Raw genomic sequence first — 115,343 nt, 5'->3', positions numbered from 1 at the left:
CTGCCACCGGCAGCAGCGCCCGCGGCACATGCCAGCCCTCACCCAGATGGACCGCCACGCGACGGTCGCCTTTCATGTTGTCCTTGAGCAACACGCCGTCTTCAGGGTGTTTCTCGTTGAGCAGCACACGGTCCTGCGAACGGGTCAGGCGCCGCGCCAACTCCGGCGAGCCCGGGTAGTAGCGCAACTGCCCGTCCGGGTTCATCTCGTGCAGCACCTTCATGTAGTCGGCGGTCAGCGGCGGCAGATCGCTCTCGCCCCACAACCGCGCAATGCCTTCCAGATACTCACCGGTACGGTTGGCCTGGTCACCCTGCAAGTCGTACAACCCGATGCCCGCGTGGGTATCGAGGTAGGCGAAGGGCTGCTCCTTGCGCGACATCAAGGCGATGAGGCGGGTCAAGGTCAGGTGTTTGAATACATCGGCGTGATTGCCGGCGTGGAAGGCGTGGCGATAATTCATGGCGGCTCCTGCGAAGGGCGACGAGTTTACCTTGAAGTGCGTCGAACGTCAGGGGTTCGCAGCCCAGCGGACAGGCCATCATCAGCCCAGCTCTCGCAGCAAATAGGCCTGCAATGGCGCCATTTTCGCCTCAGCCACCGCCGATCGCTCAAGAAAGTGGGCAATCTTGCAGCGCAGGACGCTGCCGTCGACCCGCTCGAACACATGGGGATGCTCTTCACCCAGCCAAGTGAGCACGTTGTCCAGCAGACAGTCCGTCGGCCCCTCGGTCGTTGCGGCCAACAGGGTGATGGGCACTTGCCACCAGGGAAAAGCCTGGGCCGGCCGCTGGGCATTTCCCACGACCTCAAGGGATCGGCCATTGATCAGACAACGTTTGATAACCGGCAAGAGTTGCCCGGCCTCCACCTCCGTCGATTGCAGGATCGGCCGCATGAAGCGCCCATCCCAAAAACGCAGGAAGACCGGCTTGCCACCGGGCAACAGTACCTGTGTGAGCCCTCGCAAGTGTTCGACAAGGATTTCTTGACTCACGCACGAAACCGCCAGCCAACCCCAATCGAGGGAATCGGTGGCGGCTATCCAATCAAGAAACCCACTGTCTGCGCTGACCAGCCCTACATAGGGCATGACCGCTTCCCACCCGGCGTACGGCGTGTCGGCCCAGATCGGGCTGGCGACCGAGTTCATCGAGCGCCTCCAGGCCGACAACGCCCCGGCGCTACTGGCATTGCTGAAAATGGCGAATAGTTGCTCGGAGGCCTGCAAGGGGTGCTCCTCAAGCCAGGCGCGAGGAGATTGATCGCTGTTCATGGACGCCTCCGGACATCGACAGGTTTGTGAAAGACCGGCGGCGCCGCACAGGCGCCATTTCTGCAACGCTCGCACTCCTCACAGAACGGCGCCGAACCTTGGAAACTGAGAATCTGCGCAAGGGAAAGCGCAGGTGCCGCCGCAGCGACCCGCTTCTCGGCGCCGCCTGGAGAGCCGAATGCCGCGCTCATGACCGCCATCGGCGCGCCACCGACCTCGATGGGTACGCTGCTGGAAATCCCGCCGGCACCGATGTTGATCCAATGACCGCCAGCCTGAAGGGTCACGCTCGCGCCCCCATCCAAGACTACCTGCTGGCCGGCGCTGACATGAAACTGCTGGCTGGCATTCAGGACCTGGCTGGTGACACGAATATGCCGCTCGCCGCTCACCAGCAGATGATCGTCATGCCGCACTTCTGCCCGGCGTTGACCGTGGGTGAGGCGCTGCTCATCGGCCTTGAGCTCGTGCCGTGCCGTACCGGCGACAACGATGCTGCGCTCGTGATCGACCTGCACCCGCTGGTCATGCAGCACATGCTGGGTCCAGTTGCGCTGGGCCCGCAGGTAGATCTCCTCGGCGCCCTTGCGATCCTCGATGCGCAATTCGTTGTAGCCTCCCCCGCCGGGGCTGCTCTGGCTGCGCAACACGCTTCGGGTCTTGTCCGCAGGCAAGTCCAGTGGCACCGGGTTGGCGCCGTTGGGCAGACAACCGACGACCAACGGCTTGTCCACGTCGCCATCGATGAACCCCACCAGGACTTCCATCCCGACTCGGGGAATCATCACTGCGCCATAGCGATCGTGAGCCCAACCGGAGGCCACGCGCAGCCAGCAGCTGGAATGCTCGTCGCGTTGACCGTCGCGATCCCAGACCAGTTGCACCTTGACCCGTCCGAACTCATCGCAATAGATCTCGCTGTCCACCGGTCCGGTCACCACCGCCAACTGATAGCCCTGGGCACGGGGCTTTTCGTGATGCAAGGGTGGCCGAAAGAACACGTCCCATGGCGTGGCAAGAAAGGTATTTTTGTAGCCCTGGAATTCATCCGGGCCGGCGGCGGTTTCTTCCAGCACCTGCGGTTGGCGGCCATGATGGTCGATCTGCGTCAGGAGCCAGAGATCATTCCACGGCTCTCGGGGATGTTCCTTGATACGCATGAAATGTCCGCTGACCAGGGCGTTTTCATTGCTGCCGCCTTCTGCCACGCAGTGGTCGGCGCCGTGGCGCTCGAGGGCGCATCGGGTCAGATGCTTGCCGTCGTCACGGGCGCAGAAACCACCGGGATAGTGATAGTCCTCGAGCACAGGACGCTGTCGATTGTCGAGTTGGGTTTGCAGTAACGAACCGGGCCTGCGGAAGTCGTAATCGCGCAACGTCACGGCAGTGGTACGGGTCTGGAGCCGCACCGCCAGGCGCTTGATGGCCGGCTCGTTGGCAGCCATGCCGCTGTCCGGCAGGTATAGCGTCGACTCAGGCAGGCGGGGAAACACCGTCTGGTCGTCACCAAACACCAGCAGATGACCGCAAGGGCGGTGCCTGAAGTGATAATGGATACCGACTTCGGCGCAGATCCGCTCGATGAAGGCCAGGTCGCTTTCGCCATACTGCACACAATACTCGCGTTCGGGATATTGGCCGCCAAGCGTGAACTGGCAGGCATCCGCCAGGATCCCGTGCTCCTTCAACACCCGGGCGACGATATCGGGTACGTTCAGGCGCTGGAAAATCCGCTGGTTGATGCGATGGCGCAAGTAGGCCAGGCGGGGCACCAGGCTGATCTGGTAACGGGTCAGGCGTTTGCCCGAATCCCCCTGGGCCACGCTATAGACCTGACCGTGTACGCCACTGTCCCGATCATCGAACCCCAGAAATGCCTGGCGATGCAGGAGCTCTTCCAGCGCCAGGTCAGACCGCTCGCTGACCAGTTCCAGATCAAAGCGATAGGGTTGGCTGATGGCCTCCTGCCCCTTGAACTCAAGCACTTTGAGTTCACTCGGCCCGCTGTCGAGCGTTAGCGTGAAACGTGATGGATTGGCAGGCGCGAACATCCGATGTCCTTTGCTGAGTGGAGGCCAGCGATTCTGCATCAGCCATCGGAAAGTTGATCAGCGCTCAGGAAAAACAGATTTTCCTTACATACACAAAGCTAAAAGCTGCAAAACGTGTGGCGCTTTCCGACAGACAATCCTTGCATCACGCCCTTCAGAAACCGTCGCACGAATGAATCAGCAACTTCTTACAACGCAACAGGACTCTGACTGCAAGTTCGCGTGATAACGTTTTTTACCCGATTACAAAAAAGCAAAGGACGCAACCCATGACCATTCGCTACGCAAAGATTGCAATGATCCTGGCGCTCGCCGCATTCGCCTTCCTGACCGTGTTCAACAACATCACGGACTACAGCTCCAATTTCAATTTCGTCCATCACGTGCTGAGTATGGACACCACCTTCCCCGACAATGCCGCCCGGTATCGTGCGATCGACCAACCCTGGGTGTGGCACGGCGCCTATTGGCTGATCATCCTCGGTGAAGCCATCACGGCAGGGCTGCTGGGCTACGGCGCGCTGCTGCTGTGGCAGGCGCGCAAGGCCGAGGGCGCGGTGTTCGCACGTGCCAAGGGGTGGGCCATCGCCGGCTTGACGGTGGGTTTTTTCGTCTGGTTTTTCGGCTTCATGGTCGTTGGCGGCGAATGGTTTCTGATGTGGCAGTCAGAAATCTGGAATGGCCAGGATGCCGCGTTCAGATTCTACATGGCGATCCTGGGCGTGCTGATCTTCCTCAACCAGGCGGATCCCGACATGGCGTGAGCGCCGTGAGCATCGCGGGCCCACATCACGCCTCCCATAAGTGTCGAAAGTTTCACGTCAACAACATCAAGAACTTCAGGAAACTCACTGATGAAATTTCCCCTGCTCGCCGCTGCGAGCCTGATCACTGCCTTTCATCTTTGCCCCCCCGCGGAGGCCCACTTGATTTGGAATGGAGACGCCGCCAATCCTATCGGTAAAGAAAAAATATTCGCGAATGCCGTGAGTGAATGCCCAGCCCCGTCCAGCATCACCGTGGTAGACGATGATGACCGAGGCAAATCCTGGTTATTCCATAAAGGCGCCGGCGAGCCCCGCTGCGAAGCACGCAATATCAGGACTGGCGCCAATCACACACCCTATCGATTCGAAAAGGAAAGAACCTATTTTATTGGCTGGTCATTCAGGTTGAATGACACCCAGAGCAATCATCATCCATTCCAGTGGAAGTCCTATGAAGCGGGGCATCAACAAAACTATCCGTTCCTGATGAGTGCCAAGGACGGCAACTTGAGGCTTTTCTACTACGGCATGCCAGGCGAGACATCCGGTGTGATCTGGACCCGCCCCATTGAACCGCTGAAGTGGTACTGCCTGGTCTTGGCCATCCATACTTCCAATCAATCAAGCAGCGGTTGGACGGAGTTATGGTTCGAGGGTCAGGCACAGACCTTCAGCAACGGCCAGAAACGCTTTTCCGGAAGAACCTGGGACGGCGCGAACATAGGTGCGAACGAGCCTAAATGGGGCGTTTACAATAAGCATCAGCCAGGCGTCATGGAGGATGTGAAGAACTATATTTCCGGCCTGAAGATCGGCACCACGTACGCCGATGTCGAACAGTCCTGTCATTGAGGGGCTGGATTCGCTCGGTGAGCCACACGTTTTGCCAGTCCCATCCCACCTGACACCCGTAAAAAAGGCCCGCCTCCATTGGAGACGGGCCGTTTTCATGCAAGTCGTCCTGCGAGCCATCAAGGCCTCGCCGAAGGCCTTACTGGTTCAGGCGAAAATCTTTTTCCGCCGCGTCGAAGCGCTGCAGCATACCCGCGGTAGGCGTGCCCATCTTGCTGACGAAGTAGATAGCCAGGCTGGCGAAGATGAAGCCCGGGATGATTTCGTACAGGCCCAGCAACGCGAAATGCTTCCAGACGATCACGGTGATCGCACCCACCAGGATGCCGGCGAGCGCGCCATTGCGGGTCATGTTCTTCCAGATTACCGAGATCAGGACAACCGGGCCGAAGGCAGCACCGAAACCAGCCCAGGCGTAGCTCACCAGACCCAGTACGCGGTTTTCCGGGTTAGCGGCCAGGGCAATGGCGACCAGGGCCACCAGCAGCACCATGGCGCGGCCGACCCAGACCAGTTCCAGCTGGGAAGCGCCCTTGCGCAGGAAGGTCTTGTAGAAGTCTTCGGTCAGGGCACTGGAGCACACCAGCAACTGGCAACTCAGGGTGCTCATCACCGCCGCCAGGATGGCCGACAGCAACACACCGGCAACCCATGGGTTGAACAGGATCTTCGCCAGCTCGATGAACACCCGCTCTGGGTTCTCGGTCACGGGGCCGGCCACGTCAGGGTGCGCCGAGAAGTAAGCGATACCGAAGAAGCCCACAGCCACGGTGCCGCCCAGGCACAGGATCATCCAGGTCATGGAAATGCGACGGGCATTGGCGATCGACTTGACCGAATCCGCCGCCATGAAGCGCGCCAGGATGTGCGGCTGGCCGAAGTAGCCCAGGCCCCAGCCCATCAGCGAGATGATGCCGATGAAGGTGGTGTTTTTCAGCATGTCGAACGACGTAGGATCTTTTGCTTCGATGGCCAGGAACGTGGTGTCCACACCACCGGTAGCCAGCAGCACGATGATCGGCGTGAGGATCAGCGCAAAGATCATCAGGGTGGCTTGTACGGTGTCGGTCCAGCTCACGGCCAGGAAACCACCGACGAAGGTGTAGGCAATGGTTGCTGCAGCACCGGCCCACAGCGCCGTCTCGTAAGACATGCCGAAGGTACTTTCGAACAGACGGGCACCGGCCACGATGCCGGAAGCGCAGTAGATGGTGAAGAACACCAGGATCACCACCGCAGAGATGATCCGCAGCACGCCGCTCTTGTCTTCGAAACGGCTGGAGAAGTAGTCCGGCAGCGTCAGTGCGTCACCGTTGTGCTCGGTCTGAACCCGCAGGCGACCGGCCACGAACAACCAGTTCAGGTAGGCACCGGCGATCAGGCCGATGGCGATCCAACTTTCCGACAGGCCGGACATGTAGATTGCACCGGGCAAACCCATCAACAACCAGCCGCTCATGTCGGAAGCACCTGCAGACAGTGCCGTCACCACGCTGCCCAGGCTACGACCGCCCAGGATGTAATCGGAAAGGTTGTTGGTGGAGCGGTAAGCCATCAGACCGATCAGGACCATGGCTGCGATATAGATCACGAAAGTGATCAAGGTGGGATTACTAACACTCATGAGTTACGCCCTGGCTTTGTTTTTATGTAGCGGTGGCAGTTGAAAGCATCGACAACACAGATGTTGTAGCGACGATTTGCAGTCCCGCGAATTTATGACTGATGTTTCCCCAGGAAAGCCATCAGCCGATGCCCCTCGGCTTTGAACCGGTTGCACCTTGGCCGCGAATGCTATTCAACAAATCAAATAAGGTGCAACCAGTTTCGCTCGAATAAGTTGCACCTGATCGGTTTTATCGCAAGATTCGAGTTTTTTGCTCCCTTTTAGTGCAGTTCCCAGCACTCAGCTAGAAGCTAAAGCACTAAGCCGGTGCAGGATCAGCCGGACGATATTTGCTTCCGGATGAGCTGCCTGTCATTTCGAGAAAAAAAGGGTTGCACCCGGTTGCACCTCAATCATCCCGCAGCTAATCTTGCCGCCAGCTGATGCCACGCGATACGTGGTAAACATGAGGATAAAAATATGGCTACCACCACCCTTGGGGTCAAACTCGATGACCCGACCCGCGAACGCCTCAAGGCGGCCGCAACCTCGATTGATCGCACGCCGCACTGGCTGATCAAGCAGGCAATTTTCAATTACCTGGAAAAACTCGAGGGTGGTGCAACCCTGACCGAGCTGAACGGTTCACCTCGCACCGACAGCGACGATGCTGGCGATGTGCAAATCGACCATGCTCACCAATGCTTCCTCGAATTTGCCGAGAGCATCCTGCCGCAATCGGTCCTGCGCGCCTCCATCACGGCCGCTTACCGTCGCCCAGAGCCGGAAGTGGTGCCGATGCTGATCGAACAGGCCCGCCTGCCGGCACAAATGGCCGAAGCCACCAACAAACTGGCGGCTTCGATTGCTGAAAAACTGCGCAACCAGAAAAGTGCCGGCGGCCGTGCCGGTATCGTTCAGGGTTTGCTGCAGGAATTTTCCCTGTCGTCCCAGGAAGGCGTAGCACTGATGTGCCTGGCCGAGGCGCTGCTGCGCATCCCGGACAAAGGCACCCGTGACGCCCTGATCCGCGACAAGATCAGCACCGGCAACTGGCAGCCACACTTGGGCAACAGCCCGTCGCTGTTCGTCAACGCCGCCACGTGGGGCCTGCTGCTGACTGGCAAGCTGGTCGCTACCCATAACGAAGCAGGCCTGACCTCTTCCCTGAGCCGCATCATCGGCAAGAGCGGCGAGCCGATGATCCGCAAGGGCGTCGACATGGCCATGCGCCTGATGGGCGAGCAGTTCGTCACCGGCGAAACCATCGCCGAGGCCCTGGCCAACGCCAGCAAGTTCGAAACCAAAGGCTTCCGCTATTCCTACGACATGCTGGGTGAAGCCGCACTCACCGAACACGATGCGCAGAAGTACCTGGCCTCGTACGAACAAGCCATCCACTCGATCGGCAAAGCGTCCCACGGTCGTGGGATTTATGAAGGCCCAGGCATTTCCATCAAGCTGTCCGCCCTGCACCCACGTTACAGCCGCGCCCAGTACGAGCGCGTCATGGACGAGCTGTACCCACGCCTGCTGTCGCTGACCCTGCTGGCCAAGCAATACGACATCGGCCTGAACATCGACGCCGAAGAGGCCGACCGCCTCGAGCTGTCGCTGGATCTGCTCGAGCGCCTGTGCTTCGAGCCGCAATTGACCGGCTGGAACGGCATCGGCTTCGTGATCCAGGCCTACCAGAAGCGTTGCCCGTACGTGATCGACTATGTGATCGACCTGGCTCGTCGCAGCCGTCATCGCCTGATGATTCGCCTGGTAAAAGGCGCGTACTGGGACAGCGAAATCAAGCGCGCCCAGGTCGAAGGCCTGGAAGGCTATCCGGTCTATACCCGCAAGGTGTACACCGACGTGTCCTACATCGCCTGCGCCCGCAAACTGCTGTCGGTGCCCGAAGTCATCTACCCACAGTTCGCCACGCACAACGCCCATACCCTGGCAGCCATCTACCACATCGCCGGTCAGAACTATTACCCGGGCCAGTACGAATTCCAGTGCCTGCATGGCATGGGTGAACCCCTGTACGAACAGGTTGTAGGCAAGGTTTCCGAAGGCAAGCTGAACCGTCCGTGCCGTGTGTACGCTCCGGTCGGCACTCACGAAACACTGCTGGCGTACCTGGTACGTCGCCTGCTGGAAAACGGCGCGAACACTTCGTTCGTCAACCGTATCGCCGACCAGTCCATCTCGATTCAGGAGCTGGTGGCCGATCCAGTGGCCAGCATCGAGCAGATGGCGACGCTGGAAGGCGGTTTCGGCCTGCCGCACCCGCGCATCCCACTGCCGCGCGACCTGTATGGCAGCGACCGCGCCAACTCCAGCGGCATCGACCTGGCCAACGAACATCGTTTGGCGTCGCTGTCCTGCGCCCTGCTTGCCACTGCCCATAACGATTGGAAAGCCGTGCCGATGCTCGGCTGCGCCGCCAGCGAAGAAACCCCGGCCCCGGTACTGAACCCGTCCGATCACCGCGACGTGGTGGGCCATGTGCAGGAAGCCACGGTCGCCGATGTCGACAACGCCATCCAGTGCGCCCTCAACGCCGCACCGATCTGGCAAGCCACGCCGCCAGCCGAGCGCGCCGCGATCCTCGAACGTGCCGCCGACCTGATGGAAGGCGAGATCCAGCCGCTGATGGGCCTGCTGGCCCGCGAAGCCGGCAAGACCTTCGCCAACGCCATCGCCGAAGTGCGTGAAGCCGTGGATTTCCTGCGCTACTACGCGGTGCAGGCGCGCAACGATTTCACCAACGATGCCCACCGCCCACTGGGTCCGGTGGTCTGCATCAGCCCGTGGAACTTCCCGCTGGCGATTTTCAGCGGCCAGGTCGCCGCCGCCCTGGCCGCCGGTAACCCGGTATTGGCCAAGCCCGCCGAGCAGACGCCATTGGTGGCTGCCCAGGCGGTGCGCCTGATGCTCGAAGCCGGCATTCCGGAAGGCGTGCTGCAATTGCTGCCGGGGCGCGGCGAAACCGTCGGTGCCCGCCTGGTGGGTGACGAGCGGGTCAAGGGCGTGATGTTCACCGGCTCCACCGAGGTCGCTCGCCTGCTGCAACGCAACATCGCCGGGCGCCTGGACAACCAGGGCCGTCCGATCCCGCTGATCGCCGAAACCGGCGGCCAGAACGCCATGATCGTCGACTCCTCGGCGCTCACCGAACAAGTGGTCATCGACGTGGTGTCGTCGGCCTTCGACAGTGCCGGCCAGCGTTGTTCGGCCCTGCGGGTCCTGTGCTTGCAGGAAGATTCCGCCGACCGCGTCATCGAAATGCTCAAGGGCGCCATGGCCGAATCGCGCCTCGGCAACCCTGAGCGCCTGTCGGTGGACATCGGCCCGGTGATCGACGCCGAAGCCAAGGCTGGCATCGAGAAACACATCCAGGCCATGCGCGATAAAGGTCGCACCGTGTACCAGATGGCAATCGCCGACAGTGACGAGTGCAAGCGCGGCACCTTCGTGATGCCAACCCTGATCGAGCTGGAAAGCTTCGACGAGCTGCAACGCGAGATCTTCGGTCCGGTGCTGCACGTGGTGCGCTACAAGCGCAAGGAGCTGGACCAGTTGATCAACCAGATCAACGCCTCCGGCTATGGCCTGACCCTGGGCGTGCACACGCGCATCGACGAGACCATCGCCAAGGTCATCGACAATGTCCATGCCGGTAACGTCTACGTGAACCGCAACATTGTCGGCGCGGTGGTCGGCGTGCAGCCGTTTGGCGGCGAAGGCCTGTCGGGCACCGGTCCCAAGGCCGGTGGTCCGCTGTACCTGTACCGCCTGTTGTCGACACGTCCTACCGATGCGATCCAGCAATCCTTCGCCCGTGGTGATGCCCTCACCGCGCCGGACCTGCGTTTGCGCGACGCCATGAGCAAACCGCTGACCGCCCTGCAAGCCTGGGCCGACAGCCAGAAGCTCGCCGAGCTGAGCGCCCTGTGCGTGCAGTTCGCGGCTCAATCGCAAAGCGGTATTACCCGGACTCTGACCGGGCCGACCGGCGAACGCAACAGCTACGCCATCCTGCCGCGCGAGCACGTGTTGTGCCTGGCCGACGTGGAAGGCGACCTGCTGACGCAACTGGCGGCCGTACTGGCCGTGGGCGGCTCGGCCGTGTGGCCGGAAACCGACACCAGCAAGGCCTTGTTCGCCCGCTTGCCGAAAGAGATTCAGGCGCGCATCCAGCGGGTGGCCGACTGGACCAAGGACGAGGTGCTGTTCGACGCAGTCCTGCACCACGGCGATTCGGATCAACTGCGCAGCGTTTGCCAGCAAGTGGCCAAGCGTGCCGGTGCCATCGTCGGGGTACATGGTTTGTCCCAGGGCGAGACCAGCGTGGCGCTGGAGCGTCTGGTGATCGAGCGAGCCTTGAGCGTCAACACCGCGGCCGCGGGTGGTAACGCCAGCTTGATGACTATCGGCTGAAAGCAGCTGCGAGCGGCAAGCTACAAGCGGCAAGTAAAAGCAGATGCTTTTGCTTCAGCTTGCAGCTTGCAGCTTGTGCTGCTCTATCACCCCCATCAATCATCCTGTTCAGCCTTTATCAGCACGCCTAGACTCGGCCCATCCCAAAAAAGGTAAGCCGCCATGTCCGAGACGCTGCTCAGTTCCCGCAATCTGGCTTTCGAGCTGTATGAAGTCCTCGATGCCGAGGGCCTGACCCAGCGCGAGCGGTTCGCCGAACACAATCGCGAAACCTTCGACGCGGCCATCGATACGGCCCGCAGCATCGCCGAGAAATTTTTCGCCCCTCACAATCGCAAGAACGATGAAAACGAACCGCGCTACGAGAACGGCGAGGCGATTCTGATTCCCGAGGTGAAACCGGCGGTGGATGCCTTCCTCGAGGCGGGCTTTCTCAACGCCGCACGCAGTTTCGAGGCAGGCGGCATGCAACTGCCGACGTTGCTGTCCCAGGCCTGCTTCGCGCACTTCCAGTCGGCCAACGCCGCTTCGACCTCTTATCCGTTCCTGACCATGGGCGCGGCGAACCTGATCGAAAGCTTCGGCAGCGAAGAGCAGAAAAGACGCTTCCTGCAACCGATGATCGACGGTCGTTTCTTCGGCACCATGGCCCTGACCGAACCCCACGCTGGCTCCTCGCTGGCGGACATTCGTACACGTGCGGAGCCGGCGTCCGACGGCAGCTATCGAGTCAAAGGCAACAAAATCTTCATCTCCGGTGGCGATCATCCGCTGTCGGAAAACATCGTGCACATGGTCCTGGCGAAATTGCCGGACGCCCCGCCGGGCGTGAAGGGCATTTCGCTGTTTATCGTGCCCAAGTTCTTGGTCAACGATGACGGCAGCCTCGGCCAGCGTAACGACGTGCTGTTGGCCGGGCTGTTCCACAAGATGGGCTGGCGCGGCACCACCTCCACCGCGCTGAACTTCGGCGACAACGGCGCGTGTGTCGGTTACCTCGTAGGTAAACCGCACCACGGCCTGAGCTACATGTTCCAGATGATGAACGAGGCGCGGATCGGCGTCGGCATGGGCGCTGTAATGCTGGGTTACGCCGGCTACTTGTATTCCCTGGAATACGCTCGCGAACGCCCACAGGGCCGGGTGCCCGACAGCAAGGACCCGACCACCGCCCCGGTGGCGATCATCCAGCACGCCGACGTGCGCCGCATGCTGCTGACCCAGAAGGCCTACGTTGAAGGTTCGTTTGACCTGGGCCTGTACGCGGCGCGCTTGTTCGACGACACCACCACCCTGGAAAGCGAAGCCGAGCGCAGACGCGCCCATGAGCTGCTGGACCTGCTGACCCCGATCGTCAAATCCTGGCCCTCTGAGTTCTGCCTGAAGGCCAACGAGCTGGCGATCCAGATTCTGGGGGGCCACGGCTACACCCGCGAATACCCAGTGGAGCAGTATTACCGCGACAACCGCCTGAACCCCATCCATGAAGGCACCCACGGCATCCAGTCCCTGGACCTGCTGGGGCGAAAACTGGCGCAGAACGGCGGTGCCGGGCTCAAGCAACTGGTCCGCCTGGTGGCCGACACCACCGAACGCGCCCAGGCGCACCCATCGTTAACGCCGTTGCGCCAACCACTGGAAGCCCTCGTGGCACGCCTGCAAACCGTCACCCTCGGACTGCTGACGGACCTGGCCCAGGGCAAGGTGAACAGCAGCCTGGCCAACTCGGCCCTGTACCTCAAGGTGTTTGGCCATATGGTGATTGGCTGGCGCTGGCTGGAACAGGCGATCCGTGCCGAGGAGGGCCTGGCCAAGGGGAATACCGCGGACAGCGACTTCTATAAAGGCAAGCTGCAAGCGGCGCGCTACTTCCTGACCTGGGAAGTGCCGGGTTGTCATCATGAGCTGGCGATTCTCGAAGCGCGGGATGATACGTGCCTGGGGATGCGGGATGAGTGGTTCTGACCCAGCGTGGTGCGGCAGACATCCAATCGCGAGCAGGCTCGCTTCCACAAGGGGTTCCAAGTGGACGCGACATCTGCGTTCACCACCGATCCATTGTGGGAGCGAGCTTGCTCGCCATAGCAGTGTTTCAGCCAACACACAGGTAGCTGGGCTGACGCCATCGCGAGCAAGCTCGCTCCCACACAAGCCCCACAGTCAACATTCGCTAACCGGTTCAGGCCTGCTGGATCGTCTTGGCAATCACATCGACCGTGGCGCTGACTTGCTCTTGGTAACGGTCGAGTTCCGCTTGATGTTGCTTCTGCATTTCCATCTGCTGCGAACACAGGTTCATGGCCGCCAGCACCAGCAGGCGATCACCGATCAGCGTCGGGTACTTCCTTTTCGTATCGGCCAGTGCGGCCTTGAGCATCGAAGCGGCGTCCAACAGGGCCTGTTCCTGCCCGGCCGGCGCTTTGATTGAATAGTCTTCTCCCAGGATCGAGATGACTGTCACCCCATCGGCGCCGTGCTTCATGCGCTGACAGGACCGGCGCTGGCGCGCTCGATCAGGGCCTGGATGCGGGCGGCGGTGGTGCCGTGCAGTTCTTCCTGTTCCATCAGGCTCAGTTGCAGGCTTTCGTTTTCATCCTTGGCCTTGGCAAGCTCGGTGTTCAGGGTTTCGTTCAGGCCGGTGAGGTGACGGTTCTGTTGCACCAGGTCATTGACCAGTTGCTCCAGTTGGCTGAGGGATGTTTCCAACATGTTGATTTCCAGGCTTTTTCAAGGGGCGCGTACGATAAGGAAAAGTCCTGGTCGATGCCACGCTTTATTCAGGCCAAGCCTGTGTCGGCGAAGCGACTAGACTCTCCTGGTGAGCCTTAAAGACTATGGACAGACTATCTGGTTCCTGCATTTCGTCGCCCCGAGGCCGCCCAAGCGCACACATCTCTCAAGACTCCAGCCGCTGTCCCGATAGCTTTAAGTAAGTCCTCCAACCCAGCACGAACGTGCACCTGTCTGGTACTTTGTCATGTCGTTACGCAATATAAACATCGCGCCGCGGGCGTTCCTGGGGTTCGCCATGATTGGCGCCCTGATGCTGGTTCTCGGGGTGTTTGCCCTCAACCAGATGAGCAAAATTCGCGAAGCCGGCGAGAGCGTGGTTGCCAACAGTGTGCCTAGCATCAAGGCCCTGAACGACCTGACCCAACTCACCCTGCGCCTGCGGGTGCTGTCCTATCGCCTGCTGAGCAGCCGCGAACCAGACCTCCAGAAAAAAACCCTCGAACAATTTGACCAGCGCAGCCAGCAGATCAGCGTAGTCCAGGCTGAGTACGAAAAACTCATCGCCGCCGCCGATGAACGCGCCGCCTACAATCAGTACGTTCAATTGCTGAGCCAATACCGTCAACTCGAAGACCGTATGAAAACCCTGTCGCGCAACAACCAGGTCGACGAACTGAAGGTGCTGCTGAACACTGAACTGCTGAGTAATTCCGAAGCGATCAACACGGCGCTCGACCGTCTCCTGCAGATCAATAATCTACAGGCCGAAGGGTATAACAAGCAGGCGGTCGATCAGTACGGCTCGGCCTTCAACATGGTGGTGGTCCTGCTGGTGGTTGCCACCGGCCTGACCCTGCTGTTCGCCTGGCTCCTGACCAACAGCATCACCAAGCCGATTGCCAACGCCCTGGATGCGGCTGAAGAAATCGCCAAGGGCAACCTGACTCGACCGATTGTCGTCGATGGCAGCGACGAAGCCGGTCGCCTGCTGCGGGCAATGTCGACCATGCAGGAAAAACTGCGCGACACCTTGCAGCGGATTTCCGGCTCGGCCACACAACTGGCCTCCGCCGCCGAAGAACTCAACAGTGTCACCGATGAAAGCGCCCGTGGCCTGACCCAGCAGAACAACGAAATCGAACAGGCCGCCACCGCCGTCAACGAAATGACCAGCGCCGTGGAAGAAGTCGCGCGCAATGCAGTGAGCACCTCCGAAGCATCGAAAAACGCCACCACCTCCGCAGGCGACGGTCGCGACCTGGTGCAGGAAACCGTCAGCGCCATCGAACGCATGAGCGCCGATGTGCAAAGCACCGCGGCGTTGATCGGCAACCTGGCCGATGAGTCCCGTGACATCGGCAAGGTGCTGGATGTGATCCGTGGCCTGGCCGACCAGACCAACCTGCTGGCCCTGAACGCCGCCATCGAAGCCGCCCGTGCCGGTGAGGCCGGTCGTGGTTTTGCCGTGGTGGCCGACGAAGTCCGCGCCCTGGCCCATCGCACCCAGCAGTCGACCAGCGAGATCGAACGCATGATCGGCAGCATCCAGAGCGGCACTGAACACGCCGTGGATTCGATGCGCAACAGCACCGAGCGCGCCGAGTCGACGCTGAACATCGCCCGCGGCGCCGGCATGTCCCTGGACACCATCAACACCGCCATCGTCGAGATCAATGAACGCAACCTGGTGATTGCCAGCGCCGCCGAAGAGCAGGCCCAAGTGGCCCGTGAAGTGGACCGCAACCTGGTGAACATCCGCGACCTGTCGGTGCAATCGGCCACCGGCGCCAACCAGACCAGCGCCGCCAGTGCCGAACTGTCGCGCCTGGCCGTGGACTTGAACAACATGGTTGGGCGGTTCAGCCTTTAAGACTCAACCTACCTCTGTGGCGAGAACTTCCTGTGGCGAGGGGATTTATCCCCGATCGAGTGCGAAGCGCTCGCTATCGATCTATATGGCGGCAAAGTTCTCGGGGCTGCTTCGCAGCCCAACGGGGATAAATCCCCTCGCCACAAGGGCTGTGCCCAGCCCCCCCAGCCCAAACCTTTTTTGACAGCATCACATTTCAACAGGTTAGAATCGCTGGCACGCAGACTGCATGGTCAGTCTGCGCCCGCCCTTAGCTTTTCCGGAGTACTGCCTTTGACTGCTACGACCATCAACAGCCTGTTCTTGATCGGCGCGTTGCTGGTAGGTGCGAGCATCCTGGTCAGTTCCCTTTCGTCCCGCCTGGGCATCCCGATCCTGGTGATCATCCTGGCCGTGGGCATGGTGGCCGGTGTCGACGGCGCCGGTATTCTTTTCGATAACTACGCCACGGCTTATCTGGTCGGCAACCTCGCCTTGGCCGTCATCCTGCTGGACGGCGGCTTGCGCACGCGGGTCTCGAGTTTCCGCGTCGCACTGTGGCCGGCGTTGTCGCTAGCCACGGTCGGTGTGTTGATCACCACCGGGCTGACCGGCCTGGCGGCGGCGTGGCTGTTCAACCTGAACCTGATCCAAGGCCTGCTGATCGGCGCCATCGTCGGCTCGACCGATGCCGCGGCGGTGTTCTCGCTGCTGGGCGGCAAGGGCCTGAACGAACGGGTCAGCGCCACCCTCGAGATCGAGTCTGGCAGCAACGACCCCATGGCAGTATTCCTGACCGTGACCCTGATCGGCATGCTCGCCAGTGGCGAAACCGGCCTGCATTGGAGCCTGCTGGGGCATCTGGTGCGCGAGTTTGGTATCGGCGCGGTGCTTGGCCTGGGCGGTGGCTGGCTGATGTTGCAACTGGTCAATCGCATCAATCTGGCCAACGGCCTGTACCCGATCCTGGTCATCAGCGGCGGCCTGGCGGTATTCGCCTTGACCAACGCCCTGCACGGCAGCGGCTTCCTCGCGGTCTACCTGTGCGGCCTGGTGATCGGCAACCGTCCGGTGCGCAGCCGCCACGGCATCCTGCACATGCTCGATGGCATGGCCTGGCTGGCACAGATCGGCATGTTCCTGGTGCTAGGGCTGCTGGTCACGCCTCATGACCTGCTGCCCATCGCCCTGCCCGCCCTGGGCCTGGCGCTGTGGATGATTCTGTTTGCACGGCCCCTTTCGGTCATGGTGGGCCTGTTGCCATTCAAGGCATTCCACGGTCGCGAAAAAGCTTTTATCTCCTGGGTCGGCCTGCGCGGCGCGGTGCCAATCATCCTCGCGGTGTTCCCGTTGATGGCCGGCCTGCCTCACGCCCAGCTCTATTTCAACCTGGCGTTCTTTATCGTGCTGGTCTCGCTGCTGGTGCAGGGCACGAGCCTGCCGTGGGTCGCCAAGCTGCTGCACGTGACCGTCCCACCCGAGCCCCTGCCGATTTCCCGGGCCGCGCTGGAAGTGCACGTCACCAGCGAGTGGGAGTTGTTCATCTATCGCCTGGGCGCTGAAAAATGGTGCATCGGCTCCCCCCTGCGGGACCTGAAAATGCCCGATGGCACCCGCATCGCGGCACTGTTTCGTGGCCAGCAACTGCTCCATCCGTCGGGCAGTACGGTGCTGGAAGTCGGTGATTTGCTGTGTGTTATCGGCCATGAACACGACTTGCCAGCCCTTGGAAAACTGTTCAGCCAAGCGCCGCAGCGGGGCCTGGATCTGCGTTTCTTCGGCGACTTCGTACTCGAAGGAGACGCCCAGCTGGCCGCGGTTGCGGCGTTGTACGGGTTGCAACTGGACGGCATCGATCCAGACATGTCCCTGGGGCGCTTCATCGCTCAGAAAGTCGGTGGCGCGCCGGTGGTCGGCGACCAGGTGGAATGGAATAACACCCTGTGGACCGTCGCGGTCATGGACGGGAACAAGATAGGCAAAGTGGGCGTCAGATTCCCCGAAGGAAGTCGCCCGGGTCCCGGCTTGTTCCTCTAAACTGCTCCCACTCTCACTTGCTTGACCGGTCTCTATGCCTACCCTGCGCTCCTTTATCACCATCGCCCTGCTGGGCCTGAGTCTTTCCATCTGCACGCTGCAAGCCGCTGAACCGCTGACCAGCGCCTCGGTAGAAGCCAGCCTGGACAAAATCGCCGACCGCAAACTGCCGGAAGCCGAGCAGAAGGCCTTGCAGGCGGTGCTGCAAAACACCCTGACCCAGCTCAACAACAAGGCCGACTACGAACAGAAGCTGCTCGCCCTCAAGCAGCAATTGGCTACCGCCCCCAAGCAGAACATCGAAAACCAGCGCGAACTGGCGCGGCTCAAAGGCACCGCGGTGGTGCCGGTGGCGCAACGCTACGCCAACCTGCCGATTCCCCAGCTCGAGCAAATGCTCACGGATCGCTCCACCCAGCAGGGCGATCTGCAAAAAGCCCTGGCCGATGCCAACAGCTTGATCATCACCGCCCAGACCCGTCCCGAGCGGGCCCAGGCGGAAATTTCCAGCAGCCAGACCCGCATCCAGCAGATCAACGCCATCCTCAAGGCCGGCCGGGATGCCGGCAAGACCCTGAGTGGCGAGCAACGCGACCAGCTCACCGCCGAGCTGGCGGCCCTCAATGCGCTGATTCCGCTGCGCCGCCAGGAACTGGCCGGCAACAGCCAACTGCAGGATCTGGGCAACGGCCAGCACGACTTGCTGATGGAAAAAATCGCCCGCACGGAGCAGGAAATCCAGGACCTGCAAAACCTGATCAACCAGAAGCGCCTGGCCCAGTCCCAGGAGACGGTGACCCAGCAATCCATCGAAGCCCAGAAGGCCGGTGGCAGCAGCTTGCTGGCGACCGAGAGCGCGGCCAACCTGAAGCTCTCCGACTACCTGCTCAAAAGCACCGACCGCCTCAACGAGGTCACCCAACAGAACCTGCAGACCAAGCAACTGCTGGACAGCGTGACCCAGACCGACGCGGCACTGGACGAGCAGATCAGCGTGCTCAAGGGCAGCCTGCTGCTCTCCAAGATTCTCTACAAGCAGCGCCAGACCTTGCCACGCCTCAAGCTGGACCAGAACCTGGCCGACCAGATCGCCGACATCCGCCTGTACCAGTTCGAAGTCAGCCAGCAACGTGAACTGCTGAACAACCCCAGCGCCTACGTCGACAGCCTGCTGGCCTCCCAGCCCTCGGAACAAGTCACCCCGCAACTGCGCAAGACCTTGCTGGAACTGGCCCTGACCCGTGTCGACCTGCTGGAACGGCTGAACCGTGAGTTGAGCGCAGTGCTCAACGAATCGATCACCTTGCAGCTCAACCAGAAACAGCTGCTCAGCACCGCCCAGAACCTGCGGGCGACCCTCGAAGAGCAGATGTTCTGGATTCCCAGCAACAAACCGCTGGATTTCGAATGGATGCGTGCGGTGCCGACGCGCCTGGAAAAACAGATCGACTCGCTGCCCTGGGCTTCGAGCCTCAGTGAACTGGCCGATGGCCTGACCCAGCGGCCACTGCTGTTCCTGCCCCTGGCGCTGCTGATCGGGGCGTTGCTGTGGCGGCGCAAGAATCTCTATGCTCGCCTGAACAAGGTTCACCAGGACGTCGGTCACTTCAAGCGCGACAGCCAGTGGCACACCCCCCAGGCGATCCTGATCAATATCCTGCTGGCGATGCCGGTGGCCCTGGCACTGACCCTCTGCGGCTACGCCTTGCAGATCGACGCCCGCGGCCAGAACGCCAACCTCGGTGCGGCGCTGCTGCAGATCGGCCAGGCCTGGCTGGTGTTCTACACGGCCTATCGCGTGCTGGCCCCCGGCGGCGTGGCCGAGTTGCATTTCCGCTGGGAGAAACCCCAGGTCGAATTCCTCCAGGGCTGGATTCGCCGGCTCGGGCTGGTGGTGCTGGCGTTGGTGGCTGTGGTGGCCGTGGCCGAGTTGCAACCCTCGACCCTGGCCGATGACGTGCTCGGCATGCCGGTAGTGCTGACCTGCTACGCGCTGATGGCGTGGTTACTCAGCCGTCTGCTGCTGAGCAGCCCGACCCACAAGAACACTTCGTTGTTCCGCAAGGCGGTCGGGGTGCTGTTCACCGCGCTGCCGATCGCGCTGTTCGTGGCGGTGTGCTTCGGCTACTACTACACCGCGCTGAAACTCAGCGATCGATTGATCAACACCCTGTACCTGCTGATGTTCTGGCTGGTGATCGAGGCCACCTTCGTCCGTGGCCTGTCGGTCGCGGCGCGGCGCCTGGCCTACCAGCGCGCGCTGGCCAAGCGTCAGGCGGCCAAGGAGGCCGGCGACGGCGAAGCGGTGATCGAAGAGCCGACACTGGATATCGAGAAGGTCAACGAACAGTCCCTGCGCCTGATCCGCCTGGCCTTGCTGGGCGGCTTCATCGCCGCGCTGTACTGGGTCTGGTCGGACCTGATCAGCGTGTTCTCGTACCTGGACAACATCACCCTCTACGAATACACCAGCGGCACTGGCGCCAACATGAGCATGGTGCCCATCAGCATCGGCGACATGCTCGGCGCGCTGATCATCATCGGCATCACCTTCGCCCTGGCGCGCAACCTGCCGGGCCTGCTGGAAGTGTTCGTGCTGTCGAAGCTGAACCTGGCCCAGGGCAGCGCCTACGCCACCACTACGTTGCTGTCCTATGTGATCGCCGGTGTCGGTTTCGTCACCACCCTGTCCACCCTCGGCGTGAGCTGGGACAAACTGCAATGGCTGGTGGCCGCGCTGTCGGTGGGCCTGGGCTTCGGCATGCAGGAGATCTTCGCCAACTTCATCTCCGGGATCATGATCCTGTTCGAGCGCCCGGTGCGCATCGGCGACACCATCACCATCGGCAACCTGTCGGGCACGGTCAGCAAGATCCGCATCCGCGCGACCACCATCACCGACTTCGACCGCAAGGACATCATCGTCCCGAACAAGACCTTCATCACCGGGCAACTGATCAACTGGTCGCTGACCGACACCGTCACCCGGGTAACCCTGAAACTGGGCGTGGACTACGGCTCGGACCTGGACCGGGTGCGTGAGTTGCTGCTCAAGGCCGCACGCGACAACCCACGGGTGCTGAAGGAACCGGAGCCGATCGTGTACTTCCTGAACTTTGGTGAAAGCACTCTCGACCATGAGCTGCGCATGCACGTACGCGACCTCGGTGACCGCAACCCGGTACTGGACGAGATCAACCGCTTCATCAACCGTGAGTTCAAGAAGGAGCACATCAACATCTCCTTCCGGCAGATGGAAATCTATCTGAAGAACCTGCAAGGCCAGGAATACAAACTGGTGCCTGCCGAGCCCGACAAAAAGACCATCACGCCCGTGCCGTCGGCTGTCGCCAGCATCAAGCCGGTGCCTGAGCCGCCGCAAGGCACACTCGACTGATTGCGGGTTGCCTGCGGGCGTCCCGCCGGAGACGGCCATGAAAACACTGGAAACCCTGACCTTCGATAACCGTTTCGCCCGCCTGGGCGACGGTTTCTCGACCCACGTGCTGCCCGAGCCCATCGACAATCCACGGCTGGTGGTCGCCAGCCCGGCGGCCATGGCGTTGCTGGACCTGGACCCGGCAGAAGCCCAGGCACCGCTGTTCGCCGAGATCTTTGGCGGCCACAAGCTCTGGGCCGAAACCGAGCCACGGGCGATGGTGTATTCCGGGCATCAGTTCGGTCACTACAACCCACAACTGGGCGACGGTCGAGGATTGCTGCTGGGCGAGGTGTACAACGAGGCGGGCGAGCACTGGGACCTGCACCTCAAGGGTGCCGGCCAGACGCCGTTCTCACGGATGGGCGACGGGCGCGCGGTGCTGCGCTCCTCGATCCGCGAATTCCTCGCCTCCGAAGCCCTGCACGCGCTCGGTATCCCCACCACCCGGGCCTTGTGTGTGATCGGCTCGGACACCCCGGTGTGGCGGGAAAAGCAGGAACGCGCCGCCATGGTGCTGCGCCTGGCCCCCAGCCATGTGCGCTTCGGGCATTTCGAATATTTCTACTACACCAAGAAGCCCGAGCTGCACGCGGCCCTCGCCGAGCATGTGCTGAACCTGCACTTTGCCGAGTGCCGTGCACAACCGGAGCCGTACCTGTCGATGTTCCGCGAAATCGTCGAGCGCAACGCCGAGCTGATTGCCAAATGGCAGGCCTACGGTTTCTGCCATGGCGTGATGAACACCGACAACATGTCGATCCTGGGCATCACCTTCGACTTCGGGCCGTTCGCCTTCCTTGATGACTTCGACGCCAACTTCATCTGCAACCACTCTGATGACCAGGGCCGTTACTCGTTCAGCAACCAGGTGCCCATCGGCCAATGGAACCTCAGCGCCCTGGCCCAGGCCTTGACGCCGTTCATCAGCGTCGAAGCCCTGCGTGAGACCCTCGGTTTGTACTTGCCGCTGTACCAGGCCCACTACCTGGACCTGATGCGCCGCCGCCTCGGCCTGAGCCGAGCCGAAGAAGACGACCAGAAACTGCTGGAGCGCTTGCTGCAATTGATGCAGAACAGCGGCGTCGACTACAGCCTGTTCTTCCGCCGACTGGGCGACCAAGCTCCCGAGCAGGCCGTCGCGACCCTGCGCGATGACTTCGTCGACCTGAAGGGCTTCGATGCCTGGGGCCAATTGTATGTTGCCCGCGTCAACCGCGAAGGCCCCGTAGATCAAGACCAACGCCGCGCACGCATGCACGCCGTCAACCCGCTGTACGTGCTACGCAACTACCTGGCGCAGAAAGCCATCGACGCCGCCGAATCAGGCGACTACGACGAAGTGCGCCGCCTGCACACCGTGCTGAGCAAGCCGTTCGAAGAGCAACCGGGCATGGACAGCTACGCGCAACGTCCGCCGGAGTGGGGCAAGCACCTGGAGATCAGTTGCTCGTCGTAACGCGGCGCCACGGCTGAAAGAAACCACCCGCCCAACACATACCTGTCTGGATCGCAGAGATGACTACCCTGTGGCGAGGGGATTTATCCCCGCTGGGCTGCGCAGCAGCCCCAACACAGGCAACGCGGTGCAACAGATGAACCGCGTCAGCCGGGTTACGACTGCTTCGCAGCCGAGCGGGGATAAATCCCCTCGCCACAAAAGCAGGTCGGTATTTCGCAGCGCTACACCGAACCATCAAATGAAGGTTTCCACCGATACACCGAAGCGCTCGGCCAGCCAGCGGATCTGCCTCAAATTGAGCTGACGCTTACCGCTCAATACCTCCGATACCACCGACTGGGTACCAACGCCCGGCAAGTCGCTCTGGCTCATGCCATGTTCACGCATCAGGTAACGCAGCGCCTCGACACCGCTCGCCTTGGGTATTGGCCGGTGCTGCTGGTCCCATGCCTCGATCCATTCGCCGATAATATCCACCAGGCTCATGAGAGGATGGGTTTCGTCTTCGCCCACCAACACCAACAGCTCATCAAGAGCACTCGCCAATCGGTCATAATCCTCTTCGCTCCTGGGCTTACGCAGCAGGGGCGACACAAACTCCCAATGGGCAGCGACTTGTTCAATCAGTGCACTCATCCCTTTTCCTCCTTCCACTTGCCTCTGTCGTATTCCCGATGGTCAAGCACGCATTTGATATACAGACGCTGTGCTCGGTATCGAATCACCGCAATCAGCCGCAACTTGTTTCCACCGATGTCAAACACATGCAGCGGACCGACCTTATCGGTTGCCGGAAATATGGATTTCATCGCCGCGAAATCAGCCGGGCTATTGCGCTTGATCAGCCGATACCATTGATCCAACGCATTCGCTGAATGTGGCCATTTCTCCTTGGCCTCCCAAATGCGTTTCTCAGTGATCACATGCATGCAACGTCCTTATCGCATTTTGCTATGGGGAAGTTAAACACAAATCTGGCGCATCGCAAATTGCGATAGCGCCAGTTAGACAAATGGTTAGCTCTTGCTGGTTTCCAGCCTAGTCGCCAAAAGATTTAGGTCTCGGTAAGAAATGTGAGCAGATATGAGTCCTGCTCACCCAACCTTATCGTTCCCCTGCTCAGGCGTCTCGATCCCCGGCTCCGCCTCTTCACCCCCCTTCTCCTTGGGTTTGGCCGCTGGTTTTTCCTCGGGATAACCGGGCATGCCGCGGGCGTCTTCGGGGGTCAGCTCGTCCCGGTCGTGGCGGCGGTCGGTGGCGTAGGGCGGGGCGGCGTTGGGGTCTTCGTCGCGGCCGGCGGTGCCGAGGACGAAGCCGTCGTCATTGGGGTTGTCCACGGCCTGTGGGGTGTCTGGGTCTTGAGGATTGCTCATGGGACCTCCGGGTTGCGAACAGGTACGTTGTGGTTTTTTGAGGGCCTGGCGTGCATTGAGTGCAACGCACCTGATGAATGGCAGCCTGGCTAGCCGCCCTTCACCGCAGACAAAAAACCAACGGGCCCGGCCCTATGCCATATCGCTATGACTGAATTCCTCGGCCAGGAAATCGATCAGCGTACGTACCGACGGCAGCAACCCGCGTCGTGAGGCAAAGATTGCGTGGACGATCCCGCACTTGGGCGTCCAGCCCGGCACCAGTTCCAGCAGCCGGCCAGCCGCGATGTCTTCACGCACCACCACAGTGGGCAGGTGAGCGATGCCGATGCCGGCCAACACGGCGTGACGCAGGGCCAGCAGGTCGTCGGTGACCATGCGCGGTTCATGACGGATCAATGCGCGACTGCCGTCCGGGCCGAACAATTCCCACTGATATTCGCGCTGCGCCCCGCCCCAATGCACGCTCGGCAGGCCGTTGAGGTCCGCCGGCGAAGCGGGTGAAGACAAGCGCTCAAGGTAAGCCGGGCTACCCACCAGGCATTGGGTGCTGTTGCTCAGCACTTTCATGACCATGTCGGTGTTTTCCAGCGGCGGAAAGCGCACCCGCAAGGCGATATCGAACCCTTCATGGATCAGGTCCACCCGGCGGTTGGTGCTCTCGATGAACAACTCCACCCGTGGGTACTTGAGCATGTAGCGGGTCAGCATCGGCCCGACCCAACTGTTGAGCAGCGCCGTCGGGCAACTGATGCGCACCAGCCCCTGGGGCTCGGAGCGGTTGCGTTCGATCACTTCCGCCGCGCTCTCGGCTTCGACCCGCATCGCCAGGCAACGCTGGTAATAGGCCTGGCCGATCTCCGTCAACGTGCAGTGGCGGCTGGTGCGATGGAGCAAGCGCACCCCGAGCCGATCTTCCAACTGGGCGATACGCCGACTGAGTTTGGACTTTGGCATGTCCAGCGCCCGGCCAGCAGCGGCGAACCCACGGTGCTCCACGACCTGGGTGAAGTAGTAAAGCGTGTTGAGGTCTTCGATGATCGTTCTCCAAATAGAACGCTAAGGCTAATTTTCGCAGTCTAGCGCATCAAAGGTGCCAGTTTTAATCTACACCCATCGAAACGCAACACGGATTGAAGCCGGGGCGCTTCGACCGGATGAGTCACCGATCAATCGCTGCACCGACATTGAAAACCTTAACCACGCCGACACCTTCGGCAACCAAAACTTGATGAGGACTACGCCATGACCACTTCCTACAACCGCCTCGACAAAGATAACGCCGCCGTTCTGCTGGTCGATCACCAAGCCGGCCTGCTGTCTCTGGTACGCGATATCGACCCGGACCGCTTCAAGAACAACGTGCTGGCCCTGGCCGACCTGGCGAAGTACTTCCAACTGCCGACCATCCTCACCACCAGCTTCGAAACCGGCCCCAACGGCCCGTTGATGCCCGAGCTCAAGACCCTGTTCCCGGACGCGCCGTACATCGCCCGTCCTGGCCAGATCAACGCCTGGGACAACGAAGATTTCGTCAAGGCGATCAAGGCCACCGGCAAGAAGCAACTGATCATCGCCGGTGTGGTCACCGAAGTCTGCGTAGCCTTCCCGGCACTGTCGGCCCTGGCCGAAGGTTTCGACGTGTTCGTGGTCACCGATGCGTCCGGCACGTTCAACGAGCTGACCCGTCAATCGGCCTGGGACCGCATGTCGTCCTCGGGTGCGCAACTGATGACCTGGTTCGGCCTGGCTTGTGAACTGCACCGCGACTGGCGCAACGACGTGGAAGGGCTGGCGACCTTGTTCTCCAACCACATCCCGGACTACCGCAACCTGATGACCAGCTACAACACGTTGACCAACGCTAAATAACAGCCTCACCGATATACCCTTGTGGGAGCGAGCTTGCTCGCGATAGCGGTCTGACAGTCGATCCAGTATCTGACTGATACACCGCCATCGCGAGCAAGCTCGCTCCCACAGGTTTTTGTGCTGGTTTCTATATAGTGTTCAATCTGTGCCCATGATTTTCTGGAGACTGACCTGATGCTGATCCCCTGCCCCCATTGCAACGGGCTCAATCGCATACCCGCCGAACGCCTGGGCGACCAACCCAAATGCGGGCGCTGCAAAGCCCAGGTGCTATTGAACAAACCGTTCGAACTCAAGCAAGGCGACTACACCAGCCAGATCAAAGGCGACCTGCCATTGCTGGTGGATGTATGGGCCGATTGGTGTGGGCCGTGCAAGTCCTTCGCGCCCGTGTTCGAACAAGCCGCCGCACAGCTGGCGGGCAAATGCCGCTTGGCCAAGCTCGACAGCGAGGCCAATCAGCAGTTATCGGCACAGTTGGGGATCCGCTCGATTCCCAGCCTGATTCTGTTCAAGGATGGCCGGGAAGTGGCGCGCCAGAGTGGGGCGCTGCCGTTGCCGCAGTTGATGGCTTGGTTGCGCAGCCAGGGGATTTGAATCAAAAACCCATGTGGAGCGAGCAAGCTCGCTCCACATGAGTTTTGCACAGGTCAGATTCAGGCGCTTTCCAGCAGGCTATGCAGCTCCATGAACTGCAGGGTCAGCTTGTGTCGCGGGTCGAGGTGAATCAGCGGCAGGCTGGCCTGGTGGGATTCGCGCATGCGCACCGAGCTGCTCAGGTACACCGGCAATACCGGCAGCCCTTCGGCGATCAGTTCGTCGAGAATCTGCTGTGGCAGGCTGGCCCGAGCCTGGAACTGGTTGACCACGATGCCTTCGACTTCCAGGCCTTCGTTATGGTCGTCCTTGAGCTCTTCGATTTCCGCCAGCAGTCCGTACAACGCCTGTCGGGAGAAGCTGTCGCAGTCGAAAGGGATCAGCACCCGATCGGCGGCGATCAATGCTGAAACCGCATAGAAATTCAGTGCTGGCGGGGTATCCAGGTAAATCCGGTCGTAATCTTCCTCCAGCTCTTCGAGCAGTTTGCGCAGCTTGTTGATCTTGTGCTTGGCCTCAAGCTTGGGCTGCAGATCCGTCAGTTCCGCCGTGGCGGTGATGACGTGCAGGTTGTCGAACGGCGTTTCGTAGATATCCACCTTGTTCTTTTTCGAGAACGGCCCGGACGACAGGGTTTGCTTGAAGAAGTCGGCAATACCCATGGGAATGTCATCGCCGGTCAAGCCAGTCAGGTATTGAGTGGAGTTGGCCTGGGCATCCAGGTCTACCAACAGCGTGCGATAGCCCTCGCTGGCGCTGACTGCCGCCAGATTGCAGGCGATGCTGGACTTGCCCACGCCACCTTTCTGATTGAACACCACACGCCGCATGTCAAAACCTCCGTGTATCAAAGATTCCCGAGTGTAGTAGGCAGCGACACCGCTTAGCTACCTTCCGCGTAGAAGGACTACAGCAACAGTGGCTTTTCCCACAATTCAGACGTCAATTCGCCCAGACCGTGACAGAAATAACCGACAGACAGGCTCATGATGATCGCGACAATGGTCCAAGCCTGGCCTTGAGCGGACCAACTCGTACATTTCGCTGGACAAAATGTAACCAGCATTTGCTACAAGCCAATCGCACCGGGATAATGCGCGCCACTTGGGTCGCAAGGCCATGCAGGGTTGGACGCGGGTCAAACCACTGAACCGTGACAATAAAAGCCCGCAGGGGTGGGGTGAAGTTTGTGATCAATTTCAATATCGCCCAATGGCGCGCGTGGGCCCCTGGGCTCGAAAGCGTGGACGATTGGCAGGCATGGAGCCGACAGCCGGTCGTATTGCCGGCCAGCGATGCCGCCCCTGACGTTTCGTTCCTGCCGGCCATGCAGCGCCGGCGCCTCAGCCGCCTGGCGCGGATGGCCTTCAGTGTTGGCTGGCCGTTGGCCGAGGGCCGGCCGGACCTACCGTTGGTCTTTATTTCCCGCCACGGCGAAACCCCGCGCACTTTTGAGATTCTCAAGGACCTGGCAGCCGACCAGCCCTTGTCGCCCACCCAATTCAGCCTGTCGGTGCACAACGCGGTGATTGGCCTGTGGTCGATCATGCGCGGCGAAACCAGCGAAATGACCGCCCTGGCCGCTACCGGCGACGGCTTGGAACACGGCGTGCTGGAGGCCGTCGCGCTGCTGAACGAAGGATCGCCTGCGGTGCTGCTGGTGATCACCGAAGAGCAACCTCCGCAAGTCTATGCACCCTGGGTCGATGACGTTCCGTTTCCCTATGCCATGGGCCTGCTACTGACCCCGGGCGATGACTGGCAACTGGATCTCTGCGCGCAGGCCGGCCAATCGCCTGGCAGCGACTGGCCCCATGCCCTGGATCTGTTGCGTACCCTGCTGAACAATGAAACCACCTGCCAACATGCCTGGAAGAATCGTGTATGGACCTGGCAACGCAACCGGTGACGGGTAAACATCGCGACGCCTATTACTGGCGCCTGATCGCGACCGCCGCAAGCTTCGCCCTGTTCGGGCTGGGCGGGCTGTGCCTGCGTTTGCTGGTGTTCCCGTTGCTGGCCTGGTGGCCCGGCGATGCCCAGGCCCACCGGCAAAGGGCGCGCCGCACGGTCGGGCGGTTGTTCTGGTTCTTTATCCGGTTCATGGCCCGTACCGGCGTGCTCACCTATCAGATCGATGGCGCCGAACGACTCGGGCGCCCTGGGCAGATGATCATTGCCAATCACCCGTCGCTGATCGACGTGGTGTTCCTGATCGGGCTGGTGCGCGACGCCAACTGCGTGGTCAAGCAAAGCCTCTGGGACAACCCCTTTACCCGGGGCCCACTGCATTCGACCCAATACATCAGCAACGACGGCAGCATGGACATGCTCGATGCCGCCAGCGACGCCTTGCAAGAGGGCCAGACGTTGATCGTCTTCCCCGAAGGGACACGCACCCAGCCAGGCCAGGTGCCGGCCTTTCATCGGGGGGCGGCGGCCATCGCCCTGCGGGGTGCGAAAATCCTCACGCCCGTCACGATCAAGGTCTGCCCCACGACCCTGACCAAGGCTGAACCCTGGTATCGCATCCCCCTGCGCCGCGTGCACTTCAGTTTTCACGTCGGAGCCGATATAGACCCACAGGCGTTCGCCGCGCTCGGCCCGCCACCCCAGGCTTCGCGCAGGCTCAACGATTTTTTGCATCACTATTACATCAAGGAGCTCGCCGAAGATGAGCGATCTGCACCGTGACATCAAAAAGCTGATCATCGACGCCCTCGGCCTGGAAGACATCGACATCGACGACATCGGCGACCACCAGACGCTGTTCGGCGAAGGCCTGGGCCTGGACTCGGTGGATGCCCTGGAGTTAGGCCTGGCGATCCAGAAGGAGTACGGCATCAAGATAGACGCCGACGCCAAGGACACCCGTAACCATTTCAGCAATGTGGCAAGCCTTGCGGCCTTCGTCACTGCAAAAAGCGTAGCCTGAGACCAGACCATGCAAACTCGTGACGATATTTTCCACACCCTGCGCGATGCTCTGGTCGAGCTTTTCGAGCTGGACCCTGAGCGTGTGACGCTGGAATCGAACCTGTACCAGGACCTGGAAATCGACAGCATCGATGCGGTCGACCTGATCGACCATATCAAGCGTCAGACCGGCAAGAAAATCGCCGCCGAAGAATTCAAGTCGGTGCGCACCGTCAATGACGTGGTCGAGGCGGTCTATCGACTGGTCCAACCGGCCGCATGACCCGGCTGATTGGCCTTGGCCTGCTGCTGGTGGGCCTGTTGTACCCCTTTGCGGTGTATTTCGGCATGGAGCACTTTGCCCCTTGGCAGTTCGGACTGCTGCTGGGCAGCCTGTGGCTGGCCCGGGCGTTGCTTGGCACAGGCGGGGCCGGCAGCCGCTGGATGGCGGCCACGGCAATCGTGTTTTGCATATTGCTCGCGCTGTTCGACAGCCCGCTCCTGCTGCGCTGGTACCCGGTGCTGATCAGCGCGTTCATGCTCGGGCTGTTCGTGCTGAGCCTGAAATACGGCCCGCCAATGATCGAACGCCTGGCCCGCCTGCGCGAACCGCAGTTGCCGGCCAAGGCGGTGGTGTATACGCGCCAGGTCACGGTGGCCTGGAGTGTGTTTTTCCTGTGTAACGGTTTGCTCGCCGCCGCCCTCACCCTCTGGGCGCCGCTGAGCTGGTGGATGTTGTACACCGGCCTGATTTCCTACGGATTGATGGGGCTGCTGTTTGCCATTGAATGGCTCATACGACAACGGGTAAGAGGCCGCCCATGAATTGGATAACACTTGAGCAGATGCTGCTCAAGACTCAGCCGGAACGCACCGTTGCGGTCGATCCGGCGCTGAATCACTCGCAACTGCGGGACGCGGCGTTGCGCCTGGCGGCCGGCCTGCAAGCTCGCGGGGCGCGGCATGTGGCGGTGCACCTGGAAGATGCCGCCGACCTGGCCGTCGCCCTGCTTGGTGCCTGGCGCGCTGGGGTCCGGGTCCTGCTGCCCGCCGACCTGCAAGCGCAGACACGTCAGCGTTGGGCGGCGGACGTGGATCTGTGGCTGACCGACCAGCCCGGCGATACACATCCCGGCGACCTGCAACAAGCGCCGATGGACGCCGCCGAACTGGACCTCGATCACTGCTGGCTGAGCCTGTGCACCTCGGGCTCCAGCGGCGAGCCCAAGCGCATCGAGAAAACCCTGCGCCAGTTAAGCAACGAGGTCCAGGCCCTGGAACACCTGTGGGGCGCCGACCTGGGCCCGGCCTGCATGATCGGCAGCGTTGCTACCCAGCACATCTACGGGTTGCTGTTCCGGGTGCTGTGGCCGCTGTGCGCCGGGCGCACCTTCGTGCGTCGGCAACTGGCCTTCCCGGAAGACCTGCAACGTGCCAGCCGTGAGCAACTGGCCTTCGCCTGGGTCGCCAGCCCGGCGCTGCTCAAGCGCATGGGCGATAACCTCGATTGGCCAGCCCTGAGCAGCGTGCGCCGGGTGTTCTCCTCTGGCGGCGCCTTGCCCCCCGAGGCAGCGCAAAGCTTGCAGCAGCGCCTGGGGCAATGGCCCACGGAAATTTTCGGCAGCTCGGAAACAGGCGGCATTGCCTGGCGCCAAGGTGGCGGATTGTGGCAGCCCTTTGCCGGCGTCGAGCTGAGTCAGGACAGCGACGGCGCCTTGCTGATCGCGTCGCCCTATCTGCCGGTTGGGCATGTGGAACACACCGCCGACGCGGCGCGGATCGCCGAAGACGGCCGTTTCGAGCTACTCGGGCGACTGGACCGTATCGTCAAGCTCGAAGAGAAGCGCATCTCCCTGCCCATGCTGGAACACGCGTTGGTGACCCACGACTGGGTCAGCGAAGCGCGACTGGGCGTGGTGCAGGAGAATCGCGCCTCCCTTGGCGCGCTGCTGGTGTTGAGCGATGCCGGCCTGGGCGCCTTGCGCAACCAGGGTCGGCGCGCCGTGACCGAGGGCCTGCGCCGGCACCTGAGCGAACATTGCGAAACCCTCGCCCTGCCACGACGCTGGCGCTGGCTGCGGCAGTTGCCGCTCAACGCCCAGGGCAAGCTGCCCCAGGCCGAGGTCGAGGCGCTGCTGATGGCGCCACGCCCCAAGGCCCCCGACGTGTTGGCGCAAGTCGAAACCGATGGTGAGTGGAGCCTGCAACTGGTCGTGCCGCCCGATCTGGCGCACTTCAGCGGCCACTTCCCCACCGCGCCGGTACTGCCGGGCGTAGTGCAGGTCGATTGGGCCTTGAGCCTGGGGCGCCAACTGCTGGACCTGCCGCCTCGGTTCATCGGCATGGAAGTGCTGAAATTCCAGCAACTGGTGCGCCCCGGCGATGACATCCAATTGCACCTGCGCTTCGACCGCGAGCGCGGCAAGCTGTACTTCGCCTACCGCAATGACACGGCGGCCTGCTCCAGTGGGCGGATTGTATTGGGGGAAAACAATGCCTAGGCATCTGCACAGATCACTGTGGCGAGGGAGCTTGCTCCCGCTGGGCTGCGAAGCAGCCCCTGGTGCTACAAGAGCGAGTGCTTCGCACTCGAGCGGGAGCAAGCTCCCTCGCCACAAAGTGCACCTTAGCCACCGAGACATGCCGCATGCATAACCCCTGCGCCGTCATCCCGGTCTACAACCACGAAACCGCCATCTCGGCGGTGGTCCAGGCGTTGCTCGCCAACGGACTGCCCTGCGTGCTGGTGGATGACGCCAGCAGCCCGGCGTGTGCCGCCGTGCTCGACCGACTGGCAGAGGGCGAGCGGGTTCATCTGGTCAGGCTAGCCGTCAACGAGGGCAAGGGCGGCGCGGTGATGACTGGCCTGCGCGAGGCTTCGCGCCTGGGTTTCAGCCACGCCTTGCAGGTGGACGCCGACGGGCAGCACGACCTTGGCGACGTGAAAGCCTTCATCGAACAATCCCGTGCCCACCCGGACGCGGTGATCTGTGGTTATCCGCGCTACGACGCCAGTGTGCCGAAAGGTCGCCTGTACGCGCGCTACCTGACCCACGTGATGGTCTGGATCAACAGCCTGTCCTTGCAAATCCGCGATTCCATGTGCGGCTTTCGGGTCTATCCCCTGACACCGACCCTGGCGCTGATCGACTCGGCCAATATCGGCAAGCGCATGGATTTCGATTCGGACATTCTCGTGCGCCTGGCCTGGCGCAATCAGCCGATGCGCTGGCTGCACACGCGGGTCCATTACCCCCAGGACGGGGTCTCGCACTTTCGCCTGTTCCACGACAACGTGCTGATTTCCAGCATGCACACCCGGTTGTTCTTCGGCATGCTCGTGCGCTTTCCCCTGATTCTCTGGCGACGGTGGCGAGCATGAGCCTTCAGCAAGACAAGCAACATTGGGCCGACCGCCAGGAGCGCGGCAGTTTCTGGCTGATGAAACTCACCGCAGTCGCTGCCAAAGTACTAGGCCGGCGCTTGCTGACTCCGGTGCTGTACGGCATCGTCCTGTACTTCTTCATTTTCGGCCGCAGCGCGCGCCAGGCGGCCTGGCAATATCAGCAGCGCCTGGCCGACTGGAGCGCACGTCCCGAGCTGCACCCGAGCCACTGGCGGGTGTTCGGCCAGTTCATGGCGTTTGCCGACTCCCTGCTGGACAAGCTCGACGTCTGGAACGGCAAGCTGAGCATCGACCAGATCGAAATCGTCGATAAGGCACTGCTGCGCAATCACTTGCGAGACACCCGCGGGCAAATGCTGGTGGGCGCTCACCTGGGCAACCTGGAAATGTGCCGGGCCCTGGCCGAGCTGGGCGAGAAAGTCACCATGAACGTGCTGGTGCACACCAAGCACGCCGAGCAGTTCAACCGCTTGCTGGGCGAAGCCGGTGCCACGCACCTGCGACTGATCCAGGTCAGCGAGCTGGACCCGGTGATCATGTTGCAGTTGAGCGAACGCCTGGAGCGCGGCGAGTGGCTGGCAATTGCCGGCGACCGCGTACCGCTGCACGGCGGGCGCAGCGTGACCGTGGACTTCATGGGTCAGCCGGCCGCTTTTCCCCAAGGCCCCTGGCTGCTGGCCGGCCTGCTGAAATGCCCGGTCAACCTGCTGATGTGCCTCAAGCACGAGGGGCGCTATCGCGTCACCCTCGAACCCTTCGCCGATGCCGTGGTGTGGAAACGCAACGACCGCGAGCAAGTGATTGCCCACTGGGCTGGCCGCTACGCCGAGCGCCTGGCGCAATACTGCCTCCAGGCCCCCCAACAGTGGTTCAACTTTTACCCTTTCTGGAAGACCGATGACGATGCCCACTCTTGAGCCGGTAACCTTCGGCGAACGCCCTTTGCGCATCGAAGATGTGCTGGCCCTGGCCAACCGTCAGGCACCGACGCAGTTGCAGGATGACCCGGCGTTCCGCCAGCGCATCGCCAAGGGTGCGCAATTCCTCGATTCCTTGCTGGACAAGGAAGGCGTTATCTACGGCGTGACCACCGGTTACGGCGACTCCTGCGTGGTGGCCGTGCCGTTGCACCACGTCGAGGCCCTGCCGCGTCACCTGTATACGTTCCACGGCTGCGGCCTGGGCAAGCTGCTCGACGCCCAGGCCACCCGTGCGGTGCTCGCGGCGCGTCTGCAGTCGCTGTGCCACGGCGTGTCCGGGGTGCGGGTGGAACTGCTGGAACGCCTGCAGGCCTTTCTTGAACACGACATCCTGCCGTTGATTCCGGAAGAAGGCTCGGTGGGCGCCAGCGGCGACCTGACGCCGCTGTCCTACGTCGCCGCCACGCTGTCCGGCGAACGGGAAGTGATGTTCCGTGGCGAACGGCGATTGGCCGCCGATGTGCACCGCGAATTGGGCTGGACCCCGCTGGTGCTGCGGCCCAAGGAAGCCCTGGCGCTGATGAACGGCACCGCCGTGATGACCGGCCTGGCCTGCCTGGCCTTCGCCCGGGCCGATTACCTGTTGCAACTGGCAACCCGCATCACTGCGTTGAACGTCGTCGCCCTGCAGGGCAACCCGGAACATTTCGACGAGCGCCTGTTCGCCGCCAAGCCGCACCCGGGACAGATGCAAGTCGCCGCGTGGCTGCGCAAGGACCTGGCCATCGACGCGCCGACCGCGCCGTTGCACCGCCTCCAGGATCGCTACTCCCTGCGCTGCGCGCCCCACGTGCTTGGGGTATTGGCCGACAGCCTGGGCTGGCTGCGCGCGTTCATCGAAACCGAACTCAACAGTGCCAACGACAACCCGATCATCGACGCCGAAGCCGAGCGCGTACTGCACGGCGGGCATTTCTACGGCGGGCATATCGCCTTCGCCATGGACAGCCTGAAGAACCTGGTGGCCAACGTCGCCGACTTGCTGGATCGCCAGCTCGCGCTGCTAGTGGACGAGCGTTACAACCATGGCCTGCCGAGCAACCTGTCCGGCGCCAGCGCCGACCGAGCGATGCTCAACCATGGCTTCAAGGCCGTGCAGATCGGCACCAGCGCCTGGACCGCCGAAGCCCTGAAAAACACCATGCCGGCCAGCGTGTTCTCGCGCTCCACCGAGTGCCACAACCAGGACAAGGTGAGCATGGGCACCATCGCCGCCCGGGACGCCATCCGCGTACTGGAGCTGACCGAACAAGTCGCCGCCGCGACCTTGCTGGCCGCCAACCAGGGCGTATGGCTGCGCAGCCGCGCCGAAGACGCCCGCCCACTGCCGCCGGCCCTGGCCGCCATGCACGAGCAACTGGCCGAGGATTTCGCCCCGGTCATCGAAGACCGCGCCCTGGAAGGCGAACTGCGCCTGTGCTTGCAACGCATCGCCGAGCAACACTGGAGGCTGCATGCGTAGCCAAGGTGTTTTGCACGTCGACACACACATCGTGGTGCCGTTCTTCGATGTCGATTCGATGAACGTGGTCTGGCACGGCCACTACATCAAATATCTGGAAGTGGCCCGCTGCGCCTTGCTCGACCTGATCGGCCACAACTACAACGACATGCTCGAATCCGGCCACGCATGGCCGATCATCGACCTGCAACTGCGCTACGTGCGCAGCGCCGTGTTCGGCCAGGCCCTGACCGTGCGTGCCAGTCTGGTGGAGTGGGAAAACCGGCTGAAGATCAATTACCTGATCAGCGACGCAACCACCGGCGAGCGCTTGACCCGTGCCAGCTCGGTGCAAGTGGCCGTGGACCTCGCCAGTCGCGAAATGCTGCTGGCCTCGCCCCGGGTCTTTGTCGAAGCCGTGGAAAGGAAACTGCCATGAAGCGCCTGTCAGTCTGGCTGTTGCTGTGCTGCCTGGCACCCCTGGCCCAGGCGTTCGACTTGCAACAGTTGAGCGACCAACTGGCCCGCCCGGAAGTGATCCACGGGCAGTTTATCCAGGAAAAACACCTGCGCGCCCTGCCCCAGCCCCTCACCAGCAAGGGACGCTTCGTGCTGGCGAAAAACCATGGACTGCTGTGGCTGCTGCAAACCCCGCTGCAACAGGACTACCGCATCACCGCCCAGGGCATCGCCCGGCGAGATGGCAACGCCTGGCAGATGCTGCCGAACAAGAGCGCCGGCGCCGAGCAGAACCGCTTGTTCCTGGCGGTATTGCAGGGAGACAGCACAGGCCTGCAACGGGATTTCGAACTGAGCCTGTCGGGCGAGCCGCAACAATGGAAGCTCACCCTGACCCCGCGCTCGGTGCTGCTCAAGCAGGTTTTCAACCAGATCAACATCGACGGCGGCGAACTGGTGCAGCGCATCGAACTGCTGGAAACCCAAGGCGACAGTACCGTGCTGCGCATGCAGGACAGCAACAGCGCACAACCCTTGAGCGAAGCGGAGCAACATGATTTTGCCGAGTGAACGGATGCTGCCCCGGCTGTTCCTGATCCTGCTGCTGGCGGTGCTGGCGCTCGCCGGTTGGCAATGGCGCAACGGCGCGCCGTTGTCGGCCAATCTCATGGAGCTGGTGCCGGGCACGTCGCCCGATGCCCTGGAACTGATCGCCGAACAACGCATGCAGGAGCCACTCAATCGCGAGATGCTGGTACTGGTCGGCCACACCGATCGCCAGCAGGCCATCGCCCTGGCGCAAACCCTCGGCGAGCAATGGCAGGCCAGCGGTCTGTTCGACAAGGTGCAGTGGACGTTGCAGGCCGACTTGCCGGCGCTGCGCACGCAATTGCTCAACGGGCGGCTGGCGATGCTCTCGGCGGCGGACCGGCAGCAATTGATCGAGCAGCCCCAGGCGTTCATCCAACAACGGGTGCAGGCCCTGTTCGACCCGTTCAGCGGCTTCAGCCTGGTGCCGAACCAGGACGACTGGCTGGGCCTGACCGGGCGCATCCAGAACAGCCAGCCACAACGCGGCGCGATCAAATTCGACATCGGCAGCGGTGCGTTGGTCGCCGATGCCGACGGTAAAAGCTGGGTGATGCTACGGGCCCGCGCCCAGGGCAACGCCTTCGACATGAACCTGCCGCTGCAAGTGGCCGAGCTGCTGCAACGCAGCCGCGACCAGGCGAGCCAGGCCCAAGGTCAACTGCTGGCGGCGAGCGGCCTGCTGTACGCCGCCAGCGGCCAGCAACAGGCGTCGCGGGAAATCACCTGGGTCGGCGGTGGCGCGACCGTCGGCATCTTGCTGTTGCTGTTGCTGGCCTTCCGGCGCCTGCGAGTGTGGCTGGCGTTCGTGCCGGTGCTGGTGGGCGTGCTGTTCGGCGCGGTGGCCTGCGTGGCCTTGTTTGGCCGCATGCATGTCATGACCCTGGTCCTGGGTTCCAGCCTGATTGGCGTGGCCGTGGATTACCCGCTGCACTACCTGTCCAAGAGCTGGAGCCTGAAGCCATGGCGCAGCTGGCCGGCCTTGCGTCTGACCCTGCCGGGGCTGAGCCTGAGCCTTGTGACTACCTGTATTGGCTACCTGGCCCTGGCCTGGACGCCCTTTCCGGCCCTGACCCAGATCGCGATATTTTCCGCCGCTGGCCTCGTCGGCGCTTACCTGAGCGCCGTCTGCCTGCTACCGGCGCTGCTCAAGGGCGCAGAGTTGCGTCCCGCCCAATGGCCGCTCCAAGTCTGCCAATACCTGCTCAAGGCCCGCGAAGCCCTGCTGAAACGGGTACGCACGCCGGCCCTGCTGATGTTGTTGCTGATGTTCTGCGCGGGTGGGCTCTGGCACCTGACCCCGAAAAACGACATCCGCCAGTGGATCGGCACGCCCCAGCACCTGACCGACGAAGCCCGCGACATCGCGCGCATCACCGGTTTCCAGCCCACCAGCCAGTTCTTCCTGATCCGCGCCGACGATCAATCCCAACTGCTGGAGCGCCAGACCGCCCTCAACGAGCGGCTGGATCAGTTGATCGGCCTGGAAAAGCTCCAGGGCTACCTGTCGCTGAACCAACTGGTCAGCCCACCCGCCGAACAACAGAAAGTGCGTGAGGCCCTGGGGCGCTTGCCAGCCGTCTGGCAACCGCTACTGGACCTGGGCGTCCCGGTCGCTGCGCTGCAAGCGGAACTGGCGCAATTACAGGCCCTGCCGGTGACCGACATTGACGCCGCACTGGCAGGTCCGCTGGCCGAGCCGTATCGCACACTCTGGCTCGGACCAACAGCGCAAGGCGTCGCGGCGGTGGTCAGCTTGCAAGGTTTGAACGATGCGGCGCTGCTGCGGATACAGGCGGTGGATCTGCCAGGCGTACAACTGGTGGATCGCCTGGGCGACCTGAACCGGGTCTTCGCCGCCACGCAGGTCAGCGCCGCCGAGTTGAAACTGGCCTCTTGCGTGCTGATTGTGCTGGTGCTGATCTGGCCGTTTGGCGTCGGCGGCGCCTTGCGCATCGTGGCACTGCCGCTGCTGGCTGCGCTGTGCAGCCTGGCGAGCCTCGGCTGGCTGGGGCAGCCACTGACCTTGTTCAGCCTGTTCGGCCTGTTGCTGGTGACGGCCATCGGCGTCGACTACGCGATCCTGATGCGCGAACAGATCGGCGGTGCCGCCGTGAGCCTGCTGGGCACGTTCCTGGCGGCGGTCACCACCTGGCTGTCGTTCGGCCTGCTGGCGCTGTCCAGCACACCGGCGGTGAGTAACTTCGGCCTGGCGGTGAGCCTGGGGCTGGCCTTCAGCTTCATGTTGGCGCCCTGGGCCGGACAACAAGCCCACGCGGCGACGGTCGCGGAGCCCGCCCAATGATGACCCTGCTGTTCTGGCTCATGGCCCTGGGGCTGTTCGCAGTTGCCACACGCCTGGGCGCTCGCTTCGGGTTGATCCCGATTGTCAGCCAGTTGTTGCTGGCGACCTTCGGCCTGCCGCTGCTGATGTATTTCTGGATCGAGCCGGGCTGGCAGCTCAGCGGCGCGCAACTGGTGTCGCCGGTGTGGCTGAAGAACCTCTACAGCCTCGCGTTCGCGCTGTTGCTGGGGCATATCCTCAGCGACGTGATCGACCTGCGCCTGGACCGCCAGAGCGTGAAAATCGCCCTGCCAAGCTTCGTCGTTCCGTTCGCCTGCGGTCTGGCGACAGCGTTCTGGTTGCTGCCGCCCCAGCCCTGGATCAGCGCCCTGGCGGTGGGACTACTGTTTGCGATCACAGCGATTCCTGTGCTGTATCTGTATCTGCGTCACATCGATTACCCACCCGCCGCCACTCGGCGACTGGTGCAAACGGCGATCCTGATCGACCTGGCCTGCTGGAGCCTGTTCGGCCTGGCCCAGGGCAGTCTCCACCTGGGCAGCCTGCTGTTGCCGATGGCCGGCGCCTGCGTGCCGCTGCTGTTGCGCCTGGTTGGCCTGCGCCAGCCGTTGCTGTACAGCGGCGTGTTTTTTGCCCTGCTGGTGGTGGCCGAACACTACCGGCTCAATGCACTGATCGTCGGCATCGGCTATCTGCTGTGCATGGCCGCGCTCAAAGTGCCCTTGAGGCTGCCGTTCAATATCGCCTGGATGCAGGGTTTGCAGACATACCTGGCGATCCCGCTGATTCTCACGTTCGGCATTGTGCAGATCGACGTCCACAGCGCCATGAGCAGCCTCGACTGGGTGCAATTGACGGCGTTGCTGCTGTTGCCCATTGCCAGCAAACTACTGGGCAACTGGCTGGGCCTGGGTTGGGCCGCCGCGTCATTCGCCGGCGCCAGTCGCTGGCGCGAAAGTATCCTGCTGAACATTCGCGGCTTGAGTGAAATCGTGTTCCTCAATCTGCTCTTGCAACAACAGCTCATCAGCCCCGCGTTGTATTTCACGCTGATGCTGATGGGGCTGATCGCCACATTGCTGCCGGCCGTGACCGGTTTGCACCGTATTCCCTCGATTGCCGTCCCGGCCAGGAGCTCCAGTGCCAACAGTTGAAATGGAACGTCGACAGGTCGTCATCATTGGCGCAGGCCCTTCCGGCGCCATCGCCGCCGCGCTGCTCAAGCGCAAGGGCCATGAGGTGCTGGTCATCGAGCGCCAGCATTTCCCCCGGTTCTCCATCGGTGAGAGCCTGTTGTCCCATTGCCTGGATTTCGTCGAAGAAGCCGGCATGCTCGACGCGGTGAATGCCGCCGGGTTCCAGCGCAAGAACGGCGCCGCGTTTGCCTGGGGCGAGCGCTACAGCGCCTTCGATTTCGGCGATACCTTCAGCAACGGCAAGCCCACGACCTTCCAGGTGCAACGCGCCGACTTCGACAAGTTGCTGGCCGACCAGGCCGCCCTGCAAGGCGTGGAGATCCGCTACGGCCAAGCGATCACCAGCGCCGACTTCAGCCTCGCCAAACCACAACTGGGCGTGCAGCGCGAAGATGGCAGCGAGTACTGTGTCGAGGCCGACTTCGTGCTCGATGCCAGCGGCTATGGCCGAGTCCTGCCGCGCCTGCTGGACCTCGAAGCCCCGTCGAATTTCCCGCTGCGCCAGGCAGTGTTCACGCACATCGAGGATCGCATCGACGCCCCGGCGTTCGATCGAGAAAAGATTCTGATCACCACCCACCCGAGCAAGCGCGACGTGTGGTTCTGGACCATTCCGTTCAGCGGCGGGCGCTGCTCGGTGGGCGTGGTCGCGGCGGCGGAACATTTCGCCGGCCGCACCGACGATCTCGATGCCTGCCTGCGCGGTTTCATCGACGAAACCCCAAGCCTGGCCGGCGTGTTGAAGAATGCCGTGTGGGACACCCCGGCGCGGACCATCGGCGGCTACTCGGCCAACGTCAAGACCCTGCACGGCCCAGGCTTCGCCCTGCTGGGCAACGCCGCGGAATTCCTCGACCCGGTGTTCTCCTCCGGCGTGACCATTGCCATGCGTTCGGCGAGCATGGCCGCCGACGTGCTCCACCGTCAGTTGCAAGGTGAAAGCGTGGATTGGCAAAGCGAGTTCGCCGAGCCGCTCAAGCGCGGCGTCGACACCTTCCGCTGCTATGTCGAGGGCTGGTACGCCGGCACCTTCCAGGACGTGATTTTCTACACCGAAGGCTCGGACGACATCCGCCGCATGATCAGCTCGATCCTGGCCGGCTACGCTTGGGATCAGCGCAACCCGTTCGTCAGCGAACCCAAGCGGCGCCTGCGCATGCTCTCGGAAATCTGCGCGAGCCCGGCGCCATGAGTCAGCAACCATGAGCTACTTGAGCGACAACTACGTCGAAGAAACCCGCTTCGGTTTCTGGTTCCTGCGCAGCCACACCTGGCAGCACCATGTGTTGCGCGTGGCGATCAACGACCTGCGCAGCCTGTTCAGCACCCCGCTGCCGAGCAACCCGGTGCTGCTGGACGCCGGCTGCGGCCAGGGCAAATCATTCCAGTACCTGCGCCAGGTGTTCGCGCCACACCGCCTGATCGGCGTGGATGCCGACCCCCACAGCCTGGACCTGAGCCGGGAGGAGGCCGCGCGCCAGGGCATGACCGTGGAGCTGATCGGCAGCGACTGCGCGACATTGGCAGTGCCGGATGCCAGCGTCGACCTGCTGTTCTGCCACCAGACCTTCCATCACCTGGTGGAGCAGGAAAAAGCCCTCGCCGAGTTCTACCGCGTACTCAAGCCTGGTGGTTACCTGATGTTCGCCGAATCCACCGAGGCCTACATCGATACCTGGGTGATCCGCTGGCTGTTCCGCCATCCCATGCACGTGCAGAAAAGTGCCGCGCAGTACCTGGAGATGATCCGTGGGCAGGGTTTCCAGTTCGAAGCCCGCAACGTGTCCTATCCGTACCTGTGGTGGAGCCGCGCCAAGGACTTCGGCTTGCTGGAGCGTTTTGGCCTGCGCCGGGCCAAACCGTTCGGCGAGCGAGAGGAAACCCTGGTCAATGTGGTGGCGCGCAAGCCCGTCGAAGGGGCCATCGGATGATTCGAGCCCTGCTTATCGGCTGCCTGTTGCTGCTCAGTGCCTGCGCCAGCCATGCGCCGCTGCCCGAGCGCACGCCAACCCTGGCCTTGCCGATGCAACTGCACATCGAGCGGACCCTGGTCGGCCAACGCCAGGACTGGTTGCTGGTGATCCAGCGCGAAGACACCGGCATCCGTTGGTCGATGATGGACCCGCTGGGCATTCCCGTGGCCCGCCAGCGCCTGGTCGCAGGTCAGTGGCAGGCCGACGGTCTGCTGCCGCCCAATGCCGAGGCCCGGGAGTTGTTCGCCGCGCTGTTGTTCGCCCTGACCCCCGAAGCCGAACTGCCGGACAACTACCCGGCCGCCCGGCAACAGGCGTCGCAACGGACCCTCGATAGTCGCTGGCAGGTGCGCTACACGCAGCCGCTGGATTTTGAAATGAGCCTGCCCCAGGGCCCCCGCTACCGCATCACACCGTTGACCGAGAACGCCCCATGACCGCCTATTTGAATGCCCTCGGGGTGATCTGTGCCCTGGGCCGCGACAAGCCCAGCGTCGCGCGCAACCTGTTTGCCGGCGACTGCTCGGGCGTGCGCATCAAGGACGGCTGGGTCGCCGAACGTGCGTTGCCGGTTGCCGCGGTGCCGGGTGAACTCGCCCCCATTCCCCCAACCCTGTTGGCGCACCGCAGCCGCAACAATCAACTGCTGTTGGAAGCCGGGCTGCAGATTCGCGCCGAGATCGACCAGGCCATCCAGGCCTACGGTCGCGCCCGCATCGGCATCGTGTTGGGCACCAGCACTTCGGGGATCGATGAGGCCAGCCAGGGCATTGCCCATTACCTGCGCGAGCAACACTTCCCCGACGGCTACGACTACCAGCAACAGGAACTCAGCGCGCCGGCCAACTTTCTTTCCGACTGGCTCGGCCTGAGCGGCCCGTCCTACGTGATTTCCACGGCCTGCACCTCCAGCGCCCGCGCCTTGATGAGCGCCCGGCGCCTGCTGGACCTGGGCCTGTGCGATGCCGTGCTGTGCGGTGGCGTGGACAGCCTGTGCAAACTGACCCTCAACGGTTTTTCGGCCCTGGAAGCGGTGTCGAACGAACGCTGCAATCCGTTTTCGGTGAACCGCAGCGGCATCAACATTGGCGAAGCAGCCGTGCTGTTTCTCATGAGCAAGACGCCAGGCGACGGGACACCGATTGCCTTGCTCGGCGACGGCGCCAGTTCCGACGCCCACCATATTTCCGCACCTGAACCCAGTGGTCGCGGCGCCCGCCAGGCCATGGAAAAAGCCCTGCGTTGCGCCGGCCTCGAGGCCAGCCAGATCGACTACCTGAACCTGCATGGCACCGCCACGCAGCACAATGACGCCATGGAAAGCCAGGCGGTGGCCGGGCTGTTTCCGGCGGGCGTGCCCTGCTCGTCCACCAAGCCCATGACCGGCCATACCCTCGGCGCGGCCGGGGCGCTGGAAGCGGCGTTCTGCTGGTTGGCCCTGAGCTCGGAGAATACCGTCCTGGCCCTGCCGCCGCATGTCTGGGACGGCCAGGCCGATCCGGCCCTGCCGGCGCTGAACTGGGTCACCGCCGGCACCCACCTGAGCCCGGCCACCCCGCGCCGCCTGATGAGCAATTCATTTGCATTCGGTGGCAACAACGTCAGCCTGATTATCGGAGACGCCCCATGATTGACTGGCCGCTCGCCGAACTGCTGCCCCATGCCGGCGACATGATCCTCATCGACCGGATCCTGTCGTTCGATGACGAACAGATCCATACCCACGCCACCGTCAAGCCCGGCGGTTTGTTCAGCCGCGACGATGGCACGCTGCCGGCCTGGGTCGGCATCGAGCTGATGGCGCAAAGCGTCGCGGCCTTTGCCGGTTGTCATGCACGCCAACGCGGCGATGCCGTGGAGTTGGGCTTTTTGCTCGGCACCCGCAAGTTCGAATGCAATGTCGAGTGTTTTCCCGTCGGCGTCGAGCTGACCATCCACGGCGTGCGCTCCCTGGAAGACGACAACGGCATGGGCGTGTTCGAATGCCACATCCACGCCCCCGGCATCCATGCCACGGCCCGGCTCAACGTATTCCGTCCGCCCCAGGCCGCCCATTACCTTCATGAACCGTCCGCAACAGGAAACCCGTCATGACTGAATCCGTACTGGTCACCGGCTCCAGCCGTGGCATCGGCCGCGCCATCGCCCTGCGCCTGGCCCAGGCCGGGCACGACATCGTGCTGCACTGCCGTAGCGGCCGCGCCGAGGCCGAGACAGTCCAGGCGCAAATCCAGGCCCTGGGCCGCAACGCCCGGGTGCTGCAATTCGACGTGGCCGACCGTGCCGCGTGCAAGGCCATTCTCGAAGCCGACGTCGAAACCCACGGTGCCTATTACGGCGTGGTGCTCAATGCCGGCCTGACCCGCGATGGCGCTTTCCCGGCCCTAAGCGAAGACGACTGGGATGTGGTGATGCGCACTAACCTCGACGGTTTCTATAACGTGCTGCACCCGGTGATGATGCCGATGATCCGTCGTCGCGCCGCCGGAAGGATCGTCTGCATCACTTCGGTTTCCGGGCTGATCGGCAATCGCGGCCAGGTCAACTACAGTGCTTCGAAGGCCGGTTTGATCGGCGCGGCCAAGGCGTTGGCAATCGAGTTGGGCAAGCGCAAGATCACCGTCAATTGCGTCGCGCCCGGGCTGATCGATACCGCCATGCTCGATGAAAACGTCCCGGTGGAGGAACTGATGAAAATGATCCCCGCCCAGCGCATGGGCACCCCGGAAGAAGTGGCGGGTGCGGTAAATTTCCTGATGTCGGCCGAAGCCGGCTACATCACCCGGCAGGTCCTGGCCGTCAATGGAGGCTTGTGCTGATGAAGCGCGTCGTCGTTACCGGCATGGCCGGCATCACCTCCATCGGCAGCGACTGGGACACCATCGCCGCCAACTTCGCCGCCAACCGCAGCGGCATCCGGCGCATGGATGAGTGGGACCGTTTCACCGAACTGAACACCCGCCTGGCCGGTCCCATCGACGACTTCCAGGTCCCGGCCCACTGGACCCGCAAGCAACTGCGCAGCATGGGCCGGGTTTCGCGCCTGGCGGTCGCGTCGGCGGAACAGGCCCTGGCCGACGCCGGCCTGCTGGGCGACGAGTCGATCAAGGACGGGCGCATGGGCGTGTCTTGCGGTTCGTCCACCGGCAGCACCGACGAGATCAAGGCCTTTGGCAACATGCTGCTCAACAGCGTGGCCGAAGGGCTGAACGCCAACTCCTACGTGCGGATGATGCCCCACACCACGGCGGCCAATATCAGCATCTTCTTCGGCCTGACCGGGCGCCTGATCCCCACCTCCAGCGCCTGCACCAGCGGCAGCCATGGCATCGGCTATGCCTACGAGGCCATCAAGTTCGGGCGCCTGCCATTGATGCTCGCCGGTGGCGCCGAAGAGCTGTGCCCGACCGAAGCGATGGTGTTCGATGCGCTCTACGCCACCAGCCTGAAAAACGAAGCACCACAAACCAGCCCGCGCCCCTACGACAAGGACCGCGATGGCCTGGTGATCGGCGAAGGCGCCGGCATGCTGGTGCTCGAAGAACTGGAACATGCCCTGGCGCGCGGTGCGCGGATCCATGCCGAAATTGTCGGCTTTGGCAGCAACGCCGACGGCCAGCATGCCACGCGCCCAGAACTGGTCACCATGCGCCGGGCCATGGAACTGGCCCTGGAAGACGCAGGCCTCAGTCCCTCAGCCATTGGCTACGTCAACGGCCACGGCACCGCCACCGAACAGGGCGACATTGCCGAAACCCTGGCCACCAGCAGCCTGTTTGGCGAACACATGCCCATCAGCTCACAGAAGAGTTTCCTGGGCCACACCCTGGGTGCCTGCGGGGCGCTGGAGTCTTGGTTCAGCATCGAAATGATGAACCGCGACCTCTACGTGCACACCTTCAACCTCGATGAGGTTGATCCCCAATGCGGCAAGCTCGATTACCTGCGTAACGAGTTCAGGTCGATGAGCAACGAATACGTGATGAACAACAACTTCGCCTTTGGTGGGGTCAACACCTCGCTGATTTTCCGTCGCTGGCACTGAATCGGATTCAAAACCCTGTTGCCCCTCGTCAAGGAGACCACGATGTCGTTGAAGAAAATCGCTGTGACCACCGCCCTCTTGCTCAGCACCCTGCCAAGCCTCAGCCAGGCCCGTGATACCGCGCTGTTCCTGCCGTTCGACAAAGTCGTGGCCGAAGCCATCCGCACCGGCAAGATCGACGGCAGCGTGAAGTTCTACCTGGCCGGCAATAAACCGGCCGGCAACGTCACCGTCGTCAGCCCGGGTGCCGTGACCAACAAGAAAACCAACGCGTTCAACAAGTCCGATGAAGTCGCCTGCGAATGGGTGCTGCAATCGGCCCTGATCAGCCTGCACCAAGCCGCCAAGAACGCCGGCGCCAACGCCGTCACCAACATTGTCAGCTTCTACAAGAGCAACGAACGCAAGGACCCGACCACCTATGAATGCCACGCCGGCGCGATCATGGCGGGCGTTGCGTTGAAGGGAGATTTGGCGAAGGTGCAATAAGCCCGGAACGGCTGTGGCACCGATCCACCGCAATCGCGAGCAAGCTCGCTCCCACAGTGGATCTATGCTGTACGCTCATTGGATGTTCTCCTTCACCTCATCCGAGTGCAAGTAATGAACATCCGCCAGTTTGAGAGCGGGCAAAAAGTCTTCTGCCATCGGCACGCCTTCACGCACGATGATCAGAAAACGTCTCTGAAGCGTATTGATGATCTCGTCGCCATTGCTCAAACGGCTGCCGACCAGGGCAATATTACTGTTGGCTGCCCCCGCGGCGGTTACGATCCGCGCGGTACTGCCATCGGCATACACAACCTGGTCGCCTTTCCGCGCGGCTCGTACTTTCCAGCCATTATCCAAGGTGAACGTCAACGACGATGACACTTGCTGGATCGTTGCGCCATTACGGGTCTGGCTGCCCTCGGTGGCCACTCGGTAAATAGCGATTGGGGGATGAGCTTTGACGAATGCTTTTTGTCGATTAATAAATGTGATGACTTTTTCGTCAACACCATCGAGTTGCTGTTGCGCCAAGTACAGATCGTCCAAATGACGGAGATAGTCACAGGAGACTTCGTTGGTGTAGGGGGCGTACAAAGATGAGTGCATTTCCAAGGCCTTGTTCACGGGCTTCAGGCGGGTTCCCTTTCCGCCGGGAAAGAGCACTGAGCCAGACAATTCGGAATGATGAATAAAACGTTGCAACACAGGCGAATCGCAACCCCAACATCATGGGCATCTGGAGCGAATAGGAAACATCGCAACTGGAAACGCGACTTTTCCTACAGTCAACAGGGGTCCGATGCAAGTTCCGCCCTGCTTTTTTTTCACCTGCAACTGCTCTGCCGGGGCTCAATCGGAACAATTGCCGCTTGTCGGAACTGTCAACTTCGACAGTATCGATAGCATTCGGAAAGCCACAAGCTGTAAATGCTTTAAAAAATACCTTAGAAGTTGACGCTCGATAAACAGTTCGCCGTTACTTATGAGCTGCACGGCGTAGCTCATGGAATTAATTCGGCTCCCAAAATGGACAAGAAAATGATGGATACAATAGCCTGGTCGGGCGCCATCGCCTTATCTTCTCGACACCAGGCCACATCGCCTTCTGTAGAACAAAATATTGTTGTAGGGGGTGCATCGTTCACACGGGCCTACGTGTACGTGAACGGCATCCGCATGCACTATCTTATAAGCGGTGATGGCGCAAACCCTGTGTTGCTGGTGCATGGGTTCCCGGGAAGCTGGCGCAATTGGACGGTATTGATGGGGCCATTGGTGCGTGCCGGTTATACGCCTATCGTTCCTGATTATCGCGGTGCTGGAGAAACCGATATTTCAGAAAGCGGCTATGATAAAAAAAATATGGCGCATGACCTGCACGAGCTGGTCACCCACCTGAATATCAAACAGGTTGATATTGTCGGCCATGACATGGGCTTAATGATTGCCTATGCCTACGGAGCCCTTTATCCCGATGAAATCAAACGTATTATCCTGATGGACGGATTCATTCCTGGCATCCCAGGGTGGGAAACGGCTTATAACGGAGACCCGCAAGCCCGCATTGCCAGCAAGTGGCATTTCCGCTTCTTTGGCAAGACAGCACTCACCATGATCCAAGGTCAGGAAAAAACTTACCTGGACATGTTTTTTGACGACTTTGTATTCCCCGGCAACGACACAATGCCGGACGAGGTGCGTATGGCTTTGGTGAAAGATTATTCCCAGCCCGGACGCATGGAGGCAGCCTTCAAGCTTTATTCAGCCTGGATAGAGCATGATGTGGGTGATAATCAAGCATACGCCAACAATAAACTGACAGTGCCTGTGCTCACTATCGGCGGGGACCATTCGAGAGGAAGTACCCTGGCCGAGCAAGTCAAATGTATCACCACGCAACCGTACTCTTTTATATTGCACAACACCGGACATTGGGTACTGGAAGAAAGAACACAGGCAACCTGCGAGGCGATCCTGGTATTTCTGCGTGATAAAACATGACCGTTAGCATGCCCCGTCAAGGCGCATCGCGAACAGGCTCGCTGCCACATCGATTATGTATCCACAACACCGGTACACCGCCTGTCGCCGCTCCATGCGGTATCTATATACCGCCCCCTCTTCACGCGCCTTCAATAGGTTGTTCCTTCCAAAAACTTTCAGGAAGAGAACATGCTGGAGAACACCCCCTTACAAACCGCTAGCGCCCTGCTCATACACCAACTCAATGCCTCGCAGCAGCAGATGATCCGCCTGAACGATGCCGTTCCGCGCCCCTCGGAAGTGGCTGCGCGGCACTTGGATAATGGGTTCAGGCAAGCCTTCCCCACCCTGGTGAACAAGCTGGCCGTCAAAGAAATACGCGTGTGCCGACTGCAAGATGAAGCCGTCCCCCCAACTGAACGCGCAGCCAACGCGCCGGCGTTTAAAAAGGTGGCGCAAACAGTCCCCCTCGACACGCTCTTCTGGCGTGCGGTGGCAGGAAAGATCAACGCCCACGAGTTCTTCGACGATTTGGGCAATATAGACATCGTCACCGAGCTGAACAGCGTCACGGAGATGCCGGCAGCCCTGAATAGCCGTGACGCCAAGCAAGCAATCAAGCAACTGATAAGCGTCACCCCAACGTCGTATGAACAAATGCTGGCGCGGGCACTGGACAACTTCTGGGACACCCCGCCCGACGTTAGCCAGGACCGCAGCGTCAGCCAATGGCTGGCCGATGAATTCGGTAGGCAACTCAAGGCACAGGCCGATCTCCAGCAACTGGATGGAACCCTGAGCCCGCCACTGCACAAGGCGCTGACGGAACATGCACTGTCGGCACCGGACGCAACGTCTCGCGCCAGGCTGGCGGAACGTGACCGGCCCGGGGTCTACAGCCTCAGTATCACCCCTGAAGGATGGGGGTTCAGCGTGCCGGTGTCAGGCGCTGTTGCACTGACCCGACATGACAATACCGACTACCCGGCAAGCGCGGTGCTGTACAGCTTGGGCAAGCCGCTGGAAGTGTACGCGGACCTGACGGCGCTGAAGGCCAGCCTGGAGGCCGACGATAACGTTCAGTATGACGTGACAATCGCCCCCATCGCCGGGGACTTCCTTGCCTACCTGGTTATGGATCTGCGAGCGGCGCAAAAAACCGCCGTGAGCGACGTGTTGCTGAACGGGCCGGGAGATGATGAGCAAATCAGCGCCTGGATCGCCAGGCTGGATATCGCGGCGAACCTCAAGGACCAGCTGGACCTGGCGGGCGCCATGGACGAGCGCGCGCTACGGCTCTACCAGAAAAAACTGGACGACTGGCTGCACGCCAACCCGAACGTGATCGGCAGCGACCGCGTGGCCTGGTGGAACGCGCTGCAGGACCTGCAGATAACCCTGGCAGATACCCCACCCCCGCCAGATCCCGTGATGCTGGCGTCCCCTGACGCCCTCCAGGATCGGACCCGCACGCTGCTCGCCGGCTTCATCAAGGACAAATACGCCCCAGTCGATCCTGACCAGGTATCCCTGTGTATCCGCAAGCAGACCATCGACTCGCACGCGCCCACGGGCGAGTCACCGTTCGGGTCCGGGGTGTCGCTAGGCAGTGCGAAGGCGATATTCGACGATTGCCGTTCCATGACGCAGTGGGCCATGTCCAACCTGACACCGGACGAACGCAACGCTTCCCACCACACCGAAGAGGGGCCGCTGAGCTTTGCACAGATCGTGGAGATCATTGAAAGGGCAAATGTGGGTGCCCGTATCCCGCCCGCGTTGCTGCTTGCGGCCCGGGAGCGCCAGGCACAATGGATGGCTCTGAAAGCCAAACAAATGCGGGCGCAGGCGTGGGCCGCGCATATATCGGGAGACTTTACACACGATAAGGACAACACCGGCCTGAACCTGGTGCTGGCGGCGTTGGACAGCGCAATGCCTGAGGAACGCCGCAAGGTCAACGGGCACGAGGTGGTGGTGCGGCAGATCCAGTGGGGCGACAGTGTGCTGAAAGAGCTGCTGGCCTTTGGCGTCAGGAAACTATCCAGCCGGCCTTCATTGACGCTGTACACGCCGGGTGCGCCGGACGGAAAAGTGTTCAGGGACATCCACGCAGGAAGCGAAAGGGAGCTGGAAGCGGTCCTGGTCAAGACACTCATCAGCACGCTGGAAATGACCCGCTGGCTGATTTCCCAACTGCCGCTGATGGAACAAGCCGATCAGCTTGCCAGCCTGGTGCCGGCCGCGGAAAACCTGACGCTCAACGAGAAGATAAAGAAAGTCACGCAGTCCACCTTCTCATGGATAAAGCATCGGGTTCAGGATGATTTCGCCTTGAAGGTCGCCTCCCCTGTGGTCAAAGGCGACCTGCTCAAAGCACTGCACGAAACGCAGATCAGCCACGCGCTCAAGACGGCTGACGCGCTGATGGTAACGAACGCCGAGCGCGACAGCGCAGCGGCCCAGGAGGGGCGCAGGAATGGCGTCACCTTGCTGGCGGGTGCGATGGCCATGTTCTACGCGGGCCGCCTGGGCGGGGTACTGGGCCGTGCGATCCTGCCGACAATGGCCGGGGGCGCCGCGGTGTCGGCCATAAAAGACGAGGGTGGCAGCTTCAGCCAGTGGGCCAGTGATTTCATCAGCGGGCTGGGTGAGGTCGTGGCAGAGGCCGGGCAGGACCTGATCATGGCGCGCGCGGCACGACGCCGGGACAAGACCCGCCCGGAGCTGTCTTCCCTGCCCCGTATGCCCGACCCCGAGCTAGGCCCTTTTCTCCTGAAAGGTTTTGACAGCAAAGGGCTCGTCCCCGAAGGTCGCAACCTGTACAGGGACGCGTCCGGCCAAGCCTATTTGAAGATGGGAAATGACTACTGCAAAACCGCGATCCAGGAAAGCCTGCGGATTATCTACGCGCCCAACAATCGTACCCATCAACGGACGGTGACGTGGAAAAACGGTCGCTGGCACATCGAAGAACCGCAACGCCTGCTCGGTGGCGGAGTCCTGCATAGTCTGTTCAGTCGGGCCCCGGAAACTGCGCAACAGAAAACCTATAACGCCTTGGTGGAGGGCATCCTGGTCGACCATCACTGGCCTTCTCGACAGGTGGTGAATACGGTAAAGAAGGTCATCCACTCGATGCCCGAGGAGCTGGCCGAACGCACCTTGCGCGAGAGCATGAATGACATCGACGTGCCCGATATAGACACTTACCTTTCACGAATCAACCAGATCAACAAGGGCCTCCACGGCCTCGGGCAACATAAGAAGCCCCACGAAAGCCTGCTGTACAAATTCAACGTATGGCAGGCCGTCGACTACTGCACCCGAGACATCGACTCCCAGGTAAAGGGCATCCAGCTGACGGCCGCGCAAAAAATAAAAGTTTTCGACATGACCCTGCCACTCAAGAAGGAGCTTTTCGACAACGAAGGCAACTTCAAGATGATGATGTCCTCCTTGCCAGACAACCTCACCGGCGCATTATTCATCACCATCGTCCCTGAACAGGGAAAGAAGAAAGCCGCCATGACCAAGATACAGGACGATATTCATGAGGTGGTCAAAGTCGCGGAAAAGCGCGTCTGGGAGGACCTGGGCGTCCGGTTTTCAGGAGAAGGTCCAGAGGTAGAGGCTGCCAGGGAGGACTATAAAACGAACCCTGCAAACTTCGCGGAGTACAAAAAGAAAAAGCTCGGCGCGTTCCGGGACGAGATGAAAAAAAGACACAAACCCGGGCTCCTGACGGAAATCCGCAACAACAAGATTCCTTACGTCATCGCCAACAAGGGCAAGTCGCAGCGCAAGACGTTACTGGTCACCGGAGAGGACATTACCAACTTCGCAAAAAATCTCTCGAACTACGACGCGTTTGATATCGAGGTCGTGACCCAAGTCCCGACGAAGAAGGTCACTGGCACATCACCTACCACCAGCACTTCACCAGTACTGGGGGAAGCATCCACCGCAATAGACAAGTTTACGGTGACTCTCAGCACGCTGGCTGAAACACAGATGTCCTATGACAACTTTCCCGAAGCGGCCCGAGCCAAGATCAACGAAATCATGGATGACATTCGAGCCGGCAGGGCCACGACAAAACGAATCAACAAATATTACTGGTACGACATGGCCCAGCTATCCCCCGGTGGCGGCAGAAGCGCATGGCGCGCCGCGTTCGAACGCAAGGGCGATACCTGGATACTCCAGGGTTTTTATGATTACCACGCCAATAAACCTGCGACGGTCTGGTAAGGCCAAGTGAAAAAATAAAGGATCGAGGTGAGTACCGCCTGCCACGGCAAGCGCCGCCGCGCACGGACAATTCCAATTGGCGAGGATTCTCCGGGTGTGCGGCACCCGCCGTGGCAGCGATCTTCTAGCGGCTTCACTTGCGACTGAAAACCCAAATAGAGAAAGCGGAGCACGTAAATTCGGAAACTTCCCACAACAAGGTGTTGAACTTCGGGCTAGGGTCACTCCTTCAGCACCTATTGGGACAGGTCCAAATGAATGAAATGACAAAGAAAGCAGTCATCGTTTTCAGCGGCGGCCAGGATTCGACTACCTGCCTGGTTCACGCCTTACCCCGGTACGACGAAGTTCATTGCATCACGTTCGACTACGGCCAGCGCCATCGTCAAGAAATCGAAGTGGCGCAACAACTCTGCAAGGCCCTTGGCGTGACCGTCCATAAAATACTGGACACCACCCTGCTCAACGAACTGGCTATCAGCAGCCTCACCCGCGACAACATTCCAGTGCCCGCGGCCAACAGCGATGGAGATGGCCTGCCCAGCACCTTCGTGCCTGGGCGCAATATTCTGTTTTTGACCCTGGCGTCTATCTATGCGTATCAGGTGGGTGCAAAAACGCTTATCACCGGTGTGTGTGAAACCGACTTCTCGGGCTATCCGGACTGCCGCGATGCGTTCGTGAAGGCGCTGAACAACGCCATTGAACTGGGCATGGACTATCCCTTGCGCATCGAGACGCCCTTGATGTGGCTGAACAAAGCCCAAACCTGGGCGCTGGCCGATTATCACGGGTGGTTGGAGTTCATCGATCAACAGACACTGACATGCTACAACGGCATCAAGGGCAGAGGCTGCGGTGACTGCGCCGCCTGTCATCTGCGCGCAAAGGGCCTGAGCCACTACCTTGAAAACCGGGTGGAGATCATGAACAGCCTGAAGACAAAACTGGATTTATAGGCACAACGCTCGAAGGGTAATGGGCTATGAGGCAATAGCCCATTGAGCTCTTATGCAGGCTGGGCACCGGTTACATACTTTCGAAACAACGCCCTGGCGCCGTAGGCGGGTAGTACATTAAAAACAGCAAAACACATTTTTCACCTAAGGCAATCGATACACCCGTGGCGAGGGAGCTTGCTCCCGCTGGGCCGGGAAGCGGCCCCAAAACCTGCCAGATGCGGAACATCAGACACACCGCACCCGCCGGTTTACGACTGCTTCGCAGCCGAGCGGGAGCAAGCTCCCTCGCCACAGGTCCATCACTTTTCTCATGACCAGCATTAGCCTTGCGGCGCCCCTTCACATATAGGCAAGTTTTTTATTCATCACGCCGACCTGTGGGTGTCTATATTTTCAGTCAACAACTCCACAAACCCCTTCGCCATCGGCGAACGCTGGTCCTTGCGCTGCACCAGCCACACCGCTGACACCGCCGCCGGATCGAGCAGCGGCCGGTAGACCACGCCGTCGATACGCATGCGTTGGTAAGACGCCGGCAAGACCGAAACGCCCAGCCCTGCCGCCACCAGGCCGATGATGGTCATGGCTTCGCCGGCTTCCTGGGCGAAGTGCGGGCTGAAGCCGGCGTCGCGGGCCAGGTTCAGGAGTTGCGCGTACAGGCCGCTGCCGTAGCTGCGCGGGAAGAACACGAACGGTTCCTGGGCCAACGCCGAGAGAAACAGGCCTTCTTCGTTGCCCTGGGCCAGCGGATGTTTGGCGCTGAGCACGGCCACCAGCGGTTCGCGGCTGAGTTCGATTTCCCTCAAGGCGTCGGGCAGTGGCAACGGCCGCATGATGCCCACCTCGATTACCTCGTCCAGCAGCGCATCGGCCACTTGGGTGCTGCTCATTTCCCGCAGGTTCAGGTGCACCGCGGGGAAGCGCTGACGGAACGAGAAGATCGCCTGGGGAATGGTGGAGTTGAACGGTGCCGAAGAGGTGAAGCCGATTTTCAGTTCTCCCAGTTCCCCCAGTTGGGCACGACGGGCCACGTCGGCGGCCTTATCGACCTGGACCAAAACCCGTCGCGCCTCCTCGAGAAACAGTCGACCGGCCTCGCTCAGCTCGACCCGACGATTGGTACGCTCGAACAACCGCGCCCCGATCTCCTGTTCCAAGGCCTGGATCTGCTGGCTCAAGGGCGGTTGGGAGATACCCAGGGCCAAGGCGGCGCGGCCGAAATGCAGTTCTTCGGCAACGGCGATGAAGTAACGCAGGTGGCGCAATTCCATGGGTGATCCAATAGGTCGTAAAACGTCTTAAACAGGTCGAACAATATATTGGATAGAAACGTTAGCCGGCTATATGCTTTTTTCAATGCCTGCCTGGCCGTGCTCGTTCGAGGTTCAACGTGAAAACTGCTGTCGCTCCACTGGCCCATGAAATCCCACCTCGTGTGCAAGATGAGGTCGTCGCCGAACTGAAGGACATCTACATCGAAAAAGGCACGCCCATGTTCATGCGCACGGTGCTGGCACTGTTCAGCGGCGGCTTTGCAACGTTCGCCCTGTTGTATTGCGTGCAACCGATGATGCCGCTGTTGTCCACGGAGTTCTCCATCAATGCGGCGCAGAGCAGCCTGATCCTGTCGGTCGCGACCGGCTTGCTCGCCATCGGTCTGTTGATCACCGGCCCGATTTCCGACCGCATTGGTCGCAAGCCAGTGATGGTCGCGGCGCTGTTCGCCGCATCGGTGTGCACGATCGCCAGTGCCATGATGCCGACCTGGCACGGCGTGCTGCTGCTACGCGCCCTGGTGGGGCTGTCTTTGAGCGGCTTGGCTGCAGTCGCGATGACCTACCTGAGCGAAGAAATCCATCCCAAGCACATCGGCCTGGCGATGGGGCTGTACATCGCCGGCAACGCCATCGGCGGGATGTGTGGGCGCCTGATCACCGGGGTCTTGATCGACTTTGTCAGCTGGCACACCGCGATGCTGGTGATCGGTGGCCTGGCCTTGATCGCGGCGGCGGTGTTCTGGAGGATTCTCCCCGAGTCGCGCAACTTCCGTCCTCGCTCGCTGCACCCGCGTAGCCTGCTGGACGGTTTCATCATGCACTTTCGCGACGCCGGCTTGCCGCTGCTGTTTCTCGAAGCCTTCGTCTTGATGGGCGCGTTCGTCACCCTGTTCAACTACATCGGTTACCGCCTGCTGGCCGAGCCTTATCACTTGGATCAGGCCTTTGTCGGGTTGCTGTCGGTGGTGTACCTGTCGGGCATCTACAGCTCGGCAAAAATCGGCGCACTGGCGGACAAACTCGGCCGACGCAAAATGCTCTGGGCAACCATCGCCCTGATGCTGGCCGGCCTCGCGCTGACCATGGCCACGCCGTTGTGGTTGGTCGTGCTGGGCATGCTGGTGTTCACCTTCGGCTTCTTCGGCGCCCACTCGGTCGCCAGCAGTTGGATCGGCCGCCGCGCCCTCAAAGCCAAGGGCCAGGCGTCGTCGCTTTACCTGTTCAGCTATTACGCCGGATCGAGTGTCGCAGGTACGGCGGGCGGCGTGGCCTGGCACTTGGGCGGGTGGAACGGTGTCGGTCTGTTCATCGGCACCTTGCTGGTGGTGGCGTTGCTGGTGGCGGTGAAACTGGCGAAGTTACCGTTGTTGCCGGGGAATGTTCAGGTTTAGCCATCACGAGTTCACGACCCAAACCAGGGACAGAGCGAATACTTTGTGGCGAGGGAGCTTGCTCCCGCTGGGTGGCGCAGCCACCCCAGAACCAGACGCCGCGGAGCAACAGGTGAACCCTGCAAACCGCTTTACGACTGCTGCGCAGTCGAGCGGGAGCAAGCTCCCTCGCCACAAAAAACCCATGCTTCAGGCCAAAATGGCTGTGTACTCGATCGCTCATTGACGCAACACCACCCGCGCCTCCAACACACTATTACGTGCTTCCAGAGTCAACGACTGCAGCGTCGCGCCCTCCCGCTCTTGTTGATCCAGCCACTGGAGCAATTGATTGGCATCGCCACTGACGGCCAGTCGCAACGAATCGCCATCGACCTCCATTTCAGCTATTTCCAACCCCGTCGCGGCCGCACTGTCATTGACGCGCACCGACAAGGGCCGTGTGGCGGTGGTTAGATCCCGGGCGGGCTCGGCGCGCTGGATTCGTGCGTGCAGCTCGGCCTGTTGGCGGTACTGTCGCTCGGCGACATCCAGCCGTTGCCGGACAGGTTGCCAGATCGTTGTGTAGACCACGACCACCAGCAGCAGCCCGACAAGGCCCAGCAACAATTGTTGCTCACGGCGTGACAGCCTCCCCCAGGCCTGTATCAAGCTATTGAAGTTCATCAACTGTTCTCCAGGGTGAGGATGGCCTGCACGCGGTTGTTCTGCTTGCTGGCGCTGCCCAGGGTGACGGACAGTCCGGTTTGCTGCCCCCGCTCGCGCAGTTGCTCAAGCTCGACGAAACTGGTGGCGGTGAGCTGGATTTTCCAACCTTCGTCTTCACGAAAATCGATGCGCTGCACTTCGACGCTGCTCGCACCAATGACCTGCTCCGTCAGACGGACCAGACGAGCGACCTGTGTGTCCTGGCTTCGCCCACGACGACTTTGCAGCGCCTGGAACTGCGCCGCCAGGTCGACAATCCGCGTTTCCTCGGGATACAGCGACCTGAATCGCTGCTCGCCCTGGGCATACAGATGACGGCTTTCGCTTTCAAGAAATCGTATGCGGCCCTCGCTGAATGCCCAGGTGAGCAATAGCAATCCCAACGCAGTAACCGCCACGCCACGCCACGGCAGCGGCTGGCGACGTCGACGGAACTCACCCTGCATCAGGTCGATGGGATGTCCGCCAGCGCAGAGCAGCCAATCATCGATGCCTTCACGATCGCGTCCCTCGTCCAGCCAGTGAATCTCTTCGGGCAAGTCCGGCTTGAGCGTTGCCAGGGCTCGGGCCGACAGCGACACTCGCGCCGGTAATGCCCCGCCCAACAGCCAGCGACCGAACCAACGCACCGCAAAAGCCTTGTCATGGGGAAGCAGGTCCGCGTCGACATGCATTGCCCGTACATCGACGCCTTGCGCAGCCAGCAGCGCCAGCAGTGCCTGGAACCGGCCTCGCTCGGTCACCATCAGCGGGTAGCGCTGTTGTCGGTCCCGCGCGCCAACGCTGATGTGCAACGCCTCCAGATTTTCACTCAGTTGTTCTTCGATGGCGAATGCGAGGGCCTGGGGTCGCGGCTGGCGTCCAGAGGGCCACGGATCGCTGCGCAGCCAACTGCACATTTCCATCGGCAACAGCACATCGACGACTCGCCCATTCAACTCGCGGGCGGCTTCATGCAAGGGCAGGCTGCGTCGTTCGCCCGTGGGCGACCACACGCAACACGGCCAGTTGACGCAAGGCTCATCCATGCCGTCGGCTGTCAGGTAAAGCCAGGTTTTCATCTCAGGGACTCGCTGGGGCTGATGGGTAAAAAACGACGCTGAGCCACCGTCCAGCGTCCGCTAACGGGGTCGCGCTCGATGTCCGAGGCCAGGCGCAGACGGCTATCGGCACGGGTCACGCTCACGGTGATTCGGAACCAGCGGCTGCTCACGCCCAGGCCATGGCTGCCGATGCCCACCCCGGATAAAAGCGGGTCATTGGTGAAGGCCTGCACACTGGCGTATGGCTGATGGCGACGCTGGTTGATCAACACCTTGGCCACCTCATCCTCCATGCCGTCCAGGCTCATCAACACTGGCAGCGGCGCGGTATTGATATTCACCAGGGCGTCCCTGGGCAACACCACCACCCAAGGCTCCAGGCGCCGCAGCGTCTGACCGTCGATGCCCGGCAACAGGCGCAGTTGACTCAACTCCTGCACCGAGCCGACCTGGGGCAATGACAGCGCGGGTAGCTCCAGCAACGCCAACAATCGCCTCCAACGACCGAGGGTAACTTGATCGGTCTGGCCCTGAGCCAGCAGCGCATTAAGGTTCAGGCGCCCGGACAAATCCTCGATATCGATGTGAACCTCGGCGTCCTCCATCTCGAATGCAGGTTTGAGCCGAGCCCAATCCTGGCTCAGGTCTACCGGCCCGGACGAAGTTATCGCGCTACCTTCCAACACCGCCTGCGCCCAGGCTTCAGCGGCCAGCCCCAATTGACGCAGTTGGACGTGCTGCAACTGCTGAGCGCTGCTCTGCAACAACAGGCGATGACTGCGCAGCATGCCAGCGGTAAAAAGCAGCGCCAGGCTCAGGACCAACAACACACTGATCAGCGCCACGCCTCGTTGCCGGCTCACGGCAACGCCCCCGGCAACAACAGCACGCGGCGGATCTGCTGGAAACGCCCCGTGGAAATCACCAGCTCCAACGCCAGTGGCGCGTTGCCGCGCACGGTTTCGTCATGCCAGCCTCGTTGCGCATCGAATACACGCCAGCTCAGGCTGCGTACGTCCTCAAGCAATTTCTGCTGTTGCACGATGACCGGCCCTTCACCGCGACTGTCGCGCCACAACACCGCTGCCTCGAGTCGATAGTTCACCGTTTGCCGCTCGCTGCGTGGCTGGTCCAGCGGATTGGGCCAATGGCTACGCTGCAATTGCAGGCGCCCTGACGCGAGCACGGTGGAACCGGCAACGGCCTGCCACACATCCCGTTCGATCACCCCCACCGCACGCTGCAAGGCCCTGACTTCGCGCTCATGCTGGCCGGCGCCCTGCTGGGTACGCACCACGCCGTCGAACAGGCGCCAACTGGCCAGGCCGAGCAAGGCAAAAATGGCGATGGCAATCACCAGCTCCAACAAGGTGAAGCCCGATTGTCTATTCATGACGGTCGCGGACCCATCCCGTGGTGCGGTGCACGACTGCTGGGCTGCTGGCCCGGCTGACCTGGATCTCGACCCGGAGCAGACGCGGGTCGCGGGCCGCGGCGACACGCTGTTGCAAAATCCAATCGCGCTGATCCAGGTGCCGGGCCAGGCGCTGTTGGCCCAGTGGCGTAGCGGCTTGCAGACGGAGCTCGCTGAGCTGGTTGTCCGCCAGCCAGGCGCCGAACAGACGGTCCTCAAGCCCGGCGCTTTGCTTGAGCACGAACTGACTGGCCGACAGCACCGCAGCCGCCAACGTGGCGAAAATCGCCAGCGCGACCATGACTTCCAACAAGGTGAACCCCTGGCAATCGGCGGCCAGCCTGCGAGCGTCAGCCATCGATCAGCGGCTGCGCCAAGCCGTCACTCACGACCTGGGAAATCGTCTGGCCAGCAACTTTGATGAGCAACCTGAACGGACTGATCTCGTCACTGCTGAGCATCAGCAACTGTGGTGGACCTCGGGCATCATCGAGCGCCACGACATGGCCGTCCTGCTCCAACCCAAGCGTCAGGCTTTCAGGCAGCCGTTGCGACGCCGACACCGCTGTCCAACCCTGAGACTCGAGTCGCAACGCCTGATAGCCGCGAGGCTGTACACGTACCCCATATTCCAGCCCATCCAATACCGCGCGTTCGCGCAACTGCTGCACCACGCGGATGAAGTCCTGGGCTTGCTGCCGGGCCTCACGCATCGGGCTCGGGCCGATAGCCAGGCTGACCATGCCCATCACGCTCCCGATCAACACAATGACGACCATCAGTTCCAGCAAGGTGAAACCCCGAGAATCACGGCTCATGTTCACTCAGCCCAATTGCCGATGTCGGCAGCAAAGCCCTCGCCGCCCAGCAGGCCGTCGGCACCCAGCGAGTACAGGTCGTAACCTCCATCGAGCGCCTTGAGGCCAGGATTGAGGTACTGATAGGGCGTGCCCCAAGGGTCGACCGGCTGGCTCTTCAGATACCCCTGGGGGTTCCAGTTTTTCGCGGCTGGCGTACCGGAAGGACGCTTGCTCAACGCCTCCAGGCCCTGCTGGGTCGAAGGATATTGAGCATTGTCGAGACGGTACATTTCCAGGGCCGTGGCAATCGCCTGGATATCAGTGCGCGCGGCCGTGACCTTGGCTTGGTCAGGCCGGCTCATAAACTGCGGCACGACGATGGCGCCGAGGATGCCGATAATGACCACCACCACCATGATTTCGATCAGGGTGAAACCACGCTGGGGGCGTACCGGTCGGTTGTTTTGAAGTGTCATGGGTCAATTCACCAATTGGTTGAGGCTCAAGATAGGAAGCAGAATGGCCATGACGATCAGCAGCACGACGCCGCCCATCAGCACCAACATGGCCGGTTCGAAAAGGCTCACCACCAGCGCGATGCGTGCCGCGAGGCTGGCCTCTTGTTGTTCGGCGGCGCGGGCCAACATGCTGTCGAGTTCGCCGGCTCGTTCACCGCTGGCAATCATGTGCAGCATCAGCGGCGGGATATCCCCGCCCAGTTCCAGGCCACGGGTCAGGGTGCCGCCCTCGCGGACCGAACGGGCCACGTCGGCCATGCGTGCGCGAATGGTCAGGTTGCCGATCACCTGGGCGGCAATGTGCAAGGCCTCCACCAGCGGCACCGCGCTTTTGCTCAGGATCGCCAAGGTGCTGGCGAAACGGGCCGCTTCCATTGCCCGCAGCACCTCGCCCAACAACGGCAGCCTGAGCAACAAGCGGTGCCAACGCAGGCGCCACGCCGGTTGGCGCAGGCTCCAGCGCCACAGCCCGAGCAGCCCGGCCAGGGCCCCGAGCAACAGCAGACCGTAGCGACGCAAGCCGTCGCTCATCGCAATCAGTGCCTGAGTCAGCCAAGGCAACGGCTGGCCACTGTCGACGAAAATCTTCACCACATCCGGCACCACGTAGCCCAGCAGGAACGCGACAATCGCGACGCAGGCCAGCATCAGAATCAGTGGGTACACCAACGCCAGTTGAATGCGCTGGCGCGACGCCTGGCGCGCCTGGGTGTAGGTCGCCAATTGCTCCAGCACCTGGCCCAAGTGGCCGGATTGCTCGCCGGCGGCCACGGTGGCGCAGAACAGCTCGGGAAACGCCTGGGGAAAGGCCCTCAGGGCCGTCGCCAATGCGTGGCCTTCCATCACCCGGCTGCGCACCGCCACCAGCAGGTGGGCGACACGGCGCTTCTGGCTCTGTTGCGCCACCGCTCCCAGGGATTCTTCGAGGGGCAGGCCGGCCTGGATCAAGGTGGACAACTGCAACGTCAGCAATGCCAGATCTGCCGGGCTCAACCACGTTCCGGCGTGCCACCCGCCCAGGGTTCGCGGTTCCTTCGCTGCAAGCAGTTCGCAGGGCAGCAAGCCGCGCTCGCGCAGCAACTGGCGAGCATGGCGCGGGCTGTCGGCTTCCACACGGCCCTTGCAGCGGCGGCCCTGGGCGTCCTCGGCCCGATAGTCGAAGGTCGGCATGGTGCTAATCCTCCTGGGTAATGCGCAGCAGTTCGTCGACGCTGGTCAGGCCTTCCAGCACCCGCTGGCGACCGTCCTGAAACAGGCTGCGGGAGGTCTTGCGCGCCTCGGCGGCCAGCGCCTGCTCGGTGGCGCCCTGATGAATCAGTTGCGACAGGGCGGCGCTGACATTCACCAACTCATAGATACCAAAGCGTCCGCGATAACCCTTCTGGCATTGCTCGCAGCCCTGGGCCTTGAACAACCGGGGCGCGGCACCGGCATCGAGGCCCAGGCGCCGACACGTAGCGACGTCGGCCACATAAGGCGTCTTGCAGGACGGGCACAAGGCCCGCAACAAGCGCTGGGCGACGATGCCGGCCAGGGACGACGCCAGCAGATACGCATCCACGCCCATGTCCACCAGCCGCGTGACCGCGCCGACGGCGGTATTGGTGTGCAGGGTCGAGAGCACCAGGTGGCCCGTCAGCGACGCCTGGACGGCGATTTCGGCGGTCTCGCGGTCGCGTATCTCGCCGACCATCACCACGTCCGGGTCCTGGCGCAAAATAGCCCGCAAACCACGGGCGAATGTCATGTCGACCTTCGGGTTGACCGGCATCTGGCCGATGCCCGGCAGGTGATATTCGATGGGGTCTTCGACGGTGAGGATGTTGCGACTCTGGTCGTTGATGCTGCTCAAGGCCGCGTACAGGCTGGTGGTCTTGCCCGAACCCGTGGGACCGGTCACCAACACGATGCCGTGGGGTTTGCCGAGCAATAGCCGCAGGTCGGCGAGGGTGTCGTCGGGCAGGCCCAGGCGATGCAGGTCCAAACGCCCGGCCTGCTTGTCGAGCAAGCGCAACACCACGCGCTCGCCATGGGCCGAAGGCAACGTGGAGACCCGTACATCGACTTCATGGCCGGCCAGGCGCAAGGCCATTCTCCCATCCTGGGGTACGCGCTTTTCGGCGATGTCCAAACGGGCCATGACCTTGATCCGCGACACCAGCAAGTTCGCCAGTTCCCGGCGCGGGCGCAGCATTTCCTGCAACTGCCCGTCGATGCGCATGCGCACCGACAGGTATTGCTCGAACGTTTCCAGGTGCACGTCCGAGGCCTGTTCGCGGACTGCCTCGCTGAGCAGCGCGTTGATCAGCCGGATAATCGGCGCATCACCTTGTTGCTCCAGCAAGTCGGTAGTCTGCGGCATTTGGTCGGCCAGGCTGAGCAGGTCCAGCTCTTCGTCCAGGCCCTGGGCCACCTGCTCGGCGGCACTCTGGCCCTGGCGATAGACGCTGGCCAGGCGCGCGGCGAACAGCGTCGGTTCCAGCACCTGGATGGGCAAATCCCGCCCGCACAGGCGCCGCACTTCGGCCACGGCGGTCAGGGGCGTGTCGCCGCGCATCACCAGGCTCAAGGTCGGCCCCTCGCCTTCGAGCAGCACACCGAAACGTCTGGCGAAACCAAAGGGCAACGGGGCCTGCGGTTCAGTCACAAGGCCCCCGCACGCTGTTGCGAATCGGCCGCTGATGCATCCTTGGATGAGTCGAACAACTGGCGGGCATCCCGGGGCAAGAGCAGCGAGTTGTTTTTCCGCGAGCCGGGTTTGCTCAGCTCCCGGAGCGCGTCGTAGCGCTGGCGACTCACATCGGCCAGGTCTTCGCTGCTGCGCACGATGGTCGGGCGCAGGAACACCATCAAGTTGCTTTTGGTCTGGGTGTCGCGGTTCCAGCGAAACAACGCGCCCAAGTAGGGAATACTGCGCAGCAGCGGCACACCGCTTTGCTGGCTGCGGACACTGTCGCGGATCAGGCCGCCGATCACGATGATCTCGCCATCGTCCGCCAGGATCGTGCTCTTCAAGGCGCGCTTGTTGGTGATCAGATCGGAGGAATCGACTCCGGAAACAGACGGTGCGATGTCCGAAACTTCCTGCTCGACTTCAAGACGCAAGGTCGAGCCTTCGTTGATGTAAGGCTTGACCTTGAGGCTGATGCCGACGTCCTTGCGCTCCACGGTGGTGAACGGATTGTCCGCACCGTTGCCGCTGGTGGCATAGGAACCCGTTTTGAACGGGACGTTCTGGCCCACGATGATTTCCGCTTCCTGGTTATCCAGGGTGAGCAGGCTGGGGGTGGAAAGCAGGTTGCTGTGAGTATCGCTCGCCAGCGCCGAAACCAGCGCACTGAAGCGGTCACCGCCCAGCCGCAGGAATGCGCCTTCAGTCTTTTTATCCAGCTTATTGAAGTCCAGGCCGACGATCGGAATGTCAGTTCCCGGGAAATTGATGCCACCTGTCGCGCTGCCGCTCTTGAGTCCCCACTGCACCCCCAGCGCTTCGGAAATATCTCCGCTCACCTCGACGATGGCCGCATGAATGAGCACCTGGGCCCGGGGTTGGTCCAGCTCCCGGACGATGTTCTCGATGATGCGGACCTGGGCCGGCTCGGCGATCAGGACCAAGGCATTCTGGCTTTCATCGGCCTTGATCCTGAAGGGGCTGGCCCCCGCGGTTTCCCGTTGGCCAGCGAGGACCGGCGTGGTTTTCCTATCCTGCCCGACACCTTCCAGGACCTCGGCCAACTGTTTGGCATCGCTGTGACGCAGACGGATGACCCGCGCGTTGTCCTGGGAAGCGGCTGCCGGCACGTCCAGGGTCCGGGCCAGGTCGACCAGGCGTTGACGCACCGCTGGCGCGCCGATGATCACCAGCCGGTTGCTGCGGGCATCGGCGATCACCACGCCCGCCGTTTCCCCCTCGCGCTTGCCGCCGGAGGCTTCCACGAGTGGGGCGATGTCCCCGGCCTGGGCGTGCTTCAAGCGCACCACCACGTGATTGCGGTTGCGTCCTGAATCCAACCGTTGCACCACGCCGGTGATGCGCTGGACGTTGGCCGCCGTGTCGGTGACCACCAAGGCGTTGGACGAGACCGAAGGGCCGACGTAACCATTGGCCGATACCAAGGGGCGGATCAGCCCGGCGACGTCGGCAGCGACACTCGATTGCAAGTCGAGGACCCGGGTGATGAACTGCGACGGTGTGGCGCTTTGTTCGTCGGCGATACCGGCACGCGTCTTGGCATCGCTGACCGGGGTGATCAGGATCCGCTCGCCTTCGTCGATCACGGTGAAGTTGTGTGCATCGAGTACCGAATAGAACAACCGACGTACCCCCTCGCGGTCCAGCGCTTGACGGGACATGACCGTAATGCGCCCTGACACCCGGGGATCGAGCACCACGGTCTTGCCCAGGATCGCCGAGAATTCCTCGACCACGTCGCGCAGTTCCGCGTTGTTCATCGCCAGTTGCCACTGGGCCTCCTCGGCTCGCAGCGAAACGGGAAACGTCAGTGGACACACCACTGCAAGGCCGAACAGGACGCGTGCTACACGGCCCCGGATAAAGCTGTTCATGAATTCGATCACTCTGATTGCCCGGCCACCGGGCGTAGGTATTGCGTGGAAACAAGCGTGGCATGGTGCCCGTCTTCGGGGGTCAATCGGCGCAGCAAGGGCTTGGCGTCTTGTTGCAGGGAAAGGCGCTCTTCACGTCCGTTGCGCCACAACGTCACATGGCCGGCTTCGACCCGACGCAGCACGCTGCCACCGGGCAAGCGCTCACCCACCTGGTAAATGCGCGGGCCGGCGGCGTCCGCCAACAATGCCCGCGACAAACCTTGGCCGGCGACAAAACTGGCCTGCAACGTAATCGGTTCGGCGCTTGGCGCCTGGGCACCTTCAGGCGCCAGGCCAAGCACGGTCGCCACGGCTTGCACGTTGGGCAGGTCACGAACCGGAACCATCGGCGGGTCCGCCGGCACCGGCACATCACGACCCAAACCCTGGTGAAAGCGCCACTCTTGTCCGGCCAGCAATATCCCGTAAAGCAGCGGCACGAGCACCAGCAGCAGCCTCGGCAGGCGGCGGCCAAGGAAAGACAGGCTCACCTTTGCGCTCTCCGGCTCATCGCGCCAGCTGGCTTGGCGAAAGACATGCGTCGTACCACCCTGCGCCCGGAAAACTCATGCCAGAGCACCGCGCACAGGTGCAGCGCAATCAGCATCGAAAGCACCACGCAAGACAGGCTATGGAGGGTGTTGGCCAGTTCGATCAGCGCCGGATCAGCCAATGGTTGAGGAAAGCGAACAAGGCCGAAGACACTGATGGTGCTTTTCATCATCAGTACGCCGGTCACCAGCACGACGCTGATGGTCAGGTAGATCAGCGCATGCACCGCCAAGGCCAGCTTCTTGTTCAATGAAGGCGCTGCCCCACGGGGCTCCAGCTCACAAAAAAACAGCCAGGCCCGCCACACGAAAAACGGAATGAACAGCGTGGTCAACGACACATTGAGTGAGCCAATCCAGTGTTCGGTCGAAGCCGACACCGGGTTGAATGCCACATAAAAACCGGACACCAACGTCCATAAAATAATCACCGCCGACAGCCAGTGCAGCAGCACCCGTCGCTTGGAATAATTGGAATGCATCATCGCGCCCTCGCTTGAAGGCTTCAGGCAACCCGGTGGGCCGCCTGAAGCCATGCCTGTCAGGACTTACAGCTTGTCCCAGGCGCTTTGCCAGGAGGCACCGACACCCGGTTCAAAACCGTTCGAGGTCGGGCTGTACTGCTTGCAGTAGCCGGACGCCGGGAACGGCTTGCACTCGAAGACTTCGTCAGTCTTGGGCTGCAGCACTTTCGTGCCGGCGGTGTAGTCACTGATGCCTTCAGGGAACACGAAGTCGTACTCGATGCCGGCGCCCTCACCGGTCAGGGTGACGGTCTGGGTCTCCTGGCGCGTGGTACGCCCATCTTCGGTGGTGCCCACCAGCGTCAGGGTGTGGGCGCCCGGGGCGCTGCGCACGTCCAGGCTCAGGCCGGTACTGCCTTCACCCACGGCCTGGCTGACGGTACCGACCTGCTTGTTCTTCTCATCGAACAGTGCGGCTTCGAGGTTCATTCGGCGGTTTGTCTGCGCGGTGAACGCCATGCTGACCCGACCTTTATCGAGCACGTACTCTGGCTGCAGGGAAGAAATTTCCATGCTGGCGCTGGCGTCTTCCTGCATGTCCAACTGCACTTGATAGCCAGTCACACCGCTTTCTTTCTGGGCGTACAGCCTGTTGGTACCTTTGACCGGCGCGATATTGCCGTCTTCACCACGAATACCGGCACGAATCAGGGCATGGGTGTTAATGGCTTCGGCCAGTTTGAACGACCAATTCTCAGGCTTGCCTTCTTCAGCGTTGTCGATACTGATTTCTACGCTGTACTCAGCATTTTCGCCGGTGGCGGAGAATGCACGGGCCTTGACCTTGTCACCCGCCAGCAACGGAGTCGATGGCGTAATGCTGCCCACCGGCAACCAGCCGCCCGGCAATGCGGCTTCGGCGAGAATGTTCACATCCACCGGGTTGTAGAACGCGTTATCCGTGTCGCCCACTGTCCAGACGGCCAGGATGACGTGATGACCCGATTTACTGTCAGGAATGACGCAGTTGTGCGGGGCACCGCTTACCGGAATTTGATGACCGCCATCCACCGTACAGAACGGCGTGCTGTCGAACGAGGAGCGCTTGAGCGCTTGGTTCGGCTTCCAGCCGTCGCGGGTAATGAAGTATTCGTGTTTGCTCGTCCGGTGCGCTGCGTCGTATTTCCATTGGAAGGTAATGTTGCGGTCCCTGATTTCGGTCAGGTGCCAGCGCGAAGCCGATTGCGCATCAAGGGCAGAAAAGTTGGCGTTGCCGCCGCTGGCGATCTTGCCGTCGATAGGGCCTTGCAGCGGCCCACCACCGGCTCCATTCGGGAAGCCCTTGAAGGTCTCGCCGGTACTATGCGGCTCGTATTGCGCGCCACCGCAGTTTAGGTTGACACCTTTCTGGCACAACAGTGCACGAGAAGGCGGCACTTCGACGAAACCATGTGCATGCACACCTTGGGACGCCACCATGGCCGACAACAGCACTAACGACGAAGCACACCCCGTTAATACATTGCCCTTATTGAAGTTATTTTTCATATAAGTTCCAGACTACTCATCGAGATTGAAAAGACGAATCACCGTCATCTTGAAAGGCGCGCCGGATCGTTCAGCGCCAGACCTAACAAGCGCCGAACCTTATAGAAAGTTGAACAGTTCCTATGTAGGAAAAATCTCTCAAAATAGAAGGAATGATCTCTGAAGCTATTTCTCTTACATAGCTTGAGAAACTTCTTACGAACAGAAATAACTATCAAACAAAAACAAACAGACACATCAGACAAAACAACTGACGCCTTGCATTTAATAGATAAAAAAACAGGCGAAAAAAAGCCTGTCCGGCACGGGTCCGGACAGGCGGGGTGACGCTGGAAAACGATTACTGGTGGTACTGCGCCGACAACTCATGCACCGCCCGCAGGAAGGCCCCAGCGTGTTCCGGGTCGACTTCCGGGGTGATGCCATGGCCGAGGTTGAACACATGGCCACTGCCGCTGCCGTAGCTGGCCAGGATGCGCCCGACTTCTGCGCGGATGGCTTCAGGCTTGGCGTAAAGCACGGTCGGGTCCATGTTGCCTTGCAGGGCAACCTTGTGACCGACACGCTCGCGAGCGTTGCCAATGTCGCAGGTCCAGTCCAGGCCCAGGGCGTCGGCGCCGGCATCGGCGATGCTTTCCAGCCACAGGCCGCCGTTCTTGGTGAACAGGATCACCGGGACTTTGCGACCCTCGTGCTCGCGGATCAGGCCACTGACGATCTTGCGCATGTAGGCCAGGGAGAATTCCTGGTACGCCGCCGCCGACAGGTTGCCGCCCCAGGTATCGAAGATCTGCACCGCTTGTGCACCGGCCAGGATCTGCCCGTTGAGGTAGGACGTGACCGACTGGGCCAGCTTGTCCAGCAGCAGGTGCATGGCTTGCGGATTGTCGTAGAGCATCGCCTTGGTCTTGCGGAAGTCCTTCGACGAACCGCCTTCGACCATGTAGGTCGCCAGCGTCCAGGGACTGCCGGAGAAACCGATCAGCGGCACGCGCCCGTTGAGTTCACGACGAATAGTGCTGACCGCGTCCATGACGTAGCCCAGGTCTTTCTGCGGATCGGGAATCGGCAAGGCCTCGATGTCGGCCAGGGTGCTGACGACTTTCTTGAAGCGCGGGCCTTCGCCGGTCTCGAAGTACAAGCCTTGGCCCATGGCATCGGGAATGGTCAGGATGTCGGAGAACAGGATGGCCGCGTCCAGCTGCGGATAGCGATCCAGCGGCTGCATCGTCACTTCGCAGGCGAACTGTGGGTTCATGCACAGGCTCATGAAGTCACCGGCCTTGGCGCGGCTGGCGCGGTACTCCGGCAGGTAGCGACCAGCCTGGCGCATCATCCACACCGGGGTGACGTCAACGGGTTGCTTGAGCAGGGCGCGAAGGAAACGGTCGTTCTTCAGGGCAGTCATGTCGGCATCCGGAAAAAAAGTGCGGGCATTTTCTCAGAGCGCGACGCAAAAGGCACGGCAAGAGCCGTGCCTTTTATCTATCGGGGCAATTTGTCGCATAGAAGCAGCTGCAAGCTATCAGTTACAAGCCTCAAGCTCATCTGCTTCGAACTTGTGGCTTGCAGCTTAAAGCTCGCAGCTGGCGTCGTCAGACGCCCAGGTAATCCAGAATCCCCTCCGCCGCATTGCGGCCTTCGAAGATCGCCGTTACCACCAGGTCGGAACCACGGACCATGTCGCCACCGGCGAAGATCTTCGGGTTGCTGGTCTGGTGCTTGTACTGGCCCTGCTCCGGAGCCACCACGCGGCCCTGGCTGTCGGTCTGAATGCTGAACTGCTCGAACCACGGCGCCGGGCTTGGGCGGAAGCCGAAGGCGATGACCACGGCGTCGGCCGGGATGATCTCTTCGGAACCGGGGATCGGCTCGGGACTGCGGCGGCCACGGGCGTCCGGCTCGCCGAGACGGGTCTCGACCACCTTCACGCCTTCGACCTTGTCTTCACCGACAATGGCGATCGGCTGGCGGTTGTAGAGGAACTTCACGCCTTCTTCCTTGGCGTTCTTCACCTCTTTGCGCGAGCCGGGCATGTTGGCTTCGTCACGACGGTAGGCGCAGGTCACCGACTTGGCGCCCTGGCGGATCGAGGTGCGGTTGCAGTCCATCGCCGTGTCGCCACCGCCGAGCACCACCACCTTCTTGCCTTTCATGTCGACGAAATCTTCCGGCGACTTTTCAAAGCCCAGGTTGCGATTGACGTTGGCGATCAGGAAATCCAGGGCGTCGTAGACACCCGGCAAGTCCTCTCCGGCAAAGCCGCCCTTCATGTAGGTGTAGGTGCCCATGCCCATGAACACGGCATCGTATTCTTCGAGCAGTTGCTCCATGGTCACGTCCTTGCCCACCTCGGTGTTCAGGCGGAACTCGATGCCCATGCCGGTGAAGACTTCGCGACGATTGCTCAGCACAGTCTTTTCCAGCTTGAACTCGGGGATGCCAAAGGTCAGCAAGCCGCCGATTTCCGGGTTCTTGTCGAACACCACCGGGGTCACGCCACCACGCACCAGCACGTCGGCACAGCCCAGGCCCGCCGGGCCGGCACCGATGATCGCCACGCGCTTGCCGGTCGGCTTGACCTTGGACATGTCCGGACGCCAGCCCATGGCGAACGCAGTGTCGGTGATGTATTTCTCCACCGAACCGATGGTCACCGCGCCAAAACCGTCGTTGAGGGTGCACGCCCCTTCGCACAGGCGATCCTGCGGGCACACCCGGCCGCAGACTTCCGGCAGGGTGTTGGTCTGGTGGGACAGCTCGGCGGCCTGGAGGATGTTGCCCTCGGCCACCAGTTTCAACCAGTTGGGAATGAAGTTGTGCACCGGGCACTTCCATTCGCAGTACGGGTTACCGCACCCCAGGCAGCGATGGGCCTGATCGGCCGACTGCTGGGGTTTGAAAGGCTCGTAGATTTCCACGAACTCTTTCTTGCGTTGACGCAACAGTTTCTTCTTCGGATCCTTGCGCCCGACATCGATGAACTGGAAGTCGTTATTCAGACGTTCAGCCATTGTTAAAACCTCATCAAACTCTTCAGGCGCATATCACTGCGGGTTGGCACGAGTGCTGGAAAGCAACGACTTCAGGTTGGCAGCCTTCGGCTTGACCAGCCAGAAACGGCGCAAGTAGTCATCGAGGTTCTCGGCGAGCTCACGCCCCCACTCGCTGTCGGTTTCCGCGACGTACTCGTTCAGCACGTTTTGCAGGTGGCTGCGATAGGCTTCCATCGCCTCGCCGCTGATCCGCTGGATTTCCACCAGTTCGTGGTTGACCCGGTCAACGAAGGTGTTGTCCTGGTCGAGCACGTAGGCGAAACCGCCAGTCATGCCAGAGCCGAAGTTATAACCGGTCTTGCCCAGCACGCAGACAAAACCACCGGTCATGTACTCGCAACAGTGATCGCCGGTGCCTTCCACCACAGTGTGGGCCCCGGAGTTACGCACGGCAAAACGCTCGCCTGCGGTGCCGGCGGCGAACAGCTTGCCGCCTGTGGCGCCGTAGAGGCAGGTGTTGCCGATGATGGCACTGTCCTGGGTCTTGTAGACGCTGCCCTTGGGCGGAACGATGACCAGTTTGCCGCCGGTCATGCCCTTGCCCACGTAGTCGTTGGCATCGCCTTCCAGGTACATGTCCAGGCCACCGGCGTTCCAGACGCCGAAGCTCTGGCCTGCGGTGCCCTTGAAGCGGAAGGTGATCGGCGCCTTGGCCATGCCCTGGTTGCCGTGCTTGCGGGCGATTTCGCCGGAGATCCGTGCGCCGATGGAACGGTCGCAGTTGCAGATATCCAGGTCGAACTCGGCACCGCTCAGGTCGTTGATCGCCGCGGCGGCCATGTCGACCATCTTCTCGGCCAGCTCACCCTTGTCGAATGGTGGGTTGCGATCAACCTGGCAGAACTGTGGCTTGTCTGCCGGAATGTAATCGCTGCCCAGCAATGGGGTCAGGTCCAGGTGATGCTGCTTGGCGGTCTGGCCTTCGATCACTTCCAGCAGATCGGTACGGCCGATCAGCTCTTCGAGCGAACGCACGCCCAGCTTCGCCAGCCACTCACGGGTTTCTTCGGCCACGTAGGTGAAGAAATTCACCACCATGTCCACGGTACCGATGTAGTGGTCCTTGCGCAGCTTGTCGTTCTGGGTCGCCACGCCCGTGGCGCAGTTGTTCAGGTGGCAGATGCGCAGGTATTTGCAGCCCAGGGCGATCATCGGCGCGGTGCCGAAGCCGAAGCTCTCGGCGCCGAGAATGGCGGCCTTGATCACGTCCAGGCCGGTTTTCAGGCCGCCGTCAGTCTGCACCCGGACCTTGCCGCGCAAATCGTTGCCGCGCAGGGTCTGGTGAGTTTCGGCCAGGCCCAGTTCCCACGGTGCACCGGCGTACTTGATCGAGGTCAGCGGCGATGCGCCGGTGCCGCCGTCGTAGCCGGAGATGGTGATCAGGTCGGCATAGGCCTTGGCCACGCCGGCCGCGATGGTGCCAACGCCCGCTTCCGCCACCAGTTTCACCGAGACCAGCGCCTTGGGGTTCACCTGCTTGAGATCGAAGATCAGTTGCGACAAGTCTTCGATCGAGTAGATGTCGTGGTGCGGCGGCGGTGAGATCAGGGTCACGCCAGGCACCGCGTAGCGCAGCTTGGCGATCAGGCCGTTGACCTTGCCGCCAGGCAACTGGCCGCCTTCGCCGGGCTTGGCGCCCTGGGCAACCTTGATCTGCAGCACTTCAGCGTTGACCAGGTATTCCGGCGTCACACCGAAGCGGCCGGTGGCCACCTGCTTGATTTTCGAGCTCTTGATGGTGCCGTAGCGCGCCGGGTCTTCGCCGCCTTCGCCGGAGTTGGAACGCGCACCGAGGCGGTTCATGGCTTCGGCCAGGGCTTCGTGGGCTTCCGGGGACAAGGCACCCAGGGAAATACCGGCCGAATCGAAGCGCTTGAGCACCGACTCCAGCGGTTCTATTTCACTGATGTCCAACGGCGTGTCGAGGGTCTTGACCTTGAGCAGGTCGCGAATCATCGACACCGGACGGTTGTCCACCAGCGAGGTGTATTCCTTGAACTTGCTGTAGTCGCCCTGCTGCACGGCGGCTTGCAAGGTGTTGACCACGTCCGGGTTGTAGGCGTGGTACTCGCCACCATGGACGAACTTCAGCAGGCCGCCTTGCTGGATCGGCTTGCGCGGACTCCAGGCTTCGGCCGCCAGGGCTTTCTGTTCGGCTTCGATGTCGACGAAACGCGCCCCTTTGATGCGGCTCGGCACGCCACGGAAGCTCAGCTCGCAGACTTCTTCCGACAGGCCGATGGCCTCGAACAGTTGCGCGCCACGGTACGAGGCGATGGTCGAGATACCCATCTTCGACAGGATCTTGAGCAGGCCCTTGGTGATGCCCTTGCGGTAATTCTTGAAGACCTCATAGAGGTCGCCCAGCACTTCACCGGTACGGATCAGATCGCCCAGCACTTCATAGGCCAGGAATGGATACACCGCCGAGGCACCGAAACCGATCAGCACCGCAAAGTGATGCGGATCGCGGGCGGTGGCGGTCTCTACCAGGATGTTGGAGTCGCAGCGCAGGCCTTTTTCGGTCAGGCGATGGTGCACCGCGCCGGTGGCCAGCGAGGCGTGGATCGGCAGTTTGCCCGGCGCGATATGACGGTCGCTCAGCACGATCTGGGTACGACCGGCGCGCACGGCTTCTTCCGCCTGATCGGCAACGTTGCGGATCGCAGCTTCCAGGCCGACGCTTTCGTCGTAGTTCAGGTCGATGACCTGGCGCGCGAAGCCCGGACGGTCGAGATTGGTCAGCGAGCGCCATTTGGCCGGGGAAATGACCGGCGAGCTGAGAATCACCCGCGAGGCATGCTCCGGCGACTCCTGGAAAATATTGCGCTCGGCACCGAGGCAGATTTCCAGGGACATCACGATCGCTTCGCGCAGCGGGTCGATCGGCGGGTTGGTCACCTGGGCGAACTGCTGGCGGAAATAGTCGTAAGGCGTGCGCACGCGCTGCGACAGCACGGCCATCGGCGTGTCGTCACCCATGGAGCCGACCGCTTCGTAGCCCTGCTCGCCGAGCGGACGCAGCACTTGGTCACGCTCTTCGAACGTCACCTGGTACATCTTCATGTACTGCTTGAGCTGGTCGACGTCGTAGAACGCCGAACCGTGGTCGTTGTCTTCCATGGTCGCCTGGATGCGCAGGGCATTCTTGCGCAGCCATTGCTTGTATGGGTGACGGGACTTGAGACGGTTGTCGATGGCGTCGGTGTCGAGGATCTGGCCGGTTTCGGTGTCCACGGCAAAGATCTGGCCCGGGCCTACGCGGCCCTTGGCGATGACGTCTTCGGGCTGGTAGTTCCAGACGCCGATTTCCGAAGCCAGGGTGATGAAACCGTTGGTGGTGGTGACCCAGCGCGCCGGCCGCAGACCGTTACGGTCCAGCAGGCACACGGCGTAGCGACCGTCGGTCATGACGATACCGGCCGGGCCATCCCACGGTTCCATGTGCATGGAGTTGTATTCGTAGAAGGCACGCAGGTCCGGGTCCATGGTCTCGACGTTCTGCCACGCCGGCGGCACCAGCATGCGCACGCCACGGAACAGGTCGATACCACCGGTCACCATCAGTTCCAGCATGTTGTCCATGCTCGAGGAGTCCGAACCCACGCGGTTGACCAGCGGGCCGAGTTCTTCGAGGTCGGGCATCAGGTCGTTGGCGAACTTGGTGCGACGGGCCACGGCCCAGTTGCGGTTGCCGGTGATGGTGTTGATCTCGCCGTTGTGGGCGAGGAAGCGGAATGGCTGGGCCAGCGGCCATTTCGGCAGGGTGTTGGTGGAGAAACGCTGGTGGAACACGCAGATCGCGGTTTTCAGGCGCTCGTCGCTCAGGTCCGGATAGAAGGCGGTGAGGTCCGCCGGCATCATCAGGCCTTTGTAGATGATGGTCTTGTGGGAAAAGCTGCAGATGTAGTGATCGGTGTCGGCGGCATTGGCCACGGACGAACGACGACGGGAGCTGAACAGCTTGATCGACATGTCCTGGTCGCTCAGGCCTTCGCCAGCGATGAACACCTGTTCGATCTGCGGCAGGCGCTCGAGCGCCAAGCGGCCGAGGACACTGGTGTCGATCGGCACTTTGCGCCAGCCGACCAGTTGCAGGCCGGCGGCCAGGATCTCGCGATTCATGTTTTCGCGAGCCGCCTGGGCCTTCACCGGGTCCTGATTGAAGAACACCATGCCCACGGCGTACTGCTTGGGCAGGGTCACGCCAAACGTTTCCTGGGCAATGGCACGCAGGAACTCGTCGGGCTTTTGAATCAGCAAGCCACAACCGTCGCCGGTCTTGCCGTCGGCGTTGATCCCACCACGGTGGGTCATGCAGGTCAGGGCCTCAATGGCCGTTTGCAAAAGGGTGTGGCTGGGCTCGCCCTGCATATGAGCTATCAGGCCGAAACCGCAGTTATCCTTGAATTCATCTGGTTGGTACAGACCTGCTTTCATAGACACTTTCTCACCAGGCTGCCTCTAATCGAGGCAAATTTCTTTTCAATTCAACCAGTTGCATGCCGCGCCGAACGTACGCCAGCTTTGCGGGGGCAAAAGGGAGGTCATTGTACACACCGACACAGAGGCTCACAAATTTGACGACGAACTGTCGCAAATCCATGTCGCATTTGTGAAAGGTTTAAAGCTATATGCTGTGCTAGTCAAAACTTTTTTGGGTTCGACCGCTACGACTCAAACACTACTGTGACGCAGACACCACAAGGCGCGCGGCCTGAAAGGTCGCCCGCCCCTGCGGAAATTTTGAGGTTGCCGGGAGAGGCGGCCTGGGTAAGGCCGCCGAATCTTCAGCGAGTTGCTGCCAGTTCCTGTTGGACGCTGGCGACAGTGCGAGGCCAAGGTTTACCAGCCTGAACCTTCGCTGGCAAGGCCTTGATGGCGGAAACGGCTGCATCACGGTTGGCAAAGCTGCCGTAGGTGATGACATACAGCGGCTTGCCGTTGAGGACTTTCTTGAAATAGCGGTACTCGCCGCCCTGCTCCTTGACGAAGTTCTGTGCCGCGGCTTCGGAGCTGGTGCCGAGGATCTGCACTACGTAGTTGCCCGGTGCCTGGCCAGCGTACCAGCTACCGCCCGCGGTCTTGGCCGGGGCAGCAGCAGGCTTGGCTGCGGGCGCTGGTGCCGCCGGCTTGGCGGCAGGCGCTGGAACCGGGGCAGGCTTGGCGGTGGCCACCTGGGTGGGTGCCGGAGTCGGCTTGGCGGCCGGGGCAGGCGTCGGGGCAGGGCCGGCCGGCACGCCCACAGGCGGTGCGGTGGTGGTCACGGTCGGCGGCACGTCGCTGCTGTCGTCGACCGGTGGCGCTGCGCCGTCGTCGCCTTCGGTGATGCCACCGGCCGCTTCAGCCAACGGGCCACGCATGACCGGTTGCGACTGGCCGACCAGCGGCAGTGGCATCGGCTGGGTGTTGCCGGCGAATTCCACTGCCGGCGCACCCCCGTTGGGTTGCGGCGTCCCTTGGCCGAGAGGCAGTTGCGCCTGTTCGTTGGCAGGGGTACCCGTGGTAGGCGCCTTGGTGCGCCCCGGCATCAGCCAGGCGGCGGCAACCGCGACCACGACGACGGCGGAAATTGCCAATACGTGTTTCTTCGGCATGTTGAACCCCATACTTGGACGCTTCACCGCTGAGCGGCTGGCAATCATGACTTCGATCAGAGCATCGCGGGCGACCTGGTTGATGTTGCCAGGCCAACCGTCGGAGCTTTCGTGAATCTCAGAGATCTGATCGGCGGTGAAAAGTTCGATACCCCGGCCCGCCCCCTCAAGACGCTGGGCCAGGTATTCACGCGTTTCTTCCTCGGTGTAGGGTGCCAACTCGATGACGTGGAAGCGCTCTTCCTCAAGGTTCAATTGCTCCAGATCAGCGATCAGCGACGACTCACCGAACAGGAACACATGAGGGCGACCCTCTGGCGCTCCGGCCGCCAAGGCCAGCAGGGCCTCGAGGGCCGACTCGTCGAGCTGCTCGGCATCGTCCACCAGCAGATAGACTTCCTGCCCGGTCAGCGCCAGTTGCACGATCTGATCGAGAACTGCACCGATTTCGGCCTGCGCGACGTTCAGCGCCTGGGCCACCTGACGCAATATACCGGCCGCATCGCCGGCGCCACGGGCCGATACCACCACGCTTTGCACGGACTGCTTGTTGGTGCTGGCCACCAGGGCCTGGCGCAGCAAGGTCTTGCCGCTACCCTGGGGACCGGTGACCACCAGCAGCAACTGGCTGTAGCGCGCCAGGTGATGCAACTGGCCCAGTACCGGCTTGCGCTGTGCAGGAAAGAACTTGAAGCCCGGGACCCGCGGTGCGAAAGGGTCATGACTCAATTGGAAATGGCCGAGGAAAGCCTCGTCGGCATGCAAACTAGTCATCGGATCTTATTAACCTTTAAGCTGAGCCAGGGCGCGGTAGTCCGCTCCCAGCGTGGCCTGTAGAACTTCTTTCGGATAATCGTCGGTCACCACCGCTTCGCCCATGTGGCGCAGCAGCACCAGACGCAGACGACCGTCGATCACTTTTTTGTCGATTGCCATGTGTTCAAGAAAATCCGCCTCGGTCATTTCTTCAGGCGGAACCACCGGCAGCCCGGCGCGCTGGAACAGACGGATACCGCGATCGCGCTCCTGTTCACTGATCCAGCCCAGGCGCGCAGACATCTCCAGGGCCATGACCGTACCGGCCGCAACGGCCTCGCCATGCAGCCAGACACCATAGCCCATGTGGGTTTCGATGGCATGGCCAAAGGTGTGGCCCAGGTTGAGCGTGGCACGCACTCCCGATTCACGCTCATCGGCCCCCACCACGGCGGCCTTGGCGGCGCAGGAGCGTTCGATGGCGTAGGTCAGGGCTGCTTGATCGAGTGCGCGCAGGCGGTCGACGTTCTCTTCTAGCCAGCCCAGGAACGGCTCGTCGCAGATCAGCCCGTACTTGATGACTTCCGCCAACCCGGCAGACAGTTCGCGAGCCGGCAGGGTATTGAGGGTGGCGGTGTCGATCAGCACCACATTGGGCTGATAGAAAGCACCGACCATGTTCTTGCCCAACGGATGGTTGATCCCGGTCTTGCCGCCCACCGACGAGTCGACTTGCGACAGCAGCGTGGTGGGGATCTGGATGAAATCGACGCCGCGCTGATAGCAGGCGGCTGCAAAACCGGCCATGTCGCCGATCACACCGCCACCCAAGGCAAGCACCGTGGTGCGGCGATCGTGGCGCGCAGTCAGCAGGCCATCGAAAATAAGTTGCAGGGTTTCCCAGTTCTTGAAGGCTTCGCCGTCGGGCAATACCACGGAAATGACCGAGAAGGCCGACAGGCTGCGGGTCAGACGTTCCAGATACAGGGGCGCGACGGTTTCATTGGAAATGATCGCTACTTGCCGCCCGGCGATATGCGGCGCCAGCAGTTCGGGCTGGTCCAGCAGGCCCTCGCCAATATGAATCGGGTAGCTGCGCTCGCCCAGGTCGACCTTAAGTGTCTGCATGTGTCCCCACAGTGAAGATGGAATCAGGCGTCCTGCCTGCGATTAACGAAATGCCCAACGGGGATAAATCCCCTCGCCACAGGTCCCAAGAGCTTGGCTTGCCGTCATTAATGGCTATCCGCCACGCCTCGGACGGGTTCCGACGGGACGTCGAGGATAGCGCATTTCGCCAAGCGCATTAACGGGGAGGCAGTTGCTGAAGGCGATCGAGAATGTCCAGCACCACCATCCGCGGCGGCCGCTCGTCGGTTTCCACCACCAGGTCGGCGATCTCCCGATACAGCGGATCACGCAGCTCCAGAAGGTCCCGAAGGGTCCTGGCCGGGTCGGCGGTGCGCAACAGCGGGCGGTTGCGATCCCGAGCGGTGCGACCCACCTGCTGCTCGACAGAAGCATGCAGATAGACCACTCGTCCGCCGGCATGCAGCGCCCGACGGTTGGCTTCGCGCATCACCGCGCCGCCACCGGTGGCGAGCACCACGCCATCGAACGCGCACAGCTCGGCGATCATCGCCTGCTCACGGTCACGAAAGCCCGGCTCGCCTTCCTTGTCGAAAATCCATGGGATATTGGCGCCCGTGCGCAATTCAATTTCCTTGTCGGAATCTTTGAACGGCAGGCGCAGCTCTTTGGCCAGCAAACGGCCGATGGTGCTTTTTCCAGCGCCCATCGGCCCAACAAGAATCAAATTTCGCACAGAATCAACGACTCACAGCAATCGCCTGGTTATTCATGATACGCGGAGTGAGGAACACCAGCAGCTCGGATTTGCTATCCGAAACCACATCACGCCGGAAAAGGCGGCCAAGATACGGCACATCGCCAAGAAATGGCACCTTATCTACAACCTTGCTCTGAGTATTTGAGAAAACCCCGCCAATCACAATGGTCTCGCCATCATTGACCAGGACCTTGGCATTGACCTCGTTTTTCTTGATCGGCGGCACATCATTCACCTTGTTCAGGTAGTCCGGCTCATCCTTGGTGACCTTGACCTCCATGATGATCCGGTTGTCTGGAGTGATCTGCGGGGTCACCTCCAGCGACAGTGAAGCCTCCTTGAACGACACCGACGTCGCACCGCTGGAGCTGGCTTCCTGATAAGGAATTTCCGTGCCCTTGAGGATCTTTGCCGTCTCCTTGTCGGACGTCACCACCTTGGGCTGGGAGACGATCTCCCCGTTGCCGGTCTTCTCCATGGCCGTCAGTTCAAGGTCCAGCAATACGTTGTCGGTGATGAAGGCAATGCCAATGCCCGAGGTATTGCCCGAGGCGCCCAGGTCGACGAACGGCTGGTTGGTGCTGGTGCTACCCGGCGTGCCGATAGTGGTTGAATCGCCCGTGGTAACCCCCGAGGAACTCCAGTTGCCCTTGTTTTGAATCGAACCGCCCCAACGCACGCCCAGGCTTTTGTCGTAGTCGACGTTAGCTTCGACAATCCGCGCCTCGATCATCACCTGGCGCACCGGAATATCCAGTTGCGCCACGATCCGGCGCAGTTCGTCGAGACGGTCCTGGGTCTGGTAGGCAATGATGTTGTTGGTTCGCTCATCGACCGTGATCGTGCCGCGCTCATCGGCTTTCGCCTCGGCGCTGGTCACCGACTGGAACAGCTTGGCGATGTCCGTCGCCTTCGCATAGTTGACCTGCAACAGCTCACGCCGCAGCGGCGCCAGGTCGGCAATCTGCTTCTGCGACTCCAGTTCCTGGCGCTCACGGGCGGCAATTTCATCGGCCGGAGCCACCAACAGCACGTTGCCGACCTTGCGTTTGTCCAACCCCTTGGTCTTGAGCACCAGGTCGAGCGCCTGGTCCCAGGGCACATTCTGCAACCGCAGGGTGATGCCACCCTGCACCGTGTCGCTGGCCACGAGGTTCAGGTTGGTAAAATCGGCAATCAGTTGCAGGACCGAACGCACCTCGATGTCCTGGAAGTTGAGCGAGAGCTTCTCGCCACTGTAGGCCGCCCGGTCGGCGTTACGTTTTTGCAGGTCGTCGACGGTCATGGGCCGGACGCTGACGGTGAGCTTGTTGTCGGTCTGGTAGGTCGAGTAGTCGAAAGTCCCGCTGGGTTCGATGCTGATGGTCGCCCGGTCGCTGCCGGCGCTGGCATTGACGAATTGCACCGGGGTAGCGAAGTCCTTGACGTCCAGGCGCACCCGCAGCGGCTCGGGCAACTGCGTCCTGGCGAAATTGAGGATGATCTTGCCTTCGCGCTCCTGGATGTCCGGGGCGATGGACGGATCAGACAGATCGATCACCACGTTGCCTTCGCCCTGGGTCCCGCGTTGGAAGTCCACCCCACGGATCGCCTTGCCCACCGGCCCACTGGCCCTCGCAGGCGCAGCGCTGGCAACCGCCGGGCGCGGGGGCTGAGTGGTGGAGTTCTTCGGGGCAGTGCTCTTCGGGGCGGCGCCCTTGCCAACCACCACGAACAGGTTGTTACCTTCGATCCGGGTGTCATATGGCGCCAGTTGGGTAAGGCCGATGATCAACCGAGTACGATCCCCAGCCTCGACCACAGTGGCGCTGCGTGCATTGCCCCCGCCCAGGTCGTGGCGCTTGCTGGAAAGTTGATTGGTCACGCCCGGCAGGTCCAGTGCAATCCGGGCCGGTTGTTCGGTGGTGTAGCCCCGGGGTGGTGGCGGCGGCCCGTCGAAGGTGAGCTTCAACTCGACACGGTCCCCCGGCAACGCCGCCACATCCAGCGTCTTCAGGCTGGCCCCAAGAACCATCGGCGACAACAGCGCTATCCATAGCGAAATACCGAGGGCTGAAAAAAACCTGTTCATTGTTCGAATTCCACTATGAATGCTCTTTCAAAGGAATGGTCCGTGGTCGCTCCAGCCAGGCACCCTCGCCATCGGGAACGATTTCGACCACATCGACCTGGGTGGCACTGATGCTGACGATCCGCCCGTCGTTGCGCCCCAGATAGTCACCGACCTTGAGCCGATGCACCCCGCCCGCGCCCCGCAGGAGCGCGAAGGAGCCACTGACATTGGAGATCGTACCGACCATTTCGAACTGCTCGATGTTGAAGCCTTCCAGGTACTGTTTGACCCGGTTCGGGTCGGGCCGGACATTGCGCGAGCCCCGCTGCCGTTCAGCCTGGTCCACGCGAACCTGCCGGGAAAACGGGCTGCGCAGGTTGGCGGCACTGTAGGTAAAGGTTTCGTAGGGCCTGAACGTCGGCGTCGGCTCGATCTTGCCGGGTGGCCGCAGACGCACTTCGTTCATGTAGGCGTCCAGGTCGCTGAAACCGTTGTCGTTATCGCAGCCCGCCAGCGCAACCAGGCCTGCCAGCAGGCAGATACGACACAGCGGCCTCATGGTTGCGCCTCCTGCTCGTTGTACCGGTAGGTCTTGGCCTGGATGCTCATGCGCAGCTTCGCGCCGGCCTCGGGCTCCATCGGTGCGATCTCGAAATCGTGCAGCGTGACAATCCGGGGCAGCCCCGCCACCCCACTGACGAACGTCGCCAGGTCGTGGTAGCCGCCGGTCACGGTGATCTGGATCGGCAACTCGATGTAGAACGGCTGGGTGACTTCCGGCAGCAGCTTGATTTCCTCGAACTCCAGGCCACTGCCCAGGCCGGTGCGAGTAATGTCTTCCAGCAGGCCTGGCACTTCGGTATCGCTAGGCAATTGCCGCAACAGCACACCAAAAGACATTTCCATCTGCTTCATCTGCTCGGTGTAGCGCTCCAGGTTCGCAGCCATGTGGGCCTTGCCCGCGAATTGCGCCTTGAGGGTGTTTTCTTCCTCGCGCACCTGCTGCAACTGGTTCTCCAAGTCGCTCAAGGCAAAGTTATAGCCCAGCCCCAGCACCAGGACCACCAGCAGGACACCCGCCAGCCACTTGATCGGCGCAGGCCAGGAACCGATGTTGTTGGTGTCCAGGTCACTGAGATCGATCTTGCGCAATGCGTCGAACCACTCCCCTGGCTTCATTGGGCGTCCTCCGCATCGGCCGGGCGAGTCTGGCGAACCGTCAACTGGAAGACGTTGGCCTGGTCGAGCTGCCCAGCGGTGGTGGCCTTGACCTCCGTCAGGCTGGGCGTGTCGAACAGGTCCGACGAGTCCAGGTTGCGCATCAGGTCCGAAACCCGGTTGTTCGATTCCGCGGCCCCCTTGATCAAGAGCGTCCGGTCTTCCATCTTCACTTCAGTGAAATACACCCCGTCCGGCAGGGTCCGCACCAATTGGTCGAAGATGCGCCCGCTGACCGGCCGGTTACCTTGCAAGTCCTGGATGATGCGCATGCGCTCCACCAATTGCTGGCGACGGGCCTTCAATTCGCTGATCTGCTTGATGCGTTCGTCCAGCACGGCGATCTGCTGGGAGAGATGGCTATTGCGAGCGACCTGATGGTCGATGGCGCTGTCGAAGTACCGGACCGCGACCAGGACCACGCCGACCGCACCGACCAGCGCCCCCACCAAGGCCAGCAAAAAGCGTTTACGCCGTTCTTCACGCAGCTCTTCGCGCCATGGAAGCAGGTTGATCCGCGCCATCAGTCGAAACTCCTGAGGGCCAGCCCACAGGCAATCATCAGTGCCGGCGCATCACCGGCCAGGGCGCCGGCATTGACCTTGCTGCTCAGGGCCATGTTGGTAAAGGGGTTGGCCACCTGGGTCGGCGTGCCCAGGCGCTGCTCGATCAGCCGATCCAGGCCGGCGACCGAAGCCGTGCCCCCGGCCAGCAAAATGTGGTCCACCGCACTGTACTGGCCCGAGGCGAAGAAGAACTGCAAGGACCGCGAGACCTGCTGTACCAGGGCCTCGCGAAAAGGTTGCAGCACTTCGCTGAGATAGTCGTCCGGCAGGCCACCCTGCTTCTTTGCCAGGCCGGCCTGTTCGGGTGTCAGGCCATAGCGACGCTGAATTTCCTCGGTCAGTTGGCGACCGCCGAACAATTGTTCGCGGGTATAGATGATGCGCCCGTTGTGCAGCACGCTAAGGGTGGTCATGGTGGCGCCGATGTCGACAACCGCCACAGTCAGCCGTTCCTGAGAGGCAGCCAGTTGCTTGGCGAGCAGGCCGAAAGCACGCTCCAGCGCATAAGCTTCCACATCGACCACCCGGGCCGTCAGCCCGGCGAGCGCCAACGCGGCCTCGCGGACCTCGACGTTTTCCTTGCGGCACGCCGCCAGCAGCACTTCGACGCGCTCGGCACTGCGTGGCGAAACACCCATGACTTCGAAATCAATGGCCACCTCATCCAGGGGATAGGGGATGTATTGATCGGCCTCGATCTTGAGCTGGTTTTCCATGTCATCGTCGGACAGCCCGGCGTCCATCTCGATGGTCTTGGTGATCACCGCCGAACCCGCAACGGCCACGGCCACGCCACGCAAGGGCGTCCTGGCCTTGGCCAACAGGCGCGACAACGCCTGCCCCACCCCTTCGAGCTCGGCGATGTTCTTCTCGACCACGGCGTTGGCTGGCAACGGTTCGACCGCGTAGGACTCGACGCGGTATCGATCGCCCTGGCGGCTCAACTCCAGCAGCTTCACCGACGTCGAACTGATGTCGATCCCCAGAAGCGCATGGGTTTTTTTATTGAAGAGTCGTAGCACTACCAATTCCCTATGACTATCCGTGAGTTACGGACTCTCTAATATGCATTGCGTTCAATCACACCGGTCCGACGGACGTCCGGATGGCATTCCCGACGAAAAAAAATGCTTATAATGCCCAGCGTTTTTTTTCGCTTTGTTGCAAGCACGGGTCCATCCCAGCACCTGGCGCCTTTTTCATTCTTTGCCTGGATATCCAAAAGCCTTGATTCGTCTGCTGAAATTTTTCGGATGGTCCATCGTCGCCGTTTTCTGCGGACTGCTCTTGGGCCTGAGCGGTGCCTTTCTTTACCTTAGTCCGGGATTGCCGTCCGTGGAGGCGCTGAGAAGTATTCAGTTGCAGATTCCTTTGCGGGTGTACAGCAGCGACAACAAATTGATCGCCGAATTTGGCGAAATGCGCCGCACGCCGATCCGTTTCGCCGACATTCCCCCCAATTTCATCAATGCGTTACTAAGTGCTGAAGACGATAACTTCGCCAATCACTACGGCGTCGACCCGGGCAGCCTGATGCGCGCCGCCAGCCAGTTGATCAAGAGCGGCCACATCCAGTCCGGCGGCAGCACCATCACCATGCAGGTGGCCAAGAACTTCTTCCTGACCAGCGAGCGCAGCTTCTCGCGCAAGACCACCGAGATCCTCCTGGCCCTGCAAATCGAGCGGCAACTGACCAAGGATGAAATCCTCGAGCTGTACGTGAACAAGATTTACCTGGGCAACCGCGCCTACGGCATCGAGGCGGCGGCGCAGGTGTATTACGGCAAGTCGATCCGCGACGTGAGCCTGGCACAGATGGCGATGATTGCCGGCCTGCCCAAGGCACCCTCGCGCTTCAACCCGCTGGCCAACCCGGCACGCAGCAAGGAACGTCGCGACTGGATCCTGGGGCGCATGTACAAGCTCGGCAAGATCAGCGAGGCCGACTACACCGCCGCGATCAATGAACCGTTGAACGCCAGCTACCACGTACCGACCCCGGAAGTGAACGCCCCGTACATCGCCGAGATGGCCCGTGCCGAGATGGTTGGGCGCTATGGCAGCGACGCTTACACCGAAGGTTTCCGCGTGACCACCACGGTGCCGAGCAACTTGCAGGAAATGGCCAACACCGCGCTGCACGAAGGCTTGATGACCTACGACCAGCGCCACGGCTATCGTGGCCCTGAATCGCGCCTGCCGGGCAAGACCAAGGAAGCCTGGGCCCTGGAGCTGACCAAGCAGCGCACCATCAGCAGCCTGGAGCCGGCGATTGTCACGTCGGTGGACAAGGACGGCATCAAGGTGCTGACCCGTAACGGCGAACAGGAGGAACACGTGGCCTGGGACACCATGAAATGGGCCCGGCCGTTCCTCAATACCAACAGCATGGGCGCCAACCCACGGCAACCGTCCGACGTTGCCCAGGTCGGCGACCTGATCCGCGTCCAGCGCCAGGCGGACAACACGCTCAAGTTCAGCCAGATCCCGGCCGCCCAGGGCGCCCTGGTGTCCCTCGACCCGCAGGACGGAGCCATCCGCTCATTAGTGGGTGGCTTCGCCTTCGAGCAAAGCAACTACAACCGCGCGTTGCAGGCCAAGCGACAACCAGGCTCGAGCTTCAAGCCTTTCGTCTACAGCGCCGCCCTGGATAACGGCTACACCGCCGCCAGCCTGGTGAACGACGCACCGATCGTGTTCGTCGATGAATACCTGGACAAGGTCTGGCGACCGAAGAACGACACCAATACGTTCCTTGGCCCGATCCGCCTGCGCGAAGCGCTGTACAAGTCCCGTAACCTGGTATCGATCCGCCTGCTGCAGGCATTGGGCGTGGACCGCACCATCGACTACATCAGCAAGTTCGGCTTCAACAAGCAGGACCTGCCGCGCAACCTGTCCCTGGCCCTGGGCACCGCGACCTTGACGCCGATGGAAATCGCCACCGGCTGGAGTACGTTCGCCAACGGCGGGTACAAGATCACTCCGTACATCATCGACAAGATCGAAAGCCGCAACGGCGAGACGCTGTTCGTCGCCAACCCGCCACGCGTTCCCACGGGTGAGCAGGCCAGCGATGGCCTCGCCGCCCCATCCACCGAGACATTTACGGTCAATGCGACGCCGGGCGAAGCCACCACGGCCCCAGGCCTGCCCCAGGCGCCCGCCATCGCGGAACGCATTGTCGATGGCCGCACCACCTACATCCTCAACAGCATGCTGCAGGACGTGATCAAGCTCGGCACCGGCCGTCGCGCCCTGGCCCTGGGCCGCACCGACCTGGCGGGCAAGACCGGTACCACCAACGAATCCAAGGACGCCTGGTTCTCCGGCTACAACGCCGATTACGTGACCACCGTCTGGACCGGTTTCGACCAACCCGAAAGCCTGGGTCGCCGCGAGTTCGGCGGTACCGTGGCGCTGCCGATCTGGATGAGCTACATGGGCGCCGCCCTCAAGGACAAGCCGCCGCACACCCAGCCGGAGCCGGAAGGCATCCTCAGCCTGCGGGTCGATCCGGTCAGCGGCCGAGCGGCCACGCCGGGCACCCCAGGGGCGTACTTCGAACTGTTCAAGAGCGAAGACACCCCGCCATCGGTCAACGAGCTGGGCAATGGCGTCGCACCGGGCAGCCCGCTGCCAGCGGACGAAGCGGCGCCGATCGATCTGTTCTAAGCAACAACAGCACACCAACCTGTGGCGAGGGAGCTTGCTCCCGCTCGGTTGCGCAGCGACCGCAAGTTTTTGGGGCCGCTTCGCAGCCCAGCGGGAGCAAGCTCCCTCGCCACAGGTTATCTGGCTTCCCTGAAGAACCATGTCGCCCCAGACAATTTCCGCAGGACAATAAAAAACCCCGACTCGCAAGAGCCGGGGTTTTTCGTTGAAGCGCTACAACGGCTTAGCCGTTGAACACATCATCCACGCTCTTGAGCGGGTAGTTCTTCGGATACGGCAGGGTGGCCACGCCAGTCTCGATGGCGGCCTTGGCCACGGCGTCGGAGATCAGGGTGATCAGGCGGGCGTCCATTGGTTTCGGGATGATGTACTCACGACCGAATTCCAGCTTGATGCCGCCGTAGGCGTCGCACACTTCCTGAGGCACCGGCAGCTTGGCCAGTTCGCGCAGGGCGTTGGCGGCCGCGACTTTCATTTCTTCGTTGATGCGCTTGGCGCGAACGTCCAGGGCACCGCGGAAGATGAACGGGAAGCCCAGTACGTTGTTGACCTGGTTCGGGTAGTCCGAACGGCCGGTGGCCATGATCACGTCATTACGAGTTGCGTGAGCCAGTTCCGGGGCGATTTCCGGGTCCGGGTTCGAGCACGCGAACACGATTGGGTTCGGCGCCATGCGCAGCAGGTTTTCCGGGCTCAGCAGGTTCGGACCCGACAGGCCGACGAACACGTCGGCACCGTCCAGCGCGTCCGCCAGGGAGCGCTTCTCGGTCGCGTGGGCAAACACGGCCTTGTACTGGTTCAGGTCGTCACGGCCGGAGTGGATCACACCGGTACGGTCGACCATGAAGATGTTTTCGATATTGGCGCCCATGCTCACCAGCAACTTCATGCAGGAGATGGCCGCAGCGCCAGCGCCAAGGCAGACGATCTTGGCTTCCGGCAGGGTCTTGCCGGCGATTTCCAGGGCGTTGATCATGCCGGCCGCAGTAACGATCGCGGTGCCGTGCTGGTCATCGTGGAATACCGGAATGTCGCACTGTTCGATCAGGGCGCGCTCGATCTCGAAGCACTCAGGTGCCTTGATGTCTTCCAGGTTGATGCCGCCGAAGGTGATGGAGATGCGCTTGACGGTGTCGATGAAGGCTTGCGGGCTCTCGGAATCGACTTCGATGTCGAATACGTCAATACCGGCGAAGCGCTTGAACAGCACGCCCTTGCCTTCCATGACTGGCTTGGAAGCCAATGGGCCGAGGTTACCCAGGCCGAGAATCGCGGTGCCATCGGAAATGACTGCAACCAGGTTGCCTTTACCGGTGTATTTGTAGGCCAGTTCAGGGTCGCGAGCGATTTCGCGGACTGGTTCGGCTACGCCGGGGCTGTAGGCCAGCGACAAGTCGCGAGCAGTAGCGGTGGCCTTGGTGAGCTCGACACTCAGCTTCCCTGGACGAGGATTAGCGTGATATTCGAGAGCGGCAGTTTTCAGATCAGACATGTGGGCATTCCGCTTTTTACTGTGTTGGACAGACGGACCGCCGAGGATACGCGCCTCGCAAAGTCCCCACAAGACTGACCAGTCACTGCTGTCAAGCGCCCTGCCCTACGACTTTGGGCCAAGAGCCACGAAACACAAGGACCACATGCATACAATCCACTGACAAAATGTCTACAATTTTTTCTTACAAGACCGCTTGCAGCATGGCAGGATCGGTCAGCGGCAACATCCATCGCGCCTGCCCAGCCTTGTGGCCGCCGCGTCGGGCGCGATCGACGACCCAGCCACGGGCCTCGATTTTTCGGCCCTTTAGCCGCTTCAGGGCCGAGGCGTCGAAGCGTCTTTGCACACCGGGCGCGATGTGCAAGACAACTGCCCCCTGCAATTCAATCCAGATGCCACCGCGATTGCGCTGCACGTTTTCGACACGTCCGCTCATCAGCACAAAACCGGGCGCATTGATTTGCTCCGCTCGCACGACGGGCGATTTTTTCCAGAGGCCGGATCCGGCTTGCCGCGCATGACGTTCAGCCATTTGCTGGCATCTGACCAGGTCGACGTTCGGCGCGACCGCCACCAGAAACCCCAGCCCCTCGGCAATCAACCGTTCCTCGAGGTTCTCGCCCTGGGCGTTGTAGACATGGGCCAGTGTGCGACCGTAATCATCGTGGTCATCCTTGCCAGGCAACACGCCCACCCGGCCATCACTGGCGGCTACCAGGGCTTCGAGTCGCTGACGCGCCGCCACGGCGAACGGTTCGTCGGCGCGGCCTCGCTTGCCCAGTTCAGGGCTGTTGAGACCGATCATCCGAATGCGCCGGCCATCCTCCAGGTACAAGGTATCGCCGTCCACCACCCGTTGCACCGCCACTTGGGGCAGGTTGCCGGGCGAAGGACAGGACGCCTGGGCACCACCGAGGCAAATCGCGGACACAAAAAAGGCGCCCGCAAGGGACGCCTTTTTCATCAGTCTGGAGCGGTCGGGACGACCATCCAAAATGATCAGCCTCAGGCTTTTGGAGTAACTTTGCCGAAAGCACCGAAACGATCGGCGAACTTCTGAACACGACCGCCGGTATCCAGAGTCTTTTGCTTGCCGGTGTAGAACGGGTGGCATTCGTTGCAAACGTCGATCGCCAGGGCTTTGCCGTAGGTCGAACGCGTTTCGAACTTGTTGCCGCAGCTGCAGGTTACGGCAATTACTGGGTATTCCGGATGGATATCGGTTTTCATGCTGTTTTCCTCAGGCTAGCGTGCCGCCACCCAACACTATTGTTGAATACCGCACGTAATTAGGCCGCGGATTCTACCAGACAACATCAATCACGCAAGCTATGACTTGTACCAACCGTCTGCTAGGCTCGCGGCCTCAAGCACAATCCCTGTGAGAGAGAGCTTGCTCGCGATAGCGGTGGGTCAGTTGCAGTGATGCTGGCTGTGCCACAGCCATCGCGAGCAAGCTCGCTCCCACATTGAATCGTGTTCAGCCTTGCGAACTTGTCCGCCTATCGAGATCCCCCGCGTGCCCGACGCCATCCTGCGCCTCGCCCTGCCTTCGCCGCTGCGCCGCCTGTTCGACTACCGCGCCCCGGCCGGAGCCCTGCGCGCCCAGTTGCAGCCGGGCATGCGCCTGCGGGTGCCGTTCGGCCGGCGGGAGATGATCGGCATCCTGGTGGAGGTCACCGACCACAGCGAGGTCCCGGTCGACAAGCTCAAACCAGCCCTGGCCCTGCTCGATGCCACGCCACCACTGCCCGCCGCGCTGTTCAAGTTGTGCCTGTGGACGTCCCAGTATTACCAGCACAGCCTCGGCGACACCCTGAGTTGGGCGCTGCCGGTGCTGCTGCGCCAGGGCGAACCGGCCGAGGCGCGCCAGGAGCGGTTCTGGTCGGTGGCGCCCGGCGCCTCGCTGGACGATCCACGCATCGCCCGCGCCCCGCGCCAGCGCGAGGCCTTGGCGACCCTGGCCCAACATCCCCACGGCGTGGCGCACCAATTGCTGAGCAAACTGATGCTCAGCAAGGACAGCCTGGACCTGTTGCTGGCCAAGGACCTGGTCCAGGTGGAAATACGCAGGCACGCCCCCGGCGCCCGCCATGAACATTGGCTGGCCCAGCCGGAACTGCCGCTCAACACCGAACAGCGGGCCGCTTGCGAGGCCATTCGCGCAGGCTTCGACAGTTATCACGCCTTTCTCCTGGCGGGCGTCACCGGCAGCGGCAAGACCGAGGTCTACCTGCAACTGATCCGTCAGACCCTGGAGGCCGGCAAGCAGGCGCTGGTGCTGATTCCGGAAATCAACCTCGGCCCGCAAACCCTGGCGCGCTTCGAACAGCGCTTCAACGCCCGGATCGCCCTGGTGCACTCAGCGGTCAACGACCGCGAACGCCTGGAGGCCTGGCTCGCCGCCCGGGACGGCGAGGCCGACATCATCATCGGCACCCGTTCGGCCCTGTTCACACCGATGAAGAACCCTGGCCTGATCATCATCGACGAAGAACACGACGGCTCGTATAAACAGCAAGAAGGCCTGCGCTACCACGCCCGCGACCTGGCGCTGGTGCGCGCCCGCCAGGAAAACATTCCCATCGTGCTCGGCTCGGCAACCCCGTCGCTGGAAAGCCTGCACAACGCCTACACCGGCCGCTACGGCCTGCTGCGCCTCAATGAGCGGGCCGGCGGCGCCAAGCAACCGCGCTTCCTGCGCCTGGACGTGAAAAGCCGCCCGCTGGACAGCGGTATTTCCGGGCCGATGCAGCAAGCCATCGGCCAGACCCTGGCTGCCGGGCAACAGGTCCTGGTGTTCCTCAATCGCCGCGGTTTTGCCCCGACCCTGTTGTGCCACGACTGCGGCTGGATGTCTGGTTGTGAGCGTTGCGATGCGCGGATGACCGTGCATCAACGCCATGGCGAGTTGCGTTGCCACCATTGCGGCCACGTCGAGCGCGTGCCAAGGCATTGCCCGCAGTGCGGCAAAGTGGACTTGCGCCCGGTCGGCGCCGGCACCGAACGCGCCGAAGAACGGCTGGGCATCCTGTTCCCCGATTACCCGGTACTGCGGGTGGATCGCGACAGCACTTCGCGCAAAGATGCGATGAACCAGTTGTTCGCAACGATCCAGAAGGGCCAGCCGTGCATCCTGGTGGGCACGCAAATGCTCGCCAAGGGGCACCACTTCCCACGGGTCACGCTGGTGTCGATCCTCGACGCCGATGGCGGACTGTTTTCCGGTGATTTCCGCGCCAGCGAGCGCATGGCACAGTTGATCGTCCAGGTCGCAGGCCGGGCCGGGCGGGCCGAGGAGCCGGGCAAAGTGATCATCCAGACCCACCTGGCCGATCATCCGTTGCTGATCCAACTGACCGAGCAAGGTTATTTCGCCTTCGCCGAACAGGCCTTGAGTGAACGGCGCAGCGCCGGCCTGCCGCCGTTTGCACACCTGGCGCTGTTGCGGGCTGAAGCTCACAAGCCGGGGCAGGCCGAAGCGTTCCTTGATGAAGCCTGCAGCGAGGCCGAGCGCTTGCTGGCGCAGCAGAACCTTACCGGTATCGAACTGCTCGGCCCGGTACCGGCGCCGATGGAGCGGCGGGCGGGGCGCTATCGAGCCCAGCTTTTATTACAAGCCAATGCCCGGGCGCCGTTGCATCGGCTATTAAGCGCCTGGCTACTGGTGCTGGAGCAGATGCCCAGCGGACGGGCAGTGCGCTGGTCGCTGGATGTGGATCCGGTGGATTTGTACTGAATGGACCGCAAGCCGGCCCCCTGTGGGATCGCGTGCCTCCAGGCCAGCAAGAATAGTCACCACACATCCCCAACCGACCCGCTACAGTTGGCAAGCTCGTCCGGGCCACGGATAATGCCCAGTTTTTCCACCAGCGCATCGAAGCGCCGCCGCGCCTGCGGTTGAAAGAGAAGACCATGAAAGACACCATTCGCCAGCTCATCCAGCAAGCCATCGCCCAACTCGTCACTGAAGGTGTGCTGCCAGAAGGCCTGTCGCCGGCGATTCAGGTCGAAAACACCCGCGACAAGACCCACGGCGACTTCGCCAGCAACATCGCGATGATGCTCGCCAAGCCGGCCGGCATGAAACCGCGGGACTTGGCGGAGAAAATCATCGCCGCGCTGCCGGCCGACGAGAACGTCAGCAAGGCCGACATTGCCGGCCCCGGGTTCATCAATTTCTTCCAGAACACCCAGGCCCTGGCCTCGCGCCTGGACGCGGCCCTGGCCGACGAGCGCATTGGCGTGCGCAAGGCCGGTCCGTTGCAGCGCACCGTGGTCGACCTCTCGGCGCCCAACCTGGCCAAGGAAATGCACGTCGGCCACCTGCGCTCGACCATCATCGGCGACGGCGTGGCGCGGGTCCTGGAGTTTCTCGGCGACACCGTGATCCGTCAGAACCACGTTGGCGACTGGGGCACCCAGTTCGGCATGCTGATGGCCTACCTTCAGGAAAACCCCATTACCAGCGATGAACTGTCGGACCTGGAGAACTTCTACCGCGCCGCCAAGCAACGCTTCGACGAGTCGCCCGAGTTCGCCGACCGTGCCCGGGGCCTGGTGGTCAAGCTGCAAGCCGGCGATGCCGAGTGCCTGGCGCTGTGGAGCAAGTTCAAGGACATCTCCCTGTCCCACTGCCAGAAAATCTACGAGTTGCTGAACGTCAAATTGACCATGGCCGACGTGATGGGCGAAAGCGCCTACAACGACGACCTGATCAACGTGGTCAACGACCTCAAGGCCAAGGGCATGCTGGTGGAAAGCAACGGCGCCCAGTGCGTGTTCCTCGACCAGTTCAAGACCGCCGATGGCGAGCCGTTGCCGGTGATCATCGTCAAGGCCGATGGTGGCTATCTCTACGCCACCACCGACCTGGCAGCCGTGCGCTACCGTAACAGCGTGCTCAAGGCCGATCGGGTGCTGTACTTCGTCGACCAGCGCCAGGCTCTGCACTTCCAGCAAGTGTTCGAAGTCGCACGCCTGGCCGGTTTCGTGACCCATCCAATGGAGATGGAGCACATGGGCTTCGGCACCATGAACGGCGCTGACGGCCGCCCATTCAAGACTCGCGACGGCGGCACGGTGAAGCTGATCGACCTGCTGACCGAAGCCCAGGACCGCGCCTACACCCTGGTCAAGGGCAAGAACCCCGAGCTGGCCGAAGACGAACTGCGCAAGATCGCCAAGGTCGTGGGCATCGACGCGGTGAAATACGCCGACCTGTCCAAGCACCGCACCAGCGACTACAGCTTCAACTTCGACCTGATGCTCAACTTCGAAGGCAACACCGCGCCGTACCTGCTGTACGCCTACACCCGCGTGGCGGGGGTGTTCCGCAAGCTCGGCAAAAGCTTCAATGAAGTGGACGGCCAGATTGTGCTCCAGGCCCCTCACGAACAGGAGCTGGCGGCGAAGCTGGCGCAGTTCGGTGAAGTGTTGAATAACGTCGCCGACAAGGGCACGCCGCACACCCTGTGCGCCTACCTGTACGATGTCGCCGGCCTGTTCTCCAGCTTCTACGAGAACTGCCCGATCCTCAACGCGCAAACCCCAGAGCAAATGCAGAGCCGCCTGCGCCTCGCCGCGCTGACCGGGCGTACGCTCAAGCAAGGCCTGGAACTGCTGGGCCTGGAAACCCTGGAGCGCATGTAAGTTGGCAGCCAAGAAAAAACCTGCACCCAAACGCGGCGCCAGTCGTTACCAGCCTCCAGCCAAAAAACCGATTCCGGGCTGGTTGTGGATGGCCATCGGCCTGACCGTCGGCGCTTTCATTGTGTTTCTGATGAAGCTGGAGCCGGGCCAGGGCGATGACGTCAAGCGCGTCCGGCAAGAGCAGCAGAAAGCCACGCGGATCGCCGAGGCCAACAAGACTCCGCCGAGCCCAACGCAACCGGTGAAGCCGAAGTACGACTTCTACACCTTGCTGCCGGAATCGGAAGTCATCGTGCCGCCCGAAGCCGTACCGGAGAAAACCCTGCCGACGCCGCAAGTGCCCACCACGCCGGTGACCCCGGCCGAAGCGGCGAAGATCGACACCGCCCGCGCCCAGGCGGCCCTGGCCGGCATCACGCCGCCGCCCGCCCCACCGGTGCAGAAAGCCGCGCCGGTGACGAAGTTCTTCCTGCAAGCCGGTTCGTTCCGCAAGGAAGCCGACGCCGACAAGGTCCGCGCGCAGATCATTCTGCTGGGTCAGTCCGTGGCGGTGGAGTCCGGCACCGTGAAGGACGAAACCTGGTACCGGGTACTGGTCGGGCCGTTCAGCAACCGCGAAGAACTGACCAAGGCCCAGAAACAATTGGCCGGCAGCGGTTTCAGCAACTTGTTGTTACAACAACGCCAGAGCCGCTAGGCCAGGCGACACTCCCCCTTGTGGCGAGGGGATTTATCCCCGCTGGGCTGCGCAGCAGCCCCAAAAGCAGCGACCAGATCAATCTGACACACCGCATTTAAGGTTTTAGGGCTGCTACGCAGCCCAGCGGGGATAAATCCCCTCGCCACAGATAATCATTGCCACAGGTATGATTGGCCTGTGAGGCAAGACAAACCGCTCATCCCCTCCTCCACCCCACAGTTGAAAAACCCCGCGCCACCCCCATATGAGTTCCATCCGGGCATTTTCGCCCCGCTGCGTGGAGACTCTCCCTTGACCACCATCGTTTCAGTCCGCCGTCATGGCAAAGTCGTCATGGGCGGCGACGGCCAGGTTTCACTGGGCAACACCGTGATGAAAGGCAACGCGAAGAAAGTCCGCCGCCTGTATCACGGCGAAGTCATCGCCGGTTTCGCCGGGGCCACTGCCGACGCCTTCACGTTATTCGAACGTTTCGAAGGCCAACTTGAGAAACACCAGGGCCACCTGGTCCGAGCCGCCGTGGAACTGGCCAAGGAATGGCGCACCGACCGCTCCCTGAGCCGCCTCGAAGCCATGCTCGCGGTCGCCAACAAGGACGCCTCCCTGATCATCACCGGCAACGGCGACGTCGTTGAGCCCGAAGACGGCCTGATCGCCATGGGTTCCGGCGGTGCCTACGCCCAGGCTGCGGCCAGTGCCCTGCTGAAAAAAACCGACCTGTCGGCTCGTGAGATCGTCGAGACTGCCTTGGGCATTGCCGGCGACATCTGTGTCTTCACCAACCACACTCAGACCATTGAGGAGCAGGACCTCGCGGAATAAGCCTGCCCAGGCGAACCACGCCACGGCCCATTCTTGCTTGAGGACCACCCATTATTATGTCCATGACTCCCCGCGAAATCGTCCACGAACTCAACCGCCATATCATCGGCCAGGACGATGCCAAGCGCGCCGTCGCCATCGCCCTGCGTAACCGCTGGCGCCGGATGCAATTGCCCGAAGAACTGCGCGTCGAAGTGACCCCCAAGAACATCCTGATGATCGGCCCGACCGGTGTCGGTAAAACCGAAATCGCCCGGCGCCTGGCCAAACTCGCCAACGCGCCGTTCATCAAGGTCGAAGCCACCAAATTCACCGAAGTCGGCTATGTCGGCCGCGACGTCGAGTCGATCATCCGTGACCTGGCCGATGCCGCCATCAAGCTGCTGCGCGAACAGGAAATCACCAAGGTCCGCCACCGCGCCGAAGATGCCGCCGAAGAGCGCATCCTCGACGCCCTGCTGCCGCCGGCGCGCATGGGCTTCAACGCCGACGCCGCCGCGACCCAGGACTCCAACACCCGCCAACTGTTCCGCAAGCGCCTGCGCGAAGGCCAGCTGGACGACAAGGAAATCGAGATCGAAGTGGCCGAAATGGCCGGCGTCGATATTTCCGCGCCGCCAGGCATGGAAGAGATGACCAACCAGTTGCAGAGCCTGTTCGCCAACATGGGCAAGGGCAAGAAGAAAAACCGCAAGCTCAAGGTCAAGGAAGCGCTGAAACTGGTGCGCGACGAAGAAGCCAGCCGCCTGGTCAACGAAGAAGAGTTGAAGGCCAAGGCATTGGAGGCGGTCGAGCAACATGGCATCGTGTTCATCGATGAAATCGACAAGGTCGCCAAGCGCGGCAATGTCGGCGGTGCCGATGTGTCCCGCGAAGGTGTACAACGCGACCTGCTGCCGCTGATCGAAGGCTGCACGGTCAACACCAAGCTGGGCATGGTCAAGACCGACCATATCCTGTTCATCGCCTCCGGTGCGTTCCACCTGAGCAAGCCGAGCGACCTGGTGCCAGAGCTGCAGGGTCGCCTGCCGATCCGTGTCGAGCTCAAGGCGCTGACGCCGGAAGACTTCGAACGCATCCTCAGCGAGCCCCACGCGTCCCTGACCGAACAGTATTGCGCGCTGCTCAAGACCGAAGGCCTGAACATCGAGTTCACCCCGGAAGGCATCAAGCGCCTGGCCCAGATCGCCTGGCAGGTCAACGAGAAGACCGAGAACATCGGTGCCCGTCGCCTGCACACGTTGCTCGAACGCCTGCTCGAGGAAGTCTCGTTCAGCGCCGGCGACCTGGCGAGCGCCCACAACGAAGCGCCGATCCTCATCGACGCCGAGTACGTCAACAGCCACCTGGGTGAATTGGCGCAGAACGAAGATCTGTCGCGGTATATCCTGTAGGTCACACGCTGTGTGAGCGGGCTCCTGTGGCGAGGGAGCTTGCTCCCGCTGGGTCGCGAAGCGGCCCCAAAAACCCGACTCCGGCGGATTATCGGGAGTCTTTTGGGAGGGCTTCGCCCTCCAGCGGGAGCAAGCTCCCTCGCCACGGATCGCTCATGCAAGGCGTCACGAAACGGACGATCTGCCATGACCAAACTCCCCACCGCCATCAACCTGCACAAAGCCTCCAAGACCCTGACGCTCAAATACGCGCCGGACGAGGAGTATCACTTGCCCGCCGAGTTCCTGCGGGTGCACTCGCCTTCCGCCGAGGTCCAGGGCCACGGCAAACCCATCCTGCAATACGGCAAGCTCAACGTTGCACTGATCAAGGTCGAACCGGCCGGCCAGTACGCACTGAAACTGACCTTCGACGACGGCCACGACAGCGGGCTGTTCACCTGGGACTATCTCTACCAGTTGGCGGTGCGTCAGGAAGACTTGTGGAACGATTATCTTGGCGAACTCAAGGCCGCCGGAAAAACCCGCGACCCGGACGAGTCCGTCGTCAAGCTGATGCTCTAACTCAGGGGCTGGCGCTTTAGGGCGATTTTTCTAGACTCATCTGCTTGAATGCCCGCGCAGCAACGTCAATGACTGGCCTGCTTGCGAAAAAAATTAAACTCGGGTAACCAATGGAGCTGGCAAGTTACCTGCAAAGGAACCGCCGAGTTCCTGGCATACGTTTCCTCATTGGCCCTCGATGCGGAATTAATGGTCACCCGAGCAGCGTACCTGGTATTGGCTGTGTGGCTTCATGGCACGATCCGGGTACTCGTCTGAAGGACAATGGAGCGTCGTAGATGAGCAACAAGAACAACGATGACCTGAAGTATCAAGCCTCGGAAAATACCCTGGGGTTGAATCCCGTCGTCGGCTTGCGCAGGAAAGATCTGCTGGCCTCTGCCCGCATGGTGCTGACCCAGGCCATCAAACAACCGCTGCACAGCGTCAAGCACGTCGCCCATTTCGGCGTCGAACTCAAGAATGTCCTGTTCGGCAAATCCGAACTGCAACCGGCCGGCGACGACCGTCGCTTCGCTGACCCGGCGTGGAGCCAGAACCCACTCTACAAACGCTACTTGCAAACCTACCTGGCGTGGCGCAAGGAGCTGCACGCCTGGATCGACGACAGCAACCTCTCGCCCGCGGACATCAGCCGCGGGCATTTCGTGATCAACCTGATGACCGAAGCCATGGCCCCGACCAACTCGGCGGCCAACCCGGCAGCAGTCAAGCGCTTCTTCGAAACCGGCGGCAAGAGCCTGCTCGATGGCCTGTCCCACCTGGCCAAGGACCTGGTGCACAACGGCGGGATGCCGAGCCAGGTCGACATGGGCGCGTTCGAGGTCGGCAAGAGCCTGGGCGTGACCGAAGGCGCCGTGGTGTTTCGCAACGACGTGCTGGAGCTGATCCAGTACCGCCCCATCACCGAGCAGGTCCACGAGCGACCGCTGCTGGTGGTACCGCCACAAATCAACAAGTTCTATGTATTCGACCTGAGCCCGGACAAGAGCCTGGCGCGCTTCTGCCTGCGCAGCAACGTGCAGACCTTCATCGTCAGTTGGCGCAACCCCACCAAGGAGCAGCGCGAGTGGGGCCTGTCGACCTACATCGAGGCGCTCAAGGAAGCGGTGGACGTGGTCACGGCCATCACCGGCAGCAAGGACGTGAACATGCTCGGCGCCTGCTCGGGCGGCATCACCTGCACCGCGCTGCTGGGCCATTACGCCGCCCTCGGCGAGAAAAAGGTCAATGCGCTGACCCTGCTGGTCAGCGTGCTCGACACCACCCTGGACACCGACGTGGCGTTGTTCGTCGACGAACAGACCCTGGAAGCGGCCAAGCGCCATTCCTACCAGGCCGGTGTACTCGAAGGTCGCGACATGGCCAAGGTGTTCGCCTGGATGCGCCCCAACGACTTGATCTGGAACTACTGGGTCAACAATTATCTGTTGGGCAACGAGCCACCCGTGTTCGACATCCTGTTCTGGAACAACGACACCACGAGGCTGCCAGCGGCGTTCCACGGCGACCTCATCGAAATGTTCAAGAACAATCCACTGATCCGTCCCAATGCACTGGAAGTGTGCGGCACGCCCATCGATCTCAAGCAGGTCTCCGCCGACATCTTCTCCCTGGCCGGCACCAACGACCACATCACGCCGTGGAAGTCCTGCTACAAGTCGGCACAGCTGTTTGGTGGCAAGGTGGAGTTCGTGCTGTCGAGCAGCGGCCATATCCAGAGCATCCTCAACCCGCCAGGCAATCCCAAGTCGCGCTACATGACCAGTGATGACATGCCAGCCAAGGCCGAGGATTGGCAGGAGAATTCAACCAAGCACACCGACTCCTGGTGGCTGCACTGGCAGGCCTGGCAGGCCGAGCGCTCGGGCAAACTGAAAAAAGCCCCGACCGTGCTGGGCAACAAGGCCTACCCGGCCGGCGAAGCGGCGCCCGGCACTTATGTGCATGAAAGATAGCTGCAAGCTTCAAGCTTCAAGCTTCAAGCGCCTTAACTTGCAGCTTGAAACTTGAAGCTTGATGCTGCTTTTCCACTTCTCCACCCCAGGGCTTGAGCATGCCGCAACCGTACATCTTCCGTACCGTCGATCTGGATGGCCAGACCTTGCGCACCGCGGTACGTCCCGGCAAGCCTCACTTGACGCCGCTGCTGATTTTCAACGGCATCGGCGCCAACCTCGAGCTGGTGTTCCCGTTCATCCAGGCCCTGGACCCGGACCTGGAAGTCATCGCCTTTGACGTACCCGGTGTCGGCGGCTCATCGACGCCCAACCGGCCGTATCGTTTTCCTGGCCTGGCCAAACTCACCGCGCGAATGCTCGATTACCTGGACTACGGGCAGGTCAATGTGATCGGCGTGTCCTGGGGGGGCGCCCTGGCCCAGCAGTTCGCCCATGACTACCCCGAGCGCTGCAAGAAGCTGGTACTGGCGGCCACGGCGGCCGGGGCGGTGATGGTGCCGGGTAAACCGAAGGTGCTGTGGATGATGGCCAGCCCCCGGCGCTACGTTCAACCTTCCCATGTGATGCGTATCGCCCCACTGATCTACGGCGGTTCGTTCCGTCGCGACCCGAGCCTGGCGGCCAGCCATGCGGCCAAGGTGCGTTCGGCGGGCAAGCTCGGTTATTACTGGCAACTGTTCGCCGGCCTGGGCTGGACCAGCATCCACTGGCTGCACAAGATCCACCAGCCGACCCTGGTGCTGGCTGGCGACGATGACCCGCTGATCCCGCTGATCAACATGCGCATGCTGGCCTGGCGCATTCCCAACGCCCAATTGCACATCATCGATGACGGCCATCTGTTCCTGATCACCCGGGCCGAGGCGGTGGCGCCGATCATCATGAAATTCCTGGAGGAAGAACGTCAGCGTGCGGTGATGCATCCGCACCCCTCACCACTGGGCGGCTGAAACCGCCCATTAGCGCCTGGCAGGACGCCGGACCGCGCAGCGACCCGAAACAGCGACTATGTTGTCTGGTTCGGTGTGTTTGTTTTTAGCCTGATGACGAAGGAGTTGACTCATGCGCGACAAACCGGCGAAGGGCTCCATGCCCGCCCCTGCCAGCTTCATCAACGCACAAAGTGCGGTCACCGGCCTGCGTGGCAGGGACCTGCTGTCCACCTTGCGCAGCGTTGCCGTACACGGCTTGCGCAACCCGGTGCACAGTGCCCGGCATGCGCTGAAGCTGGGCGGTCAACTGGGCCGAGTGCTGCTGGGGGAGACCCTGCACCCCACCAACCCCAACGACCAGCGTTTCGCCGACCCCACCTGGCAGCTCAATCCGTTCTACCGCCGCAGCCTGCAGGCCTACCTGAGCTGGCAGAAACAGGTGACGAGCTGGATCGACGAAAGCACCATGAGCCAGGATGACCGCGCCCGCGCCCACTTCGCCTTCGCCCTGCTCAACGACGCCGTTTCGCCGTCCAACACCTTGCTCAACCCGCTGGCGGTCAAGGAGCTGTTCAACTCCGGCGGCACCAGCCTGGTTCGAGGCCTCAGCCATCTGGTGGATGACCTGCTGCACAACGACGGGTTGCCGCGACAAACCACGCCCCATGCCTTTGAAGTCGGCAAGACCCTGGCAACCACCCCTGGCGCGGTGGTGTTTCGCAACGAATTGCTCGAGCTGATCCAGTACCGGTCCATGAGCGAAAAGCAATACGCCAAGCCGTTGCTGATCGTGCCGCCGCAGATCAACAAGTTCTATATTTTCGACCTGAGCCCTTCCAACAGCTTCGTCCAGTACGCCCTGAAAAACGGTTTGCAAGTTTTCATCATCAGTTGGCGCAACCCTGACGTACGCCACCGCGAATGGGGCCTGTCCAGCTACGTCGAGGCCGTGGAAGAGGCCATGAACGTCTGCCGGGCGATCACCGGCGCCCGCGAGGTCAACCTGATGGGCGCCTGCGCCGGAGGCATGACCATCGCCGCCCTGCAAGGCCACCTGCAAGCCAAGCGCCAGTTGCGTCGAGTCGCCAGTGCCACCTACCTGGTGAGCCTGCTGGACAGCCAGATCGATAGCCCGGCCACGCTGTTCATCGACGAGCAGACTCTCGAAGCCGCCAAGCGCCGTTCCTACCAGAAAGGCATCCTCGATGGCCGCGACCTGGCCCGGGTGTTTGCCTGGATGCGCCCCAACGATCTGATCTGGACTTACTTCATCAACAACTATCTGCTGGGCAAGGAGCCGCCGGCCTTCGACATCCTCTACTGGAACAACGACTGCACCCGCCTGCCGGCGGCTTACCACGGCGACCTGCTGGACTTCTTCAAGCACAACCCACTGACCCATCCCGGCGGCCTGGAAGTGTGCGGCACACCTATCGACCTGCAGAAAGTGACGGTGGACAGCTTCAGTGTGGGCGGCATAAATGACCACATCACACCGTGGGACGCGGTGTATCGCTCGACCCTGTTGCTCGGTGGCGAAAAACGCTTCGTGCTCTCCAACAGCGGCCACGTCCAGAGCATCCTCAACCCGCCGGGCAACCCCAAGGCCAACTTCATCGAAAGCGCAAAATTGAGCAGCGACCCACGGGCCTGGTACTACGACGCCAAGCACGTCGAAGGCAGCTGGTGGACCCAATGGCTGGGCTGGATCCAGGAGCGTTCCGGCGCCCAGCACGAAACCCAGATGACCTTGGGCAACGCGAACTACCCGCCTCTGGACGCAGCTCCCGGTACCTATGTTCGCGTGCGCTGAAGCACCTTACCCCACGGCCAGGCGATTGGCCGTGGCATGACTTGATCATTAAGAAGACCGGATGAAAACCCGCGACCGCATCCTTGAATGTGCCCTGCAATTGTTCAACGAAAAGGGCGAGCCGAACGTCTCCACCATGGAAGTTGCCAACGAAATGGGCATCAGCCCGGGCAACCTCTATTACCACTTTCATGGCAAGGAACCGCTGATCCTCGGGCTATTCGAGCGATTCCAGGGCGAACTGGCGCCGCTGCTGGACCCTCCGGCGGACGTGCAGTTGGCGCCAGAAGACTACTGGCTGTTCCTGCACTTGATCGTCGAACGCCTGGCCCAGTACCGCTTTCTGTTCCAGGACCTGTCGAACCTGGCCGGGCGCCTGCCGAAGCTGGCCAAGGGTATCCGCCAGTTGCTCAATGCCCTGAAGCGCACCCTCGCCTCACTGCTGGCGCAGCTCAAGGCCCAGGGTTTGCTGATCAGCGATACCCAGGCCCTGGGGCAGCTGGTGGAGCAGATCACCATGACCTTGCTGTTCTCCCTGGACTACCAGCGGATCCTCGACCGTGAAGGCGAGGTTCGGTTGGTGGTCTACCAGATCATGATGCTGGTGGCCCCGCACCTGCCGCCCGCGACCAAGGTGGCGACTGAGCAACTGGCGTTGCGCTACCTGGAAGAGCATGACTGACGACCAGCAGTGGAAGATCCATTGTGGGAGCGAGCTTGCTCGCGATTGTGGTGTATCAGTCAAGATCAATACTGCTGACCCGCCGCTATCGCGAGCAAGCTCGCTCCCACATTGTTTTCTGGGTGATTTCAAAGTTTGAGATTGACCTGCGTACAAACAAAAACGCCCGACCTTCACAGGCCGGGCGTTTTTGCATGTCCCGCAGAATCAGGACTGGGTGGGAGGCGTCGTTGGAGCCGGCGCTGGAGTTGGCGTGGCGACCGGGGTCGGAGCGGCGGCGGAGTTCGCCGTGCTCGTCGGGGTCGCCGGTTTGGCGGCCGCGGTTGGCGCCTTCGGTGCAGCGGCTTTCGGCGCGGCCGGCTTTTTCACGGCTGGTTTTTTCGCCGCAGCAGGTTTGGCCGCTTTTGCCGCAGGCTTGGCCGCAGGTTTCGCTGCCGGTTTGGCCGCTGCCGTTTTAGCCGCGGGTTTGGCCGCAGGCTTGGCTGCCGCTTTGGCCGCTACCGGTTTGGCCGCCGCCTTGGCAGCAGGCTTGGCCGCAGCAGTTTTAGCCGCGGGCTTGGCTGCTGCTTTCGCCGCAGGTTTGGCGGCGGTTTTTGCCGCAGCCTTGACCAGTGGCTTGGCCGCCGTTTTAGCGGCCGGCTTGGCCGCTGCAGTCTTGGTCGCCACGGGTGCGACTTTGGCGCCGGTGAGTTTTTCGATCTGCTTGGTCAGGGTGTCGACCTTGCTGTGCAGTGCCTTGACTTCATTACGGCTCGGCACACCCAGGCGCGAGATCGCACTGTTCAGGCGCTTGTCGAAAGCCCCCTCCAGTTCGTCCCATTTGCCCAGTGCACGATCCTTCACGCCACCGATTCGCGACTTGGCGGACTCGGCAGAGTCCTTGGCTGCATCGACTTGTTTGCCGACTGCCGTCTTGGTGAGTTTTTCGGCCTTTTCGCCGTCCTTAACCAGGGACTCGAAGAGCTTGCTGCCGTCAGTGTCGATCTTCGAGTACACGCCTAAACCAGCAAGCCAGATTTTGCGGGAATACTTTTCAATCTTCCCGGCCCACGAGCTGCCCTCTTTTTCTGTGATTTTTTTGCCAGCCATCCCGTTCTCCTTAATGTTTACGCGCGACACGTTCGAGCAATGCTGTCAGCTCATCGAGCTTAGCAGAGAGTGTCTCAACGTCATGTTTAGACGGAATGCCGATACGATTCAAGGCACTTGCAACACGGGCATCGAATACCTTCTCGACTTTATCGAGTTGTACTTCAACCCGGGCCTTGAAAGTATTGACGTCGCTCTTGGCTTCAATCAATTCGCTGTTGGCCGCTTCAAGTTTTCCGGCAATTTTCTTTTTGCCTTTGGTTTCAATAACTTCGCCAGCCTTTACCAACTCCTGAAAGTACTCGCTGCCTTCCTGGCCGACCTTCGTGTAGGCGCCCAGGCCCGCCAGCCAGATCTTGCGCGCGTACGTTTTCACGTCGCTGAGCGTGGAAGATTCAACGTCGGTTTTTTTCTTCAGAATAACTTTGGCCATGGTGCACCTCACTCGAAAATGGTTTGAGGAACTGCCCGCACACGGTCGGGCTCAGGCACAAAGTAGTGACAATAATTAGAAAGGGCACCCTAACAACTGACACATAACCGGATGGCGACCGACTTCATGTGGGAACAGGCTTGCTCGCGAATGCGGTGGACCATTCACTATTGATGTCGACTGATCCACCGCTTTCGCGAGCAAGCCCGCTCCCACAGGAGTAGGTTGTGAACTTGGATGTGTTCCACCCCACCCTTTCGAACAATCAGACCAACGCCTTATCCAACGCCTTTTCGATTTCGCTCTTGATCGTGCCGCTCATGGCCGACATCAACATGCCCAGTTCCACATCGACGCGGATCGAGTCCTCGCCAACATGCACTTCGCCCTTGACCCCGGAACGCTTGAGTTTCAGGGTGTCGCCCTCCCACTGCGGCTCCAGGCCATAGCTATCGGACAACTTCTGCGCCAGCTTGTCGGCTTTCTCTCGTGCCGCTTCCTTGCCCAGGCCATGGGCACGCTCAACCGTTATACGGGCCATCGGGTGACTCCTGTTTTATCGGGACTTGCCTGAACGTTTCAGACCCTGCCTGCGTCAAAACGTCCCGGCGGTCGCCCATCTTACCTTCAGCCTTGCCAAGACAAAGCCCTCCACCGGGATTAGAATGTCCCGCATTCTTTTTTGGTGACCGCGATATGACTGATCAGCGCAAAGGCAGCGATGCCGAACCCACCACTCACTTCGGCTTCAAGAACGTGCCGGAAAGCCAGAAAGCGGAAAAAGTCGCTGAGGTTTTCCACTCCGTAGCCGCCAAGTATGACTTGATGAACGACCTGCTCTCGGGCGGCATGCACCGCCTGTGGAAGCGTTTCGCGATCGAACTGTCGGGCGTGCGCAGTGGTAATCGCGTACTGGACATCGCCGGCGGCACGGGCGACCTGACGAAGAAGTTTTCCCACATCGTTGGGCCGACCGGCCAAGTCGTCCTGGCCGACATCAACGAATCCATGCTCAAGGTCGGTCGCGACCGCCTGCTGGACCTGGGTGTGGCCGGCAACGTCGAGTTCGTCCAGGCCGACGCTGAAAAGCTGCCGTTCCCCGACAACCATTTCGACTGCGTGACCATCGCCTTCGGCCTGCGCAACGTCACCCACAAGGAAGATGCCCTGCGCTCGATGCTGCGCGTGCTCAAGCCCGGTGGCCGCCTGCTGGTGCTGGAGTTCTCCAAACCGACCAACGCGCTGATGTCCAAGGCCTATGACGCCTACTCGTTCGCCTTCATGCCGCTGATGGGCAAGCTGATTACCAACGACTCGGAAAGCTATCGCTACCTGGCCGAATCGATCCGCATGCACCCGAACCAGGAAACCCTGAAGTCGATGATGGTCGAGGCCGGTTTCGACCGCGTGACCTACCACAACATGACCGCAGGCATTGTCGCCCTGCACCGCGGTATCAAGCCCTGATGCTGCTCACCGGCCTGCTTGCCAGCGTTGAACTCGGCCTCAACCGGGTGTTGCGCCTGGACAGCACGGCGCTCGCGCGCCTGGCGCACTTGAGCGGCAAGGTGATTGCCGTGGACTGCCGCAGCCCGACGTTGCGGTTGTTCATCCTGCCCAGCGACGAGGGCCTGATGCTCGCTGCGCACTGGGAGGCCGAGGCCGACTGCACGCTGCGCGCACCGGCGTCGAGCCTGCTGAACCTGGCCCTGGGCAAGGACAAGACCGCGGTGCTGCACAGCCCCGACGTGGAGCTCGACGGCGACAGCGGCGTACTGCTGGAGCTGGCGGCGATCCTCCAGGACCTGGAACTGGACTGGGAATACGAAGTGTCTCGCTGGATCGGTCCGGTGGCGACCCAATTGCTCAGCGGCCATTTGCGCAGCCGCAGCCGCTGGTATCGGCAAGGGTTCGCCAGCCTGGGGCAGAATCTGAGTGAATACCTGGCCGAAGAATCGCGTACCCTCGTAGGCCAACGCGAAGCACAAGCCCGTTTTAATGAACTGGACCAGATCAAACTTGACCTGGAACGTCTCGAGGCGCGTTTCGAGCGCCTTTCCCGATCCCTTGAAACCAAGCGATAACGCATGAAGCTGCTTGCCGTCCGCCGTTTGTTGCGCATCCAGCGCGTCGTGATCCGCTACCGCCTCGATGACCTGCTGTTCGCCCTGCCGTTGCCCTGGTTTCTCCTGGCCCTGCGCTTCGTGCTGCCGTGGCGCTGGTTTCCACGGCGAACGCTGGACTTGAGTCGCGGTGCGCGCTTGCGCCTGGCCTTGCAGGACCTGGGGCCGATTTTCATCAAGTTCGGGCAAATCCTTTCGACCCGTCGCGACCTGTTGCCCGAAGACATCGCCGATGAACTGATGCGCCTGCAAGACCGCGTGCCGCCGTTCGATTCCAAGGTGTCGGTGGCGCTGATCGAGGAACAACTGGGCAAGAAGATCAGCGAAGTCTTCAGCCGTTTCGACGTCGACCCCCTGGCCTCGGCCTCCGTCGCCCAGGTTCACGCCGCACAACTCAAGAGCGGCGAAGAAGTGGTGGTCAAGGTCATCCGCCCGGGCCTCAAGCCGATCATTGCCCAGGACCTGGCGTGGCTGTTCATCCTCGCCCGCGCCGCCGAGCGGCTGTCGGCCGATGCCCGCCTGCTGCACCCGGTGGACGTGGTCCAGGACTACGAAAAAACCATCTACGATGAACTTGACCTGCTGCGCGAGGCCGCCAACGCCAGCCAGCTGCGTCGTAACTTCGAGGGCTCGCCGCTGCTCTATGTGCCGCAAGTCTATTGGGACTGGTGCCGGCCGAAAGTGTTGGTGATGGAGCGTATCTACGGCATCCAGGTCACCGACCTGGCGACCCTGGCCGACCAGCGCACCGACATGAAGATGCTCGCCGAACGCGGCGTGGAAATCTTCTTCACCCAGGTGTTTCGCGACAGCTTCTTCCACGCCGACATGCACCCAGGCAACATCTTCGTCAGCACGGTGCAGCCGTGGAGCCCGCAGTACATTGCCATCGACTGCGGCATCGTCGGTAGCCTGACCCCTGAAGACCAGGACTACCTGGCGCGCAACCTGTTCGCCTTCTTCAAGCGTGACTACCGTCGCGTCGCCCAGCTGCACATCGATTCAGGCTGGGTGCCGGCCGAGACCAAGCTCAACGAATTCGAAGCGGCGATCCGTACCGTGTGCGAACCGATCTTCGAAAAACCGTTAAAAGACATTTCCTTTGGCCAGGTACTGATGCGCCTGTTCCAGACGGCGCGACGCTTCAACATGGAAGTCCAGCCACAGTTGGTGCTGTTGCAGAAAACCCTGTTGAACATCGAAGGCCTCGGCCGCCAGTTGTACCCGGACCTCGACCTGTGGAATACCGCCCAGCCGTTCCTCGAACGCTGGATGCGCGAGCGCGTCAGCCCCAGAACCTTGCTGGGCAACGTGCAAAGCCAGTTCGAGCAGCTCCCGCACCTGGCCAACATGACCCGCGACCTGCTCGAACGCATGTCACAGCCCCACGCCCACGACCCGGCGCCCCCGTGGCAACGACGCAAGGACGATTGGCTGTTGCGCCTGCTGGGCGCGGCTCACCTGGGTGGCGGCGCCGTGCTGGCGACCGGCGGGCCGCTGAGCCAGCTGGGTCACTGGCCCGCCGGTATCATGATGGTGGTCGGTCTGTATCTGGTCGTTCGCCGATAGCAGGAATCAGCCGCAAGCTTTAAGCTGCAAGCCACAAGCTCCATACATACATAAATCTGCTTTTACTTGCAGCTTGAAGCTTAAAGCTTGCCGCTGCCGTCAGGACTCAAGATGAAAAACTGGCAGGACGAGATCAAATGGGACGCTGACGGCCTGGTGCCGGCCATCGCCCAGGATCACAAGACCGGGCGTGTGCTGATGATGGCCTGGATGAACCGCGAAGCGCTGGCCCTGACCGCCGCCGAGAACCGCGCCATCTATTGGTCACGTTCCCGTGGCAAGCTGTGGCGCAAAGGTGAAGAGTCCGGGCACGTGCAGCACCTGCATGAGATGCGCCTGGACTGCGACGGCGACGTCATCATCCTGATGGTCGAGCAAGTCGGTGAGATTGCCTGCCACACCGGCCGTCAAAGCTGCTTCTATCGCGTCTTCGAGAACGGCGACTGGAAAATCGTCGACCCGGTGCTCAAGGACCCGCACGCCATTTATTCAGGACATACGCATGAGTGACACCCTGACCCGCCTGGCCCAGGTGCTGGAAGAGCGCAAGGGCGCCGCGGCCGACAGTTCCTATGTCGCCAGCCTGTACCACAAGGGCTTGAACAAGATTCTGGAGAAAGTCGGCGAAGAGTCGGTCGAGACCATCATCGCCGCCAAGGACGCCGCCATCAGTGGCGATTGCAGCGACGTGATCTATGAGACCGCCGACCTGTGGTTCCACAGCCTGGTCATGCTGGCCCAACTGGGGCAGCATCCGCAGGCCGTACTGGATGAACTGGACCGTCGCTTCGGTCTGTCCGGGCACGTCGAGAAAGCCTCGCGCCCGTCCGCCTGATCAATTTTTGAGAGGAGTAGCCACATGGGTATCTTTGACTGGAAACACTGGGTCGTCATCCTGGTCGTCGTGGTGCTGGTGTTCGGTACCAAGAAACTGAAAAACCTCGGCACCGATGTCGGCGAGTCGATCAAGGGCTTTCGCAAGGCCATGAACGACGACGAAAAACCGGCCGACCCGTCGGCGGCTGCTAGCCAACCGGCGCAGCCGACCCAACCGGTACACCCCCAGGCCAGCCAGCCTGTGAACGCGCCGCACACCATCGACGTGCAGGCACAGAAAGTCGAAGAGCCCGTCCGCAAAGACTCGTGAGCACTGACTAATGTTTGGGATCAGCTTCACTGAACTGCTGCTCGTCGGCCTCGTCGCCCTGCTGGTACTGGGCCCCGAGCGTCTGCCGGGTGCTGCGCGCACCGCCGGCCTGTGGATCGGCCGCCTGAAGCGCAGCTTCAATGCGATCAAACAGGAAGTTGAACGTGAAATCGGGGCCGACGACATCCGTCGGCAACTTCACAACGAACATATTCTGTCCCTGGAGCAGGAAGCGCGGAAAATCTTCACGCCGACCCAACAGGAACCGACGCCGGTTCAGCCCGTGGCCGAACCGACGATTGCGCCACAGGCGCCGGTGGATGGTGCGCAGCCGCTGGCTGAACCGGCACCAGTGACACCGACGGTAACGGATACAGCGCCCCCTGCTGTCCCTGCGCCTAACGACCCTACTTTGCCGCCGCGAGCCCCATGAGCGATATCCCTGAAAACGACCAGCCGATGCCGCTGGTATCGCACCTCACCGAGTTGCGCACACGCCTGCTGCGTTGCGTCGCGGCGGTTTTCATCATCTTCGCCGGGCTGTTTTCCTTCACCCAGCAGATCTACACCTTCGTCTCCACGCCGCTGCGCCAGTACCTGCCGGTAGGGGCGACAATGATCGCCACCGACGTGTCGTCGCCGTTCCTGACGCCATTGAAGCTGACGATGATGGTCTCGCTGTTCCTGGCGATCCCGGTGATCCTGCACCAGATCTGGGGCTTCATCGCACCGGGCCTGTACAAGCACGAAAAACGCATCGCCGTGCCGCTGCTGGTGTCCAGCATCCTGCTGTTTTACACCGGCATGGCCTTCGCCTATTACCTGGTGTTCCCGCTGATCTTCAAATTCTTCGCCGCCGCCACCCCGGCGGGCGTGGAAATGATGACCGACATCAGCAGCTACCTGGATTTCGTCATGACGCTGTTCTTCGCCTTCGGCGTGGCGTTCGAAATCCCCGTGGCCGTGGTGCTGCTGGTATGGATCGGCGTGGTCGACGTGGCCTACCTGAAGAAGATCCGCCCTTACGTGATCATTGGCTGCTTCGTGGTCGGCATGATCCTGACCCCACCGGACATCTTCTCCCAGACACTGCTGGCGGTGCCGATGTGGCTGCTGTTCGAGATCGGCATCCTGTTCGGTGGCCTGGTGCGCAAGCGCCGGGAAGAAGAACCCGAGGACCAGCCGGTCGATGACCACAACGACCAGCCGCCAGCGACCCAAGCGTGAACCTGCTGCTGCTCGAAGAGGCCGATTTCATCGGGCCTGACCGGGTAATCCTGAGCGATCGCCGGTTGACCCACATGCAGGAAGTCCATCGCAGCGCCGTCGGTGACAGCCTGCGCGTCGGGCGCATCGGTGGGCTGATGGGCACCGCCCAGGTGCTGCGCCTGGAAGCTCGCGAGGCCGAACTGCAAGTGACCCTCGACCAGCCGCCGCCGGCCAAGTTGCCGCTGACCCTGGTGCTGGCCCTGCCTCGCCCGAAAATGCTCCGTCGCGTGTTCCAGACCATCGCCACCATGGGCGTGCCGCGCGTGGTGCTGGTCAACAGTTATCGTGTGGAAAAGAGCTTTTGGCAGACGCCGTTCCTGGAGCCCGAGGCCATCCGCGAGCAATTGATCCTGGGCCTGGAGCAGGCCCGGGACAGCGTGCTGCCGGAAATCATCATCGAAAAACGCTTCAAGCCCTTCGTCGAGGACCGCTTGCCAGCCATGGCGGATGACACCCTGGGGCTGGTCGGCCATCCTGGCAACTATCCGCCCTGCCCGCGAGCGCTAACAGAGCCGGTGACCTTGGCCATCGGCCCCGAAGGCGGTTGGATTCCCTACGAGATCGAACTGCTGGGCAAGGCCGGCCTGCAACCGGTTCAACTGGGCGAGCGAATCCTGCGGGTCGAGACTGCGGTAACTGCCTTGCTCGCGCGATTGTTCTGATCCTCGTAGCTTGTGCAACGTGACCACAGGCGATTCATCCTCGCTGGCTGCAACGCTTGCCCTCTCCACCGCTAGACTCCCTGACGATTTCTACAGATCCCCGGCATATGGTCGATACTCTCTTCATAAGGCCTATAACAGGTTTGAGGGAGTATCGGCATGTTCAGTTGGTTAACCGAAAAGCTGGGAAACGTCAGCGTCAATCGCAAGCTGGGTTTCGGTTTTGGCCTGGTCCTGCTCATGACCCTCTTGAGCACCTTCGCCGGCTGGAACAGCCTGAGCAGTGTGATCAGCCGCTCAGATAAACAAGCTTCCATCGCCAGTATCAACGAGGCGGCCAAGGATTTACGCGTCGCCCGTCTCGACTACGAGATGCGACGCGGCGAACAAGGGCCGACAGCCGTCAACGAGCTCCTGGGCAAACTTCAAGAGAGCATCCAAGCTGCCCTCAAACGATTTGTCCGCCCGGCAGACCAGGAGTTGCTCAATCAGCAATTGGCTAATGTCGATGAATACAAGCGTGCCTTTGTCGACCTCACTCAAGCGACGCAGAACCGCGAGTCGGCCCGGTCCAAGCTTGGCGCCAACGCCGACAACGCCGTGGCCAAGGTGACAGACGTCGAAAATGCCTTGCGACAAGGCGACAGCGTCCCGCAATTCAACAACGTGGTCGAGCTGAGCAAACTGCTCCAGCAAGCGCGTTACCAAGTTCGCGGCTACACCTACAGCGGTAAGGCCGACGCCGAGCAGCCGGCGCTGGATGCCATCGAAAACGTCCTGAAAAACTTCGAGAGCCTGCCGGGCAAGTTACCGGAACAGCACGCAACCAACTTGCAACAAGCCGCCGAATCAATGAAAGCCTATCGCGCAGCCGTCAGCCAGTTCCGCGATTCGCAGGTCGCCAGCGCCTCAGCCCTCAAGAGAATGGTCGACCAGGACACCCATTTGCATGAGCTGAACAAACATTTGACGGCCTCGCAGATTGAGAAGCGCGACCTGGAGACGATTCATGCGAAAGAGGCCCTGATTACCGTTGCCGTCCTGGCGTTAGCGTTTGGTCTGCTGGCTGCGTGGATCATTACGCGGCAGATCGTTGTTCCCCTGCAACAAACCCTGGTGGCCCTCGAACGTGTCGCCTCGGGCGATTTGAGCCATAACCTGGTGGTTACCCGCCGTGACGACATGGGCCAATTGCAAGCCAGCCTGCAGCGAATGGTGATCAGCCTGCGGCAACTGATCGGGGGTATCAGCGACGGCGTCACGCAAATCGCCAGCGCCGCCGAACAGCTCTCGGCCGTCACCGAACAGACCAGTGCCGGGGTCAACAGCCAGAAAACGGAGACCGACCAGGTCGCCACTGCCATGCACGAAATGACCGCCACCGTGCAGGAAGTGGCGCGCAATGCCGAGGAAGCCTCCGAAGCGGCAGTTGCCGCTGACCAGCAGGCTCGCGAAGGCGAAAAAGTGGTCGGCGAAGCCATCGCCCAGATCGAACGCCTGTCCAAGGAAGTGGGCATCTCCACCGAAGCCATGGGCCACCTCAAGCGCGAGAGCGACAAGATCGGCAGCGTGCTGGACGTGATCAAGTCTGTCGCCCAGCAAACCAACCTGCTGGCCCTCAACGCCGCCATCGAAGCAGCCCGGGCCGGTGAAGCCGGGCGTGGGTTTGCGGTGGTCGCCGATGAAGTCCGCAGCCTGGCCCAGCGCACCCAGAAGTCCACCGAAGAAATCGAAGAACTGATCCTCGGCCTGCAATCGGGCACCGAACAGGTCGCGACCACCCTGGACAACAGCCGCAACCTGACCGACAGCAGCGTCGAACTGACCCGCCGGGCCGGTGGCTCACTGGAAAACATCACCCGCACGGTCTCGGCGATCCAGTCGATGAACCAACAGATCGCCGCCGCCGCCGAGCAGCAGAGCGCCGTGGCCGAAGAGATCAACCGCAGCGTCGTGAACGTTCGCGATGTCTCCGAACAAACGGCTTCTTCCAGTGAAGAAACCGCAGCCTCCAGTGCCGAACTGGCACGGCTGGGGGTGCATTTGCAGACGCTGGTAAGTCGCTTCAAGGTCTAACCATAAGGGCAGGTATAAAACCGTGGCCAGAGATTGCTCGCGCTTGGGCGCGAAGCGGCCACTACTGTGACATCTATTCTCTACAGATCCCTTCCAAACGGTCGATATAGCTCCCAGCACACAAACTCAGCGCTGCAGGGAGTAACAGTATGTTCCGATGGCTAGGTAACGTAGGCGTTAATCGCAAACTCGGTTTCGGCTTCGGCCTGGTGCTGTTCCTGACCGTGATAATCGCCTTCACGGGCTGGACCGGCCTGGGTAACGTCATCAGCCGTGGCGACAAGCTGGGGTTCATTGCCAGCCTGAACGATTTGACCAAGGACTTGCGCCTGGCACGCATGAACTACGACACCTCGCGGGGCGAGAACGGCCCCCAGCAAGTCAACGACCTGATTGGCAAACTCGACGCCGGGCTGAAAACCGCCCGCCAACTGATCGAACAACCGGCCGATGCCGCACTGATCGATAAACAATTGGCCGCCGTGGCCGAGTACAAAAAAGCCTTCGCCGAGATGACCCGCGCTACCGCCAGCCGAGAAGATGCCCGCAGCAAACTCGGTGCCAGTGCAGACAATGCCGTGGCTCGCGTCGCTGAAGTAGAGAAGTCGTTGCTGCAAGGCGACAACGTCGCCCAGTTCAACAACGCTGTGACCCTGAGCAAGGCGATCCAGCAAGCACGCTATCAAGTTCGCGGTTATACCTACAGCGGCAAGAACGAAGCCCAGCAACCGGCCCTTGAGGCCGTCGACAATGTCCTCAAGCTTCTCGCACGCTTGCCAGAGCAGTTACCCGAAGAACATGCCGCCAACCTGCAACAGGCCAACGACTCGATCAATGTCTATCGCGCAGCGGTCAGCCAGTTCCGCGACTCCCAGATCGACAACGCCGCGGCACTCAAGCGCATGGCAGAGCAAGGCGACGTATTGATCGACGCCAGCCAAAAACTGACGGTCTCCCAGACCGCTGTGCGCGACCGTGATGCCGCCAAGGCCAAGACCTTCCTGGTCTCGGCTGCCGTACTGGCCCTGTTGTTCGGTGTCATCGCCGCCCTGGTCATCACCCGGCAGATCGTCGGTCCTCTGGGCCAGACCCTCAAAATCGCCGAACGCGTGGCTGCCGGCGACCTGACCCACAACCTCACTTCCGAGCGCCGCGACGAACTGGGCCAGCTACAGCGCGCCATGCAGAACATGACCGTGGGCCTGCGGCAATTGATCGGCGGCATCAGCGAAGGCGTCACGCAAATCGCCAGCGCCGCCGAACAACTATCGGCCGTTACCGTACAGACCAGCGCCGGGGTCAACAGCCAGAAAGCGGAAACCGACCAGGTCGCCACCGCCATGCACGAAATGACCGCCACGGTGCAGGAAGTGGCCAGCAATGCCGAAGAGGCTTCCGAAGCGGCCGTCGCCGCCGATGCCCAGGCACGCGAAGGCGATAAAGTCGTCGGCGAAGCGATTGCCCAGATCGAGCGCCTGGCACTCGAAGTGGGTAATTCCACCACCGCCATGGGCGAGCTGAAGCGAGAAAGCGACAAGATCGGCAGTGTGCTGGATGTGATCAAGTCCGTCGCCCAGCAAACCAACCTGCTGGCCCTCAACGCCGCCATCGAGGCGGCCCGGGCCGGTGAAGCCGGGCGTGGGTTTGCGGTGGTCGCCGATGAAGTCCGCAGCCTGGCCCAGCGCACCCAGAAGTCCACTGAAGAGATCGAGGAACTGATCCTTGGCCTGCAGTCGGGCACTGAGCAGGTCGCGGCGACCTTGGACAACAGCCGCAGCCTGACCGACAGCAGCGTCGAGCTGACCCGTCGTGCCGGTGCGTCGCTGGAAAACATCACCCGTACCGTCTCGGCGATCCAGGCGATGAATCAGCAGATCGCCGCTGCGGCTGAGCAGCAGAGTGCTGTGGCTGAAGAGATCAACCGTAGCGTACTGAATGTGCGTGATGTGTCGGAACAGACTGCCGCCTCCAGTGAGGAAACGGCTGCTTCCAGTGCTGAGTTGGCGCGGTTGGGGGGGCATTTGCAGGGGTTGGTGGGGCGGTTTAGGGTTTGATGGTTTTGTGTGTATATCCGTTATTTAGGTAACGGCTGCTTAGGGTTCCGCCCTGACGGCGGGTCACTTTCGAAAAGCGCGAAAGTAACCAAAGCGCTTGTGCCCCACCACTCGGTGCCTCGCCTAGGCTCGGTGTGCCCTCACTCCGGCATTGCTCCGTGGGCCGCCGCGAAGGGCCATCCATGGCCCAGCGCGGCTAACCCGGCATCCATGCCGGGTTGCCCACTGCGCAATGCCTGCGTTCGGCCAGCGTGGTTAACGGGGCGCCCGAGATCAACGTCCACCACAAGGCGGCCTGGTAGCCGACCTGGTTCTTGATGGGGACCGCATTCCTCCTGTGGGAGCGGGCTTGCTCGCGAAGAGGCCGGCACATCCAACATCACCGCAAACTGACACACCGCCATCGCGAGCGAGCTTGCTCCCATATTCACCTCCAGTGAAAACAAAATTCATGTCCAACACAGCC

General features: G+C 61.7%; 99 protein-coding genes and 5 pseudogenes (1 of these 104 running past the window's edge). 60 read left to right on the top strand and 44 right to left on the bottom strand.

What is annotated here, in order from left to right; translation table 11 throughout:
- The 3 genes from BM300_RS14455 to BM300_RS14445 all read right to left on the bottom strand — a co-directional run.
- On the bottom strand, nucleotides 1–463 hold the 5' portion of the coding sequence (locus BM300_RS14455) for a 23S rRNA (adenine(2030)-N(6))-methyltransferase RlmJ (RefSeq protein ID WP_072340026.1). The gene continues 377 nt to the left of window position 1, outside the view; the window shows 463 of its 840 coding nt (coding positions 1–463); it begins with the start codon at nucleotides 461–463; its stop codon lies beyond the left edge, outside the window.
- An 81-nt stretch (nucleotides 464–544) separates the two neighbouring features.
- Nucleotides 545–1,276 (bottom strand): DUF4123 domain-containing protein, encoded by a 732-nt coding sequence (locus BM300_RS14450; protein ID WP_170862057.1) that lies wholly within the window; start codon nucleotides 1,274–1,276, stop codon nucleotides 545–547.
- Entirely contained in the window at nucleotides 1,273–3,327 is a 2,055-nt protein-coding gene (locus BM300_RS14445) for a type VI secretion system Vgr family protein (RefSeq protein WP_092345493.1), read from the bottom strand. The genes BM300_RS14450 and BM300_RS14445 overlap by 4 nt, the downstream gene beginning before the upstream one ends.
- A 269-nt stretch (nucleotides 3,328–3,596) precedes the next feature.
- On the opposite strand from BM300_RS14445, the gene BM300_RS14440 reads away from it, so the two are divergent.
- Complete coding sequence (locus tag BM300_RS14440) at nucleotides 3,597–4,091, top strand: DUF2165 family protein (RefSeq protein WP_063323239.1); 495 nt, start codon at nucleotides 3,597–3,599, stop codon at nucleotides 4,089–4,091.
- 90 nt (nucleotides 4,092–4,181) lie between these two features.
- Nucleotides 4,182–4,946: a heparin lyase I family protein gene (locus tag BM300_RS14435; protein WP_092345491.1), complete on the top strand. Its 765-nt coding sequence runs from the start codon at nucleotides 4,182–4,184 to the stop codon at nucleotides 4,944–4,946.
- 139 nt (nucleotides 4,947–5,085) lie between these two features.
- Here BM300_RS14435 and putP read toward each other — a convergent pair whose 3' ends face one another.
- Nucleotides 5,086–6,570: a sodium/proline symporter PutP gene (gene putP / locus BM300_RS14430; protein ID WP_092146708.1), complete on the bottom strand. Its 1,485-nt coding sequence runs from the start codon at nucleotides 6,568–6,570 to the stop codon at nucleotides 5,086–5,088.
- A gap of 462 nt (nucleotides 6,571–7,032) precedes the next feature.
- Between putP and putA the strand changes: the two genes are divergently transcribed.
- Together putA and BM300_RS14420 are read left to right on the top strand one after the other, a co-directional pair.
- On the top strand, nucleotides 7,033–10,986 hold the full coding sequence (gene putA, locus BM300_RS14425) for a trifunctional transcriptional regulator/proline dehydrogenase/L-glutamate gamma-semialdehyde dehydrogenase (protein ID WP_092345489.1): 3,954 nt from the start codon (nucleotides 7,033–7,035) through the stop codon (nucleotides 10,984–10,986).
- Nucleotides 10,987–11,148: 162 nt separating this feature from the next.
- A complete protein-coding gene (locus tag BM300_RS14420) occupies nucleotides 11,149–12,951 on the top strand; it encodes an acyl-CoA dehydrogenase (protein ID WP_092345487.1) in 1,803 nt (600 codons plus the stop codon).
- 214 nt (nucleotides 12,952–13,165) lie between these two features.
- On the opposite strand, the gene BM300_RS14415 is transcribed toward BM300_RS14420, so the two are convergent.
- Nucleotides 13,166–13,468: a cell division protein ZapA gene (locus tag BM300_RS14415; protein ID WP_003197073.1), complete on the bottom strand. Its 303-nt coding sequence runs from the start codon at nucleotides 13,466–13,468 to the stop codon at nucleotides 13,166–13,168.
- The gene (locus BM300_RS14410; RefSeq protein ID WP_063323244.1) at nucleotides 13,465–13,695 is read right to left on the bottom strand and encodes a hypothetical protein; all 231 of its coding nucleotides are present in this window, start codon (nucleotides 13,693–13,695) and stop codon (nucleotides 13,465–13,467) included. The genes BM300_RS14415 and BM300_RS14410 overlap by 4 nt, the downstream gene beginning before the upstream one ends.
- Nucleotides 13,696–13,963: 268 nt before the next feature.
- Between BM300_RS14410 and BM300_RS31790 the strand changes: the two are divergent.
- The 5 genes and pseudogenes from BM300_RS31790 to selO all read left to right on the top strand — a co-directional run.
- Nucleotides 13,964–14,686, top strand: a pseudogene (locus tag BM300_RS31790) (MCP four helix bundle domain-containing protein); the annotation flags it as partial.
- 30 nt (nucleotides 14,687–14,716) lie between these two features.
- The gene (locus tag BM300_RS31785; protein WP_371914213.1) at nucleotides 14,717–15,589 is read left to right on the top strand and encodes a methyl-accepting chemotaxis protein; all 873 of its coding nucleotides are present in this window, start codon (nucleotides 14,717–14,719) and stop codon (nucleotides 15,587–15,589) included.
- A gap of 273 nt (nucleotides 15,590–15,862) precedes the next feature.
- The gene (locus BM300_RS14400) at nucleotides 15,863–17,605 is read left to right on the top strand and encodes a potassium/proton antiporter (RefSeq protein WP_092146716.1); all 1,743 of its coding nucleotides are present in this window, start codon (nucleotides 15,863–15,865) and stop codon (nucleotides 17,603–17,605) included.
- Between the two features lie 34 nt (nucleotides 17,606–17,639).
- A complete protein-coding gene (gene mscK, locus BM300_RS14395; protein WP_092146718.1) occupies nucleotides 17,640–21,002 on the top strand; it encodes a mechanosensitive channel MscK in 3,363 nt (1,120 codons plus the stop codon).
- Between the two features lie 37 nt (nucleotides 21,003–21,039).
- On the top strand, nucleotides 21,040–22,503 hold the full coding sequence (gene selO / locus BM300_RS14390) for a protein adenylyltransferase SelO (RefSeq protein ID WP_092345481.1): 1,464 nt from the start codon (nucleotides 21,040–21,042) through the stop codon (nucleotides 22,501–22,503).
- 237 nt (nucleotides 22,504–22,740) lie between these two features.
- Here selO and BM300_RS14385 read toward each other — a convergent pair whose 3' ends face one another.
- From BM300_RS14385 to BM300_RS14370, 4 genes are all read right to left on the bottom strand, one after another.
- Nucleotides 22,741–23,142: a helix-turn-helix domain-containing protein gene (locus BM300_RS14385; RefSeq protein ID WP_092345479.1), complete on the bottom strand. Its 402-nt coding sequence runs from the start codon at nucleotides 23,140–23,142 to the stop codon at nucleotides 22,741–22,743.
- On the bottom strand, nucleotides 23,139–23,435 hold the full coding sequence (locus BM300_RS14380) for a type II toxin-antitoxin system HigB family toxin (protein WP_053117759.1): 297 nt from the start codon (nucleotides 23,433–23,435) through the stop codon (nucleotides 23,139–23,141). The genes BM300_RS14385 and BM300_RS14380 overlap by 4 nt, the downstream gene beginning before the upstream one ends.
- Before the next feature lie 165 nt (nucleotides 23,436–23,600).
- Nucleotides 23,601–23,879 (bottom strand): hypothetical protein, encoded by a 279-nt coding sequence (locus BM300_RS14375; protein ID WP_092222361.1) that lies wholly within the window; start codon nucleotides 23,877–23,879, stop codon nucleotides 23,601–23,603.
- A 132-nt stretch (nucleotides 23,880–24,011) separates the two neighbouring features.
- On the bottom strand, nucleotides 24,012–24,917 hold the full coding sequence (locus BM300_RS14370; protein WP_218189611.1) for a LysR substrate-binding domain-containing protein: 906 nt from the start codon (nucleotides 24,915–24,917) through the stop codon (nucleotides 24,012–24,014).
- A 207-nt stretch (nucleotides 24,918–25,124) separates the two neighbouring features.
- Between BM300_RS14370 and ycaC the strand changes: the two genes are divergently transcribed.
- Both ycaC and trxC read left to right on the top strand, forming a co-directional pair.
- Nucleotides 25,125–25,751: an isochorismate family cysteine hydrolase YcaC gene (gene ycaC / locus BM300_RS14365; protein ID WP_025211469.1), complete on the top strand. Its 627-nt coding sequence runs from the start codon at nucleotides 25,125–25,127 to the stop codon at nucleotides 25,749–25,751.
- A gap of 174 nt (nucleotides 25,752–25,925) precedes the next feature.
- Nucleotides 25,926–26,348: a thioredoxin TrxC gene (gene trxC / locus BM300_RS14360; protein WP_092146730.1), complete on the top strand. Its 423-nt coding sequence runs from the start codon at nucleotides 25,926–25,928 to the stop codon at nucleotides 26,346–26,348.
- Nucleotides 26,349–26,407: 59 nt separating this feature from the next.
- On the opposite strand, the gene BM300_RS14355 is transcribed toward trxC, so the two are convergent.
- On the bottom strand, nucleotides 26,408–27,178 hold the full coding sequence (locus tag BM300_RS14355) for a ParA family protein (protein ID WP_003197050.1): 771 nt from the start codon (nucleotides 27,176–27,178) through the stop codon (nucleotides 26,408–26,410).
- 359 nt (nucleotides 27,179–27,537) lie between these two features.
- Between BM300_RS14355 and BM300_RS14350 the strand changes: the two genes are divergently transcribed.
- From BM300_RS14350 to BM300_RS14250, 21 genes are all read left to right on the top strand, one after another.
- Nucleotides 27,538–28,257, top strand: a complete 720-nt coding sequence (locus BM300_RS14350; RefSeq protein WP_063325179.1) for a beta-ketoacyl synthase chain length factor — start codon at nucleotides 27,538–27,540, stop codon at nucleotides 28,255–28,257.
- The gene (locus BM300_RS14345) at nucleotides 28,233–29,042 is read left to right on the top strand and encodes a lysophospholipid acyltransferase family protein (RefSeq protein ID WP_072339995.1); all 810 of its coding nucleotides are present in this window, start codon (nucleotides 28,233–28,235) and stop codon (nucleotides 29,040–29,042) included. The genes BM300_RS14350 and BM300_RS14345 overlap by 25 nt, the downstream gene beginning before the upstream one ends.
- Nucleotides 29,023–29,283, top strand: a complete 261-nt coding sequence (locus BM300_RS14340; protein ID WP_063323264.1) for a phosphopantetheine-binding protein — start codon at nucleotides 29,023–29,025, stop codon at nucleotides 29,281–29,283. The genes BM300_RS14345 and BM300_RS14340 overlap by 20 nt, the downstream gene beginning before the upstream one ends.
- A 9-nt stretch (nucleotides 29,284–29,292) precedes the next feature.
- Nucleotides 29,293–29,547 (top strand): acyl carrier protein, encoded by a 255-nt coding sequence (locus tag BM300_RS14335; RefSeq protein WP_003197040.1) that lies wholly within the window; start codon nucleotides 29,293–29,295, stop codon nucleotides 29,545–29,547.
- Nucleotides 29,544–30,089: a COG4648 family protein gene (locus tag BM300_RS14330; protein ID WP_092146734.1), complete on the top strand. Its 546-nt coding sequence runs from the start codon at nucleotides 29,544–29,546 to the stop codon at nucleotides 30,087–30,089. Before BM300_RS14335 ends, BM300_RS14330 begins: the two co-directional genes overlap by 4 nt.
- Entirely contained in the window at nucleotides 30,086–31,765 is a 1,680-nt protein-coding gene (locus BM300_RS14325; protein ID WP_092463197.1) for an ApeI family dehydratase, read from the top strand. The genes BM300_RS14330 and BM300_RS14325 overlap by 4 nt, the downstream gene beginning before the upstream one ends.
- Nucleotides 31,766–31,911: 146 nt before the next feature.
- Nucleotides 31,912–32,646 carry a glycosyltransferase family 2 protein gene (locus BM300_RS14320; protein WP_063323267.1) on the top strand — a complete coding sequence of 245 codons (735 nt, stop codon included), beginning with the start codon at nucleotides 31,912–31,914 and terminating at the stop codon, nucleotides 32,644–32,646.
- Entirely contained in the window at nucleotides 32,643–33,587 is a 945-nt protein-coding gene (locus tag BM300_RS14315; protein ID WP_092146738.1) for an LpxL/LpxP family acyltransferase, read from the top strand. Before BM300_RS14320 ends, BM300_RS14315 begins: the two co-directional genes overlap by 4 nt.
- Nucleotides 33,568–35,112: an HAL/PAL/TAL family ammonia-lyase gene (gene hutH / locus BM300_RS14310; protein ID WP_063323269.1), complete on the top strand. Its 1,545-nt coding sequence runs from the start codon at nucleotides 33,568–33,570 to the stop codon at nucleotides 35,110–35,112. The genes BM300_RS14315 and hutH overlap by 20 nt, the downstream gene beginning before the upstream one ends.
- The gene (locus BM300_RS14305; protein ID WP_063323270.1) at nucleotides 35,105–35,530 is read left to right on the top strand and encodes an acyl-CoA thioesterase; all 426 of its coding nucleotides are present in this window, start codon (nucleotides 35,105–35,107) and stop codon (nucleotides 35,528–35,530) included. Before hutH ends, BM300_RS14305 begins: the two co-directional genes overlap by 8 nt.
- A complete protein-coding gene (locus BM300_RS14300) occupies nucleotides 35,527–36,120 on the top strand; it encodes an outer membrane lipoprotein carrier protein LolA (RefSeq protein ID WP_063323271.1) in 594 nt (197 codons plus the stop codon). Before BM300_RS14305 ends, BM300_RS14300 begins: the two co-directional genes overlap by 4 nt.
- A complete protein-coding gene (locus BM300_RS14295) occupies nucleotides 36,104–38,443 on the top strand; it encodes an MMPL family transporter (RefSeq protein ID WP_063323272.1) in 2,340 nt (779 codons plus the stop codon). The genes BM300_RS14300 and BM300_RS14295 overlap by 17 nt, the downstream gene beginning before the upstream one ends.
- Nucleotides 38,440–39,597 (top strand): sodium:proton antiporter, encoded by a 1,158-nt coding sequence (locus tag BM300_RS14290; RefSeq protein ID WP_092463195.1) that lies wholly within the window; start codon nucleotides 38,440–38,442, stop codon nucleotides 39,595–39,597. The genes BM300_RS14295 and BM300_RS14290 overlap by 4 nt, the downstream gene beginning before the upstream one ends.
- Nucleotides 39,584–40,831: an NAD(P)/FAD-dependent oxidoreductase gene (locus BM300_RS14285; protein WP_092463193.1), complete on the top strand. Its 1,248-nt coding sequence runs from the start codon at nucleotides 39,584–39,586 to the stop codon at nucleotides 40,829–40,831. Before BM300_RS14290 ends, BM300_RS14285 begins: the two co-directional genes overlap by 14 nt.
- 10 nt (nucleotides 40,832–40,841) lie before the next feature.
- Nucleotides 40,842–41,570 (top strand): class I SAM-dependent methyltransferase, encoded by a 729-nt coding sequence (locus tag BM300_RS14280; RefSeq protein WP_092463191.1) that lies wholly within the window; start codon nucleotides 40,842–40,844, stop codon nucleotides 41,568–41,570.
- Nucleotides 41,567–42,049 carry a DUF3261 domain-containing protein gene (locus BM300_RS14275; protein ID WP_063323276.1) on the top strand — a complete coding sequence of 161 codons (483 nt, stop codon included), beginning with the start codon at nucleotides 41,567–41,569 and terminating at the stop codon, nucleotides 42,047–42,049. The genes BM300_RS14280 and BM300_RS14275 overlap by 4 nt, the downstream gene beginning before the upstream one ends.
- On the top strand, nucleotides 42,046–43,242 hold the full coding sequence (locus BM300_RS14270; protein ID WP_092463189.1) for a beta-ketoacyl-[acyl-carrier-protein] synthase family protein: 1,197 nt from the start codon (nucleotides 42,046–42,048) through the stop codon (nucleotides 43,240–43,242). The genes BM300_RS14275 and BM300_RS14270 overlap by 4 nt, the downstream gene beginning before the upstream one ends.
- On the top strand, nucleotides 43,239–43,706 hold the full coding sequence (locus tag BM300_RS14265; RefSeq protein ID WP_092345465.1) for a hotdog family protein: 468 nt from the start codon (nucleotides 43,239–43,241) through the stop codon (nucleotides 43,704–43,706). The genes BM300_RS14270 and BM300_RS14265 overlap by 4 nt, the downstream gene beginning before the upstream one ends.
- Complete coding sequence (gene fabG / locus BM300_RS14260) at nucleotides 43,703–44,431, top strand: 3-oxoacyl-ACP reductase FabG (protein ID WP_003197011.1); 729 nt, start codon at nucleotides 43,703–43,705, stop codon at nucleotides 44,429–44,431. The genes BM300_RS14265 and fabG overlap by 4 nt, the downstream gene beginning before the upstream one ends.
- Nucleotides 44,431–45,657 carry a beta-ketoacyl-ACP synthase gene (locus tag BM300_RS14255; protein ID WP_072339967.1) on the top strand — a complete coding sequence of 409 codons (1,227 nt, stop codon included), beginning with the start codon at nucleotides 44,431–44,433 and terminating at the stop codon, nucleotides 45,655–45,657. The genes fabG and BM300_RS14255 overlap by 1 nt, the downstream gene beginning before the upstream one ends.
- Before the next feature lie 42 nt (nucleotides 45,658–45,699).
- Nucleotides 45,700–46,146, top strand: coding sequence for a hypothetical protein (locus tag BM300_RS14250; RefSeq protein WP_063323280.1), 447 nt, complete (start codon nucleotides 45,700–45,702; stop codon nucleotides 46,144–46,146).
- Between the two features lie 75 nt (nucleotides 46,147–46,221).
- Here BM300_RS14250 and BM300_RS14245 read toward each other — a convergent pair whose 3' ends face one another.
- Nucleotides 46,222–46,854, bottom strand: a complete 633-nt coding sequence (locus tag BM300_RS14245) for a PAAR domain-containing protein (protein ID WP_256571721.1) — start codon at nucleotides 46,852–46,854, stop codon at nucleotides 46,222–46,224.
- Between the two features lie 246 nt (nucleotides 46,855–47,100).
- Between BM300_RS14245 and BM300_RS14240 the strand changes: the two genes are divergently transcribed.
- The 3 genes from BM300_RS14240 (at nucleotide 47,101) to queC (ending at nucleotide 53,345) form a co-directional block, all read left to right on the top strand.
- Nucleotides 47,101–48,150 (top strand): alpha/beta fold hydrolase, encoded by a 1,050-nt coding sequence (locus BM300_RS14240; RefSeq protein ID WP_371914662.1) that lies wholly within the window; start codon nucleotides 47,101–47,103, stop codon nucleotides 48,148–48,150.
- A 171-nt stretch (nucleotides 48,151–48,321) separates the two neighbouring features.
- Nucleotides 48,322–52,386, top strand: a complete 4,065-nt coding sequence (locus BM300_RS14235) for a dermonecrotic toxin domain-containing protein (RefSeq protein ID WP_092463188.1) — start codon at nucleotides 48,322–48,324, stop codon at nucleotides 52,384–52,386.
- A 263-nt stretch (nucleotides 52,387–52,649) separates the two neighbouring features.
- A complete protein-coding gene (gene queC / locus BM300_RS14230; RefSeq protein WP_092222340.1) occupies nucleotides 52,650–53,345 on the top strand; it encodes a 7-cyano-7-deazaguanine synthase QueC in 696 nt (231 codons plus the stop codon).
- 50 nt (nucleotides 53,346–53,395) lie between these two features.
- Here the strand turns inward: queC and BM300_RS31780 are convergent.
- Both BM300_RS31780 and BM300_RS14225 read right to left on the bottom strand, forming a co-directional pair.
- Nucleotides 53,396–53,485 (bottom strand): annotated as a pseudogene (locus tag BM300_RS31780) (VUT family protein); the annotation flags it as partial.
- 228 nt (nucleotides 53,486–53,713) lie between these two features.
- Nucleotides 53,714–54,619: a LysR family transcriptional regulator gene (locus BM300_RS14225; protein WP_092463186.1), complete on the bottom strand. Its 906-nt coding sequence runs from the start codon at nucleotides 54,617–54,619 to the stop codon at nucleotides 53,714–53,716.
- Nucleotides 54,620–54,840: 221 nt separating this feature from the next.
- On the opposite strand from BM300_RS14225, the gene BM300_RS14220 reads away from it, so the two are divergent.
- Entirely contained in the window at nucleotides 54,841–56,016 is a 1,176-nt protein-coding gene (locus BM300_RS14220) for an MFS transporter (RefSeq protein WP_259332380.1), read from the top strand.
- A gap of 219 nt (nucleotides 56,017–56,235) precedes the next feature.
- Here the strand turns inward: BM300_RS14220 and gspM are convergent, their stop codons facing one another.
- The 24 genes from gspM to BM300_RS14095 all read right to left on the bottom strand — a co-directional run bounded on the left by gspM (nucleotide 56,236) and on the right by BM300_RS14095 (nucleotide 83,787).
- Nucleotides 56,236–56,682, bottom strand: a complete 447-nt coding sequence (gene gspM, locus BM300_RS14215) for a type II secretion system protein GspM (RefSeq protein ID WP_063323286.1) — start codon at nucleotides 56,680–56,682, stop codon at nucleotides 56,236–56,238.
- Complete coding sequence (gene gspL, locus BM300_RS14210; protein ID WP_092222334.1) at nucleotides 56,682–57,785, bottom strand: type II secretion system protein GspL; 1,104 nt, start codon at nucleotides 57,783–57,785, stop codon at nucleotides 56,682–56,684. The genes gspM and gspL overlap by 1 nt, the downstream gene beginning before the upstream one ends.
- Entirely contained in the window at nucleotides 57,782–58,630 is an 849-nt protein-coding gene (locus BM300_RS14205) for a type II secretion system protein GspK (RefSeq protein WP_092146763.1), read from the bottom strand. The genes gspL and BM300_RS14205 overlap by 4 nt, the downstream gene beginning before the upstream one ends.
- A complete protein-coding gene (locus tag BM300_RS14200) occupies nucleotides 58,627–59,160 on the bottom strand; it encodes a type II secretion system protein GspJ (RefSeq protein WP_092146765.1) in 534 nt (177 codons plus the stop codon). Before BM300_RS14200 ends, BM300_RS14205 begins: the two co-directional genes overlap by 4 nt.
- Nucleotides 59,153–59,539 (bottom strand): type II secretion system minor pseudopilin GspI, encoded by a 387-nt coding sequence (gene gspI / locus BM300_RS14195; protein ID WP_092146767.1) that lies wholly within the window; start codon nucleotides 59,537–59,539, stop codon nucleotides 59,153–59,155. The genes BM300_RS14200 and gspI overlap by 8 nt, the downstream gene beginning before the upstream one ends.
- Nucleotides 59,532–59,999 (bottom strand): type II secretion system minor pseudopilin GspH, encoded by a 468-nt coding sequence (gspH, locus tag BM300_RS14190; protein ID WP_092222328.1) that lies wholly within the window; start codon nucleotides 59,997–59,999, stop codon nucleotides 59,532–59,534. The genes gspI and gspH overlap by 8 nt, the downstream gene beginning before the upstream one ends.
- A 2-nt stretch (nucleotides 60,000–60,001) precedes the next feature.
- On the bottom strand, nucleotides 60,002–60,457 hold the full coding sequence (gspG, locus tag BM300_RS14185) for a type II secretion system major pseudopilin GspG (protein ID WP_092146771.1): 456 nt from the start codon (nucleotides 60,455–60,457) through the stop codon (nucleotides 60,002–60,004).
- A 3-nt stretch (nucleotides 60,458–60,460) separates the two neighbouring features.
- Complete coding sequence (gene gspF, locus BM300_RS14180) at nucleotides 60,461–61,669, bottom strand: type II secretion system inner membrane protein GspF (RefSeq protein WP_092463184.1); 1,209 nt, start codon at nucleotides 61,667–61,669, stop codon at nucleotides 60,461–60,463.
- A gap of 4 nt (nucleotides 61,670–61,673) precedes the next feature.
- Nucleotides 61,674–63,146, bottom strand: coding sequence for a type II secretion system ATPase GspE (gene gspE / locus BM300_RS14175; RefSeq protein WP_092413310.1), 1,473 nt, complete (start codon nucleotides 63,144–63,146; stop codon nucleotides 61,674–61,676).
- Nucleotides 63,143–65,065 (bottom strand): type II secretion system secretin GspD, encoded by a 1,923-nt coding sequence (gene gspD / locus BM300_RS14170; RefSeq protein ID WP_170862056.1) that lies wholly within the window; start codon nucleotides 65,063–65,065, stop codon nucleotides 63,143–63,145. The genes gspE and gspD overlap by 4 nt, the downstream gene beginning before the upstream one ends.
- Nucleotides 65,066–65,073: 8 nt before the next feature.
- On the bottom strand, nucleotides 65,074–65,598 hold the full coding sequence (locus tag BM300_RS14165; RefSeq protein ID WP_092222321.1) for a type II secretion system protein N: 525 nt from the start codon (nucleotides 65,596–65,598) through the stop codon (nucleotides 65,074–65,076).
- A complete protein-coding gene (locus tag BM300_RS14160) occupies nucleotides 65,595–66,140 on the bottom strand; it encodes a cytochrome b (RefSeq protein WP_092345527.1) in 546 nt (181 codons plus the stop codon). The genes BM300_RS14165 and BM300_RS14160 overlap by 4 nt, the downstream gene beginning before the upstream one ends.
- Before the next feature lie 66 nt (nucleotides 66,141–66,206).
- Nucleotides 66,207–67,670, bottom strand: a complete 1,464-nt coding sequence (gbpA, locus tag BM300_RS14155; protein WP_092146780.1) for an N-acetylglucosamine-binding protein GbpA — start codon at nucleotides 67,668–67,670, stop codon at nucleotides 66,207–66,209.
- 340 nt (nucleotides 67,671–68,010) lie between these two features.
- Complete coding sequence (hemE, locus tag BM300_RS14150) at nucleotides 68,011–69,078, bottom strand: uroporphyrinogen decarboxylase (protein ID WP_063323298.1); 1,068 nt, start codon at nucleotides 69,076–69,078, stop codon at nucleotides 68,011–68,013.
- A 187-nt stretch (nucleotides 69,079–69,265) separates the two neighbouring features.
- Nucleotides 69,266–70,684 (bottom strand): FAD-dependent oxidoreductase, encoded by a 1,419-nt coding sequence (locus tag BM300_RS14145; protein ID WP_039592434.1) that lies wholly within the window; start codon nucleotides 70,682–70,684, stop codon nucleotides 69,266–69,268.
- 33 nt (nucleotides 70,685–70,717) lie between these two features.
- Complete coding sequence (gltB, locus tag BM300_RS14140; RefSeq protein ID WP_063323299.1) at nucleotides 70,718–75,166, bottom strand: glutamate synthase large subunit; 4,449 nt, start codon at nucleotides 75,164–75,166, stop codon at nucleotides 70,718–70,720.
- A gap of 350 nt (nucleotides 75,167–75,516) precedes the next feature.
- Complete coding sequence (locus BM300_RS14130) at nucleotides 75,517–77,097, bottom strand: AAA family ATPase (RefSeq protein WP_092146782.1); 1,581 nt, start codon at nucleotides 77,095–77,097, stop codon at nucleotides 75,517–75,519.
- Nucleotides 77,098–77,106: 9 nt separating this feature from the next.
- A complete protein-coding gene (gene aroB / locus BM300_RS14125) occupies nucleotides 77,107–78,207 on the bottom strand; it encodes a 3-dehydroquinate synthase (protein ID WP_063323301.1) in 1,101 nt (366 codons plus the stop codon).
- A 178-nt stretch (nucleotides 78,208–78,385) separates the two neighbouring features.
- Nucleotides 78,386–78,904, bottom strand: a complete 519-nt coding sequence (gene aroK / locus BM300_RS14120) for a shikimate kinase AroK (protein ID WP_092222315.1) — start codon at nucleotides 78,902–78,904, stop codon at nucleotides 78,386–78,388.
- Between the two features lie 4 nt (nucleotides 78,905–78,908).
- Complete coding sequence (gene pilQ, locus BM300_RS14115; RefSeq protein WP_063323302.1) at nucleotides 78,909–80,999, bottom strand: type IV pilus secretin PilQ; 2,091 nt, start codon at nucleotides 80,997–80,999, stop codon at nucleotides 78,909–78,911.
- A 13-nt stretch (nucleotides 81,000–81,012) separates the two neighbouring features.
- Nucleotides 81,013–81,540 carry a pilus assembly protein PilP gene (locus tag BM300_RS14110; protein ID WP_063323303.1) on the bottom strand — a complete coding sequence of 176 codons (528 nt, stop codon included), beginning with the start codon at nucleotides 81,538–81,540 and terminating at the stop codon, nucleotides 81,013–81,015.
- A complete protein-coding gene (gene pilO / locus BM300_RS14105) occupies nucleotides 81,537–82,160 on the bottom strand; it encodes a type 4a pilus biogenesis protein PilO (RefSeq protein ID WP_092222313.1) in 624 nt (207 codons plus the stop codon). The genes BM300_RS14110 and pilO overlap by 4 nt, the downstream gene beginning before the upstream one ends.
- Nucleotides 82,157–82,723: a PilN domain-containing protein gene (locus BM300_RS14100; protein ID WP_092222311.1), complete on the bottom strand. Its 567-nt coding sequence runs from the start codon at nucleotides 82,721–82,723 to the stop codon at nucleotides 82,157–82,159. Before BM300_RS14100 ends, pilO begins: the two co-directional genes overlap by 4 nt.
- Nucleotides 82,723–83,787 carry a pilus assembly protein PilM gene (locus BM300_RS14095; protein ID WP_092146785.1) on the bottom strand — a complete coding sequence of 355 codons (1,065 nt, stop codon included), beginning with the start codon at nucleotides 83,785–83,787 and terminating at the stop codon, nucleotides 82,723–82,725. Before BM300_RS14095 ends, BM300_RS14100 begins: the two co-directional genes overlap by 1 nt.
- A gap of 208 nt (nucleotides 83,788–83,995) precedes the next feature.
- On the opposite strand from BM300_RS14095, the gene BM300_RS14090 reads away from it, so the two are divergent.
- Complete coding sequence (locus tag BM300_RS14090; RefSeq protein WP_170862058.1) at nucleotides 83,996–86,440, top strand: penicillin-binding protein 1A; 2,445 nt, start codon at nucleotides 83,996–83,998, stop codon at nucleotides 86,438–86,440.
- Nucleotides 86,441–86,663: 223 nt separating this feature from the next.
- On the opposite strand, the gene BM300_RS14085 is transcribed toward BM300_RS14090, so the two are convergent.
- The 3 genes from BM300_RS14085 to rpmE all read right to left on the bottom strand — a co-directional run bounded on the left by BM300_RS14085 (nucleotide 86,664) and on the right by rpmE (nucleotide 89,165).
- On the bottom strand, nucleotides 86,664–87,932 hold the full coding sequence (locus BM300_RS14085; RefSeq protein WP_092146789.1) for a malic enzyme-like NAD(P)-binding protein: 1,269 nt from the start codon (nucleotides 87,930–87,932) through the stop codon (nucleotides 86,664–86,666).
- Nucleotides 87,933–88,116: 184 nt separating this feature from the next.
- The gene (locus tag BM300_RS14080) at nucleotides 88,117–88,899 is read right to left on the bottom strand and encodes a thermonuclease family protein (protein WP_092222309.1); all 783 of its coding nucleotides are present in this window, start codon (nucleotides 88,897–88,899) and stop codon (nucleotides 88,117–88,119) included.
- A 41-nt stretch (nucleotides 88,900–88,940) separates the two neighbouring features.
- Nucleotides 88,941–89,165: a 50S ribosomal protein L31 gene (gene rpmE / locus BM300_RS14075; RefSeq protein WP_003196965.1), complete on the bottom strand. Its 225-nt coding sequence runs from the start codon at nucleotides 89,163–89,165 to the stop codon at nucleotides 88,941–88,943.
- A 289-nt stretch (nucleotides 89,166–89,454) separates the two neighbouring features.
- Here rpmE and BM300_RS14070 point away from each other — a divergent pair, with 289 nt between their 5' ends.
- The 10 genes from BM300_RS14070 to BM300_RS14025 all read left to right on the top strand — a co-directional run bounded on the left by BM300_RS14070 (nucleotide 89,455) and on the right by BM300_RS14025 (nucleotide 102,455).
- Nucleotides 89,455–91,674 (top strand): primosomal protein N', encoded by a 2,220-nt coding sequence (locus BM300_RS14070; RefSeq protein ID WP_092222307.1) that lies wholly within the window; start codon nucleotides 89,455–89,457, stop codon nucleotides 91,672–91,674.
- Nucleotides 91,675–91,850: 176 nt separating this feature from the next.
- Entirely contained in the window at nucleotides 91,851–93,587 is a 1,737-nt protein-coding gene (gene argS, locus BM300_RS14065) for an arginine--tRNA ligase (protein ID WP_092146793.1), read from the top strand.
- Nucleotide 93,588: 1 nt separating this feature from the next.
- Nucleotides 93,589–94,284 carry an SPOR domain-containing protein gene (locus BM300_RS14060; RefSeq protein ID WP_063323312.1) on the top strand — a complete coding sequence of 232 codons (696 nt, stop codon included), beginning with the start codon at nucleotides 93,589–93,591 and terminating at the stop codon, nucleotides 94,282–94,284.
- A 294-nt stretch (nucleotides 94,285–94,578) separates the two neighbouring features.
- The gene (hslV, locus tag BM300_RS14055; RefSeq protein ID WP_003196958.1) at nucleotides 94,579–95,109 is read left to right on the top strand and encodes an ATP-dependent protease subunit HslV; all 531 of its coding nucleotides are present in this window, start codon (nucleotides 94,579–94,581) and stop codon (nucleotides 95,107–95,109) included.
- 56 nt (nucleotides 95,110–95,165) lie between these two features.
- On the top strand, nucleotides 95,166–96,503 hold the full coding sequence (gene hslU / locus BM300_RS14050) for an ATP-dependent protease ATPase subunit HslU (protein WP_063323313.1): 1,338 nt from the start codon (nucleotides 95,166–95,168) through the stop codon (nucleotides 96,501–96,503).
- A gap of 186 nt (nucleotides 96,504–96,689) precedes the next feature.
- Nucleotides 96,690–97,067: a gamma-butyrobetaine hydroxylase family protein gene (locus BM300_RS14045; RefSeq protein ID WP_063323314.1), complete on the top strand. Its 378-nt coding sequence runs from the start codon at nucleotides 96,690–96,692 to the stop codon at nucleotides 97,065–97,067.
- 278 nt (nucleotides 97,068–97,345) lie between these two features.
- Nucleotides 97,346–99,025 (top strand): class II poly(R)-hydroxyalkanoic acid synthase, encoded by a 1,680-nt coding sequence (phaC, locus tag BM300_RS14040; RefSeq protein ID WP_092222305.1) that lies wholly within the window; start codon nucleotides 97,346–97,348, stop codon nucleotides 99,023–99,025.
- Between the two features lie 98 nt (nucleotides 99,026–99,123).
- On the top strand, nucleotides 99,124–99,978 hold the full coding sequence (gene phaZ / locus BM300_RS14035) for a poly(3-hydroxyalkanoate) depolymerase (RefSeq protein ID WP_072344981.1): 855 nt from the start codon (nucleotides 99,124–99,126) through the stop codon (nucleotides 99,976–99,978).
- A gap of 112 nt (nucleotides 99,979–100,090) precedes the next feature.
- Nucleotides 100,091–101,773 carry a class II poly(R)-hydroxyalkanoic acid synthase gene (gene phaC / locus BM300_RS14030; RefSeq protein WP_063323317.1) on the top strand — a complete coding sequence of 561 codons (1,683 nt, stop codon included), beginning with the start codon at nucleotides 100,091–100,093 and terminating at the stop codon, nucleotides 101,771–101,773.
- A gap of 61 nt (nucleotides 101,774–101,834) precedes the next feature.
- Complete coding sequence (locus tag BM300_RS14025; protein ID WP_092146795.1) at nucleotides 101,835–102,455, top strand: TetR/AcrR family transcriptional regulator; 621 nt, start codon at nucleotides 101,835–101,837, stop codon at nucleotides 102,453–102,455.
- A gap of 207 nt (nucleotides 102,456–102,662) precedes the next feature.
- Here BM300_RS14025 and BM300_RS14020 read toward each other — a convergent pair whose 3' ends face one another.
- From BM300_RS14020 to BM300_RS14010, 3 genes are all read right to left on the bottom strand, one after another.
- Complete coding sequence (locus BM300_RS14020; protein ID WP_092222303.1) at nucleotides 102,663–103,544, bottom strand: phasin family protein; 882 nt, start codon at nucleotides 103,542–103,544, stop codon at nucleotides 102,663–102,665.
- A gap of 10 nt (nucleotides 103,545–103,554) precedes the next feature.
- Entirely contained in the window at nucleotides 103,555–103,977 is a 423-nt protein-coding gene (locus BM300_RS14015) for a phasin family protein (RefSeq protein WP_003196940.1), read from the bottom strand.
- A gap of 265 nt (nucleotides 103,978–104,242) precedes the next feature.
- Nucleotides 104,243–104,518 (bottom strand): polyhydroxyalkanoic acid system family protein, encoded by a 276-nt coding sequence (locus tag BM300_RS14010; protein WP_092146798.1) that lies wholly within the window; start codon nucleotides 104,516–104,518, stop codon nucleotides 104,243–104,245.
- A 155-nt stretch (nucleotides 104,519–104,673) separates the two neighbouring features.
- Between BM300_RS14010 and ubiE the strand changes: the two genes are divergently transcribed.
- From ubiE to BM300_RS31760, 13 genes and pseudogenes are all read left to right on the top strand, one after another.
- Nucleotides 104,674–105,444 (top strand): bifunctional demethylmenaquinone methyltransferase/2-methoxy-6-polyprenyl-1,4-benzoquinol methylase UbiE, encoded by a 771-nt coding sequence (ubiE, locus tag BM300_RS14005; RefSeq protein ID WP_003196937.1) that lies wholly within the window; start codon nucleotides 104,674–104,676, stop codon nucleotides 105,442–105,444.
- A pseudogene (locus BM300_RS14000) lies at nucleotides 105,444–106,068 on the top strand (SCP2 domain-containing protein). Before ubiE ends, BM300_RS14000 begins: the two are co-directional and overlap by 1 nt.
- The gene (ubiB, locus tag BM300_RS13995; protein WP_092146800.1) at nucleotides 106,065–107,669 is read left to right on the top strand and encodes a ubiquinone biosynthesis regulatory protein kinase UbiB; all 1,605 of its coding nucleotides are present in this window, start codon (nucleotides 106,065–106,067) and stop codon (nucleotides 107,667–107,669) included. The pseudogene BM300_RS14000 and the gene ubiB overlap by 4 nt, the downstream one beginning before the upstream one ends.
- Before the next feature lie 111 nt (nucleotides 107,670–107,780).
- Nucleotides 107,781–108,179 carry a phosphoribosyl-AMP cyclohydrolase gene (gene hisI, locus BM300_RS13990; protein WP_063323322.1) on the top strand — a complete coding sequence of 133 codons (399 nt, stop codon included), beginning with the start codon at nucleotides 107,781–107,783 and terminating at the stop codon, nucleotides 108,177–108,179.
- Nucleotides 108,172–108,504, top strand: a complete 333-nt coding sequence (locus BM300_RS13985) for a phosphoribosyl-ATP diphosphatase (RefSeq protein ID WP_003186671.1) — start codon at nucleotides 108,172–108,174, stop codon at nucleotides 108,502–108,504. Before hisI ends, BM300_RS13985 begins: the two co-directional genes overlap by 8 nt.
- 24 nt (nucleotides 108,505–108,528) lie before the next feature.
- Nucleotides 108,529–108,816, top strand: a complete 288-nt coding sequence (locus BM300_RS13980; protein ID WP_063323323.1) for a twin-arginine translocase TatA/TatE family subunit — start codon at nucleotides 108,529–108,531, stop codon at nucleotides 108,814–108,816.
- Nucleotides 108,817–108,826: 10 nt separating this feature from the next.
- Nucleotides 108,827–109,249 carry a Sec-independent protein translocase protein TatB gene (gene tatB, locus BM300_RS13975; protein WP_092146802.1) on the top strand — a complete coding sequence of 141 codons (423 nt, stop codon included), beginning with the start codon at nucleotides 108,827–108,829 and terminating at the stop codon, nucleotides 109,247–109,249.
- Complete coding sequence (tatC, locus tag BM300_RS13970) at nucleotides 109,246–110,043, top strand: twin-arginine translocase subunit TatC (protein ID WP_060739577.1); 798 nt, start codon at nucleotides 109,246–109,248, stop codon at nucleotides 110,041–110,043. Before tatB ends, tatC begins: the two co-directional genes overlap by 4 nt.
- Nucleotides 110,040–110,747 carry a 16S rRNA (uracil(1498)-N(3))-methyltransferase gene (locus BM300_RS13965; protein ID WP_063323325.1) on the top strand — a complete coding sequence of 236 codons (708 nt, stop codon included), beginning with the start codon at nucleotides 110,040–110,042 and terminating at the stop codon, nucleotides 110,745–110,747. The genes tatC and BM300_RS13965 overlap by 4 nt, the downstream gene beginning before the upstream one ends.
- 159 nt (nucleotides 110,748–110,906) lie before the next feature.
- Nucleotides 110,907–111,968 (top strand): annotated as a pseudogene (locus tag BM300_RS31775) (methyl-accepting chemotaxis protein); the annotation flags it as partial.
- A complete protein-coding gene (locus BM300_RS31770; RefSeq protein ID WP_371914212.1) occupies nucleotides 111,960–112,823 on the top strand; it encodes a methyl-accepting chemotaxis protein in 864 nt (287 codons plus the stop codon). The pseudogene BM300_RS31775 and the gene BM300_RS31770, both read left to right, overlap by 9 nt.
- Before the next feature lie 149 nt (nucleotides 112,824–112,972).
- A pseudogene (locus BM300_RS31765) lies at nucleotides 112,973–114,019 on the top strand (methyl-accepting chemotaxis protein); the annotation flags it as partial.
- On the top strand, nucleotides 114,005–114,877 hold the full coding sequence (locus BM300_RS31760; protein WP_371914211.1) for a methyl-accepting chemotaxis protein: 873 nt from the start codon (nucleotides 114,005–114,007) through the stop codon (nucleotides 114,875–114,877). The pseudogene BM300_RS31765 and the gene BM300_RS31760, both read left to right, overlap by 15 nt.
- The last annotated feature ends 466 nt before the right edge of the window (nucleotides 114,878–115,343 follow it).

The organism is Pseudomonas sp. NFACC46-3 (genome assembly GCF_900114515.1).
Classification (GTDB): Bacteria; Pseudomonadota; Gammaproteobacteria; order Pseudomonadales; family Pseudomonadaceae; genus Aquipseudomonas; species Aquipseudomonas fluorescens_Q.
This window is presented reverse-complemented; position numbering and strand designations above follow the sequence as displayed.

What these genes read in the sequence shown, in the direction of transcription:
- BM300_RS14450 (WP_170862057.1), bottom strand. Translation starts at nt 1,276, where the DNA reads ATGAACAGCGATCAATCTCCTCGCGCCTGGCTTGAGGAGCACCCCTTG.
- BM300_RS14445 (WP_092345493.1), bottom strand. Translation starts at nt 3,327, where the DNA reads ATGTTCGCGCCTGCCAATCCATCACGTTTCACGCTAACGCTCGACAGC.
- BM300_RS14440 (WP_063323239.1), top strand. Translation starts at nt 3,597, where the DNA reads ATGACCATTCGCTACGCAAAGATTGCAATGATCCTGGCGCTCGCCGCA.
- BM300_RS14435 (WP_092345491.1), top strand. Translation starts at nt 4,182, where the DNA reads ATGAAATTTCCCCTGCTCGCCGCTGCGAGCCTGATCACTGCCTTTCAT.
- putP (WP_092146708.1), bottom strand. Translation starts at nt 6,570, where the DNA reads ATGAGTGTTAGTAATCCCACCTTGATCACTTTCGTGATCTATATCGCA.
- putA (WP_092345489.1), top strand. Translation starts at nt 7,033, where the DNA reads ATGGCTACCACCACCCTTGGGGTCAAACTCGATGACCCGACCCGCGAA.
- BM300_RS14420 (WP_092345487.1), top strand. Translation starts at nt 11,149, where the DNA reads ATGTCCGAGACGCTGCTCAGTTCCCGCAATCTGGCTTTCGAGCTGTAT.
- BM300_RS14415 (WP_003197073.1), bottom strand. Translation starts at nt 13,468, where the DNA reads ATGAAGCACGGCGCCGATGGGGTGACAGTCATCTCGATCCTGGGAGAA.
- BM300_RS14410 (WP_063323244.1), bottom strand. Translation starts at nt 13,695, where the DNA reads ATGTTGGAAACATCCCTCAGCCAACTGGAGCAACTGGTCAATGACCTG.
- BM300_RS31785 (WP_371914213.1), top strand. Translation starts at nt 14,717, where the DNA reads ATGTCGACCATGCAGGAAAAACTGCGCGACACCTTGCAGCGGATTTCC.
- mscK (WP_092146718.1), top strand. Translation starts at nt 17,640, where the DNA reads ATGCCTACCCTGCGCTCCTTTATCACCATCGCCCTGCTGGGCCTGAGT.
- selO (WP_092345481.1), top strand. Translation starts at nt 21,040, where the DNA reads ATGAAAACACTGGAAACCCTGACCTTCGATAACCGTTTCGCCCGCCTG.
- BM300_RS14385 (WP_092345479.1), bottom strand. Translation starts at nt 23,142, where the DNA reads ATGAGTGCACTGATTGAACAAGTCGCTGCCCATTGGGAGTTTGTGTCG.
- BM300_RS14380 (WP_053117759.1), bottom strand. Translation starts at nt 23,435, where the DNA reads ATGCATGTGATCACTGAGAAACGCATTTGGGAGGCCAAGGAGAAATGG.
- BM300_RS14375 (WP_092222361.1), bottom strand. Translation starts at nt 23,879, where the DNA reads ATGAGCAATCCTCAAGACCCAGACACCCCACAGGCCGTGGACAACCCC.
- ycaC (WP_025211469.1), top strand. Translation starts at nt 25,125, where the DNA reads ATGACCACTTCCTACAACCGCCTCGACAAAGATAACGCCGCCGTTCTG.
- trxC (WP_092146730.1), top strand. Translation starts at nt 25,926, where the DNA reads ATGCTGATCCCCTGCCCCCATTGCAACGGGCTCAATCGCATACCCGCC.
- BM300_RS14355 (WP_003197050.1), bottom strand. Translation starts at nt 27,178, where the DNA reads ATGCGGCGTGTGGTGTTCAATCAGAAAGGTGGCGTGGGCAAGTCCAGC.
- BM300_RS14345 (WP_072339995.1), top strand. Translation starts at nt 28,233, where the DNA reads ATGGACCTGGCAACGCAACCGGTGACGGGTAAACATCGCGACGCCTAT.
- BM300_RS14340 (WP_063323264.1), top strand. Translation starts at nt 29,023, where the DNA reads ATGAGCGATCTGCACCGTGACATCAAAAAGCTGATCATCGACGCCCTC.
- BM300_RS14335 (WP_003197040.1), top strand. Translation starts at nt 29,293, where the DNA reads ATGCAAACTCGTGACGATATTTTCCACACCCTGCGCGATGCTCTGGTC.
- BM300_RS14330 (WP_092146734.1), top strand. Translation starts at nt 29,544, where the DNA reads ATGACCCGGCTGATTGGCCTTGGCCTGCTGCTGGTGGGCCTGTTGTAC.
- BM300_RS14325 (WP_092463197.1), top strand. Translation starts at nt 30,086, where the DNA reads ATGAATTGGATAACACTTGAGCAGATGCTGCTCAAGACTCAGCCGGAA.
- BM300_RS14320 (WP_063323267.1), top strand. Translation starts at nt 31,912, where the DNA reads ATGCATAACCCCTGCGCCGTCATCCCGGTCTACAACCACGAAACCGCC.
- BM300_RS14315 (WP_092146738.1), top strand. Translation starts at nt 32,643, where the DNA reads ATGAGCCTTCAGCAAGACAAGCAACATTGGGCCGACCGCCAGGAGCGC.
- hutH (WP_063323269.1), top strand. Translation starts at nt 33,568, where the DNA reads ATGACGATGCCCACTCTTGAGCCGGTAACCTTCGGCGAACGCCCTTTG.
- BM300_RS14305 (WP_063323270.1), top strand. Translation starts at nt 35,105, where the DNA reads ATGCGTAGCCAAGGTGTTTTGCACGTCGACACACACATCGTGGTGCCG.
- BM300_RS14300 (WP_063323271.1), top strand. Translation starts at nt 35,527, where the DNA reads ATGAAGCGCCTGTCAGTCTGGCTGTTGCTGTGCTGCCTGGCACCCCTG.
- BM300_RS14295 (WP_063323272.1), top strand. Translation starts at nt 36,104, where the DNA reads ATGATTTTGCCGAGTGAACGGATGCTGCCCCGGCTGTTCCTGATCCTG.
- BM300_RS14290 (WP_092463195.1), top strand. Translation starts at nt 38,440, where the DNA reads ATGATGACCCTGCTGTTCTGGCTCATGGCCCTGGGGCTGTTCGCAGTT.
- BM300_RS14280 (WP_092463191.1), top strand. Translation starts at nt 40,842, where the DNA reads ATGAGCTACTTGAGCGACAACTACGTCGAAGAAACCCGCTTCGGTTTC.
- BM300_RS14275 (WP_063323276.1), top strand. Translation starts at nt 41,567, where the DNA reads ATGATTCGAGCCCTGCTTATCGGCTGCCTGTTGCTGCTCAGTGCCTGC.
- BM300_RS14270 (WP_092463189.1), top strand. Translation starts at nt 42,046, where the DNA reads ATGACCGCCTATTTGAATGCCCTCGGGGTGATCTGTGCCCTGGGCCGC.
- BM300_RS14265 (WP_092345465.1), top strand. Translation starts at nt 43,239, where the DNA reads ATGATTGACTGGCCGCTCGCCGAACTGCTGCCCCATGCCGGCGACATG.
- fabG (WP_003197011.1), top strand. Translation starts at nt 43,703, where the DNA reads ATGACTGAATCCGTACTGGTCACCGGCTCCAGCCGTGGCATCGGCCGC.
- BM300_RS14255 (WP_072339967.1), top strand. Translation starts at nt 44,431, where the DNA reads ATGAAGCGCGTCGTCGTTACCGGCATGGCCGGCATCACCTCCATCGGC.
- BM300_RS14250 (WP_063323280.1), top strand. Translation starts at nt 45,700, where the DNA reads ATGTCGTTGAAGAAAATCGCTGTGACCACCGCCCTCTTGCTCAGCACC.
- BM300_RS14235 (WP_092463188.1), top strand. Translation starts at nt 48,322, where the DNA reads ATGCTGGAGAACACCCCCTTACAAACCGCTAGCGCCCTGCTCATACAC.
- queC (WP_092222340.1), top strand. Translation starts at nt 52,650, where the DNA reads ATGACAAAGAAAGCAGTCATCGTTTTCAGCGGCGGCCAGGATTCGACT.
- BM300_RS14225 (WP_092463186.1), bottom strand. Translation starts at nt 54,619, where the DNA reads ATGGAATTGCGCCACCTGCGTTACTTCATCGCCGTTGCCGAAGAACTG.
- BM300_RS14220 (WP_259332380.1), top strand. Translation starts at nt 54,841, where the DNA reads ATGTTCATGCGCACGGTGCTGGCACTGTTCAGCGGCGGCTTTGCAACG.
- gspM (WP_063323286.1), bottom strand. Translation starts at nt 56,682, where the DNA reads ATGAACTTCAATAGCTTGATACAGGCCTGGGGGAGGCTGTCACGCCGT.
- gspL (WP_092222334.1), bottom strand. Translation starts at nt 57,785, where the DNA reads ATGAAAACCTGGCTTTACCTGACAGCCGACGGCATGGATGAGCCTTGC.
- BM300_RS14200 (WP_092146765.1), bottom strand. Translation starts at nt 59,160, where the DNA reads ATGAATAGACAATCGGGCTTCACCTTGTTGGAGCTGGTGATTGCCATC.
- gspI (WP_092146767.1), bottom strand. Translation starts at nt 59,539, where the DNA reads ATGGCTGACGCTCGCAGGCTGGCCGCCGATTGCCAGGGGTTCACCTTG.
- gspH (WP_092222328.1), bottom strand. Translation starts at nt 59,999, where the DNA reads ATGAGCCGTGATTCTCGGGGTTTCACCTTGCTGGAACTGATGGTCGTC.
- gspG (WP_092146771.1), bottom strand. Translation starts at nt 60,457, where the DNA reads ATGACACTTCAAAACAACCGACCGGTACGCCCCCAGCGTGGTTTCACC.
- gspF (WP_092463184.1), bottom strand. Translation starts at nt 61,669, where the DNA reads ATGCCGACCTTCGACTATCGGGCCGAGGACGCCCAGGGCCGCCGCTGC.
- gspD (WP_170862056.1), bottom strand. Translation starts at nt 65,065, where the DNA reads ATGAACAGCTTTATCCGGGGCCGTGTAGCACGCGTCCTGTTCGGCCTT.
- BM300_RS14160 (WP_092345527.1), bottom strand. Translation starts at nt 66,140, where the DNA reads ATGCATTCCAATTATTCCAAGCGACGGGTGCTGCTGCACTGGCTGTCG.
- gbpA (WP_092146780.1), bottom strand. Translation starts at nt 67,670, where the DNA reads ATGAAAAATAACTTCAATAAGGGCAATGTATTAACGGGGTGTGCTTCG.
- hemE (WP_063323298.1), bottom strand. Translation starts at nt 69,078, where the DNA reads ATGACTGCCCTGAAGAACGACCGTTTCCTTCGCGCCCTGCTCAAGCAA.
- BM300_RS14145 (WP_039592434.1), bottom strand. Translation starts at nt 70,684, where the DNA reads ATGGCTGAACGTCTGAATAACGACTTCCAGTTCATCGATGTCGGGCGC.
- gltB (WP_063323299.1), bottom strand. Translation starts at nt 75,166, where the DNA reads ATGAAAGCAGGTCTGTACCAACCAGATGAATTCAAGGATAACTGCGGT.
- BM300_RS14130 (WP_092146782.1), bottom strand. Translation starts at nt 77,097, where the DNA reads ATGACTAGTTTGCATGCCGACGAGGCTTTCCTCGGCCATTTCCAATTG.
- aroB (WP_063323301.1), bottom strand. Translation starts at nt 78,207, where the DNA reads ATGCAGACACTTAAGGTCGACCTGGGCGAGCGCAGCTACCCGATTCAT.
- pilQ (WP_063323302.1), bottom strand. Translation starts at nt 80,999, where the DNA reads ATGAACAGGTTTTTTTCAGCCCTCGGTATTTCGCTATGGATAGCGCTG.
- BM300_RS14110 (WP_063323303.1), bottom strand. Translation starts at nt 81,540, where the DNA reads ATGAGGCCGCTGTGTCGTATCTGCCTGCTGGCAGGCCTGGTTGCGCTG.
- pilO (WP_092222313.1), bottom strand. Translation starts at nt 82,160, where the DNA reads ATGAAGCCAGGGGAGTGGTTCGACGCATTGCGCAAGATCGATCTCAGT.
- BM300_RS14100 (WP_092222311.1), bottom strand. Translation starts at nt 82,723, where the DNA reads ATGGCGCGGATCAACCTGCTTCCATGGCGCGAAGAGCTGCGTGAAGAA.
- BM300_RS14085 (WP_092146789.1), bottom strand. Translation starts at nt 87,932, where the DNA reads ATGTCTGATCTGAAAACTGCCGCTCTCGAATATCACGCTAATCCTCGT.
- BM300_RS14080 (WP_092222309.1), bottom strand. Translation starts at nt 88,899, where the DNA reads ATGAAAAAGGCGTCCCTTGCGGGCGCCTTTTTTGTGTCCGCGATTTGC.
- rpmE (WP_003196965.1), bottom strand. Translation starts at nt 89,165, where the DNA reads ATGAAAACCGATATCCATCCGGAATACCCAGTAATTGCCGTAACCTGC.
- argS (WP_092146793.1), top strand. Translation starts at nt 91,851, where the DNA reads ATGAAAGACACCATTCGCCAGCTCATCCAGCAAGCCATCGCCCAACTC.
- hslU (WP_063323313.1), top strand. Translation starts at nt 95,166, where the DNA reads ATGTCCATGACTCCCCGCGAAATCGTCCACGAACTCAACCGCCATATC.
- BM300_RS14045 (WP_063323314.1), top strand. Translation starts at nt 96,690, where the DNA reads ATGACCAAACTCCCCACCGCCATCAACCTGCACAAAGCCTCCAAGACC.
- phaC (WP_092222305.1), top strand. Translation starts at nt 97,346, where the DNA reads ATGAGCAACAAGAACAACGATGACCTGAAGTATCAAGCCTCGGAAAAT.
- phaZ (WP_072344981.1), top strand. Translation starts at nt 99,124, where the DNA reads ATGCCGCAACCGTACATCTTCCGTACCGTCGATCTGGATGGCCAGACC.
- phaC (WP_063323317.1), top strand. Translation starts at nt 100,091, where the DNA reads ATGCGCGACAAACCGGCGAAGGGCTCCATGCCCGCCCCTGCCAGCTTC.
- BM300_RS14025 (WP_092146795.1), top strand. Translation starts at nt 101,835, where the DNA reads ATGAAAACCCGCGACCGCATCCTTGAATGTGCCCTGCAATTGTTCAAC.
- BM300_RS14020 (WP_092222303.1), bottom strand. Translation starts at nt 103,544, where the DNA reads ATGGCTGGCAAAAAAATCACAGAAAAAGAGGGCAGCTCGTGGGCCGGG.
- BM300_RS14015 (WP_003196940.1), bottom strand. Translation starts at nt 103,977, where the DNA reads ATGGCCAAAGTTATTCTGAAGAAAAAAACCGACGTTGAATCTTCCACG.
- BM300_RS14010 (WP_092146798.1), bottom strand. Translation starts at nt 104,518, where the DNA reads ATGGCCCGTATAACGGTTGAGCGTGCCCATGGCCTGGGCAAGGAAGCG.
- ubiE (WP_003196937.1), top strand. Translation starts at nt 104,674, where the DNA reads ATGACTGATCAGCGCAAAGGCAGCGATGCCGAACCCACCACTCACTTC.
- ubiB (WP_092146800.1), top strand. Translation starts at nt 106,065, where the DNA reads ATGAAGCTGCTTGCCGTCCGCCGTTTGTTGCGCATCCAGCGCGTCGTG.
- hisI (WP_063323322.1), top strand. Translation starts at nt 107,781, where the DNA reads ATGAAAAACTGGCAGGACGAGATCAAATGGGACGCTGACGGCCTGGTG.
- BM300_RS13985 (WP_003186671.1), top strand. Translation starts at nt 108,172, where the DNA reads ATGAGTGACACCCTGACCCGCCTGGCCCAGGTGCTGGAAGAGCGCAAG.
- BM300_RS13980 (WP_063323323.1), top strand. Translation starts at nt 108,529, where the DNA reads ATGGGTATCTTTGACTGGAAACACTGGGTCGTCATCCTGGTCGTCGTG.
- tatB (WP_092146802.1), top strand. Translation starts at nt 108,827, where the DNA reads ATGTTTGGGATCAGCTTCACTGAACTGCTGCTCGTCGGCCTCGTCGCC.
- tatC (WP_060739577.1), top strand. Translation starts at nt 109,246, where the DNA reads ATGAGCGATATCCCTGAAAACGACCAGCCGATGCCGCTGGTATCGCAC.
- BM300_RS31770 (WP_371914212.1), top strand. Translation starts at nt 111,960, where the DNA reads ATGGTGATCAGCCTGCGGCAACTGATCGGGGGTATCAGCGACGGCGTC.
- BM300_RS31760 (WP_371914211.1), top strand. Translation starts at nt 114,005, where the DNA reads ATGCAGAACATGACCGTGGGCCTGCGGCAATTGATCGGCGGCATCAGC.